This is a genomic window from Massilia orientalis (genome assembly GCF_030411975.2).
GTDB classification, from domain to species: domain Bacteria; phylum Pseudomonadota; class Gammaproteobacteria; order Burkholderiales; family Burkholderiaceae_D; genus Telluria; species Telluria orientalis.
The window spans coordinates 1-115343 of sequence record NZ_JASNRB020000002.1; the positions used below are offsets into that span (position 1 = coordinate 1).

Annotated in this window: 87 protein-coding genes, 1 tRNA gene and 1 pseudogene (1 of these 89 running past the window's edge); 42 read left to right on the forward strand and 47 right to left on the reverse strand. The window is 67.5% G+C overall.

What is annotated here, in order from left to right; translation table 11 throughout:
• The 3 genes and pseudogenes from QPK29_RS02115 to QPK29_RS02125 form a co-directional block, all read right to left on the reverse strand.
• A pseudogene (locus QPK29_RS02115) lies at positions 1–458 on the reverse strand (group II intron reverse transcriptase/maturase); the annotation flags it as partial.
• A 426-nt stretch (positions 459–884) separates the two neighbouring features.
• Positions 885–2288, reverse strand: a complete 1404-nt coding sequence (locus QPK29_RS02120) for an amino acid permease (RefSeq protein ID WP_056132049.1) — start codon at positions 2286–2288, stop codon at positions 885–887.
• Between the two features lie 255 nt (positions 2289–2543).
• On the reverse strand, positions 2544–3362 hold the full coding sequence (locus QPK29_RS02125) for a metallophosphoesterase (RefSeq protein WP_371769833.1): 819 nt from the start codon (positions 3360–3362) through the stop codon (positions 2544–2546).
• Between the two features lie 93 nt (positions 3363–3455).
• Here QPK29_RS02125 and QPK29_RS02130 point away from each other — a divergent pair, with 93 nt between their 5' ends.
• From QPK29_RS02130 to QPK29_RS02145, 4 genes are all read left to right on the forward strand, one after another.
• Entirely contained in the window at positions 3456–4082 is a 627-nt protein-coding gene (locus tag QPK29_RS02130) for a LysE family translocator (protein ID WP_056132043.1), read from the forward strand.
• A 168-nt stretch (positions 4083–4250) separates the two neighbouring features.
• Positions 4251–6119 (forward strand): AI-2E family transporter, encoded by a 1869-nt coding sequence (locus tag QPK29_RS02135; RefSeq protein WP_056132030.1) that lies wholly within the window; start codon positions 4251–4253, stop codon positions 6117–6119.
• Positions 6120–6217: 98 nt separating this feature from the next.
• Complete coding sequence (locus tag QPK29_RS02140) at positions 6218–8422, forward strand: protein kinase domain-containing protein (RefSeq protein WP_371769832.1); 2205 nt, start codon at positions 6218–6220, stop codon at positions 8420–8422.
• A 45-nt stretch (positions 8423–8467) separates the two neighbouring features.
• Entirely contained in the window at positions 8468–8851 is a 384-nt protein-coding gene (locus QPK29_RS02145; protein WP_371769831.1) for a hypothetical protein, read from the forward strand.
• Here QPK29_RS02145 and QPK29_RS02150 read toward each other — a convergent pair whose 3' ends face one another.
• Positions 8852–10378: a sigma 54-interacting transcriptional regulator gene (locus QPK29_RS02150; protein WP_056132017.1), complete on the reverse strand. Its 1527-nt coding sequence runs from the start codon at positions 10376–10378 to the stop codon at positions 8852–8854.
• 168 nt (positions 10379–10546) lie between these two features.
• Between QPK29_RS02150 and QPK29_RS02155 the strand changes: the two genes are divergently transcribed.
• Complete coding sequence (locus QPK29_RS02155) at positions 10547–11569, forward strand: P-loop NTPase family protein (RefSeq protein ID WP_371769830.1); 1023 nt, start codon at positions 10547–10549, stop codon at positions 11567–11569.
• On the opposite strand, the gene QPK29_RS02160 is transcribed toward QPK29_RS02155, so the two are convergent.
• From QPK29_RS02160 to QPK29_RS02170, 3 genes are all read right to left on the reverse strand, one after another.
• Positions 11566–12324: a M15 family metallopeptidase gene (locus QPK29_RS02160; RefSeq protein WP_371769829.1), complete on the reverse strand. Its 759-nt coding sequence runs from the start codon at positions 12322–12324 to the stop codon at positions 11566–11568. The two genes, QPK29_RS02155 and QPK29_RS02160, sit on opposite strands and share 4 nt — an antisense overlap.
• Positions 12305–12676, reverse strand: coding sequence for a DUF427 domain-containing protein (locus QPK29_RS02165; RefSeq protein ID WP_056328775.1), 372 nt, complete (start codon positions 12674–12676; stop codon positions 12305–12307). The genes QPK29_RS02160 and QPK29_RS02165 overlap by 20 nt, the downstream gene beginning before the upstream one ends.
• Positions 12677–12761: 85 nt before the next feature.
• Entirely contained in the window at positions 12762–13133 is a 372-nt protein-coding gene (locus QPK29_RS02170; RefSeq protein ID WP_371769828.1) for a DUF2784 domain-containing protein, read from the reverse strand.
• 111 nt (positions 13134–13244) lie between these two features.
• On the opposite strand from QPK29_RS02170, the gene QPK29_RS02175 reads away from it, so the two are divergent.
• Positions 13245–14075 (forward strand): lipid-binding SYLF domain-containing protein, encoded by an 831-nt coding sequence (locus tag QPK29_RS02175; RefSeq protein WP_400189713.1) that lies wholly within the window; start codon positions 13245–13247, stop codon positions 14073–14075.
• Between the two features lie 72 nt (positions 14076–14147).
• Here the strand turns inward: QPK29_RS02175 and QPK29_RS02180 are convergent, their stop codons facing one another.
• On the reverse strand, positions 14148–14741 hold the full coding sequence (locus tag QPK29_RS02180) for an NF038129 family PEP-CTERM protein (protein WP_371769826.1): 594 nt from the start codon (positions 14739–14741) through the stop codon (positions 14148–14150).
• Between the two features lie 7 nt (positions 14742–14748).
• The gene (locus QPK29_RS02185; RefSeq protein ID WP_371769825.1) at positions 14749–17823 is read right to left on the reverse strand and encodes a putative Ig domain-containing protein; all 3075 of its coding nucleotides are present in this window, start codon (positions 17821–17823) and stop codon (positions 14749–14751) included.
• Between the two features lie 444 nt (positions 17824–18267).
• Here QPK29_RS02185 and kduI point away from each other — a divergent pair, with 444 nt between their 5' ends.
• Genes kduI through QPK29_RS02225 form a run of 8 tightly spaced genes read left to right on the forward strand, consistent with a single transcriptional unit; the run spans position 18268 to position 26545 of the window.
• Entirely contained in the window at positions 18268–19116 is an 849-nt protein-coding gene (gene kduI / locus QPK29_RS02190) for a 5-dehydro-4-deoxy-D-glucuronate isomerase (protein WP_371769824.1), read from the forward strand.
• A gap of 9 nt (positions 19117–19125) precedes the next feature.
• The gene (kduD, locus tag QPK29_RS02195; protein ID WP_371769823.1) at positions 19126–19881 is read left to right on the forward strand and encodes a 2-dehydro-3-deoxy-D-gluconate 5-dehydrogenase KduD; all 756 of its coding nucleotides are present in this window, start codon (positions 19126–19128) and stop codon (positions 19879–19881) included.
• Positions 19878–20834 (forward strand): sugar kinase, encoded by a 957-nt coding sequence (locus QPK29_RS02200; RefSeq protein WP_371769822.1) that lies wholly within the window; start codon positions 19878–19880, stop codon positions 20832–20834. Before kduD ends, QPK29_RS02200 begins: the two co-directional genes overlap by 4 nt.
• Positions 20831–21856: an aldose epimerase family protein gene (locus tag QPK29_RS02205; RefSeq protein ID WP_056131988.1), complete on the forward strand. Its 1026-nt coding sequence runs from the start codon at positions 20831–20833 to the stop codon at positions 21854–21856. The genes QPK29_RS02200 and QPK29_RS02205 overlap by 4 nt, the downstream gene beginning before the upstream one ends.
• An 11-nt stretch (positions 21857–21867) precedes the next feature.
• Positions 21868–23082: an AGE family epimerase/isomerase gene (locus QPK29_RS02210; protein ID WP_371769821.1), complete on the forward strand. Its 1215-nt coding sequence runs from the start codon at positions 21868–21870 to the stop codon at positions 23080–23082.
• A complete protein-coding gene (locus QPK29_RS02215; RefSeq protein WP_371769820.1) occupies positions 23079–24071 on the forward strand; it encodes a carbohydrate kinase family protein in 993 nt (330 codons plus the stop codon). Before QPK29_RS02210 ends, QPK29_RS02215 begins: the two co-directional genes overlap by 4 nt.
• A gap of 12 nt (positions 24072–24083) precedes the next feature.
• Complete coding sequence (locus QPK29_RS02220; protein WP_056328792.1) at positions 24084–25325, forward strand: oligosaccharide MFS transporter; 1242 nt, start codon at positions 24084–24086, stop codon at positions 25323–25325.
• Positions 25326–25342: 17 nt separating this feature from the next.
• Positions 25343–26545: a glycoside hydrolase family 88 protein gene (locus QPK29_RS02225; protein ID WP_371769819.1), complete on the forward strand. Its 1203-nt coding sequence runs from the start codon at positions 25343–25345 to the stop codon at positions 26543–26545.
• On the opposite strand, the gene QPK29_RS02230 is transcribed toward QPK29_RS02225, so the two are convergent.
• Positions 26546–27595, reverse strand: a complete 1050-nt coding sequence (locus tag QPK29_RS02230; protein ID WP_056131981.1) for a LacI family DNA-binding transcriptional regulator — start codon at positions 27593–27595, stop codon at positions 26546–26548.
• 232 nt (positions 27596–27827) lie between these two features.
• Here QPK29_RS02230 and QPK29_RS02235 point away from each other — a divergent pair, with 232 nt between their 5' ends.
• Positions 27828–29501, forward strand: coding sequence for a glycoside hydrolase family 43 protein (locus tag QPK29_RS02235; RefSeq protein WP_371769818.1), 1674 nt, complete (start codon positions 27828–27830; stop codon positions 29499–29501).
• Here QPK29_RS02235 and QPK29_RS02240 read toward each other — a convergent pair.
• From QPK29_RS02240 to QPK29_RS02255, 4 genes are all read right to left on the reverse strand, one after another.
• Positions 29462–31423: a beta-L-arabinofuranosidase domain-containing protein gene (locus tag QPK29_RS02240; protein ID WP_371769817.1), complete on the reverse strand. Its 1962-nt coding sequence runs from the start codon at positions 31421–31423 to the stop codon at positions 29462–29464. The genes QPK29_RS02235 and QPK29_RS02240 overlap by 40 nt on opposite strands.
• Before the next feature lie 106 nt (positions 31424–31529).
• A complete protein-coding gene (locus QPK29_RS02245; protein WP_371769816.1) occupies positions 31530–34499 on the reverse strand; it encodes a TonB-dependent receptor in 2970 nt (989 codons plus the stop codon).
• Positions 34500–34719: 220 nt separating this feature from the next.
• Positions 34720–37845: a glycoside hydrolase family 2 TIM barrel-domain containing protein gene (locus QPK29_RS02250; RefSeq protein WP_371769815.1), complete on the reverse strand. Its 3126-nt coding sequence runs from the start codon at positions 37843–37845 to the stop codon at positions 34720–34722.
• A gap of 41 nt (positions 37846–37886) precedes the next feature.
• On the reverse strand, positions 37887–39395 hold the full coding sequence (locus QPK29_RS02255; RefSeq protein ID WP_400189714.1) for a glycoside hydrolase family protein: 1509 nt from the start codon (positions 39393–39395) through the stop codon (positions 37887–37889).
• A gap of 422 nt (positions 39396–39817) precedes the next feature.
• On the opposite strand from QPK29_RS02255, the gene QPK29_RS02260 reads away from it, so the two are divergent.
• On the forward strand, positions 39818–41944 hold the full coding sequence (locus QPK29_RS02260; RefSeq protein ID WP_371769839.1) for a LamG-like jellyroll fold domain-containing protein: 2127 nt from the start codon (positions 39818–39820) through the stop codon (positions 41942–41944).
• Positions 41945–41956: 12 nt separating this feature from the next.
• Here the strand turns inward: QPK29_RS02260 and QPK29_RS02265 are convergent, their stop codons facing one another.
• From QPK29_RS02265 to QPK29_RS02305, 9 genes are all read right to left on the reverse strand, one after another.
• Positions 41957–42559 carry an NF038129 family PEP-CTERM protein gene (locus QPK29_RS02265; RefSeq protein ID WP_371769813.1) on the reverse strand — a complete coding sequence of 201 codons (603 nt, stop codon included), beginning with the start codon at positions 42557–42559 and terminating at the stop codon, positions 41957–41959.
• An 8-nt stretch (positions 42560–42567) separates the two neighbouring features.
• Positions 42568–47298 (reverse strand): discoidin domain-containing protein, encoded by a 4731-nt coding sequence (locus tag QPK29_RS02270; protein WP_371769812.1) that lies wholly within the window; start codon positions 47296–47298, stop codon positions 42568–42570.
• 140 nt (positions 47299–47438) lie between these two features.
• Positions 47439–47831 carry a RidA family protein gene (locus tag QPK29_RS02275; RefSeq protein WP_056132527.1) on the reverse strand — a complete coding sequence of 131 codons (393 nt, stop codon included), beginning with the start codon at positions 47829–47831 and terminating at the stop codon, positions 47439–47441.
• Positions 47831–48988: an acyl-CoA dehydrogenase family protein gene (locus tag QPK29_RS02280; RefSeq protein WP_371769811.1), complete on the reverse strand. Its 1158-nt coding sequence runs from the start codon at positions 48986–48988 to the stop codon at positions 47831–47833. Before QPK29_RS02280 ends, QPK29_RS02275 begins: the two co-directional genes overlap by 1 nt.
• 1 nt (position 48989) lies before the next feature.
• Positions 48990–49808, reverse strand: coding sequence for an enoyl-CoA hydratase family protein (locus QPK29_RS02285; RefSeq protein WP_371769810.1), 819 nt, complete (start codon positions 49806–49808; stop codon positions 48990–48992).
• Between the two features lie 9 nt (positions 49809–49817).
• Positions 49818–50282, reverse strand: a complete 465-nt coding sequence (locus tag QPK29_RS02290) for a MarR family winged helix-turn-helix transcriptional regulator (protein ID WP_056328814.1) — start codon at positions 50280–50282, stop codon at positions 49818–49820.
• On the reverse strand, positions 50279–51034 hold the full coding sequence (locus tag QPK29_RS02295; RefSeq protein ID WP_371769809.1) for an SDR family NAD(P)-dependent oxidoreductase: 756 nt from the start codon (positions 51032–51034) through the stop codon (positions 50279–50281). The genes QPK29_RS02290 and QPK29_RS02295 overlap by 4 nt, the downstream gene beginning before the upstream one ends.
• Positions 51034–53358 carry a bifunctional salicylyl-CoA 5-hydroxylase/oxidoreductase gene (locus tag QPK29_RS02300; RefSeq protein WP_371769808.1) on the reverse strand — a complete coding sequence of 775 codons (2325 nt, stop codon included), beginning with the start codon at positions 53356–53358 and terminating at the stop codon, positions 51034–51036. Before QPK29_RS02300 ends, QPK29_RS02295 begins: the two co-directional genes overlap by 1 nt.
• Positions 53355–54971, reverse strand: a complete 1617-nt coding sequence (locus QPK29_RS02305) for an AMP-binding protein (RefSeq protein WP_371769838.1) — start codon at positions 54969–54971, stop codon at positions 53355–53357. The genes QPK29_RS02300 and QPK29_RS02305 overlap by 4 nt, the downstream gene beginning before the upstream one ends.
• Positions 54972–55262: 291 nt before the next feature.
• Between QPK29_RS02305 and QPK29_RS02310 the strand changes: the two genes are divergently transcribed.
• Entirely contained in the window at positions 55263–55706 is a 444-nt protein-coding gene (locus tag QPK29_RS02310) for a DUF2231 domain-containing protein (RefSeq protein WP_056328825.1), read from the forward strand.
• Positions 55693–57018: a PQQ-dependent sugar dehydrogenase gene (locus QPK29_RS02315; protein ID WP_371769807.1), complete on the forward strand. Its 1326-nt coding sequence runs from the start codon at positions 55693–55695 to the stop codon at positions 57016–57018. Before QPK29_RS02310 ends, QPK29_RS02315 begins: the two co-directional genes overlap by 14 nt.
• Positions 57019–57162: 144 nt before the next feature.
• Here QPK29_RS02315 and QPK29_RS02320 read toward each other — a convergent pair.
• From QPK29_RS02320 to QPK29_RS02335, 4 genes are all read right to left on the reverse strand, one after another.
• Positions 57163–57237: transfer RNA gene (locus tag QPK29_RS02320), tRNA-Val, on the reverse strand.
• 70 nt (positions 57238–57307) lie between these two features.
• Complete coding sequence (gene dnaQ, locus QPK29_RS02325) at positions 57308–58015, reverse strand: DNA polymerase III subunit epsilon (protein ID WP_371769806.1); 708 nt, start codon at positions 58013–58015, stop codon at positions 57308–57310.
• Positions 58016–58076: 61 nt separating this feature from the next.
• Positions 58077–58517, reverse strand: a complete 441-nt coding sequence (gene rnhA / locus QPK29_RS02330) for a ribonuclease HI (protein WP_371769805.1) — start codon at positions 58515–58517, stop codon at positions 58077–58079.
• A gap of 21 nt (positions 58518–58538) precedes the next feature.
• Positions 58539–59324 (reverse strand): class I SAM-dependent methyltransferase, encoded by a 786-nt coding sequence (locus QPK29_RS02335; protein ID WP_371769804.1) that lies wholly within the window; start codon positions 59322–59324, stop codon positions 58539–58541.
• 23 nt (positions 59325–59347) lie between these two features.
• Between QPK29_RS02335 and gloB the strand changes: the two genes are divergently transcribed.
• Positions 59348–60145 (forward strand): hydroxyacylglutathione hydrolase, encoded by a 798-nt coding sequence (gloB, locus tag QPK29_RS02340; RefSeq protein WP_371769803.1) that lies wholly within the window; start codon positions 59348–59350, stop codon positions 60143–60145.
• 72 nt (positions 60146–60217) lie between these two features.
• On the opposite strand, the gene aceB is transcribed toward gloB, so the two are convergent.
• Positions 60218–61807, reverse strand: coding sequence for a malate synthase A (aceB, locus tag QPK29_RS02345; RefSeq protein WP_371769802.1), 1590 nt, complete (start codon positions 61805–61807; stop codon positions 60218–60220).
• 173 nt (positions 61808–61980) lie between these two features.
• On the opposite strand from aceB, the gene QPK29_RS02350 reads away from it, so the two are divergent.
• The gene (locus tag QPK29_RS02350) at positions 61981–62889 is read left to right on the forward strand and encodes a LysR family transcriptional regulator (RefSeq protein ID WP_371769801.1); all 909 of its coding nucleotides are present in this window, start codon (positions 61981–61983) and stop codon (positions 62887–62889) included.
• A 70-nt stretch (positions 62890–62959) separates the two neighbouring features.
• On the opposite strand, the gene QPK29_RS02355 is transcribed toward QPK29_RS02350, so the two are convergent.
• From QPK29_RS02355 to QPK29_RS02370, 4 genes are all read right to left on the reverse strand, one after another.
• Positions 62960–63163 (reverse strand): cold-shock protein, encoded by a 204-nt coding sequence (locus QPK29_RS02355; RefSeq protein WP_036166698.1) that lies wholly within the window; start codon positions 63161–63163, stop codon positions 62960–62962.
• 296 nt (positions 63164–63459) lie between these two features.
• Complete coding sequence (locus tag QPK29_RS02360) at positions 63460–63834, reverse strand: Hpt domain-containing protein (protein ID WP_371769800.1); 375 nt, start codon at positions 63832–63834, stop codon at positions 63460–63462.
• Between the two features lie 10 nt (positions 63835–63844).
• Complete coding sequence (gene upp, locus QPK29_RS02365) at positions 63845–64495, reverse strand: uracil phosphoribosyltransferase (protein ID WP_056131924.1); 651 nt, start codon at positions 64493–64495, stop codon at positions 63845–63847.
• A 98-nt stretch (positions 64496–64593) separates the two neighbouring features.
• On the reverse strand, positions 64594–66285 hold the full coding sequence (locus tag QPK29_RS02370) for an isovaleryl-CoA dehydrogenase (RefSeq protein ID WP_371769799.1): 1692 nt from the start codon (positions 66283–66285) through the stop codon (positions 64594–64596).
• Positions 66286–66617: 332 nt separating this feature from the next.
• Between QPK29_RS02370 and QPK29_RS02375 the strand changes: the two genes are divergently transcribed.
• Both QPK29_RS02375 and QPK29_RS02380 read left to right on the forward strand, forming a co-directional pair.
• Positions 66618–68351, forward strand: coding sequence for a putative bifunctional diguanylate cyclase/phosphodiesterase (locus QPK29_RS02375; RefSeq protein WP_371769798.1), 1734 nt, complete (start codon positions 66618–66620; stop codon positions 68349–68351).
• Positions 68348–69841: an HDOD domain-containing protein gene (locus QPK29_RS02380; protein WP_371769797.1), complete on the forward strand. Its 1494-nt coding sequence runs from the start codon at positions 68348–68350 to the stop codon at positions 69839–69841. Before QPK29_RS02375 ends, QPK29_RS02380 begins: the two co-directional genes overlap by 4 nt.
• 113 nt (positions 69842–69954) lie before the next feature.
• Here QPK29_RS02380 and aroC read toward each other — a convergent pair whose 3' ends face one another.
• A complete protein-coding gene (gene aroC, locus QPK29_RS02385) occupies positions 69955–71049 on the reverse strand; it encodes a chorismate synthase (protein ID WP_371769796.1) in 1095 nt (364 codons plus the stop codon).
• 176 nt (positions 71050–71225) lie between these two features.
• Here aroC and QPK29_RS02390 point away from each other — a divergent pair, with 176 nt between their 5' ends.
• The gene (locus tag QPK29_RS02390; protein ID WP_371769795.1) at positions 71226–73469 is read left to right on the forward strand and encodes a GGDEF/EAL domain-containing response regulator; all 2244 of its coding nucleotides are present in this window, start codon (positions 71226–71228) and stop codon (positions 73467–73469) included.
• Positions 73470–73483: 14 nt separating this feature from the next.
• On the opposite strand, the gene QPK29_RS02395 is transcribed toward QPK29_RS02390, so the two are convergent.
• Complete coding sequence (locus QPK29_RS02395; protein WP_036231747.1) at positions 73484–73939, reverse strand: CBS domain-containing protein; 456 nt, start codon at positions 73937–73939, stop codon at positions 73484–73486.
• 188 nt (positions 73940–74127) lie between these two features.
• Between QPK29_RS02395 and QPK29_RS02400 the strand changes: the two genes are divergently transcribed.
• From QPK29_RS02400 to QPK29_RS02410, 3 genes are read left to right on the forward strand one after another with little or no spacing between them, the layout of a single operon-like run.
• The gene (locus QPK29_RS02400) at positions 74128–75231 is read left to right on the forward strand and encodes a PLP-dependent transferase (RefSeq protein ID WP_371769794.1); all 1104 of its coding nucleotides are present in this window, start codon (positions 74128–74130) and stop codon (positions 75229–75231) included.
• 1 nt (position 75232) lies between these two features.
• On the forward strand, positions 75233–76036 hold the full coding sequence (locus tag QPK29_RS02405; protein ID WP_371769793.1) for an alpha/beta fold hydrolase: 804 nt from the start codon (positions 75233–75235) through the stop codon (positions 76034–76036).
• A gap of 38 nt (positions 76037–76074) precedes the next feature.
• Positions 76075–76383: an Mpo1-like protein gene (locus QPK29_RS02410; protein ID WP_371769792.1), complete on the forward strand. Its 309-nt coding sequence runs from the start codon at positions 76075–76077 to the stop codon at positions 76381–76383.
• Here QPK29_RS02410 and QPK29_RS02415 read toward each other — a convergent pair.
• On the reverse strand, positions 76373–77749 hold the full coding sequence (locus QPK29_RS02415) for a YihY family inner membrane protein (protein WP_371769791.1): 1377 nt from the start codon (positions 77747–77749) through the stop codon (positions 76373–76375). The genes QPK29_RS02410 and QPK29_RS02415 overlap by 11 nt on opposite strands.
• Before the next feature lie 56 nt (positions 77750–77805).
• Between QPK29_RS02415 and wrbA the strand changes: the two genes are divergently transcribed.
• The 11 genes from wrbA (at position 77806) to QPK29_RS02470 (ending at position 90832) form a co-directional block, all read left to right on the forward strand.
• Positions 77806–78417 (forward strand): NAD(P)H:quinone oxidoreductase, encoded by a 612-nt coding sequence (wrbA, locus tag QPK29_RS02420; protein WP_056131891.1) that lies wholly within the window; start codon positions 77806–77808, stop codon positions 78415–78417.
• 3 nt (positions 78418–78420) lie between these two features.
• The gene (locus QPK29_RS02425) at positions 78421–78819 is read left to right on the forward strand and encodes a DUF2069 domain-containing protein (protein WP_056131888.1); all 399 of its coding nucleotides are present in this window, start codon (positions 78421–78423) and stop codon (positions 78817–78819) included.
• A complete protein-coding gene (locus tag QPK29_RS02430; RefSeq protein ID WP_371769790.1) occupies positions 78812–80221 on the forward strand; it encodes an FAD-binding oxidoreductase in 1410 nt (469 codons plus the stop codon). Before QPK29_RS02425 ends, QPK29_RS02430 begins: the two co-directional genes overlap by 8 nt.
• 13 nt (positions 80222–80234) lie before the next feature.
• Positions 80235–80681: a DUF4124 domain-containing protein gene (locus QPK29_RS02435; protein ID WP_371769789.1), complete on the forward strand. Its 447-nt coding sequence runs from the start codon at positions 80235–80237 to the stop codon at positions 80679–80681.
• A complete protein-coding gene (locus QPK29_RS02440) occupies positions 80669–83230 on the forward strand; it encodes an FtsX-like permease family protein (RefSeq protein ID WP_371769788.1) in 2562 nt (853 codons plus the stop codon). Before QPK29_RS02435 ends, QPK29_RS02440 begins: the two co-directional genes overlap by 13 nt.
• A complete protein-coding gene (locus tag QPK29_RS02445) occupies positions 83230–84297 on the forward strand; it encodes a lipocalin-like domain-containing protein (RefSeq protein ID WP_371769787.1) in 1068 nt (355 codons plus the stop codon). The genes QPK29_RS02440 and QPK29_RS02445 overlap by 1 nt, the downstream gene beginning before the upstream one ends.
• A gap of 31 nt (positions 84298–84328) precedes the next feature.
• Positions 84329–86152, forward strand: a complete 1824-nt coding sequence (locus QPK29_RS02450) for an ABC transporter transmembrane domain-containing protein (protein WP_371769786.1) — start codon at positions 84329–84331, stop codon at positions 86150–86152.
• A gap of 155 nt (positions 86153–86307) precedes the next feature.
• Entirely contained in the window at positions 86308–88320 is a 2013-nt protein-coding gene (locus tag QPK29_RS02455) for a methyl-accepting chemotaxis protein (RefSeq protein ID WP_371769785.1), read from the forward strand.
• 80 nt (positions 88321–88400) lie between these two features.
• The gene (locus tag QPK29_RS02460; protein WP_371769784.1) at positions 88401–89495 is read left to right on the forward strand and encodes a threonine aldolase family protein; all 1095 of its coding nucleotides are present in this window, start codon (positions 88401–88403) and stop codon (positions 89493–89495) included.
• A gap of 39 nt (positions 89496–89534) precedes the next feature.
• A complete protein-coding gene (gene thyA / locus QPK29_RS02465; protein ID WP_056328850.1) occupies positions 89535–90329 on the forward strand; it encodes a thymidylate synthase in 795 nt (264 codons plus the stop codon).
• Positions 90330–90343: 14 nt separating this feature from the next.
• Complete coding sequence (locus tag QPK29_RS02470; protein WP_371769783.1) at positions 90344–90832, forward strand: dihydrofolate reductase; 489 nt, start codon at positions 90344–90346, stop codon at positions 90830–90832.
• Here the strand turns inward: QPK29_RS02470 and QPK29_RS02475 are convergent, their stop codons facing one another.
• The gene (locus QPK29_RS02475; protein WP_371769782.1) at positions 90833–91336 is read right to left on the reverse strand and encodes a hypothetical protein; all 504 of its coding nucleotides are present in this window, start codon (positions 91334–91336) and stop codon (positions 90833–90835) included.
• Between the two features lie 262 nt (positions 91337–91598).
• On the opposite strand from QPK29_RS02475, the gene QPK29_RS02480 reads away from it, so the two are divergent.
• Entirely contained in the window at positions 91599–93854 is a 2256-nt protein-coding gene (locus QPK29_RS02480; RefSeq protein WP_056131860.1) for an arginine/lysine/ornithine decarboxylase, read from the forward strand.
• 50 nt (positions 93855–93904) lie between these two features.
• Here QPK29_RS02480 and dcd read toward each other — a convergent pair whose 3' ends face one another.
• The 3 genes from dcd to QPK29_RS02495 form a co-directional block, all read right to left on the reverse strand.
• Positions 93905–94471 carry a dCTP deaminase gene (gene dcd / locus QPK29_RS02485; RefSeq protein ID WP_056131857.1) on the reverse strand — a complete coding sequence of 189 codons (567 nt, stop codon included), beginning with the start codon at positions 94469–94471 and terminating at the stop codon, positions 93905–93907.
• A 46-nt stretch (positions 94472–94517) separates the two neighbouring features.
• Positions 94518–95354 (reverse strand): alpha/beta fold hydrolase, encoded by an 837-nt coding sequence (locus QPK29_RS02490; RefSeq protein WP_371769781.1) that lies wholly within the window; start codon positions 95352–95354, stop codon positions 94518–94520.
• An 83-nt stretch (positions 95355–95437) separates the two neighbouring features.
• Positions 95438–95917 (reverse strand): Spy/CpxP family protein refolding chaperone, encoded by a 480-nt coding sequence (locus QPK29_RS02495; RefSeq protein ID WP_056131854.1) that lies wholly within the window; start codon positions 95915–95917, stop codon positions 95438–95440.
• A 135-nt stretch (positions 95918–96052) separates the two neighbouring features.
• Here QPK29_RS02495 and QPK29_RS02500 point away from each other — a divergent pair, with 135 nt between their 5' ends.
• Both QPK29_RS02500 and QPK29_RS02505 read left to right on the forward strand, forming a co-directional pair.
• Complete coding sequence (locus QPK29_RS02500) at positions 96053–96739, forward strand: response regulator (protein ID WP_371769780.1); 687 nt, start codon at positions 96053–96055, stop codon at positions 96737–96739.
• A 2-nt stretch (positions 96740–96741) separates the two neighbouring features.
• Positions 96742–98208, forward strand: coding sequence for a sensor histidine kinase (locus tag QPK29_RS02505; RefSeq protein ID WP_371769779.1), 1467 nt, complete (start codon positions 96742–96744; stop codon positions 98206–98208).
• Here the strand turns inward: QPK29_RS02505 and QPK29_RS02510 are convergent, their stop codons facing one another.
• The 8 genes from QPK29_RS02510 to QPK29_RS02545 all read right to left on the reverse strand — a co-directional run bounded on the left by QPK29_RS02510 (position 98209) and on the right by QPK29_RS02545 (position 113402).
• Positions 98209–100575, reverse strand: coding sequence for a DNA internalization-related competence protein ComEC/Rec2 (locus tag QPK29_RS02510; protein ID WP_371769778.1), 2367 nt, complete (start codon positions 100573–100575; stop codon positions 98209–98211).
• Between the two features lie 125 nt (positions 100576–100700).
• On the reverse strand, positions 100701–103652 hold the full coding sequence (locus QPK29_RS02515; RefSeq protein WP_371769777.1) for a TonB-dependent receptor plug domain-containing protein: 2952 nt from the start codon (positions 103650–103652) through the stop codon (positions 100701–100703).
• Positions 103653–103902: 250 nt separating this feature from the next.
• Positions 103903–105525: a T6SS immunity protein Tli4 family protein gene (locus QPK29_RS02520; protein ID WP_371769776.1), complete on the reverse strand. Its 1623-nt coding sequence runs from the start codon at positions 105523–105525 to the stop codon at positions 103903–103905.
• A gap of 352 nt (positions 105526–105877) precedes the next feature.
• Complete coding sequence (locus QPK29_RS02525; protein ID WP_371769775.1) at positions 105878–107542, reverse strand: esterase/lipase family protein; 1665 nt, start codon at positions 107540–107542, stop codon at positions 105878–105880.
• 42 nt (positions 107543–107584) lie between these two features.
• A complete protein-coding gene (locus tag QPK29_RS02530) occupies positions 107585–110497 on the reverse strand; it encodes a type VI secretion system Vgr family protein (protein ID WP_371769774.1) in 2913 nt (970 codons plus the stop codon).
• A gap of 137 nt (positions 110498–110634) precedes the next feature.
• On the reverse strand, positions 110635–111435 hold the full coding sequence (locus QPK29_RS02535) for a TatD family hydrolase (RefSeq protein WP_056328868.1): 801 nt from the start codon (positions 111433–111435) through the stop codon (positions 110635–110637).
• A 7-nt stretch (positions 111436–111442) separates the two neighbouring features.
• Entirely contained in the window at positions 111443–112135 is a 693-nt protein-coding gene (gene lolD / locus QPK29_RS02540) for a lipoprotein-releasing ABC transporter ATP-binding protein LolD (RefSeq protein WP_371769773.1), read from the reverse strand.
• Between the two features lies 1 nt (position 112136).
• Complete coding sequence (locus QPK29_RS02545) at positions 112137–113402, reverse strand: lipoprotein-releasing ABC transporter permease subunit (RefSeq protein ID WP_371769772.1); 1266 nt, start codon at positions 113400–113402, stop codon at positions 112137–112139.
• A 160-nt stretch (positions 113403–113562) separates the two neighbouring features.
• Between QPK29_RS02545 and QPK29_RS02550 the strand changes: the two genes are divergently transcribed.
• Positions 113563–114783 (forward strand): hypothetical protein, encoded by a 1221-nt coding sequence (locus QPK29_RS02550; RefSeq protein WP_371769771.1) that lies wholly within the window; start codon positions 113563–113565, stop codon positions 114781–114783.
• A gap of 17 nt (positions 114784–114800) precedes the next feature.
• Positions 114801–115343: the 5' portion of a ferritin-like domain-containing protein gene (locus tag QPK29_RS02555; RefSeq protein WP_200948844.1), read on the forward strand. 291 nt of this gene lie beyond the right edge of the window; only the first 543 of its 834 coding nucleotides appear in the window; the start codon lies at positions 114801–114803; the stop codon falls past the right edge of the window.

The window sequence follows — 115343 nt, forward strand, 5'->3', positions numbered from 1 at the left end:
CCGTAGCTGTGTTCACTAAAGGTGGGATCGATCAGCGGTTGCAGCACCTGCAGCAGTGCCTGCTGAATCAAACGGTCAGTCACGGTGGGAATCCCCAGTTCACGTTCGCTTCCATCTGGTTTCGGGATGCCCACGCGCCGTACAGGTTGTGGCTTGTACGTGCCATTCATCAGGCGCCTCCTGATGTCGGGCCAAGCGTGTTTCAGGCGTTCTTAGGTCTGGACAATGCTAAGTCCATCGACACCCGCGGCTCCCTTGTTCGCCTTCACGCGCTTCCACGCGCGTTGCATGTTCTCTCTCGCGAGGACTTGCGCGAGCAAGCCTCGCCCTGCGCCTTTCGACTCTTGGCGCGTGAGACGTGTTTCATCGCTGACCACCTTGGACGAGGCTTCACCCCGCCGCTTGGCGACCCGCCCCGCCAACGCGGGCATCTGATGCGGTACACGATTCATCGACAAAGCGTTTGACGCTCCTTCTCGTTCGGCTCTTCGCCAAGACTGTGGCTACTACGGCCTCTGCTGACTTCTCGCTCCGATTTTTTTTTCGTCGCCCTTTCAGGCATAAGGCGAGATCTCCCCAGGTAAGAACGCACTCCTTCACTGCACAACCGCCGGATCTACGCCACCTCGCCTTGACCACAAGAGCTTCGCGGTCATTTGCCCGCTCGCCCTGCTCGGCAGCGCCTTCTATCCGATTCTTGTTCATCGGCTCGCAGTTTCGCTCCACGCTTCCTTCCCACGGTCGGTCGCCCTTCCGCAGTTGCGCTTCACTTCGCTCGCTGTGGTCAGCTCGCGGCGGGACTTGCACCCGCAGGAGTGCGCCCATGCTGGGCGCACAAAAGAAAAGCGGCGCCGCAGCGCCACTTTCAGAACGCGGGCAGCAAATTACGACTGCGTCGCGCCGTTCAGCAAGGAACGCGAACGGGCATAACCGAAATACACCAGCAGGCCCAGCACCAGCCAGATGAGGAACGCCACCCACGTGATCGCGGACAGGAACGACATCAGCGCCAGGCAGAACACGACGGCGATGCCCGGCACGATGGGCACGCCCGGGCAGCGGAACGCGCGCTTCAGGTCCGGCCGCTTCTTGCGCAGGACGATTACGGCGACGGAGACGAGGCAGAACGCGGCCAGCGTGCCGATGTTGACGAGTTCGGCCAGCACGTTCAGCGGCACGAACGCGGCGATCAGGCCGAACAGGATGCCGACCACCCACGTCGCAAAGAACGGGGTGCCGAATTTCGGGTGCACGGTGGACAACTTCGCCGGCAGCAGGCCGTCGCGCGACATCGCGTAGATGATGCGGGTCTGGCCATACGCCATCACCAGGATCACGGTGGTCATGCCGAGGATCGCGCCCAGGTCGATCCAGCCGGCGAACCAGTTTTCGCCGGCGTGCTGCAGGGCCAGCGACACCGGGTGGTCGATGCCCTTGAACATCTGGAACGGGACGATGCCGGTCATGATGGCGGCGACGATCACGTACAGGATCGTGCAGATGGTCAGCGAGCCGATGATGCCGATCGGGAGGTCGCGTTCCGGACGCTTGACTTCCTCGGCGGCCGACGTGACGGCGTCGAAGCCGATGAACGCGAAGAACACGACGGCGGCGGCGCTCATGATGCCCGTGCCGCCGAACGGCGCGAACGGATGCCAGTTGGCCGGCGTGACGTGCTTGACGCCGACGGCGATGAACAGCAGCACGACGATCATCTTGATGACGACCATGACGTTGTTCACGCGCGCCGATTCGCGCACGCCGTACGACAGCATCGCGGTCAGCACGAGCATGATGACCAGCGCCGGCAGGTTCATCACGCTGTGCACGCCCGGCACCGCGCCCGGGGCGGCGGACAGGATTTCAGGAATGGTGATGCCGAAGCCGCTCAACAGCGACTGGAAATAGCCGGACCAGCCGACGGCCACCGCCGACGTCGCCAGCCCATATTCGAGCAGGAGGTCCCAGCCGATCATCCAGGCGACGAGTTCGCCGAGGACGACGTAGCTGTAGGTATAGATCGAACCGGCGATCGGCACGGTCGACGCGAACTCCGCGTAGCACATGGCCGCGAAGCCGCACGCGATGGCGGCGACGATGAACGATACCGTCAACGCCGGACCGGCCGTCAATGCGCCCGTACCGGTCAGCACGAAGATACCGGTGCCGACGATCGCCCCGATGCCCATGAGGATGAGGTCGGTTGGCCCCAGCACTTTCTTCAGCCCGCCCGGGGTACGGGAGGCTGCGACCATGTTGTCGAGATTCTTGGTTCTGAAAAGACTCACTGCTTTCTCCAATCGATAGTAGATAAATCCCGGTCCCTGATTGTTATGTGCGGCGGGCAGGCGGTAACCTGCACGTACATCCGCCGAAGGGGGTCTCCTCCTGGGCACGGACCGCCTGGACTGACATGCAAGAACAATGCCGGTCGCCAGCCTGGCGGCGTCACATTATCTCCATTCTGTTATCCAGAATCAAAGGAAATACTCAATATTTCAAGGCGTAGAAGCTGGGAAACCGCAAAAACCGGCCACAAACGCTTAGCGCAGCGTGCAAATGAGGAGTTCCGGATCGGCGTTCAGCCGCAGCGGGATGCCGGAACAGCCGACGCCGCGGCTGACGATGAGGGGGCCGTTGCCGGACACGTCGTAGCGGCCGTAGCAGAAATCGCGCGAGCACGGGCCGCTGGGATGGAACAGCGGCGCACCATCCGGGAGCGCGATCTGGCCGCCATGGGTATGGCCGGCGAAGGCGACGTCGAAGCGCTGGCGCTCCAGGCGGTACAGCCCGTCGGGGGAATGCGTCAGGTAGATCCGGACAGCGCCCGCGCCGGCGAACGTGGCGCCGGCCGACGGCGCGCCGGTCCACGGATCGTCGATGCCGCACACGCTGACGTCGCCGAACGGCGCCGGCAGCGCGACGTTGCGGTTCACGAGCACCTCGGCGCCGCCGGCGCGCAGCGCGTCCTCGATGATGCCGCGGCCATTCCAGATGTCGTGGTTGCCGATGACGGCATAGGTGCCCAGCGGCGCCCGTGCGCCCGCGATGAAGTCCGCCAGGACGGCCACGTTCTCCGCATCGAAACACACGTAGTCGCCGCCCAGCAGCATCACGTCCGGCGCTTCCGCGCGGATCGCCGCCAGCAGGTCGCCGAATATGGCGGGATGCGTGGTGGGGCCGGCATGGAAATCGGACGCGAAACCGATGCGCAGCGGCTGCGCCAGCCGGCGTCCGGGGTCCAGCTCCACCTCCTGGCGGGTCACCCGCACTTTGCCCAGGCCGCCGAGCCGGTAGCTCAACCCGGCCACGAAGCCCTTCAGCAGGGCGGCATTCAGGACGCGTTCGAACGCATTGCGCAAGGGTTGCTCATGCTTGTGACTGGACATAGGACCCGCACTTTACACCAACTGCGCCCCCGGTGAGGTAACATTGCCTTTTTGCCCAGGGCTACCATGCTGACACCCGACCAGTTCTTCGCCTTCCTCGCCGCCGCCATCCTGCTGACCCTGTCGCCGGGGCCGGACAACATGATGGTATTGAGCGTGGGCGTCGCCAAGGGCCGGGTGCGGGGTATCGCGTTCGGGCTCGGGTGCGCGTTCGGGTGCCTGTCGCACACGCTGCTGGCCGTCGTGGGCGTGTCCGCCCTCATCGCCGCGTCGCCGCTCGCGTTCACGACGCTCAAGGTATGCGGCGGCCTGTATCTCGCGTGGATGGGCTGGCACGCGATCCGCAGCCGCGGCGGCGCCCGCGTCGACACGGCGCATGCCGCCGCCGACCCGGCCCGCACGCTGTTCTTCAAAGGCCTCGTCGCGAACGCCATCAATCCGAAGGTGGCCCTGTTCTTCCTGTCGTTCCTGCCCCAGTTCGTCGTCGCGCAGCGCGGCGACGCCAACCTGCAGACGGCGCTGCTGGGCCTCACGTTCACCTTGCAGGCCATCGTCCTGTTCGGCCTGCTCGGCTTCTTTTCCGGTGCCATCGGCCAGTGGCTGGCGCGCCGTCCCAAGGCCGGGCAATGGCTCGACCGTATCGCCGGCACCATCTTCATCGCCCTCGGCCTGCGCCTGATCGTGTCGCGCTGACGGCATCACCCGGATCCATCGCCCCTTGGCGTTTTAACGTTCGTCACATATCCCGCCGGGGAATGACTTCAAAATTTCTTTATAGAAATTTGGTTGCCGGCCACATTTTTTGCTACATTGGCGGTTTTATCTCTACGGGATGGCCGCCATCCCCGCTTGCGGCCGCGAATGCGCGAATCCACTCTGTTCAAGCACCTGACTTCCAGCGCGATCGTCACCGCCTGCTGCGTGCTCGGTCTGCTGTATTTCGGGCGCGACGTCCTCGAACCGCTCGCGCTGGCGGTCATCCTCAGCCTCGTGATCGCCCCGCTGATCCGCACGCTGCGGCGCATCGGCCTGGGCCAGGTGCCGGCGACGATGCTGTCCGTGCTGATGGTGGGCACGTGCGTGGTCGGCCTGGGCATCGTCCTCGCGTTCCAGCTCGTCGCCGTGACGGGCGACCTGCCGAAATACCGCGCCGCGATCCGCACCAAGGTCGCGGCCGTGCGCGAGATGACCGAGCGGCCGTTCGCCCGCATCGAGGCCGAGATCAGCGCCGTGCAGCCCCAGGCGCAGCAGAGCGGCACCGTCAGCAGCCGGCGCGGCATGAGCACCGTGACCGTCAGCCCCACGCAGCCGCTGCCGGTCGAGATCCGCCAGCCGCGCCTGACGACGCGCGACTCGCTCACACGCCTGTTCGCAATGGCCTTCGGTCCGTTGGGCGAGGCGGGGCTCGTGCTCGTACTGCTCGTCTTCATCTCGCTCGAACACGAATCGCTGCGCGACCGCCTGATCCGGCTCGCCGGCCAGACGGAAATCAACCGCACGATCCGCACCCTGGGCGACGCGGCCCAGGGCGTGTCGCGCTTCTTCCTGTCTCAGTTCATCGTCAACCTGACGTTCGGCACCCTGATCGGCCTCTTGCTGTGGCTCGCCGGCGTACCGCACGCGGGCCTGTGGGGCGCCCTGTCCGGCATGCTGCGCTTCGTGCCCTACATCGGCGTGATGGCGGCTGGCGCCGTCATCGCCGTGTTCGTCGCCGCCATCGACCCCGGCTGGCAGCTGGCCCTGTCCTGCATCGCCCTGTTCGTCGCGCTGGAACTGTTCGTCGCGAACGTCGTCGAACCGAAGGTCTACGGCCACAGCTCGGGCCTGTCGCCGCTCGCCGTGATCGTCTCGGCCGTGTTCTGGGGCGCGATGTGGGGGCCGGTGGGCCTGTTGCTGTCGACGCCGCTGACCCTGTGCTTCGTCGTGGCCGGCCGCCACGTGCGCGGGCTGGAACCGGTGACGATCCTGCTCGGCGACGCCCCCAACGTCTCGGGCGCCCAGCGCCTGTACCAGCGCCTGCTGACGGCCGACAGCGACACGATCGTGCGCGACGCCCACGCCTACCTGCGCCGCGCCAGTTTCGCGCGCTATTGCGACAAGGTGCTGTTGCCGGGCCTTGCCCTGGCCGGCGCCGACATGCGCGCGGGCCGCATCGACGCGGGCCAGATGGAAACCATGCGCGCCGCCATGGGCCGCGTGGCGGCGACCCTGAACCCGGAAGGCCGCACGCCCGCGCGCACGCGGCGCCGCCGCGACGTCTCGCTGCTCGACGCCAACCTGGGCGCCTACCTGCGCCAGATGCGCGAGACCCGCCAGGGCCGCTGGCAGGGCTCGCTGGACGTGCCCGCGCACTCCGTCGTGCTGTGCGCCGCCCTCGCGGTGGAGCGGGACGAACTGCTCGCCGAGCTGCTCGTGTCGGCGCTGCGCGACGCGAACATCGACGCGCGCAGCACATTGCTTGGCTCGGCCGACCGGCCCGGTCCGGAAAAGGCGGAGCTTATCTCCACCGTGATCCTGCCCTACCCCGTGGAAGACCGGCTCGGGGACTGGCTGAACGCCGTCACGGAATTGCGCACCCATCTGCCGGATGCGCTGCTCGCCACCGTCAAGCTGCCGTTCGACCAGTCGACCGTGCCGCAGCCGGCGGTCGAGGAACATGTCGATATCGTGCTGCGCTCGTTCGAGGAAGCACTGGCATTCGTGGCGCCGGAGCGGGCGCCGCGGGGGTGAGTTGCATTCGCGTCACGTCTTATCGGGCTGGTCACGATTTTCCAGCCGTGTAGTTGCTTTATCGATATAATGTTGCCGTACATCACATATTTACGGTCATGGCGGCAACAACTCTTCCTGAAGCGAGCTGGACATCCGACCAGGCGCCGCGGCGCGGTCAGTCCGGGCATTACGAACTGCGCGCCCGCCTCGGCGAAGGCGGCTTCGGCGAGGTCCACGAAGCCTGGGACACGCGCCTGCACCGCAGCGTCGCTATCAAGGCCATCCGCCATGTCGGCACGGCGGGCACGGACCTCGTGCGCGAAGCGCGCCTGGCCGCTTCGCTGCGTCATCCCGCGTTCGTCAAGGTTCATGCGGTCGAAGAGGATGCCGCAGGCCAGTTCATCGTCATGGAACTGGTGCATGGCCGCACGCTGAAAGAAATCCTGCAGTCGGAAACAGTCGCGCTGCCGCTCGCACTCGACTGGGTCGGCCAGGTGGCGGAAGCGATGCTCGATGCCCACGCATCCGGTCTCGTGCATGGCGACATCAAGCCGTCGAACCTGATGGTCGAACCGGACGGGCGCGTGCGCATCCTCGACTTCGGCCTTGCGCTGCGCCAGGACGCGCTGGCCACCGAGACCGTCTCGCTGGGCGAGGTCGCAGCGACAGGCCAGACCGATCCGCAGGGTACGATCGCCTACATGGCGCCCGAGCGCCTGCAGGGCGCGACGCCAGACCCGGGCGCGGACACCTACGCGCTCGGCGTCATTCTTTATGAACTCGTGTGCGCCAAGCGGCCGTTTGCGACATTGCATGGGCTGGCGCTGGCCGCGGCCCTCGTCCAGACCTCGTCGGATGGATGGGACTACCCGGATCGTCTCGAGGCACCGGTCATCGCATTAATCCGGGCGATGACGGCCAGGGTACCGATGCGTATCGAAAGCATGGACGACGTCTTGCGGCGCTTGGCCGAACTCTCGGGTGGGAAGGTGGCGCAGCAACCAGGGACAGCCGTGCCCGCGGCGCACAAGCGTCCGCTGCCCCGACGAGCGAAACTCGGCGCTGCCGCATTGTTGATCGTGGCGACTGGCGGCATCCTCTGGTGGAAGGGCGAGCCCCAACTGACCGCGGTCGGGGCCACGATGCGCCAAGCGCTCACGCCATACTCGGAAGCCGTCGAGATGGAGCAAGGCCTTGCCGCGCTCAGGTTGTTCGATCGGCCCGGCGCCCTCGAGACCGCACAGCGACACTTCGAGCGCATTCTGGCACGCACGCCGGACAATGCGGCAGCCGCGGCCGGCATTTCACTCGCGCACAGCGCACGCTACGCCAGCTCGCGGCAGGACGAAACCTGGCTTCAGAAAGCGGACGCGGGCGCGCAACAGGCGCTGCGGCTGAACGACCAGCTCGCACTCGCGCACGTGGCCACGGCGGCGGTGCGCGAGGGGCAGGGGCGCTTCGACGATGCCGTCGCCGCTTGCAACCAGGCCCTGCGCCTCGACCCGGCAAACGATTTCGCCTGGTACATCAAGGCCGAGACGCTGCGACGTGCGCGCCGTTACCAGGACGCGCGCACCACGCTGGCCGAAGCGACGCGGCGCTTCCCACTCGCACGCGTCTTCCTCGACGAACTTGGTAGCGTCGAGTACGAGGAAGGCCATCTCGCAGTAGCAGAGCAATTGTTCCAGCGAAGCATCCGGCTCGAGCCCGACGCCGTGACGGCCTACGCCAACCTGGCAGGCACTCTAATACGTGAAAACCGTCTCGACGAGGCGGCACGCGTACTCCAACAAGGCCTGCAGTTGCGTCCAAACGCCAAACTCTATTCCAACCTCGGCAACGTGCTCTTTCTGCGCGGCGATTACGTCGGCGCAGCGGATGCCTTCGAGGACGCCGTGTCGTCCCGGCACGGCGATCCAAGTTCCTACCTCGCGTGGGCTAATCTCGGCGACACGTTGCTGTGGATTCCCGGGCGGCGCCAGGATGCACGGCGCGCCTACGACAAAGCACGCCACCTGCTAGGCCCACGCCTGGAGCGCGCGCCGGACGACGTCCTGCTCGTATCGCGCATGGGCCTTTACTCCGCACGGGCGGGCGACGAAACGAGCGCCGTGAAGCTTGCACGTCATGCCGTCGAGCTCGCGCCCGGGAGTGCGGACGTGCAGTTCCGCGCTGGGCTCACCTATGAGCTGCTGGGGCAGCGCGCCCTAGCGCTCGCCGCGATCTTGAATGCGCTGCGTGCGGGCTATCCGCAGAAATATGTCGAGGCCGAGCCAGACCTCGTCGAACTCCGGCGCGACCCCGGTTACCACTCTGAGTGAGGCCGACGCGTTCCATTTACCTGCTGTTCAACCGAAAGGATCATCATGCCGCAAACCTACCAGCTTACGGTCAGCTATGTCCAGGATCAGACCCTCGCCACGTGGGGCCTGAATGGCGTGCAGCGCCAAGATGGCGACATTATCCAGCTGGAACCCAATGACAAGATCGTGTTTCAGTTCAATGGGCCGGGCGACATCGCCGAGTGCGTACTGATCAGCGGCCAGATGCAAACGACCTGCCATGGTTCGTCGCCGTTCACGGAAGGCAATCGCATCAACCTGAAAGCGAACAATACGGTGACCGTCGGGAAAAACCTCGGCGCGTGGGGCTTCACGATCTCGTTCTCCGCGCACAACGGCAACGGCACGACCGCGTTTTACTACCTTCCGGACCCGGAAGTGGAAGTCGGCTCGCGCTCCTGCGAATAATCAGACACTCTCGCGCAACCGCCGCACTTCCCGCCGCAACGACTCCGTCGGCGTCCTGAGCAACTCCGCGCAGCGCCCGACGTCGCCGGCGCACGCGGCCAGTGCGCGTTCGATCTCCTCGGCGGGAATCCGCTCCGCCCAGCGGATCTCGCGGTGGGCATCGAGCAGCTTGTACATCGTCGGCCGCGAGATGCCCAGGTCGCGCGCCGCGGCCTGGATATTCCACTCGTTGCCGGCCATCGCCCGCAGGACCTCGGCGTCGCTGATGTCGGACGGCTTGCGGCGCGGCGTCTCCGGTCCGGCAGGCGCGCGCGCCGGCATGGCTTCCGCAGCCGGCACCAGCCGCGCCGCGCTGCCGGCCGGGGCCGGCGTCAGGCGCACCAGTTGTTCGAGCTGCGGCGTGCCGCCGTGCTGCACCAGCAGCGCGGCGCGGCGCAACGTGTGACTTAACTGGCGGATGTTGCCCGGCCAGTCGTAGCACGCGATCTCCACCACCAGTTCCAGCGGCAGCACCGGCAGCGCGCCGTGCGCCTGCAGCAGGTGCACGATCAGCACGCCGATGTCTTCGCGCCGCGCGCGCAGCGGCGGCAGCTGCAGCGCGAATCCCTCCAGCCGGCGCAACAGGGCCTGGTTGAACGCGGCCGTATCGAGGTCCTGGTCCGTCGCCGCGATCAGGCGCGCCGTCGTCTTGCGGTCCTGGGTCGCGCCCAGCGGACGGTAATCGCCGCCTTCCAGCACGCGCAGCAGCATCGGCTGGACGCTGGCCGGCGCATTGCCGATCTCGTCGAGGAACAGGGTGCCGCCGTCCGCTTCCGCGAACAGGCCACGGCGCTCCTGCGCGCCCGTGTACGCGCCGCGCGCCGCGCCGAACAACTCGGCGGCCGCGAGCGATTCGTTCAGCGCCGCCATGTTGACGGCGACGAGCCGCGCCTGCGCGCGCTGGCCCAGCGCGTGGATGGCGCGCGCCGCGATTTCCTTGCCGGTGCCCGTCTCGCCCAGCAGCAGCACGGGGATGTCGGTCGGCGCCACCATGCGGATCTGGTCGCGCAGCGCGATCGCCGCGGCGCCCACGCCCACGAGTCCCGGCACCGGGTTGTGCTTGGGTAGGCAGTCCATCCAGTGCAGGCACAGGACGACGGCGCGGCCGAGCGTCAACACCTGGCCGCGCGCGACGTCGGCCGCGTCGAACCGGACCGGCCCGGTCGCGGCCCGGCCGTTCAGCTCGACCGGCATGCGGGTCGCCGGGAAATGCACGACGACGCCCTCGCCATCGCCGTCGCCGCCGCGCGCGATCCGCACGGGGTCGCGCGAGATCGTGCCGTGGCCCAGCGGCAGGCCGGCCTGGCCCGGGCGATAGAACAGCGGCGCGTAGCGGTTCACTTCCAGCGTGCCGGGATCGCCGACGAACTGTTCGCCGATGCGCGCCGGGTCGGGATGCCAGAGGATCGTCAGCGCCAGCAGCGGCCGTCCGGGCATGCCCTGCGCGGACAGCTGCAACGTCTGGGTATATTCGGTGGAGTCAAGCATGCGCGGAACGTCAACGTTATCGCTTTACATGTAAAAAACATGGCAATTTTACACGCAGAAACATCCGATGGGCCGAAATCGGGGCTGTCTCCCCGGATTTCGCCATGGCACGGCGTTTGCAATATGAGTAACGCCGCCATCGGGGCGGTGCCTTTTCCCGGACGTGCCATGACATTCAACCTCGCTTCCTCGCCCATCCAGCCCTTTGACGCCCGCGTCATGCTCGACGTGCACAGCCTGAAAGCCCTGCGCCAGCGCCGCGGCGGACGCGAGGCCTTGTCCGCGCAATTCCAGGAACGAAGACTGTGCCTCACCCACGCCGCCATCAAGCGCGCCGAATCCGGCCGCCCCGTGCCCTACCGCACGGTGCGCCACCTGGCCGCGTTCTACGGCATCGGCGTCGAGACCCTGATCGACGCGGCGCCGACCCGCCAGGCGCCGCCCGCGCGCGCCGTGCCGGACCTGGCGGACATATGGGACGTCGAGCGCCTGCAATGCCGCGCCGTCATCGACGCGGTCCACGTCGGCGGCCGCGGGCGGATCATCGACGTGCAGGGTGTCGCCGGCGCCGGCAAGTCGCCCCTGTTGTCCTTCGGCGCCCGCGACGCCCGGGCGCGCGGCTACACCTGCGTCGTGCTCGACGGCGGTAGCGCCCGCATCCCCGCGGTCCACACGGCCGCCGACCTGATGCTCGCCCTGCTCGGCCTGCCGGCCGACGCCGGCACCGCGCCCGGTAGCGACGCCGTCCCGCTGGCCGACCTCGTGCGCAGCCGCTGCGCCGCGCTGGGCGTGTCGCCGGTCCATGTCGATGCCTGCGTCGGTCTCGTCGACGCCGCACCGGAGTGGCCCGTGCCGGCCACCCAACTGCTGCAGACCGCCGCCCTGTGCGCGCTGGTGCAGCACCGCGCGGCGAACCAGCCGTTGCTCATCGCGATCGACGACCTGCAGTGCGCCGACTGGCAACTCGCGATGGTCCTGAACGTGGTCGTCCCGACGACCCTCGACTACCCCGTGCTGTGGATGTTCGCCACCCGCCTGGAACCCGGCCCGATGCGGCGTCCGCTCGGCGTGCGCATGGACGCGCTGGCCCGCACCACCCTGCACCTGACGCCGCCCCCCGTGCGCGCGGACCGCGCCGACGCGGGCGGCGTGCACCGCCTCGCCCGCACGGCCGGCCAGGACGCCGGTTAACTGCCGCCGCGCCCCGGGTCCGGGCCGTCCACGTCCAGCACGTGGTCGCGGAAGATGTCCGGCAACATGTCGAGCACGAGTTCGCGGCCCAGCAGATCCGCACCGCGGACCGCGCGCGCGACCATGTCGATATCGATGGCCGCCAGCGCCGCCTGTGCCGACGGCGCATGGCTCAGGTGCCACGGTTCCGGGCACATCCCGCGGCGGCGGGTACGGTACGGACGAAAGAAGCCGAAGCCCGCCGCGTGCGCGTCGAGCCAGGCATGCAGGCCTGCATACACGCCGTCCGGCCGGGCCTCGTCCGGCAACAGCTTCGTCCGGTAGCCGGGCTGGTGCGCGGCGCGGTCGAACACATCGATGTCCGTGCCCCAATGGCGCCGCGTCGCGCCCGGCAACCCTGTCCAGTTGAGGATCGCACGGACGATGTCCGCCGGCGCCAGCGCCCCGTGGTCGCGCGCCCTGCCCGCGCAATCGTACAGTGTCGCCTGCCCGGAAAACTTGCGGTTCCAGTTGCGGGCCTGGGCCTCGAACGGACGCCACGATGCGATCGGCAGCATGTCGATACCGTCCTGCGCGGCCGCCGCGCGCATCGCGAGAAAGGCCGCCGCGACCTCGGGCCGCGCCGCGAAACGGGGCTGTCCCGGCGTCTGCCCGTACTGCTGGACATGCGTGCGCGCGCGCCCCGTCAGCGTGAACTCGTCGAACGGCGCGCTGCCCGCCCCCGCACCGCCGGGCTCAACGGGTCTCGATCGCATCGACGCGGTCCGGATAGAACGCCACGTGGTCCCGGATCGCGGCCACGGCCGGATACGGCGCTTCGTAGCTCCACACCGCGTTCTCGCCCCGCGGCCCCGCGTCCACGATCGAGAAATAGGCGCAATCGCCCTTGTACGGGCAATGGGTGTGCCGTTCGGTGCGCTGCAGGCGGTCCATCGCCACGTCCTCGCGCGGGATGTACAGCACGGGCGGATAATCGGCTTCGCGCAGCGCCAGCGCGCGGTCGCTGCTGGCGAGCACGGCGCCGCCGGCGCGCACCGTCACGCGGCCGGGCGCAGGCGTGATCGTGATCGGATGGTCGGGGCCCGGTGTCTTCATGGCTGTCGGCATGTCTTCTCCTGTCGTGGCCTCCTACGATCTCATGCCGCCCGGTCCCGTGCAAGTGCGTCCCGTCCACGCCAGCCGCGGATCCGGATCAATCGCGGTCGTCCCGGCCGCCGCGCACGATGCGCGCGTACAGCACGACGTTCAGCGCCAGCACGGCCGCGGCCAGTCCCCATTGCATCGGGCGGGTGAGACCGGACGGATAGATGAGCGCGACAAGATAATGATCGACGAAACCGCCCGCATAGCCCCCGGCCCCGGCCAGCATGCGCAGGTGATTCTCCAGCCCGGTCAGGGGGCAGGCCGCCCCGGTGGCCTCGATCGCGATGCCCCAGGCGACGGCGGCCAGGTGCAGCGGCAGCAGCCGGCGCCGGCGCGCGACGAGCGCCGCACCCGCGACGACGAACAGCATGAAGCCCAGGTGCAAGAGCAGCACCATGACGGCGAGTAATTGGTAGACCATGGCCCATGATACGCACCGGCGCACGACTGATACATGTCAAACCCGCATCCGGCGGCGATCCTATCCTCCACCTTCATCGCCTATTCGTTCGGCCGAACCGAGGAGAACATCATGATGCACGTGATGCCACGCACGCCGCCGCCGCCTCGCACTGGCCGGCGCCGGTCCGTCCTGCGGCATGCCCTGCTGGGTGCCGCCGCCCTGCTCATGCTCGCTTTCGCAGTGCCCGCCGCGACCGCGCAGGATTCCCACGCGTCCCGGTCCGCGGCGGCGGGCCAGGCGGCGCACGGCACCGACAACGACGCCGCCACGCGGCGCCAGCAGGCCGCGGTCAGGCACGTCAGCGACGCCGTGGGCGTCGTCCATACGATGAGCAACGAGACGGGCATGCCGGCCCTGCTCGGCCGCGCCCGCGGCGTCTTCATCGTGCCCACCTATGGCCGCGCCGCGCTCGGCGTCGGGGGTGCCGGCGGCGCGGGCGTGCTGATGGTCCGGCAAGCGGATGGGGCCTGGGGCAACCCGGTGTTCTTCGACACCGGCGGCCTCAGCATCGGACTCCAGGCCGGCGTGGAAGGCGGGCCGATCGCCCTCGTGCTGTTGAACCAGAAAGCCGTCGACAGTTTCCGCAACCGTAACAACTTCTCGCTCAGCGCCGACGCCGGCCTCACGGTCGTCAACTTCGCGCGCATGGCCCAGGGCTCCACGGCGGGCGACGTCGTCGCGTGGTCGGGGAGCAAGGGCCTGTTCGGCAACGCGGCCACGGTGGGCATCAACGACGTCCGCTACAACCAGCGCCTGACCGAGGCCTACTACGGCAAGCCGATGACGGCGCTGCAGGCGATCGACAGCAAGGAGAGCAACGCCCAGGCCGACGCCCTGCGCAAGGTACTCGGCAGTCCGCCGACGCCGGCCGGCAGCGGCGGCAAGTCCGGCGGACGGTAGCGGCGCATCGGGCCCGCGCGGATCCGGGCCCGAAGGCGGTGGCCGCGCCCGGCGGCGCGCCACCGCGGACCGTCAGGCCGGCCGGCGCCGCACTGCCGCCAGCACGCAGCCGGTCAGCGCCACCAGCAGCAGCGTGGACGGCTCCGGCACGGCGCGCACGGCTGTGAACGCATTGTCCGGCGTGATGGTCAGGCGCCCGTCAGGCGCCGCGTCCGGATGAAGGGCGATGCTGCCGAGGTCGCCGTCGATGCCGAGGTAGTGCGTGTCGTCGAACAGCGACCAGCTGAACGTGCTGCCGTCGGTGCCGTCGCCGAACAGGAAGCTGACGTCGAAGCCGACGTGGCCGCCGAGCTGGATCGCCTGGAACCAGTCGCCGCCGCCCGCCTCGCTCGAGAACGTCAGCGCGTCCGGCGGGCCGCCTGCCACGGAACCGGTGCCGACGGGCACGCCCAGCAGGTCGGCCGCGAGATTGGTGACCGACGCGCTGGCCGGCGTCGCGCCGCCGACGCTGAGAAAGGACATGCCCAGGTAGGCGGTACCCGTGCCGAGCGCCGACGTATCGATGTCGACGTGGTGGACGGGCACGGCCAGCGCCGCGCCGGCGCACAGGCACATCCAGGTTGCGGCCAGCAGCCGGGCCGCGCGGCGTGTGATGGACTGCATCATGTGTCTCCTAGTATTTAACCTTGAACAGTTGTGGGGTGTAGGCGATGGTGGCCTTCGCTGGATTCGAGAACGTCGTGGTCACGGTCGCCGTCTGGCCCGGCGCAAGTTCCGCTTCGTTCAGCGTGACGTAGGGAACGCCGTCCTTCACGCCTGTCGCGTTGTCGAGCGTGACGCCGTTCGTCAGACCGGCGAGGCGGAACTGCAGCGGTCCCTCGAGCGCCGTCCCGGTCGTGTTCGTGAACGTCACCGTGCCCGTGTACTTCTGGGTGAAGCGGTTCATCGTCAGGCCCGAACGCGCGATCCTGACATTGGCCGTCAGGTCGACGGGCGCCAGCAGGTCGTAGCGGGTGCCGTAGAAGCGGAACTCGCCATACGACGAAATGCCGGGATACGCCGGATCCGTCGGCGGGCCCGGATGGTCGACGCGCGCCATGAAGTAACGGTAGGGCTGTGTCTCCAGGCCGGCCAGCACGGGGATGACTTCCATCTCGAAGTTGCGTCCGCTTGTATCCGTCGTCTCGCGGCTCGTGAGCAGGGTCCAGTTCACGTTGTCGTTCGACCCGTACACGTTGGCGCCCTGTGAACGGTTGCCGAACATGTAGCGGGCCTGGATACCGAAGGCACCGACGGCCACGCGGTAGTTCTCGCCGAAGTCGATGGTGATCGGCGCGCGCAGGTCGCCCGAATAACTGTTGTAGTTATTGTCGACGAGCAGCGCCGGACGGTCCGCGCCGAAGCCGATCGTCGTCACCATGTTCTTGCTCCAGTCGAGGCTGCCGTCGGAGGCGACCTTCGGATTGACCAGCTCCAGCTTGCGCACGGCCGCCTGCACGGCCTTCAGCAGGGCCGGGAAATCCGCATCGGACACGGTCGCCATCTGCTGCTGCAGCGGCGCCAGCTCCGTCTTGAACGTGGCCAGCGACGGCGTCGTGTAGGCGGCGGACGGATCGTAGCCGTCGAGCGCGGCCTGGAATGCGGACGCGCGGTCCGGCTGCACGTTCAGGCGCGCCGTCATCGTGCTGACGGCGACGCCGTCGGTCGCGGCGACAACGATGTCGTGCATGCCCACCTGGTCCGGCGTCGGCGTCCAGTCGAATGCGCCGCTGGACGCGTTCACCGTCGCCCCGGCCGGCAGCCGGACGGCCTCGTACGCGACGCTGTCCGCCGTGTTGGCGTCAAGCGCGGCATAGCTCGCGCGATACGGCATGCCCTGCACGACGATTTCCGTGACGGGGAACACGGGCATGGCAAAGCGCGGCGGCGTCAGTTGCGTGGGCGCGGCCATGTTCACGTAGTCGACGTCCACCGTCGCGCCCTCGGGGCCGGAAAACTTGAAGAACATGATGTTGTCGCCGAGCGCGCGGCCGCCGATGGCGGCGGCCGACGTGTCCGGCACGATGTAGCGCCATTCGCCGTGCGTGTCGGGGACCGTCATCAGCGACCACGGACTGGCGTCGCGGCTGGCGCTCGCGGACAGCGTGACCGGCGCATTGGTACGGACCATGATGCCGACCGGCGCGTACTTCGAGCGGTCCGCATATTGCACGTCGTGGAATACGATGGTGGCGCCGGCCGGCGTCACGCTTCCGTGGCCGTAGGTGCGCTCGCCCTCGGTCTGCATCGTCCAGCCGCCGTCGAGGAAGACCGATTTACGTTCGGTCTCCAGGATGCCCGCCGTGCCGGCCGGCAGCGGCACCCCGGTGAGGGCCTGCGGCAACGTGAAGATGGCAGTCGGGCCCATGTCCTTGTTGTTGGGCGTCGCCGCTCCCCACGGGATGGCGGGGCCGTTCGCATGGGCCGCCGCCGTCGCCAGGTAAGGCGCTTCGGCGTCCACGTTCACGCCTTCCACGTATTTATAGGTGTTGTAGATCTCCGCGATCGCGTCGACCTCGTACAGGCGGCCGCGGTAGGCGGGCGAGATGCCGGACGTGCCGCCCGTCGTGTCGGCCCACGGCGTGTCGTAGCCGAGCATGTATTCGGCGTAGGCGTTCGCGCCACGCAGCAGGCGGTCGTCGCCGAACCGGTAGACGCTCACGGCGTCGCCGCCGGACGAGGGCTTGCCGGTGAACGGATCGACCCTGGTGCCCTGCGCGGTCACGAGCCGCAGCAGGCCGCCGAGGATGTCGACGTTGTCGCCCGCGTGCGCGCCGTCGCGCGACATCTCCTGCACTTCGTAGAACGTCTTGCCCGTCTTGTTGAGCGGGTCGTCCGCGTCGATGCGGGCGATCGCCGACATGATCGCGCCGTTGATGTCCTGGCGCGTCGAGGTGGCGTTCACGGTGAGCCATTCGACCGACTCGTCGTAGCGCGCACGGTTGTCGGTGAAGATCGCGCCGGCGATGCGGCCGACGAGCGAATACTGTTGCTGGTTCCTGAACCGCTCGTTACTGGAGAAGAAGGTGCGCTCCATCGGATCGACCAGGTTGTCCTTGAGCTTCTGCGTGTCGGTGTCGGTCCACGCGAGCGGGTAATCCGTATAGGTCGGATCGGCCGGCGTATAGCGCATGATCTCCGCGGCCATCAGCATGCGCGACAGCGGCACCCCGTTGTGAATGTGCGCGTCGGGGAAATAGGCGTACCCGTTCGGGTTCATATTGCTCCACGTGCGCAGGATGCGCATCGCGTTGCGCCGGTATTCGTTGCGGCCCGTGACGTAGTACAGGATCGCCTGCGTCAACGCGCCCTGCGAATCGTTGATCATGCGCGTCTGCGCCGTCGTACTGTTGTAGTTCGGCGTGTTCGGCGTATCGACCTTCGTCGCATCGCGGTTCGTGGGCTGCAGGTTGATGTTCGCGTAGTTGCAGCACACGGTCGCGAGAATGTCGTAATACGATTTATAAGGCTCGACGTCGGCGCGGATCTGCTGGCGTACGTACTCCAGCTGCTCCGGCGTGAAGCCGAGTCCCGGATGGCGAAAGCCGGTACCGCTCACGACCGGCTGGACCATCGGCGTGGCGACGAAGGTCACGGCCCTGGCGCCGCTCCCCACGAGCACCAGCGCGGACGCCAGTGCCAATGCCACCATCTTTCCGCTTGCGTTGCCGCGCAACGCATTCCACCTCAGATGCGAATGGTTATACATGATTGTCCTTATATGTTTGCTAACCAGTTCATTGGATGCCACCGACGGCACTGCCTCCTCCTTTGACTGTTGTGTTATCGATAGCGCTGGCGATCGTAACACGAGCACAACGAAATGGATGAAAATTTGTTATCGTTACCTCCATGTGTTGCGCCGATGACAAATGCACCGCGGCGAGGAGGAAAGCCGGGGTTCGACGAAATCTATTGATCTGGACGACAAGTTTTGTTATCGTTAACTTGCGCTGTACGCTCGGGCATGGCCGGTTCGTGCCGGTATGGCGATCTCCTTGCGGGTACGTTCCAGTCCCGTATTCGGCCCGCCTCGACTTCGTCGGGGTGGGTCATTTTTTTTGTGCCGGCGCGCCTCCCGCGGGGTTTTACTTTTTGAAATACCCTGATATGATTGTTATCGATAACCGATATTCATCGCGAGGAGACCTCCGTGTTCGACAAGACGTATTACGCCACCCACCCCGACATGATGGCGGGCGCCAGCAACGAGCAGCTGCGCCAGCGCTACCTCATCGACCGGATGTTCGCGCCGGACGCCGTCAAGCTGAACTATTGCCACGACGAGCGCTTCGTCATCGGCGGCGCGGCGCCCGTCGCCGGCCCGCTGGCCCTGCCCACCCACACGGAGCCGCCTTCCGCGGCCGGCCAGCCGTTCCTGGCGCGGCGCGAGCTGGGCATCATCAACGTGGCGGGCGGCGCGGGCCGTGTCACCGTCGACGGGCAGGCAGTCGAGCTGGCCCCGCGCGACGGCCTGTATGTCCCGATGGGCAGCGCTGAAGTGGTCTTCGAATCGCTGGACGCGGCCAACCCCGCCCGCTTCTACCTCGCGTCGACGCCCGCGCACGTCCGCTGCGAACTCGTCAAGATCACGCACGCCCAGGCGATCCCGCTGGAGCGCGGCAGCGCCGCGACGTCGAACGAACGCACGATCTACCAGTACGTCATCCCGGGCGTTTGCAAGTCCGCCCAGCTGCTGCTGGGCCTCACGATCCTCAAGACGGGCAGCGTGTGGAACACCATGCCGCCGCACGTGCACGAGCGCCGCTCCGAGGTGTATTTCTATTTCGACCTGCAGGACGACCAGCGCGTGTTCCACTTCATGGGCGCCCCCGATTCGGCGCGCCACCTCGTCGTGGCCAACGAGCAGGCCGTCGTGTCGCCGCCCTGGTCGATCCACATGGGCTCCGGCACGGCCAACTATGCCTTCATCTGGGCGATGGGCGGCGAGAACCTGGACTACACCGACATGCAGGTCCTCGACATCTGCCAGCTGAAATAAGGGGACCCCATGCTCGACCTGTTCAACCTCGCCGGCCGCACGGCGCTCGTCACGGGCGCCAACACGGGCCTCGGCCAGGGCATCGCCCTCGCGCTGGCCGCGGCCGGCGCCGACGTCGTCGCGGCCGGGCGCAGCCCCGCCGACGACACGGCCACGCAAGTCCGCGCGCTGGGCCGGCGCTTCCTCGACGTGCGCGCCGACCTGTCGTCGACGGCGCCCGTGCGCGACGTCGTCGCCGCCGCCGTCGGCCTGAACGGCCGGCTCGACATCGTCGTCAACAATGCCGGCATCATCCGCCGCGCCGACAGCCTCGACGTCGACGAGGCCGACTGGGACGCCGTCATCGACACCAACCTGAAATCCGTGTTCTTCCTGTCCCAGGCCGCGGCGCGCCACATGGCCCGACATGGCGGCGGCAAGATCGTCAACATTGCCTCGCTGCTGTCGTTCCAGGGCGGCGTCCGCGTGCCGGCCTATGCGGCGAGCAAGAGCGCGCTTGCGGGTCTGACGCGCGCGCTCGCCAACGAATGGGCCGCGCAAGGCATCAACGTCAACGCGATCGCACCCGGCTACTTCGACACGAACAACACGGCGGCCCTGCGCGCGGATCCGGTGCGCGAACCGGCCATCCTCGCGCGCATTCCCGCCGGCCGCTGGGGCCAGCCGGCCGACCTGGCCGGCGCCGCCGTGTTCCTGGCCAGCCGGGCCAGCGACTACGTCCACGGCGTCGTCCTGCCGGTGGACGGCGGCTGGCTCGCCCGATGAGCGCCCGTCCCGACATGGCGGGCCGGATCGTCTGCTTCGGCGAGATCCTGCTGCGCCTCGCCGCCCCGCCGGGCCGCATGCTGCTGCAGACGCCGGCGCTGGATGCGTGCGCGGGCGGCGCCGAGGCGAACGTCGCCGTCGCGCTCGCGCTGCTCGGCCACCGCACCGCGATGGTCAGCGTCCTGCCCGACAACTCCCTCGGCCGCGCGGCGCTCGACAGCCTGCGCGCGCACGGCGTCGACACGGCCGGCATCCGCCTGCGCCCCGGCCGCATGGGCCTGTACTTCATCACGCCGGACGCCGCCGCGCGCCCGTCCGAGATCATCTACGACCGCGCCGGCTCCGCATACGCGCTGGCCGACCCCGGCCTGTACGACTGGCCCGCGCTGCTGGACGGGGCCGGGTGGCTGCACGTGTCGGGTATCGCGCCGGCCGCCGACGACGGTCCCGCCCAGGCCGTGCTCGCGGCGATGCGGGCGGCGCGCGCCGCGGGCGTGCGCGTCGCGTTCGACGGCACGGCGCAGCCGCCGCTGCTCGAGGCGATGCGCATGGCCGACGTGCTGTTCGCCGGTCCGCGCGACATCGCGCTCGCGCTCGACCGCCCCGAACTGGCGGATTGCGCGCGCGAACAGGATGCGGTGCGAGGCGCGTTCGCCGCATTTCCCGACCTGGCGATGCTGGCCTGGACCCGCCGCGTGCCGCATCGGGCGGACGAATACGAGCTGTCGGCCGTGCTGCACACGCGCACGGCGTCCGTGACCGGCGGCAGCTACCGGCTGTCCGGCACCGTCGACCGGATCGGCACGGGCGACGCCTTCGCGGCCGGCGTCCTGCACGGACTCCAGTCGGGCATGGCGACGGCGGACGTGGCCGGGTTCGCGCTGGCCGCCGCCGCCATGAAACACGCGATCACCGGCGACCTCAACGTCGCGCACGCGGGAACGTCCGCATGAGCGGCAGCTGGCGTCTCACCTGGGACCACGGCAGCGCGGACGTGCAGTCGCTGGGCGCGATGCTCGGTCCCTTGAGCCTGCGCATCGGCGACGAGCGGGAGCTCGAGATCATGCACGTGGCGCCCTGGGCCGGCATGACGCGCGCCGACACCCTGCCCGGCATCATGCGGCGCCTGCGCGGCGAGTGGCCCTGCCTGCCGTTCGGCTGCACGGAAGCGCCGCGCGGCCTGCCCGCCGGCTGGGGCACGCGCGCGCCCGACGATGCGTGGGACCACGGCTATGCGGCCAACCACCATTGGCGCTGCGTGTCCGCGACCGACACCCGCATCCACCTGGCCATCGACTATCCCGCCGGCTCGCCGATCGAACACATCGAACGCGAGATCGCGGCCGACCCGCACGCACCGGCCGTCGACATCACGTTGCGCGTGTGGGCCCGCCGCCCGGCGCGCGTGCCCGCCGGCCTGCATCCGACGTTCCGCCTGCCGCCGGCACCGGAGCGCGTACGCATCGTGCTCGGGCCGCACGACGGCATCCACAGTTATCCCGCCCAGCCGGCGGGCGCGGTGTCGCGGCTGCTGTCCGACACGCGCTCCGCATCGCTGGACAGCCTGGCCGGCGTCGACGGCCCCATCGACCTCGCGCACCTGCCGTTCGCCGCGCCGGCCGAGGAACTGCTGCAGGTGCGCGCGATCGGCGGCCAGGACGGCGCCGCGCCGATCACGCTGCACTACCTCGATTACGACGCCTGCGTCGGCCTGTGGTGGGACACGGCGCAGCTGCCCGACCTGCTGCTCTGGGTGAGTAACGGCGGCCGCATCCACTTCCCCTGGATGAGCAGCCACCTGGCGCTGGGCGCCGAACCCGTGAACAGCCTGTTCGACCTGGGCCGCGTCGCGACGGCGCCCGCGAACCATCCGCTGGCGGACCGCCTCGGGATCGCCATCGGCCCCGACGCACCGTGGGAAACCCGGTACCGCATCGCCGCCTGGCCCCAACCGTCCCTCCCAACCCAACGATAGAGACCCGCGCCATGGCACCCGACTTCCGTTCTCCCGGCTTCCTGCTCGACCACATCGCCCATACGATGCGGTTTTATCACCCGCGCTGCATCGACCCGAGCGGCGGTTTTTATCACTTCTTCCGCGACGACGGCACGGTGTACGACCGCACGACGCGCCACCTCGTCAGCAGCACGCGCTTCGTCTTCAATTACGCGATGGCGTACCGGCGCGTCAAGCGCGCAGATCACCTCGCGGCCGTGCGCCACGGCGTCGCCTTCCTGCGCGACGTCCATCGCGACCCGCGCACGGGCGGCTACGCCTGGCAGCTCGCGTGGGAAGCGGGCCGCAAGGAGGTGCTCGACGGCGACAACCATTGCTACGGCCTGGCCTTCGTCATGCTGGCGTATGCGCATGCGCTGCGGGCCGGCGTCGCGGAGGCGCGCGGCTACCTCGCCGAGACGTTCGACCTGATGGAGGCGCGCTTCTGGGAACCCGGGCACGGGCTGTACGCGGACCAGGCCAGCGCCGACTGGTCCGTGCTGGACGCGTACCGCGGCCAGAACGCCAACATGCATTCGTGCGAGGCGATGCTCGCGGCGTTCGAGGCGACGGGCGAGGTACGCTACCTGCACCGCGCCGAGACGCTGGCCCGCAACATCACGCTGCGCCAGGCCGCCCTCGCGGAAGGTTATGTGTGGGAACACTACCGCGCCGACTGGTCGGTGGACTGGGACTACAACCGCGACGACAAGACGAACATCTTCCGGCCCTGGGGCTACCAGCCCGGCCACCTGACGGAATGGGCGAAGCTGCTGTTGCTGCTCGAACGCCACCGCGCCCACCTGGCGGGCGACGCCGAATGGCTCGCGCCGCGCGCCATCCAGCTGTTCGACGCCGCGCTGCTGCGCGCCTGGGACGCGGAGCATGGCGGCATCTGCTACGGCTACGCGCCGGACGGCAGCATCTGCGACGGCGACAAGTATTTCTGGGTGCAGGCCGAAAGCTTCGCGGCCGCCGCGCTGCTGGCCGTGCGCACCGGGAACCCGGCCTACTGGACCTGGTACGACCGCATCTGGGGGTACAGCTGGGCGCACTTCGTCGACCACGACCACGGCGCCTGGTACCGCATCCTCGGCCAGGACAACCGCAAGCTGACCAATGAGAAGAGCCCGGCCGGCAAGACGGACTATCACACGATGGGCGCCTGCTACGACGTGCTGCACGCGCTGGAGGCGAACCCATGACCGCGCTGCCCCGCTTCGTCGCGGCCGGCGAGGCCTTGACGGACCTGCTCGCGACGGGCCCCGGCACGTGGACGAGCCAGACCGGCGGCTCGACGTGGAACGTGGCGCGCGTCGTCGCCCGCCTCGGCATCCCGAGCGCGTTCGCCGGCGCCGTCAGCCGCGACGTGTTCGGCCTCGAACTCGCCGCCGCGAACACGGCGGCGGGTCTCGACCAGCGCTTCCTGCAGCAGGTCGACCGCCCGCCATTGCTGGCCGTCGTGCACGAACGCCACCCGCCCCGCTACTTCTTCATCGGCACCGACAGCGCCGACCTGCACTTCGATCCGGACCATCTGCCGGCCGGCTGGCGGGACGGCGCCGCATGGGTGCACTTCGGCGGCATCAGCCTCGCGCGCGAGCCGCTCGCGTCCACGCTGGTCGCGCTGGCCTGCGACCTGAAACTGCGCGGCACGAAGATCAGCTACGACCCCAACTTCCGCGCGCTGATGGACGAACGCTACGACGGCACGTTGCGCACGATGGCCGGCCTGGCGGACGTGGTGAAGGTGTCCGACGAGGACGTGCGCGGCCTGTTCCGCCACGACGACACCGACGCCGCGTTCGCGGCGCTGCGCGCCATGAATCCGGCCGCGACGTACCTGTTCACGCGCGGCGGCGACGGCGCCTGTCTCGTGCGGCCCGACGGCGCCTGGAACGCGGCCGCACCCGCCGTGGACGTCGTCGACACGGTGGGTGCGGGCGACGCCAGCATCGGCGGCCTGCTCTACAGCCTCATGACGTGGCCGGAGCGGGCCGGCGGCAGCCATTTGCGGGTCGCCGTCGCCGCCGGTACGGCCGCCTGCCGGGTCGCGGGCGCGCAGCCGCCGGCGCTGGATGCCGTGCTTGCGCTGACGGACGCCATCGTGGTCCGCCGCCAGGAGGGAACGCATCGCGCCCTTGACTTCGCCGCGCCGGGCCAACAGTATTTCGGCAAGCAATTACAACGATAACCAGGAGACACCATGGCAACGCGCACATCGCAATTCCGCTTCCTGTGCGGCTACGTCTACATCTATTTCTTCGCCCAGGCGATGAGCATTTCGCTGCTCGCCGTCTGGCTGGGGCAGACCCTCAAGCTGTCGGGGACCGAAGCGGGCATCGTCTTCGCCGCCAACGCCTTTGCCGCGATGTGCTCGCAGCCGATCTATGGCTTCGTGTCGGACCGCGTGGGCACCCGCCGCAACATCCTGTGGACGGTCGCCGCGCTCGTCGCCCTGTCCGGCCTGTTCTTCCCGTTCCTCTACGCCCCGCTGCTGAAGACGAACATCCTGCTGGGTGCCGTCGTGGGCGGTCTGTACCTCGGGATCACGTTCAATGCCGGCAGCTACGCGATCGAATCGTACGTCGACCGCATCGGCCGGCGCGACGGGTTCGAATACAGCCGCGTGAGGCTGTGGGGCTCGCTCGGCTTCGCCAGCGCCGCCGCGTTCAGTGGCCGCATCTACAACGTCGACCCCGGCATCAACTTCGCGCTCGCGTCGCTGGCGGGCGGCGTGATGCTCGCGCTGCTGGCCGTCACGCGCGGCGGCCCGGCCGAACCGGGCGTGCGCGGCAAGGAAGGCGTCAAGCTCGCCGACGCGTTCGCGCTGCTGCGCATGCCGGGCTTCTGGCGCTTCATGGTGTTCGTGCTGGGCGTGACGAACCTGTACCTCGTGTTCGACCAGCAGTTCTCGCGCTATTTCGCGTCGCTGTTCCCGGACCCGAAGACGGGCGTGGCGATGTTCGGCTACCTGAATTCCGCGCAAATCTTCCTGGAAGCGGGCGGCCTGTTCCTCGCGCCGCTGCTCGTGCGCCGCATCGGCGCGAAGAACGGCCTGCTGCTGGCCGGTTCCATCATGCTCGTGCGGATCGGCGGTTCCGGCCTCGCCGTCGGTCCCGTCTCGATCTCCGCGATGAAACTGCTGCACTCGGTGGAGCTGCCGATCCTCGCCGTCTCGCTGTTCCGCTACATCGCGCACCATTTCGACAACCGCCTCGCCTCGACCGTCTACATGGTCGGCGTGAGCTTCGGCCACTCGATCGGCATCTTCGCGCTGTCGTCGCTGGCCGGCATCGGGTACGACCGGATCGGTTTTTCCGCGACCTACCTGATCCTGGCGGGCCTCGGCCTCGTCTTCCTCGTCCTGTCCGCCGTGTTCCTGCTGCCGACGCCGGCGGAAACGCCTGGCGAGCAGGCCACGCCGCTCGCCGAACCTGCCAAATGATCCAACAAGGAGCAAGCATGACCCCACCCCTGAACGCGGCCGCACTGGAGCCGCTGAACACCGGCGCGCTGCCGGCCCACTGGAACCGCGGCATCGACAAGGCCGCCATCGACCGTGCGATCGCGCGCGCGCTGGAGGCGGTCGACCGCAACCTGGCGCACTTCGGCGACGCCTTCCCGATGCCGTCGTCGCAGGGCGGCGTCTACGCGGCGATGGACAACACGGAATGGACGAACGGCTTCTGGACCGGCATGTTGTGGCTGGCGTACGAGCTGACGGGCGCCGCCCGCTACCGCGACGCGGGCCTGCGCCACGTGGCGAGCTTCCACGCGCGCCAGCGCGACCGCATCAACGTCAACCACCATGACCTCGGCTTCCTGTACAGCCTCTCGTGCGTGTCCGGCTACCAGTTGACGGGCGAGCCGCTCGCGGCCGAAGCGGCGCTGGGCGCCGCGCGCCTGCTGCTGGAGCGCTACCTGCCGGGCGCCGGCATCATCCAGGCGTGGGGAGAATTGTCCGACCCGGCCCAGCGCGGGCGCATGATCATCGACTGCAACCTGAACCTGCCGCTGCTGTACTGGGCCAGCGGCTTCACGGGCGACCCCGCGTTCCGCACGGCGGCCGACAGCCACATCGAGGCGGCCGCGCGCCACATCGCGCGTCCGGACGGCTCCACGTTCCACACGTTCTTCTTCGACCCGGCCAGCGGCGCGCCGCTGCACGGCAAGACGCACCAGGGCTACGCGGACGATTCGTGCTGGGCGCGCGGCCAGTCCTGGGGCATCTCCGGCTTCCCGCTCGTCTACCGCCACAACGGCGACGGCCGCCTCGTCGACCTGGCGAAGGTGCTGGCCAACTACTACCTGAACCGCCTGCCGGCGGACGGCATCTGCTACTGGGATCTCGTGTTCACGTCCGGACCGGAGCCGCGCGACAGCTCCGGCGCCGCCATCGCCGCCTGCGGCCTGCTGGAACTGGCGCGCACCCTGCCGCTGGCCGATCCGCTGCGTCCGGCCTACGAACGCGCGGCGGCCGGCACGGTACTGACGCTCGCGGCCGATTACGCCGACACGAGCGGCACGCCGGGCGCGGGCCTGCTGAAGCACGGCGTGTACCACAAGCCGAACGGCGTCGGCGTGGACGAGGCCTGCATCTGGGGCGATTACTTCTACCTCGAGGCGCTCGTGCGGCTGACCCGCACGTGGCGCCCCTACTGGTAATCAGTCGTGGGCTTCCGTCGATTCGCGCTCGACCAGCGTAAACGGCATCAGCCGGTGCTGCGGCATGTACGACTGGCCGGCGCGGCGCGCGCGGATGTGTTCCACCAGCAGGGCGACGGCGCTGCGCGCCATTTCCGTGATCGGCTGGTGGACCGTCGTCAGCTCCGGCCACACGGTCGTCGCGACGGGCGTGTCGTCGAAGCCGCAGACGGCGATGTCGTCCGGCACCTGCAGGTGCAGCCCGTGCGCGACCGCGATGACGGCGGCCGCCATGTCGTCGTTACTGGCAAAGATCGCGGTCGGCCGCGTCGGCTGGGCCAGCAGTTCGCGCGCCGCGAGCAGGCCGGAACGGTAGGTGAACATGCCCTGCGCCACCCGCTCGGCGGGGACGTGGTGGCCCGCCTCGCGCATCGCGTCGATGAACGCCTGGTAGCGCAGCTGGGCCGGCGTGTGCTCGGGGTCGCCCTTGATGAAGCCGATGTCCGTGTGGCCCAGCGCCAGCAGGTGCTTGGTCATCGTCAGCGCGCCTTCGTAGTCGTCGATGCGCACGGCCGACATCTGCGGCGACGGCTTCGCGGTCGCGACCGCGACGGACGGAATGCCCATCTCGGCCAGCTGCTTGAGCGCGGCCTTGGAGTCGCACAGCGGCGGCGGCACGAGGATGCCGTCGGCGCCGTCCGCGATCAGGCGGTCGATCGCCTTGCGCTGGCTGCGCAGGTTGTCGCAGTTCTCGAGGATCAGGTGCGCGCCCGTCTGGCTGCACTCGCCGAGGGCCCCGACGAGGAAGGCGCTGAGGAACGCGGCGCTGGGATTGCTGTACAACAGGCCGACGCGCAGTGTACCGATGCGCGCCGCGCGCGCCGCCACGTTGACCTGGTAGTTCAGTTCCTGGATGGCGCGGTTGACCTTTTCGCGCGTCTTGTCGCTGACGCTGGCGTTGCCGTTGATGACGCGCGACACGGTCATCGCGGAGACGCCGGCCTTCTGCGCGACGTCCCAGACGGTCGCACCGCCGGCCGGGCGGTCGCCCTGCTTGGTTTCACTACCCATTGAATTATTGTCCTGTAGTCTGATGGCCTGGCATTGTTATCGATTTCATTCCCGGCACACGATGTCACATGATACCGCCGTGCCAGGGGAAATGCCACTTCTGACAACGCCGCATGGCAGCCCGCTTGACGGCTCTCCATGCAGCATGGATGCCTTGATTGCACCAATTCAACAATGCTACCATGAGATCGATAACAACCCCAAGTTTCACCGAATGAAGAAGGAGACTGTCTTGCCTGCCTCTCGCCTCACCATCGCCGTGCTGCTCGCCGCCGCGGCCGTCGCGGGCTGCCGTACCGTGGCCGCGCCTGCCCAGCCGCAGGCGCCCGCGGGCCTCGCCGCCGCGCCCTGGATCGCGGATCTCGGCGACGGCCGCTACCGCAACCCCATCCTGCACGCGGATTATTCCGATCCGGACGCGATCCGCGTCGGCGACACCTTCTACATGACGGCATCCAGCTTCAACAATGCGCCCGGCCTGCCGCTGCTGGAGTCGCCGGACCTGGTGAACTGGACGCTCGTCGGCCACGCCCTGCCCCGGCTGGAACCGGCCGACGTGTTCGACCGTCCGCAATACGGCAAGGGCGTGTGGGCGCCGACGCTGCGCTGGCACGACGGCCGCTTCTGGATCTTCTACCCCGATCCGGACTACGGCGTCTACGTGACGACGGCCGAGCATTTCGCGGGCCCGTGGACGCCGCCGCGGCTGCTGCTGGCCGGGCGCGGCATCATCGATCCCGCGCCGCTGTGGGACGACGACGGCAAGGCGTACCTGGTGCACGCGTGGGCGAAGAGCCGCTCCGGTATCAACAACGTGCTGACCTTGCGCCGCATGGACCCGCAGGCGACGCGCCTGCTGGACGACGGCGGCAAGATCATCATCGACGGCGGCCGCTATCCCGGCTACCACACCGTCGAGGGGCCGAAGCTGTACAAGGCGAACGGCTATTACTACGTGTTCGCCCCCGCCGGCGGCGTCGAGATGGGCTGGCAGGCCGTGTTCCGTTCGCGCTCGATCGACGGCCCGTACGAAGCGCGCCGCGTGATGGACCAGGGCGACACCCCGATCAACGGGCCGCACCAGGGCGCGTGGGTGGATGCCCCGGACGGCAAGGACTGGTTCGTGCACTTCCAGGACAAGGGGGCGTATGGCCGCGTCGTCCACCTGCAGCCGATGCGCTGGCAGGACGGCTGGCCGGTCATCGGCGCACCGGGCCGCACCCCGGGCGTCGGCGAACCCGTGAACACGTACGCGAAACCGGTGCAAGGCTTCGGCCCGGCAGCGCCGGCGACGAGCGATGCGTTCGACGGCCCTGCCCTCGGCCTGCAATGGCAATGGGGCGCGAATCCGGCGCCCGGCTGGTACTCGCTGACGGACAACCCCGGCCACCTGCGCCTCGCCACGCAGGTGGTGCCGGAAGCCGACGGCTTCGTGCGCGCCGCGGGCGCGATCCTCACGCAGAAGGTGCCCGCGTCACGCTTCGTCGTGGAGACCCGCGTGCGCCTCAAGGGTGCCGTCGACGGCGACCGGGCAGGCCTGATCGTCAACGCCATGCAGTATGGCTGGGTGGGCCTGCGCCGCAGCGGCGGGAAGACGGAACTCGTGCGCACCGTGTGCGGACCGTTCGGACCGCGCTGCCGCGAGGAGTCCACCGTCGTGCTGCCGGACGCGCCGGACGAGGTGGTCCTGCGCATGTCGATGTACGAAACGGCGTTCGTCGGCTTTTCGTACAGCGTGGACGGCCGCGCGTTCAAGCCGGCAGGCGACCCGTTCCCGGTCACGCGCGGCACGTGGGTGGGCGCGCAGGCGGGCCTGTTCAGCGTCGGTGCGCGCGCGCGCACGCAGCCGTCGTACCTCGAAGCCGATTATTTCAACGTGACGGCGCCGGGGGCCGGGCCGTACTGACCGGCTGCGTTCAGGCGCCAATACACGGCATAGCGTTGGTGGTGCAGGTCGAACAGCGGCCGGACGACGATGCCGTTGGCCGGACCTGCATCCTTGAACCTGAACGCGGACGGATCACCGGGGACCGGCGCGAGCCAGTCGGCGGGATTGCCGGACTTGCCGACGATATCGGGAACCGGCACGGCCGCGATCTTCAGCCAGGCATCCTTGTCGCCCACGTCGCTGGCCGGCATGTCCTGCCTGCCAAGTTCTCCGGCCAGCAAGACCGGGCCATGGAACAGGGAGACCGTCGAGGCGTCGTCCATGGCCTGCTCCAGCCGCAACCCGGCCGGCAGCGTCAAGTCGATCATGTCGCCCGCCCGCCATTGCCGCCGCAACGCGATATAGGTCGAGGGCTGCGCGTCCACGGGTTGCGGCTTGCCGTTGATCCTGAGCGTCACCCGTCCGGCGACCCATGCGGGAACGCGCAGGTTGAGCGTGACGGCGCGGGCGCCCGGTTTCACCACCGTCAGGCGCACCGGGTCGCCGCGCGTGATGTCCCCTTGCTGCCGCAACACGATCCCGGCTTGCCGCCAACCGAGCTCGGACGGGATGTACAGGTTCACCCAGAGCGCATCGTCCTTGTGGAAGTAGATGCCTTCGTTGTAGCGCGCGGTGTTTTCGATACCGGAGCCGGTACAGCAATAGCTGCCGTTGAGATAGGTGCGAAAGTCCCCATGGAACGGCGTGAAATACGTCATCGCACCGGAATCCGGCGCCACCGACGCCAGCACGTGGTTGTACAGCGCACGCTCGTAGTAGTCGGCAAGCTCCGCGCGGCGATCGCGCTCGAACAGTCTCGCGGTCAGCTTGAGCATGTTGTGGGTATTGCAGGTTTCGGCGGTCGTCGGCGGCAATACCTTCCCGCTGTCGATCGACGGGCCGGCCTCCACGCCGGGTTGATCGAACCATTCGTTCACCGACGTGCCGCCGTTGGCGAACGCATGCCTGTGCACGACCAGCCGCCAGAAATTCTCGGACGCCTTCTGTTCCAGCGGGTCGCCATCGACGTTCGCGGAGTTCGCCAGGCCCACTACCTGCGCGATGTGCGTATTGGCGTGCAGGCCCCCCAGCCGGTCCTCGCCCTCGGCAAGCGGGCCGACGAACCAGGCGCGGTGGAACATGCGGGCGGTGTCGAGGTGCCGGGGATTCTTGTCGATCTTGTAGAGCTCCGTCAGGACGTCACTCATCGCACCGAATTCGTTTTGCGGATTGCGGCTGCCGTCCGTGCGGAATATCCGCTCGACCTGCCCGGCATCGAGCCGCGCGAGCCGTTTGCCGAAGTAGTCGGCCATCCGGGTAGCCACGTCGAGGGCCTGCCTGTTCCCGACGTAGGCATGGGCGTCGATGAGGCCCGACATGATCTTCTGGATCGTGTAATAAGGCACCCCGATGCCCCCGGCGTCGGCCCCGGGCTTGCCTTCGAGCTGGTCGAAGGCGGCCGTGGAAAACGCGGCCAGGTAGCCATCCTGATTCAGGCTCTTCTGGCATGCCGCGAGCTCGGCCACGAGGTAGTTGACGCGGTCGCGAAACCGCAGGCTTCCGGTCGCCGCCGCCATGCGCGACGCGGCGGACAGATAGTGCCCCGTCATGTGCCCACGCAGGAATTCACTGTCCCAGCCGTCGTAGCCCTTCTCGATGCCTGCTTTCTGGGGAAGTTTCGCCAACGCGCGGTAGTGGTAAAGCAGTTTGTCGGGATCGTAGGACGCGAGCACCCCCGTGCGATGCAGCTCCTGCCGGACGTGGAACGGGCTTCCCGGCAGCAGGCGCACCTGGTCGGCCAGGAAGGCACGCGCCGCGTCGACCGGCGCGGGCGGCGCAAGCTGGCCGAGGTCGCGGGCGACGCCATGCGCCGGGAACGCCGCGAGGGTGGCTTTGAGCATCGAACGGCGGGTGAAGGACATCGAAAAGCCTTTCGTAAAAAAACCGCCGCCGGCAAACACCGGCGGCGGTCGAAAGCGGGCACGCGGCCCGCGACGAGAGAGAAGATTACAGGTTGCCGAACTTGTAGCGCAAGCTGAAACCGAAGAAGCGGCCGTTCTCGTAGTGCTGGCGTTCGATGCCGCTCTCGTTCCCAAGGCCGCCGACGTTACGATTGAGCGTCTTGTTGGTGATGTTCGACGCGATCAGCGACAGCGCCAGGTTGTCGGTCAGCTGGTAGTTGAACGAGCCGTCCAGGATACCGTAGGCATCGATGTAGCGGCCGTCGATCGGGTTCGGCGAGAAGCCGAACAGCACCGACGGCGAACGCCACGTGTAGACCAGGCGCGCGGACGCCTTGTTGTCCTCGTACAGGGCGCTCACGCTGTAGCTGTTCTTCGAGGCGAACGGCTGCGGCGTCGAGATGATGTTCGGCGCGGCCTTCGTGCCCACGTTGAACGGGTTGTCCGTCTTCACGTAGGTGTACGAACCGGCCACGCCGAAATTCTTCAGGATGCCGGGGGCGCTGTCGAAGAAGTACTGGCCCGACAGCTCGACGCCGCGCGCATAGCCCTTCTCGGAGTTCAGGGTCTTCGACACCAGGTACTGGCCGCCCGAGCAGCCGTTCGCGACCGCGCCGTTGTAGGCCGGCGCCAGCGCGAGGGACTCGCAGTTCTGGACGTCGTTGAAGAAGCCGTTGATCTCCTTGTCGAACACGCCCGCTGCCAGGTAGTTCGTCTTGCTGAAGTAGCGCTCCAGCGAGAAGTCGAAGCTGTTCGCGGTCAGCGGGTGCAGTTCCGGGTTGCCGACCGACGCCGTGCCCTGCGTCGAGTTGTAGGTGACGTACGGGTTGAGCTGGTCGAGGCCCGGACGCGTCATGCCGCGGCCGTAGCCGAAGCGCGCCAGGAAGTCCTTCGCCAGGTCGTACGTCAGGTTGAACGACGGCAGCGCGTTCGTGTACGACGTCGTGCGGCTGTAGGGGCCGATCACGCCGCTCGCATTCGGCACCTGCGCCACGAATTCGCCGTTGGTGCGGACCACGCGCACGCCGGCGTTACCCTTGAGCCGGTCGTCCAGCAGCGAGAATTCGCCCACCAGGTAGATCGCCTTGGTCTTCTCGTTCGTGTAGCGGCGCGCGAGGACCTGTTCCGCCAGGCCGTTCTCCGGGAGGATGCCCGCCTTCGGGAAGGCGCCGCTGACCTGGTTGCCCAGCAGCTGGTCGGGGTTGTACACGGCGTAGCCGCCCGAATAGCCGGCCAGGCCGTCCATGAAGTTGGTGGGCGACGACTGCACGTGACCGCCGGTCGCGGCCGAGATGCCGTTGCTGCCGTCCGCGGCGAGGGGAAGTCCGTCGGTCGTGAGCGGACGGCCACTGAAGGCGAAGTTGTTGAAGCTGCTCGACTGGCGCGCGGCACGGGTGCCGAACTTGATGCGGCTGAAGAACCAGCCATCGTCCAGCGAATACGTACCGTCCAGGGCCACGGCGCCGCCGGTGTCGTGGAAGCTCTGGTGCGTGCCGTTGCTGTAGGCCTGGTACATGAAGTTGGCCGGGTTGGACAAGTCCGGGCCGGTGAACGTCGTCTGGTGCGGGGCGCCGTCGGCCACGCGGTTGACGGTCCAGTACAGGCCCGGGTTGGACAGCAGGGTCACGGCGCGGTTGTCCTGGGTCTGGTCGGCCTTGATGAAGTTGATGTCCGCCTTCAGGAACAGGGCCGGCGTCGGGTGCCATTCCGCACCGGTCGCCGCGATCCACGTCGTGTACGGGCGGTGCTCGTCGCCGCCGGTCGTCGTCATCCTCGTGTTCAGGAAGTTCCCGCTCAGGAAGCGCTTGGTGGCGAGGACGTCGTTGCTGCCGCCATTGAGGTTGCCGTTGGCGAACTGTTCGGTCAGGCTGAACGGCGCCGTCTGCAGGTTCTGCACGTTGTTCGCCTGCGTATTGATGTCCGACGAGTTCAGGCCGCGGTAATTCTGGTGGTACAGGTAATAGGTATAGTTGCCGTCGACGTAGAAACGCAGGGTGTTGTCGACGCGCCAGTCGGCAGCCAGGTTCAGGCCGCGGCGGGTGCGCATGATCGTTTCCTGGAACACGTTATTGGTGATCGCGGGCGCCGCCATGACGTTGCCGATCTGTTCCTGGGTCAGGCCCGCCAGGTTCGGCATGTAGGCGCCGGCAGTCGTCGATGTCGGCAGCGTGGGCACGCTCGCCAGGTAGGAGACGTCGGTGCGGCCGACGTAATGCGACATCGGCCTGGACGGGTCGTTCGCCGCGTTGGCGGCCGCCAGGGTCGCGTATTCGGCGCTGTCGGCGCGGACCGCGCGTTTGTAGTTGGCGCCGCCGTTGGCCGGGTTGTTGTCCGAACGGCCCGTGCTCTGCTGGAACACGGCTGCCGCCATCACGCCGATGCGCCCGCCGCCCTGCAGGTTCCAGCGGTTGGCGATCATGCCGAACAATTCCGGGTTGCCCTTCTTCGCGAGGTCGTTGTAGCGGCCGCCGATGTTCAGTGCGCCCGTCAGGCCCTTGAAGTCGCTCGGATTGCGGGTGCGGATGTTGACCAGGCCGCCGATGGCGCCCTCGATGTGTTCGGCCGACGGGTTTTTGTACACGTCGATGCCGGCGACCATGCCCGGAATCGCGCCTTCCAGGTTGAATTCGCGGCTGCCGGCCGTGAAGTAGGCGCGGCCGTTCACTTCCGACGCCGTCTGGCCCGACAGGCCGCGGATCGTCACGCCCGAACCCTGGCCGACGGGCGACGCGCCCTCGCCGCCGTAGCGGTAGCCCTGCACGCCGGGAATGCGCGTCATGGTCTCCGTGACGTTCGGGTCCGGCAGCTTGCCGATGTCGTCGGCGCTGATCGAGTCGACGACCTCCATCGAGTCGCGCTTGATCGCCAGCGACGATTGCGCACTGGCGCGGATGCCCGTCACGACGACCGTGTTGGCGTCCGCCTGCTGCGCCCAGGCGTGGCTCGCGAAGGCTTGGGCGAGCGCCACGGCGACGACCGACATCGTCGGTCCGAGATTGCGGTGATTCTGCTTCATTTGGTTCTCCTCTGTAATCCGATTTGGCATGGTTTTTTCCCGGCTCTGTGTGGCCGACGTTTTAGGTATCGATAACAAATCTAGGTTGAATTATAGGCCGCGTCCTTCCTCGTAGTAATGCCTTTGCGAAATATCATTGATGATGTGGTATTTGAACGACGCCGGCACCTTGACGGGCCGCCGGCATCGTGATCCGGGACGCGAATGTCCCGGTTATCGATCACCTGTCCGCCACCCGCTTGGCACGCACGGGGGCGAGCACGAAGCGATAGCTGGCGGGTGCGAGCGGGATGCGGTACTTCACGTGCGGCCGCCCATCCAGGCTCCAGCCGGTGTCGCCGCCCACGCCCGCCTGGGCCAGGTCGACGAGCACCGAGCCGTCGCCATGCGGCGCGATCTCGGAACTCTTCCACGTGCCGCGCGGCCGCAGGTACAGGTCTTCGTACGGGAAGGCCAGCGCATTGAACGCGCCCGGCGCATCGAAGTCCACGCGGACGCCGGTGCCGGCGCCGTCCTGCAGCTGGAACCAGCGCGCGTCTGTCTTGTTGCCGCTTTCCTGCGGGCGGATATAACCGTGGTACTGGTCCGCCACCTTGCCCGCGTACTGGCCCAGTGCGGATCCCGTCTTGCGGTCCGCATACGATTCGTACGGACCACGGCCGTACCATGACAGCGCATCGAGCGCCGGCAGGCTGTCGAAGCGCAGGCCCAGGCGCAGCGGATCCGGCAGGTCGTCACGCAGCGGCGTGAAGCTGGCCTGCACGTCGACGCTGCCGTCGGCGCGCATCCGGTAGACGTTTTCCCAGTGCGCCGCGCCGGCGCCGAAGCTGAACAGCACGCGCACCCCGTCGCCCGTCACGGTCACGTCGCGCACCTTGCGCTGGTCCGTGAACGTCCGCCACACCCAGTGGCTCTTGTCCACGCCGGAACCTTCGTCATTGTCCGTCAGGCCGCGCCAGAAATTCGGCGAACCGCCCTTCAGGACCGTGCGGCCGGCCACCGTGTAGGTCACGAGGCCGGTGTCCGGTGCGACGCGCAGTACGGCGTCGGCGGCGCGCAGCTCCACCGCGCCGTCCGTGCGGACAGGCGCCACGGCGGCCAGCTGTTTCTGCGCGGCGCGCGGCGACGCCAGCACGAACTGCGACCAGCCGACGACGGCGCCCTGCTCCACGCCCGGCAGCGCCGCACGGGTCTTCGCCCGCACGGTCAGTACACGCTCGCCTCCGGGTGCGACATCGGGCAATGCCAGCGCCAGTTTCTGGCGGGCGCCGGCCGGCGTGGCCGCATCGGCCAGCGTGCCGCGGGCGACGACGACGCCGTCGCGCGCCAGTTCCCAGTCGAACGCGAGATGCGACAGGTCGCGGAAATCGTAGCGGTTCACGACCTCGACGCTGCCTGCCGCCGGGTCGCCTTCGAAGACGACGGGCGAATAGACCTTCTGCAGTTCGTAGTATTCCGGATCCGGCGTGCGGTCCGAGCGCACGACGCCGTCGCCGACCACGCTGTTGTCGCCCCGCTCCGGGTTCAGGTCGAAGCCGGACGCCCAGTAGGTACGGCCCTTGTCGTCCTTCGCGATGACGCTCTGGTCGACCCAGTCCCACACGAAGCCGCCCTGCAGCTTGCGGTGCGCGCGGATGACCTGCCAGTAGTCCTCCAGGTTGCCCAGCGAATTACCCATCGCGTGGGCATACTCGCACTGGATCATCGGCTGGCGGAAGTTCGGGTCGAGCGCGTAGTCGGCCATCTTCTCGATGTCGTCATACATGGGCGCGTAGATGTCGACGTAGGCGTTCGGCAGGTGTTCCTCGCCGATGGTGCCGTGGCCCAGGTAGCTGATCAGGCGCGTCGGATCGTTCTTGCGGATCCACGCGGCCGCGTTCTCGAAGTTCGGCCCCGTGCCGGCCTCGTTCCCCAGCGACCAGAAGATGACCGACGGCGAATTCTTGTCGCGTTCCACCATGCGCGAAATGCGGTCCAGGTGGGCGATGCGCCAGTGCGGCTTGTAACCCAGCTGGATCGCGGCGCGCTTCTGCGGGTCGCCCGCCTGGTCGCCCTTCTCCATGTAGCCGTGCGACTCGAGGTCCGCCTCGTCCATGATGTACAGGCCGTATTCGTCGGCCAGGTCGTACCAGCGCGGATCGTTCGGATAATGCGACGCTCGCACGGCGTTCACATTGGCCCGCTTCATCAGCTCGATGTCCTTGCGCATCGACGCCATCGACATCACGCGGTAGGTATGGGGGTCGTGCTCGTGCCGGTTGACGCCCTTGATCATCACCCGCTTGCCGTTCACGCGCACTTCGCCGTCCGCGATCTCCACCGTGCGGAAGCCGATGCGGCGCGACGTCGCCGAGACCAGCCGGCCCTGCGCATCCGTCACCTCCACGAGCAGCGTGTACAGGTTCGGCGTCTCGGCCGACCAGGGTTTCACGGCGGGGATCGCTCCGGCCAGCACCGCCTTGCGGTCCGCACCCGGCGTGCCTTTCACGCGCAGCACTTCGCGCGTGCCGTCCAGCACCCGCGCCTCCACGTCCACCGTGGCCGTCGCGCCCGCCATCTCGGCGACGAGTTCCAAGCGGCCGTCGCGATAATTCGACTTGTCCAGCCCCGCGGTCACGCGGTAGTCGCGCAGCCGCGTCTTCGGTTCGGCATACACGTACACGCTGCGTTCGATGCCGTTGACGCGCCAGAAGTCCTGGTCTTCCAGGTACGAGCCGTCCGCCCAGCGATACAGCTCGATGGCGATCGTGTTGCGGCCCGGGTGCACGTAGCGGGTCAGGTCGAATTCGGAAGGCAGCTTGGAATCCTCGGAATAGCCGACCTTCTGGCCGTTCACCCACACATAATAGGCGGCGCCCGCGGCGCCGATCTGCAGGAACACGTCGCGGCCGTTCCACGCGGCCGGCACGTCGAACTCGCGGCGGTACGAGCCGACTTCGTTCAGGTCATGCGGAATGAACGGCTCGTTGGCGGGGAACGGATAGCGAATGTTCGTGAAGATCGGCTTGCCGTAGCCTTGCGTCTGCAGCATGCCGGGAACCTGGATCCGCCCCCACTTGCTGACGTCGTACGACAGCTTGTAGAAATCCTTCGGGCGGGTTTCCGGGGTCGTCGAGTACGCGAAGGACCACGTGCCGTCGAGCGAGACGTAGTATTGCGACGCGGCCTTGTCGCCGGCCAGCGCTTTCTCGCGCGATTCGAAATTGAAGAACGTCGCCTTCATCGGCTCGCGGTTGACCGCGACCACTTCCGGCTGCTCCCACTCGGCCGGCTTCGGCTGCGCGGCCAGCGCCGGCAAGGCCGCCGTCGCCAGCAGCACGGCCGCGATGATGTTCCTGGATTCCATGTCTCTCCTCTGTCGTTATCGTTATCGTTATGGTTGCTGTGTCAGCGGAAGCGCAGGCCGTCGACGAAGCCGTTCACTTCCAGCAGTCCTGCCTCGGGCGCCGTGAGCCGCTTGCCCCCCACGGTCACGTTCTCGATCGTCACATTCTTCACCGTGCGCGTGGCGTCGCGGCCCGTGATGGCGGACGCGCTCGGCGCGCCCTTGCCCGTGTAATGGATGTTGCGCAAGGTGACGTTCTCGATGCCCAGCCCGGGGCTCGTGTTGTACTTGGCCGTGTACGCGATCTTCAGGTTGAAGAGCTTCCCTTCCTCGATGCGGTCGACGCGGATGTCCTCGAACACGACGTCGCGCACCAGGTTGTCGTCGCCCGCCATGATCCCCAGCGCGCCCTCGTATTCCGGGTCGTCCTCGTCGTGATCGAGGATGTCGATGTTCGAGAAGCGCAGGCGCTCCAGCACCTCGCTCTGCGGATGCACCGGGGTCGGCGTATTGCCGTGGATGCCGATCATGACCGCGTGGGCGATGTCGGCCCACAGGGTCGTGTCCCGGACCAGCACGTCGCGCGTATTGCCCCAGATGTCCCAGCGGTGGTTGTAGAACGTCAGGCAGTCGTCCGACGTGCGCACGAAGCTGTCCGCGATCGTCACGCGCTCGCACGCGAAGTGGCCGATGCCGTCCGACCACTGGCCGGCGCCGATGGTGCGGATGCTCGTCTCGACGAGGTCCTGCGACATGATGCAGCGCATCGTGCCGTGCGGCTGGTTGATGGCGATCGGGCCGTCGATCCCGATGTTGCGCGAATTCCGGATGGTCGTCACGTCGGTGCCGTCGAACAGGCCGTCGCTGAACACTTGCACGTCCTCGACGCCGTCGATCACGAGCGGGCTTTTCAGGACCGCGGCGCCGTGGATGTACACCTTCGTGTGCGAGCGCAGCCTGAAGTCGCCCTTGTGGATGCCCGGTCCGAAGAACACGACGGGCTGCGTGAAATCGGGCGCGGTGCCCGTGCCGATGTCGTTCGAGGCCAGGTTCGCCGGCACGGCCGGCATGTCGGCGCGGATCGCGTGCGTGAACACGTGCAGGTTGTGCAGGCGATCGTCGTCGAACTCCACGCTCAGGTTCTCAGGCCGGCGCAGCGTGAAATACACGACGCCGTCGCGCACGAGCGGCTTGACGCCCTTCGCGTCCGGCCGCACCGCCACTTTCGAAAACGCGCCGTTGTTCTTCTGGACCGCCACTTCCACCGTGCCGTCGAAGTTGAAGTAGACCATCGAGGCGTCCTGCGGCTTGTCCAGGTCGACCTTCACGTTGTACTCGTACAGGTCCTGCCACTGCCCGCCGGGCGCGCGCACGCGCACCGTGTAGTCGTCGTTGTGGTGGGTGTAGCGGATGGGATTCGGGAACGGGTGCACCTGCAGCCGGTTCTCGATGGCCTGGGCGGCATCGGCCGCGAGGCATCCCAGCAGGACGGCAAGCGGCGCGGCGCAGCGGCGCGCGAACGCACGTAACGTGAACAACGGATCGTCTCCTTTGCCCGTGGCGCGGTTCACGCCGCCGGGCTTGTCGTTTGATTTTGGTATCGATAACTCGGCCAGTTATAACACATCTGGAAACGATGTCAAGAACTCTCCGGATTCCCGGATCCCGGCCTACGCTGCCGCACATCTTAACGGTGGCGGTGGCGCCGCAGGCATGCCTTTTTTATCGAAATGGATATGTTTTGGACATGGCAGCGCGGTTGATCAAGATCGCGGTTAACGATAACAAAATAGATGCATACGTGCTAGCATCGGCGCGGCAGTACGGCAGCACCTTCGATCGCAGTTCAACATTCGCCTGCATGGCATGGAGACTACCAATGAAAAAAATGGAACCGAACGACTGCAAAGCCCCCGCCCTGACATCCGCACTGACCCCGGCCGAAGCCCCCGACGCGGTCTCGCGCACCCTGTTGGGACGCCGCGACTTCCTGATGGGCCTCGGCGCCCTCGCGCTCGCCGGCTGCGGCGCGGGCGGCGGCGCCGACGCACCGGCCACGCGCACGCTCGCCACCGGCACGATGAGCGGCACGGGTGCCGCCACCGCCTTCGTCCATCCGGGCCTGCTGCACACGCAGGCCGACTTCGACCGCATGAAGGCGAAGTACACGACGTCGCCGTGGTCGGGCAGCTGGAACCTGCTGGTCAATAATTCGCACGCCAGCCTGTCCTACACGCCGCACCCGCAGACCATCGTGTACCGCGGCTACGACGGCGTCCATCCTGAAAACTATTCGACGCTGTTCAACGACGTGGCCGCCGCCTATGCGTGCGCCGTGCGCTGGAAGATCTCGGGCGACACCGCCTATGCTGACAAGGCCGTGCAGATCATGAATGCTTGGTCGTCCATCCTCACCTCGATCCAGGGCACGACGGACGCCGCCCTCGCCGCCGGCATCTACGGCTACGAATTCGCCAACGCAGGCGAGATCGTGCGCACCTACGCCGGCTGGGCCGCGGCGGATTTCGCCGCGTTCCAGGACATGATGAAGACCGTGTTCTATCCGGTCAACCACGACTTCCTCATCCGCCACAACAACACCGACGTCACGCATTACTGGGCCAACTGGGACCTGTGCCAGATGGCGGCTATCCTCGCCATCGGCGTGCTGTGCGACGACCAGGGCCTGTTCGACGAAGCCGTCACCTACTTCAAGTCGGGCGCGGGCAACGGCGCCGTCGCGCAGGCCGTGTACTACGTCCACCCGGGCTTCCTCGGCCAATGGCAGGAATCGGGACGCGACCAGGGCCACAACACGCTCGGCATCGCGCTGATGGGCGCGATGTGCGAGATGGCCTGGAACCAGGGCGTGGACTTGTACGGCTACGACAACAACCGCTTCCTGATGGGCGCGGAATACGTGGCCAAGGCGAACCTGATCCAGTTCGGCACGACGTATTACACGGTGCCGTACGTCCCCTACAACAACGTCGACAACGTCAACCAGGCCGTCTTCTCGACGAACAGCCGGGGCAATGTGCGGCCCTGCTGGGCGCTGGTCTACAACCATTACGTGAACCGCAAGGGTCTCGCGGCGCCGTATTCGAAGATGTTCGCCCTGCAGATCCAGCCGGAAGGCGGCGGCGGCAACTACGGCTCGACGAGCGGCGGCTACGACCAGCTGGGCTACGGCACCCTCACCTGCACGCGCGACCCGGTCGCCGCCGGCGTGCCGCCCAGCGGCCTGAAAGCGCGCACCCCGGCGGGCGGCGTGGAATTGTCGTGGTGGGGCAGCGCCTACGCGACGAGCTACAAGGTCAAGCGCGCCACGTCGACGAGCGGCCCCTGGAGCACCATCGCGAGCGGCATCACGGACCTGCTGACATACACCGACAATCCGGGCGCGGGCACCTGGTACTACGTCGTTTCCGCCATCACGCCGGCGGGCGAGACGGCCGATTCGAACCGCGCCACCGCCAAGGTCGGCAAGACGCTGCACACCTACCTGGCGTGTAACGACGGCACCGGGACGACCGTGTCCGACGCCAGCGGCCAGGGCCACGCGGGCACGCTGACGGGCAGCGGCACGTGGGGCGCCGGCAAATCGGGCAGCGCGCTGGCGCTGAACGGCAGCACGGATTACGTGAGCCTGCCCGCGAACCTCGTCACGGATCTCACCGATTTCACGGTGGCCTGCTGGGTATATTGGAACGCATCACGGAATTGGGAACGCATCTTCGACTTCGGGTCGGGCACCGGCCGCTACATGTTCCTGACGCCGCGTTCGGGCAGCGGCGTCGTGCGCTTCGCCATCACCGTCGACGGCGGCAAGGGCGAGCAGGCCGTGACGGGGACGGCCGCGCTGCCGACCGCGCAGTGGGTGCACGTGGCCGTCACCCTGTCGGGACAGCTGGCCACCCTGTACGTGAACGGCACCGCGGTCGGCAGCAACGGCGCGCAATTCCTGCCGCCGTGGCAGCTGGGCGGCACGAGCCAGAACTGGATCGGCCGCTCGCAGTATGCGGGCGACCCATATTTCAATGGCCGCATCGACGAGTTCCGCATCTACCGCGGCGCGCTGGCGGCGGCGGACATCGCCGCGCTGATCGCCGCCAGCTGACTTGCCGGTCCGTCACACCCGGCGCCGGCGCGCGAGCGCCAGCGCCGACAACCCGATCGCCGCCAGCAGATACCCCGCCGGTTCCGGCACCGCCGTCACGGCGGGATCCGTCAGCGTGCCGGCGATCGTCCCCCGCCCTTGCGCGTCCAGCGCCGGCGTCCACGTGAAATCGGCCAGCGCGCCCGTGAACGGATCATAGTGGCCGAGTGGCGCGAACGCGTCGTCGAACGCCGCCACGACGAAATGCGACACATAGCTCGTCAGCGGATCGGGCGCGCCCGCGAAGGTCAGGTCGAACGACAGGGTGCCGCCGAAGTCCACGGCGTGGAACAGGTCGTTCGACGTATCGTTGCGGAACAGGTAGCCGCCCGCGACGGGCGTCACGCCCCACGAATCGATGAACGCCGTGCTGCCGAAGCCCACCATGTTGCTGACCAGCGCGGTGGCCAGCGGCACGCCGCTGCCGGCGGACAGCTGCATGTCGACGTAGCCCGTGGCGGCGCCGAAGGTCGACGTGTCGATGGCGACGTGGATGGTCTCGGCCGACGCGGCGCCGGCGCCCGCCGCCAGCATCAGCGCGAGGGCGGAAACAAGGGATTTGAATCGGATGGTCATGGCTGTCCTCAGAAATGGGGTTGGTACAGCGCCGGCACGTAGCCGATCGCGACACGGTTCGGATTGGTGAACGTCAGCGGCACGGTGAGCGTCGCACCAGGATTCAGCGGCCCCGCGACGGCGACGTACGGCACACCGCCCGTCGTGCCGCCCGCGTTGTCGAGCGTGACGCCGCCCGTCAGGCCATTCAGCGCGAGCCACAACGGCCCCGCCAGCGCGGTCGAGCCGGTGTTCGTGACGGTCACGCCGCCCACGTACTTGCCGGTCATGCGGTTCAGGGTCGCGCCCTGCTGGGTCATCCTGACGCTCGCGCCGACGTCCGCCGGCGCGACGTTCACGGCCAGCGTGTGCTGCGCCTCGGTGTTGCCGGCCGCGTCGACGCTCCAGTAGGCCACCGTGTGGCTGCCGGTCGTGTTCAATGCCACCGTCGTTCCGGTCTGCTGCGCGCCGCCGTCCACCGTGTAGTACGTCGCCTTCACGCTGCCGCCCGTATCCGTGGCGGACAGCGTGACCGTCACGTTCTCCGCAGGTGTCGCGCTCGTGCTCGCGGTCGTCACGGGCGGTGTCATGTCGGCGCCATGCAGCGAACCATGCAGGCGCACTTCGGACAGGTTGCCGTACCACGTGCCGCCGTTATAGATGCGGAGGTAGCGGTACGGCGTCGGGTCGGCGACGGAGAACGCTTGCCACTCGAGCGTCGAGACGGCCGGCGTGGTCAGCGTCGTCCACGTCGTGTTGTCGTTCGAGCCCTGGATCACGGTGCCCTTGATGCGCCCGTAATTGCCGTCCTGGCGCGGCGCCAGTTCCACGCCCGTCAGGTTGACCTGGTTGCCGGCCTTGAAGTCGAAGGTCACGTACGCGCCCACGCCCGAGTTGTTGCTGCCGGTGCGGAAGTCCGAGATCGAACCGAGGTTGGCGTCGAACAGGCTCGTGACGACGGCCTGCGTGGTGGCCGCGGGCCGGTTCACCGTCGAATCGATCAGGGTGGCGATGGTCGGCACGTTACGGATCGTGTCCGCCTCGTCCACCAGCGTCAGTGCGGTATTGTCGGTGGTCGCCGTGCTCGTGAAGCCGGGCTGGCCGTTGGCCTGCGTGTAGCCGATGGCGAATTTGACCGCACCCGCCGCCACGCCCTGGGGCAAGGTCGCCGTGGCCGTGAAGTTGATGTTGTCGGTCGTCGTCACTGTGGCCGGTACGCCCTGGATCGCGACACCCACGCCGCTGATCGCCTCTTTCGCCGTGAACGTCAGCTTGACGGCATTCCCGGGCACGATGCGCGTGCGCAGCGCCTGCGCGGAACTCATCGACACGGTCGCGATCTTGTTCGACGATTCGGCGACGCCGTACAGGCGCAGTTCTTCCATGTTCCCGTACCAGCTATTGCCGTTGATGACGCGGATGTAGCGGTAAGGCTGCGGGTTCGCCACGGTCAGGGTCTGCCAGTCGGCCGTGTTCCCGGCCGCGTTGGAGAGGGTCGTCCACGCCGCGTTGTCGTTCGAGCCCTGCACGACGGTGCCGTTGATACGCGACGCGTACTGGTCCTGGCGGCCGATCACTTCCGCGCGCTGGATCGTGGCCTTGCCGCCTTCCTTGAAGTCGAACATCACCCAGCCGCCGTAGCCGCTGCCGTTGACGCGGAAGTCCGTCCCGGTGCCGAGATTGCCGTCGAACAGGGTGTTCACCGTCGCCAGCAGGTCGGTCGCGTTGCGGCCGCTGGAATCCTGCAGGCTCGTGATCGCCAGCAGGTTGCCCAGGTAGTTCGTCTGGTCCGCGATGAACAGCGACGAGCTGTCGGTCGTGAACAGCACGGGTTCCGCATCGGCGCCGGCCCCGGTCTTGTAATTCAGGGTGAACTTGACGGTGCCCGGCTGCGCGTCGCCCGGCATGACGGCGGTGGCCGTGTAGTTCACGTTGTCGGCCGTCGTCACCTGGGCCGGGACGCCCTGGATCGTCGCGGCCACGGCGTTGATCGGGGCCGTCGCCTGGAAGTTCAGCTTCACCGTATTGCCCGGCACGATGCGCTTCCTGAGCGCCTGGTCGGACCCGATCGACACGGACGACAGCAGGTTGACCGTCTCGTGGCGCGTGCCGAAGATCCGGAATTCGCCCATCTCGAACATGGAGCTCGACGGCTGGATCATCTGCACCTTGAAGAAGCGGTACTGCTGGTCCTTGAGGTCATCGCCGACGGCCAGGGTCTGCATGTCCTCCGTCACGACGGTCATGCCCGGCGTCAGGCGGACCCAGTTCTCGTTGTCGTTCGAACCGAAGGCGACGACGCCGCCGCCCCGCTCGGGGAAGGACGTACGCGCCTGGATGCCGAAGGCGGTGGCATTGACCTTGTAGCCCGGGCCGAAGTCGAAGTAATAGGTGAGGTTCTGGGCCAGGTAATAGCCGACGAACGAATCGGGCGTGCCGTCCAGGGCATTCGGCACCTGCGTGCCGAACGTGGACGAGACGAACATGTTCGAGTAGTTCATGCTGCCGTCGGCGAGCAGCGGCGTCAGCTCGGAGAGTCCCTTCAGCGCCGCCTGCAGCGCGCCCAGCTTCTGGTAGAACTGGTCGTCGGTGGCCGTCGTCACCGCGCTGGTGGCGTCGGCGTACGCCGCGTTGTAGGCGGCGAGGCTCGGGGTCGTGTACAGCGTGTCGGGCTTGTACCCGGCCGTCACCGCGGCGACGGCGGACTGGCGGTCCGCGCCGACGACGACCTGCACGGCCTTCGACGTGACGACCGTGCCGTCGGTCGTCGTGACGATGAAGCTGTAGGTGCCGGCCTGCGTCGGCACCCACGCGAAGGCGCCCGTCTTCGTGTCGAACTGGGCGCCGGGCGGCAGGTGGTCGATCGTGTACGTCAGGACGTCGGTGGCCGTGGCGTCCGTCGCCGCGAAGCTGTACGACACGGTCGCCGTGGAGCCGGCGTTCGTGTACAGGCTCAGGTCCGCGTCGCCGCTCGTGAACACGGGCGGCGTGATCGAGGCGCCCGGGTTGACGTTGATGTGGTCGATGTCGACCGTCGTGCCGGCGCCCTTGACGGTGAGCGGCAGGTAGTCGCCCAGGCCCTGGTACTGGCCGAATGCATAGCTCAGGTAGCGCCACTGGCCCTGCGTGTCCGGCAGCAGGATGGTGTCGCCGAAAGCGTCCATCGATGCTTCGCCGTTGGTGCGCACGCGGAATGCCACGCTGCGCGTCCCGTTGCCGTAGCCGACGACGGCCAGCCTGCTGCCCGCTCCCGTGGCCGCGACGCGGATGAACGACGCGGTGTCGTCCTGCATCGCGGTCCCGAAGCCGTCGAGCGACGTGAAACGGTCTTCGACTTCGCGCACCGGATCGACGATGGGCTTGACCAGGAATTGCGTGCCCTCGCTTTCCGCCCCGGGCGGCATGAACAGCCAGAAGTCGCCGCCGCCGTCCACGCCGTCCCAGTTGTAGACCGTGCGGTCGGCGAACATGCGGCTGTAGTTGGGCGCGCGCTGGTTCATGTCCAGTCCGCGCGTGTACTTGTAATAGTAGTACGGCTCCCACGTATTCTGCGTGAGGCGGCCCCGGTAGCCGCCCTGCAGCGTCTTGTAGACGACGGTCGGCACGCCGTTGGCGTCCGTGTGGGCTGCGGTCGGCACCCAGGGCGTGTCGTAGCCCAGCATGAAGCCGGCGAAGTACTCCGTGGCGTCGAGGATGCGGTCGTTCAGGAATTCGTACGGTCCCACGGCGTCCGGCGCCGCCGACGGCGTGCCGTTGACGGGGTCGATCTTCTGGTTCTGCGACATCAGCAGGCGCGCGAGGATGCTCATGTTCGTGACGTCGCCGGCGCCGTGCGCCTGGTCGCGTCCCATTTCCACGTGCTCCACCATCGGCGTCACGGCTTCACCGGTCAGGTCGTTCTTCGTCACGAGACGGAACAGCTGCTTGATGGCCCCGTTCTGGCCCTGGTCGACGGCCGTCCGGTTGACCGTGAACCACTCGACGCCCTCGTTCCAGCGGGCCCGGTTGCCCGTGAAGATATAGCCGGACATGGACCCCAGCAGCGCGTACAGGTGCTGGTTCATGAAGTGGTCGGGGCTGTGGTTGAATGTTTCCGTGACCGGCACGATCAGGTTGTTCGTCAGGTTCACCGTGTCCTGGTCGGTCCAGGCCAGCGCCGCCGTCTGGCACGTCGTGGTGCGCATGATGTCCGCCGCGGCCATCATCCGGCTCATGGGAATGCCCGTGTGGATGTGCGCGTCCGTGTAATACGCGTACTGGGCGGGATCCATCTGCGCCCAGATGCGGATCAGGCGCATCGCGTTGGCGCGGTAGGTCTCGTCGCCCGTCACGTAGTACAGGATGGCCTGGGTGTAGGCCGACAGCGCGTCCGCGATGAATTTCGATTCCACACCCTGGCTGTTGAACGCCACCACCGCCGGCTTCGTCGGATCGGCGCCGCTCTGGTTCTTCGATGCCACCGTCTTCGACGCCGCGCCGGACAACAGCATCATGTTGAAATAGGTGTTCCATGGCTCCTTCTGCGCCTGCACTTCCGCGCGCATGTTCTCCAGCACCTCCTTCGTGAGGCCGACGCCGGGATGCCTGAAGCCGTTCGCGTCGGTGAACTCGTCGATGGCGGGCTGGTAGCTCGTGAGGATGGTCTGGATCGTGTCGGCCGCGACGGCGTCGTGCGCGGCGGGAAGCAGGCTCGCGACGGCGAGCGACACCGCCAGCGCCGCTGCCCGCAACATGGGCGTGCGGGTACGGGATTTACGCATTGTAGTCTCCTGTTCGGTATTGTTTTTGCGGGATCCCCGACAACGTCGATGTTATCGATACCCCGCAAGGAGTCTAGCATGCATAAACCGGTGTAAAACCTGCCATTCCGAAATAATTGTGATCGATACCAAAATCGGTATCAGTCCGGCACGACCGCCGTCGCCTCGATTTCCACGCGGGCGCGGTCCTCGACCAGCGCGCGCACTTCGACGGCCGTCATGGCCGGATAATGGGCGCCGATGATGTCGCGATAGACGGCGCCCAGGGCGCTGCCGGCGGCCAGGTATTCGCGACGGTCGACCACGTACCACGTCATGCGCACGATGTGTTCCGGCCGCGCGCCCGCCGCGCGCAACACCTCGACGATGTTGCGCAGCGCCTGTCCGGCCTGCGCGCTGAAATCGTCGCTGGCGAACTGGCCGTCCGCGTTCCAGCCGATCATCCCGCTCACGAACACAAGGCGGCCGCGCGCCGCGATGCCGTTCGCGTACCCGCGCGGGCGCGGCCAGCCGGGTGGTTGCAGTATCTCCATCATCGTTCATCCTTTGCCGCGCGCAGCAGTTCGCGCGCGATGATCAGTTGCTGGACTTCGGTGGCGCCCTCGTAGATGCGCAGCGCGCGGATCTCGCGATACAGCCGCTCGGCCGGATGGCCGCTCGTGACGCCAAGGCCGCCGAACATCTGCACCGCCGCGTCGATGACCTGCTGCGCCGACTCGGTCGCCGTCATCTTCGCCATCGCCGCTTCCTTCGTCACCTTGCCGCCGCGGTCGCGCTGCCACGCCGCCCGGTACGTCAGCAGCGCGCTTGCGTCGATGTGCGTCGCCATCTGCGCGAGCTTCGCCTGCGTCAGCTGGAAATCCGCGAGCGTCTGGCCGAACATCCGCCGCTGCGTCGCATGGGCCAGCGCGTCGTCGAACGCGCGGCGCGCGAACCCGAGGGCGGCGGCCGCGACGGACGTGCGGAACACGTCCAGCGTCGCCATCGCCACCTTGAAGCCCTGCCCGGCCGCGCCGATGCGCTGCGCCGCGGGCACCCGGCAACCCTCGAACCGCAGCCGGGCCAGCGGGTGCGGCGCGATGACGGCCAGCCGTTCCGCGATCGTGAAGCCTGGCGTGCCCGCATCGACGACGAACGCGCCGATGCCGCGCGCGCCCGGCGCTTCACCCGTGCGCGCGAACACGACGTAGAAGTCCGCGATGCCGCCATTGGAAATCCACGTCTTGTCGCCGTCGAGGACGTACGCATCGCCCTCAAGCCGCGCCGTGCAGCGCAGCGCGGCCACGTCGGAACCGGCGTCCGGCTCGGACAGCGCGAACGCCGCGATGGCCTCCCCGCGGGCCACGGGCGGCAGGTAGCGTTCGCGCTGGGCCTCCGTCCCGAACAGGCTGAGCGCGCCCGATCCCAGGCCCTGCATGGCGAACGCGAAGTCGGCCAGGCCGTTGTGGCGCGCCAGCGTCTCGCGGATCAGGCAGAGCGCGCGCGTGTCGATGGGAGCACCGGCGCCGCCGATCGCGTGGCGCAGCCAGCCGCCTTCGCCCAGCATCCGCACGAGGCGGCGACAATCGGCATCGACGTCCGTGCCGTGCAGGTCGCGCACGTACGCGGCGGCCCATACGTCCAGCGCCTCTTCCAGGTCGACGTGCCGCCCGTCGAAGAACGGCCAGTCGAGATAGGACTTGTCCGCCATGTCAGTCTCCTTCGAAGCGGGGCGTGCTCTTCGCGACGAACGCGTCGTAGGCGCGCCTGAAGTCGCCGGTGGCCATGCAGATCGCCTGCGCCTGCGCCTCGGCCTCGAGGGCCTCCGCGAGCCCCATCGTCCACTCCTGCTGCAGCATCTTCTTCGTCATCCCGTGCGCGAACGTCGGCCCCTCGGCGAGGCCGCGCGCGAGCCGCTGCGCCTCGCCCCTCACCTTGTCCGGCGCGCACAGGCGGTTATAAAAGCCCCAGCGCTCGCCCTCCGCGGCCGACATCGCCCGGCCCGTGTACAGCAGTTCCGCCGCGCGTCCCTGGCCGATGAGGCGCGGCAGGATGGCACATGCGCCCATGTCGCAGCCGGCCAGGCCGACCTTCGTGAACAGGAACGCGGTGCGCGCGCGGGTGCTGGCGAGCCGCACGTCGGATGCCATCGCGAGGATCGCGCCAGCCCCCGCGCACACGCCGTCGACGGCCGCCACGACGGGCTGCGGGCAGCCGAGCATCGCCTTCACGAGGTCGCCCGTCATGCGCGTGAACGCGAGCAGGCCCGGCATGTCCAGTTGCGTGAGCGGCCCGATGATCTCGTGGACGTCGCCGCCCGAGCAGAAATTGCCGCCCGCGCCCGTCAGCACGACGGCCTTCACGTCGTCAGCGTACGCCAGCGCGCGGAACAGGTCGCGCAGCTCCGCGTACGAGTCGAACGTCAGCGGGTTCTTGCGCTCCGGGCGGTTCAGCGTGATGGTGGCGACGCCGCCGTCGGCCTCGTAGAGGAAATGTTCGGCGCGGTAGCCGGCCAGCTGCGTGCGGTGCATCGTGGTCTCCTAGTCCTTGTCGCTCAATTGCGCATTCAATTGCCGCTTCATCGTGTCCAGCAAGGCGATCATCCTGGCCTTGTCGTCCGGGGAGACGTCGCCGAACAGGTCGGCCACCCAGCCCTGGTGCACGGCCGCCATTTGCGCGAACGCGGTGCGCCCGCGCGGCGTCAGCTTCAGCACGAACGCCCGCCCGTCCTGCGGGTCGGGCACGCGCAGGACGAGCTCTTCGCGTTCCAGCTGGTCGGCGATGCCCGTCACGTTGCCGCCCGTGACCATCATCCGCTTCGACAATTCTCCCATCCGCAAGCCGTCCGGATGGCGCTCCAGTTGCGCCATCAGGTCGAAGCGCGGCAAGGTGATGCCGAACGTGGTCCGCAGCCGGCTGCGGATCGTGTTCTCCACACGCACCGTGCAGGACAACAACCGCAGCCACAGTTTCAGGTCGAGCGGGGCATCGTCGGCCGGCGTCACATCACCTCCCCGCCCGCCACCGCGATGGCCTGGCCGTTCAGCGCCGCCGCGCCGGGCATGCACAGCCACGCGACGGCGTGCGCCACTTCGTCCGGCCGCACGAGCCGTCCCTGCGGATTGCCGGCCGCCAGTCCGGCGCGCGCCTCGTCGGCGGTGCGCCCCGTCTTGCGAACGATATTGGCGACGGCATCCGCTACGATGTCCGTGTCCGTGAAGCCCGGGCAGACGGCGTTGACGGTGACGCCGCGCGTCGCCACCTCCAGCGCGAGCGCGCGCGTGAGGCCGACGAGGCCGTGCTTCGCCGCGCAATACGCGGCCACGTACCGGTAGCCCGTGAGGCCGGCCGTCGACGCGACGTTGACGACTCTTCCCCAGCCCGCGTCCAGCATGCCGGGCAGCGCGGCCTGCATGCAGTGGTAGGCCCCGGTCAGGTTCACGTCCAGCATGCGCTGCCACAGCGCGGCGTCCGTGCGCCCGAACGGCGCCGACGCGGCCTGGCCCGCATTGTTGACGAGGATGTCCACGGCGCCAGCGCGCGCGAACGCGGCCGCGACGCCTTCCGCATCCGTCACGTCCACCGTCTGCCAGGCGGTTTCTCCGCCGAATTCTGCCGCCGCGGCCTCCAGCACACGGGCTTCGCGCGCCATCAGCGTGACGCGCGCGCCGTGCGCCCGCAGCGCGCGCGCGATGGCGAGGCCGATGCCGCGGCTGGCACCTGTCACGACCGCGTGTCTTCCCCGTAACGTCTCCATCAGCCCTCCCCCTGGCGTTCGCGTTTCATATTCCGTTCCAGCTGCGCCTTCCCGGCCAGATACTGTTTCGGCCACGCGACCGCCGTGACGCCGATCCGCGCCGCTTCCGTCAGCGTCCACGCGGGATTCGCCAGGTGCGGCCGGCCCACCGCGCACAAGTCCGCGCGCCCGGCCGCGATGATGCTGTTCGCGTGGTCCGCTTCGTAGATCGAGCCGACCGCGATCGTCGGGATCCCGGCCTCGTTGCGGATGCGGTCCGCGAACGGCGTCTGGTACATGCGGCCGAACACGGGCTGTTCGTCCTTGCTGACCTGGCCAGACGAGCAATCGATCATGTCCGCGCCCGCCGCCTTGAACAGGCGCGCGATGTGCACGGCGTCCGCGGGCGTGATGCCGCCGTCGACCCAGTCGTGCGCCGAGATGCGCACGCTCATCGGCTTCGCGGCCGGCCACACGGCGCGCATCGCGCGGAACACGCGCAGCGGATAGCGGCAGCGGTTGTCAAGACTGCCGCCGTACTCGTCCTCGCGCCGGTTCGTCAGCGGCGAAATGAACGACGACAGCAGGTAGCCGTGCGCGCAGTGCAGTTCGAGCCAGTCGAAGCCGGCCGCGTCGGCCGCGAGCGTCGCGCGCACGAAGTCCGCCTCCACGCGCGCGAGATCCGCTTGCGTCGCGGCGCGCGCGACCTGCGAGATGCCCGGCAGGTACTGCTGTTCCGATGCCGCGATCAGCGGCCAGTTGTGGTCCGGGAGCGGCTGGTCGATGCCGTCCCACATCGGGCGCGTCGATCCTTTCGGGCCGGCGTGGCCCAGCTGGATGCCGATGCGCGCATCGGTCCGGCCGTGCACGAAGTCCACGATGCGCCGCCACGCGGCCGTGTGTTCGGGCGCATATATGCCGGGGCAGGCCGGCGTGATGCGGGCGTCGGCCGACACGCACGTCATCTCGGCCATCACGAGCGCCGCCCCGCCCATTGCCCGCGCGCCCAGGTGCACGAGGTGGTAGTCGCCGGGCACGCCGTCGATGGCCGAATACTGCGCCATCGGCGAAACGACGATGCGGTTCTTCAGGAATACGTCGCGCACGCGCAGCGGCGTGAACATGGGCGGCATGTGGGTGTTCTCGGGCAGCGCCACGCCCACCTGGGCGCACGCACGGCGCGCGAACCAGTCCTCGAAATGCGCGACGTAGCCGGGGTCGCGCAGGCGCAGGTTCTCGTGCGAGACGCGCTGGCTGCGCGTGAGCATCGCGTACGCGAACTGCTCCGCGTCCAGCGCGCCGTAGCGCTCCACGTTCTCGAACCACTCCATCGAATTGCGCGCCGCCGACTGGATCTTCAACACCTCGACCGCGCGGCTCGCCTGGTACGCGGCCAGCGCCGCGCGCGCGTCGCTGCCGTGTTCCCGCATGCAGCGCGCCAGTTCGATCGCGTCTTCCAGCGCCAGCTTGGTGCCGGAGCCGATGGAGAAGTGCGCCGTGTGGGCCGCGTCGCCCATCAGCACGATGGGCACGTCGCCATTCCAGTGCACCCACCGCTCGCACACGATGCGGGGAAACGCGATCCAGGCTGCGGCGCCGCGCTGGTGGCCCGCGTTCGACAGCAGCGGATGCCCGTCCAGGTGCTCGGCGAACAGGCGCTCGCAAAAGGCAATGCCCTCTTCCTGCGCCATGTCCGCCAGGCCCGCGCGGCGCCACACGTCTTCCGGTGTCTCGACGATGAAGGTGGAGGTGTCGTCGTCGAACTGGTAGATGTGGGCCTGGAACCAGCCGAACGCCGTCTCCTTGAACACGAACGTGAACGCATCGAACTTCTTTTTCGTGCCAAGCCACACGAAGCGGCAGCGGCGCGTCTCGACGGACGGCTGGAAGGTGGCCGCATGGCGCGTCCGCGTGCGGCTGTGGATGCCGTCGGCCGCGACGACGAGGTCGGCCCGGTAGCGCGCGGCGACGGCCTCGTCGTCCTGCACGTCGGTCTCGAACACGAGTTCCACGCCCAGTTCCTCGCAGCGCTGCTGCAGGATGTTCAGCAGCCGCTTGCGGCCGATGCCGCAGAAGCCGTGGCCGCCGGACGTGATGCGCTCGCCCTTGAAGAAGACGTCGATGTCGTCCCAGTGATTGAACGCCTGCAGGATGCTGCGCGCCGTCGGCTCGTCGGCCGCGACGAGGTTGGCGAGCGTCTGGTCGGAGAACACGACGCCCCATCCGAACGTGTCGTACGGGCGGTTGCGTTCCACGACGACGACGCGGTGCGCCGGGTCCTGCCGCTTCATCAGCAGGGCGACATACAAGCCGGCGGGCCCGCCGCCGATGCAGACGATGTTCATGACAGCCGCAGTTTGTAGCGCTGCAGCTTGCCCGTCTCCGTGCGCGGCAGCTTGTCGGTGAAGCGCACGGCGCGCGGATATTTGTACGGGGCGATCTGCGCCTTGACGAAGTCCTGCAATACGCATGCCGTTTCCGGGGTCGGTTCGAACCCGGGCTTGAGCACGACGTGGGCCTCCACGATCTGGCCGCGCTCCTCGTCGGCCCGGCCCACGACGCCGCACTCGGCCACGGCCGGATGGCGCAGCAGCACCTCTTCCACTTCGGCGCCGGCGATGTTGTAGCCGGCCGAGATGATCATGTCGTCCGTGCGCGAGCGATAGTAGAAATAACCGTCCGCGTCCGTCTCGTAGCTGTCGCCCGTCAGGTTCCAGCCATCCAGCACGTAGTCGCGCTGGCGCTCGTCGGCCAGGTAGCGGCAGCCCGTCGGGCCCTTGACGGCCAGCCGTCCGATCACGCCAGGACCGACCGGCGCGCCGTCGTCGTCGAGGATGCACGCGCGGTAGCCGGGGACGGGCCTGCCGGTCGCGCCGGGCCGGATGTCCGCGCCGCTGGCCGAGATGAAGATGTGCAGCAGCTCGGTCGCGCCGATGCCGTCGATCATGGCGATACCGGTCGCCGTCTTCCAGGCGTCCCGCGTCGCCAGCGGCAGCGCCTCGCCGGCCGACACGCATTTCTGCAGGGAGCGCAGGTCGTAGCGCGGGACGAGGAGCGTCATCTGGCGGTAGAACGTGGGCGCCGTGAAGCAGACGGTGGCCTTGTACCGCTCGATCGCGGCGAGCAGGCCTTCCGGCGCCGGCTTTTCGAGCAGGACGCCGGCCGCGCCCACGCGCAGGGGAAACAGCAACAGCCCGCCCAGGCCGAACGTGAAGGCCAGCGGCGGCGTGCCGATGAACACGTCGTCCGCCTGCGCGCCCAGCGTGTGCCGCGGGAAGCAGTCGCAGATCGCCAGGATGTCGCGGTGGAAGTGCATCGTGCCTTTCGGGATGCCGGTCGTGCCGGACGTGAAGGCGATCAGGCACACGTCGTCGCCGGCCGTGTCCACCGGTGCGAACGGCGCATCGTGGTAGGCCATGCGTGCTTCCAGTCCTTCCGGATCCTGGAAATACACGACGGGCGGGTGCCCCGCCACCTGTTCGAGTTCGTCCGCGAGCGGCCGCGCGCACAGCACGGCGTTCACCCGCGCCTTGTCGACGATGATGCCCAGCTCGCGGGCCCGCAGCAGCGGCATCGTCGGCACGGCCACGAGGCCGGCCTTGAACACGGCGAGGATCGCGGCCGCCATCATCGGGCAGTTGGCGCCGCGCAGCAGCACGCGGTTGCCCGGCACGAGGTTCAAGTCCGTGCGCAGGACGTGGGCGATGCGGTCGACGCGCTGCATGAGATCGGCGTAGGTCCAGGTTACCGTATCGCCCACGATGGCGGTGCGCCCGCCCCGTCCGGCGGCGACATGGCGGTCCAGCAGTTCCGCCACGCAATTCAGCCGCGCGGGATACTGGAGCGCGGGCAGGTCGAACACGAGGTCCGGCCACAGGTCGACGGGCGGGAGATGATCCCGCGCGAACGTGTCGACATGGGCCGAAAGACTTGACTCTGCAGCGGACAAGCTCGTCATGAAGCGCCCCCGGAGAAAAGATCTGTCGGTACCGGGAGATACTTTAAGCCTAAAGTATTTCGGGACGCAAGCCGGGTTGCATGGCGCACGCCCTGACAGGTTCAGGAGCAGGGGCGGACAGGCGAAGGCGATGCCTTCCTGCGCGACCTTGCCGTACGTGCTGCGGTCCAGACTCGCGACGCGGAGTTCAATATCCATGCTAGCCTTCCACGGAACCAGACCGCCCCCAAGCGGGCGCAGGATTGCGGTTTTCCAGCCGGAAGCCCGCTCATATCCCGAAGGAGCCGCGTCATGAACTCGACAACCCAAGCATCCCGATCCAGTATCACATCGGCGATATTCGATGTGCTCGACCCGATACCATTTGGTTTCTTCGTGGCCGCGCTCGTCTTCGACATCCTGTATGTCGAGACCTTCACGATCCTTTGGGTGAAAGCGGCGGCGTGGCTGGTCAGCATCGGCCTCCTGTTCGCGATCGTCCCGCAACTTATCAATCTCGGCCGCACCTGGTTCACCAGGGGCCGGACCAAGGGTCTCGCGATCAATTTCTGGCTCCAGGTCGTCGCGATCGTGGCGGCCATCTTCAATGCCTTCGTGCACAGCCGGGATGCATACGGCAGCATGCCCGCCGGGCTCTGGCTCTCCGTCGTGACAGTGCTCGCACTCGTTATCGGCAGGATCGTCCTGGCCGGGGACAGAGTCGACTACCGGGGATACCGCCATGAACAAGCATGAGCGCACGCGCCGGCGCGGCCTGGTCCTGGCCGCGGCCTTGTTGCTGGCCCTCGCCGGCTGCGGCGAGAAAGCCAGCCTCGCCCCCTCCCAGCAGATGGGCGAGAATCCGCCCCTGCCGCGCCCGAAGGCTTACCTGCTCCCGCCGATGAAGGTGCCGGACTTCGCCGGCTGGCAGGGTGATGCCAGGCCCCAGGTGGCGACCGGCTTGCAGATCGAGAAGATCGCCTCGGGGCTCATGCACCCGCGCCAGGTGCTGGTACTGCCGAACCAGGACGTGCTGGTGGTGGAAGGCAACGGCCCGGGTGAGGAGGCGATCACGACGCCGAAACAGCTCATCGCCGGCCAGATCAAGAACCAGTCCGGCAAGGGCGGCAAGGGCGGCAACCGGGTCACCCTGCTGCGCCGCAAACCCGGCGGCGGCGAGTGGGACAAGTTCGTGTATATCGAAAAGCTGCACTCGCCCTTTGGTATCGCGCTGGTGGGCGACGCCCTGTATGTGGCAAACACCGGCAACATCATGAAATACCGCTACACGCCGGGCGAGACGAAGATGTCCGATCCGGGAACCGAACTCGGCGACTTGCCCAGCACCGTCAACCACCACTGGACGAAAGCGATGGTGGCGAGCCCCGACGGCAAATACCTGTATGTTGGCAGCGGTTCGAACAGCAACGCAGGGGAAAACGGACTGGAGGTGGAATACCGGCGCGCCGCCGTGCTGGAAGTCGACGCCGCGACCGGCGCCAGCCGCGTGTTCGCCTCGGGCATCCGTAATCCGACCGGCCTGCAGTTCGAACCGCAGAGCGGAAAGCTATGGGCGATCGCCAACGAACGCGACGAGATCGGCGCGGACCTGGTGCCGGACTACCTCACCTCCGTGCGGGAGCATGGTTTCTACGGATGGCCCTACAGCTACTACGGCCAGCATGTGGACGACCGGGTCCGGCCCCAGCGCCCCGATCTCGTCAAGAAAGCCATCGTGCCGGATTACGCCCTCGGGTCGCACGTGGCGGCGCTGGGCCTGCTGTTCTACACCGGAGACGCCCTGCCGCAGTACAAGAGCGGCGCCTTTATCAGCGAGCACGGCAGCTGGGACCGCGCACCGCTGAGCGGATACAAGGTCGTCTGGGTGCCTTTCGCCAACGGCATGCCGAGCGGGAAGGCCCAGGATGTCGTGACCGGCTTCCATTCCGCCGACGAGAAACATCTGTTCGGCGCGCCGGTCGGCCTCGCCCAGGACGCGGACGGCGCCCTGCTGATCGCAGACGACGTCGGCGACGTGGTCTGGCGGGTGACGGGTGCCAGGCGCTGAAGACTGTCGACCTGCCCGGCGCGAGTCTGCCGGAAGCGGAGAGGACGCCAGAAACGCAAAAGGCCAGCTTATCGCTGGCCTTCCTGTCGCTCCGACTTCCAGGTGGTTTTTCTCAACCCATCCCGTGCACCGGAGCTTGAATCCTGGTGGGCGGTGCAAGTTTCGAACTTGCGACCCCAGCAGTGTGAATGCTGTGCTCTACCCCTGAGCTAACCGCCCTACTTTTTACTGCTTTGCTGCGATTGCGTCGCTGCAATGACGAGCATTATAGGGGGACTTTTGCGTTTTGTCACCCCTGCGGAGAATATTTTCTCCAAACACATTCTCCCTTTACGCCTTTGTCGAGTGCGGCAAGGACGTTCTCGTGCTCGGCGAGCTCGTCGGCAGCAGCCGGCAGCACGAAGATCTCGCCCAGCGGACCGGCTTCCAGCACGATGCCTCCGCCGCTCGCCTCGACCTCGACGTCCATCGACAGCGTGTTCTGCCCCCGCGTCATCGCCAGGTAGACGTCGGCCAGCAGCTCCGAGTCCAGCAGTGCGCCGTGCAGCTTGCGGTGCGCGTTCGAGATGCCGTAGCGGTCGCACAGCGCGTCAAGCGAGTTGCGCTTGCCGGGGTGCAGTTCCTTGGCATGGACGAGCGTATCGATCACGTTCGCGCAGTGTTGGACGAACGGCGGCAGGCCCATGCGCTCGAACTCATGGTTCAGGAACGCAAGGTCGAACGGCGCGTTGTGGATGATGATCTCCGCGCCCTGCACGAAGTCGCGCAGTTCGTGGGCGATCTCGTGGAACTTCGGCTTATCGCTGAGGAACTCGGTCGTCAGGCCGTGGACCGCCAGTGCCGCTTCGTCCGAGTCGCGCTCGGGATTGATGTAGCGGTGGAAGTTATTGCCTGTCAGCTTGCGGTTGAAGATCTCGACGCAGCCGACTTCGATGATGCGGTCGCCGGTGCGCGGATTCAGGCCTGTGGTTTCGGTATCGAGGACGATTTGGCGCATGCGCGTGCAAACTCAAGTAAGCGTGGAAAGAACCGGTAAGTATAACAAAATCAGCGCAATATCAACGCTTTAGCGAAGCCGCACCCATGTTGGCGAGAGCGTCGGCGCGCTCGTTGCCGGGGTGGCCGTTGTGGCCGCGCACCCAGCGCCATTCGACGGCGTGCTGCTGCTGGGCGGCGTCCAGCGCCTTCCACAGGTCGTCGTTCTTGACGGGCTCCTTCGCCGACGTCTTCCAGCCGCGCGCCTTCCAGCCGTGGATCCATTCCGAGATGCCCTTTTGCACGTACTGGCTGTCGGTGTGCAGGACGACCTGGCATGGGCGGTTGAGGACGGTGAGCGCCTCGATCACGGCGCGCAGTTCCATGCGGTTGTTCGTCGTATTCGGCTCGCCGCCGAAGATTTCCTTTTCGTGGCCGCCATCGGCCACGAGCAGCGCGCCCCAGCCGCCGGTGCCCGGATTTCCCTTGCAGGCGCCGTCGGTAAAAATCTCAACTTTGGTCATGCTGCGCTTCTTCCTTATGTCTTACTTGTAATGTTCGTTGCGGTTCGCTGCCGGCACCGCCTGCGGCGCCTTGCTCGTCTTTTTATTCCAGGCCGGACCGATGATGCGCATGCCCTTCACGCGCTTGATCGCGTGGACCATGTACACGGCCCCGAGATACGGCCACCAGCGCTGCCCCGCCCCTTCGACGAAGGCAAAGCGGTTGAGCCACTGCGCGGTCCGGAACGGCGGCGCGTAGCAGCCGAAATGGCTGCGCGTGACGCCGAGATTCAACAATTTTAACCAGTCTTTGAGACGAGGCATAGAGATGAACTCCCCCGCCGCCGGCAGGTAGTCGCTGCTCGTGATGCGCCCCATCCCCTGGCGCACGCCCCACAGGCTGGCCGGGTTGAAGCCGCAGATGATCACCTGCCCTTCCGGGATCAGCACGCGCTCGACTTCGCGCAGCACCTGGTGCGGCTCGGCCGCGAATTCCAGCACGTGCGGCAGCACGACGAGGTCCAGGCTTTGCGACGCGAACGGCAGGTCGGCGAAGTCGAGCGCGACGGCGATCTGCTTGCCGGTGGCGGCATAGACCAGTTCGTCGGCCGTCGACGTGCGCGTCGCCGCCTGCCATTTGTTGGGCATGCGGTTGGCGGCCAGCGCATCGATCTGCGGCACGCCGATCTGGACCGCGTTGAAGCCGAAAATATCGACCGTCAACTCGTCCAGGCACGCCTGTTCCCAGGCGCGCACGTACGCGCCCGCCGGCGATTGCAGCCAGCGGTCGAGCGCTATAATGGATTTTTCGGATGCCGCGCTGTCCATGCCCAACCTTTATCGATACCCATATGATTCCTGTGCCCACTGAACTCGCAGTCCTGACCGTGCCGGCCTTCAAGGATAACTATCTCTGGATTATCCATGACGGCACACATGCGGCAGTGGTCGATCCGGGCGACGCGGAACCGATCCTCGCGGCCCTGCAGGCGAATGGCCTGACCCTGACCGCCATTCTACTCACCCATCACCATGCTGACCACATCGGCGGCGTGACGCGCTTGCTCGAACACAGCAACGTGCCCGTCTTCGGTCCGCGCAACGACGGCATCGCCGTCGTGAACCACCCGGTGGGCGAAGGCGACACGGTCGAGGTGCCGGGCCTCGCGCTCGAACTCGCCGTGCTCGACGTCCCCGGCCATACGAAGGGTCACATCGCGTACGTGCGCGAGGACGCAAGTGCGCGCTGGCTGTTCTGCGGCGACACGCTGTTCGGCGGCGGCTGCGGCCGCCTGTTCGAAGGCACGCCGGCGCAGATGATGGGCTCGCTCGCGAAGCTGGCCGCCCTCCCCGACGATACGCTGGTGTACTGCGCGCATGAATACACGCTGTCGAACCTGCGCTTCGCCGAAGCGCTGGAACCGGGCAACCGCGCGCTGCAGCTGCGCATCGCGCACGACAGCGAGCTGCGCGGCACGCATCTGCCCACGATCCCGTCGACAATCGCGATCGAAAAGGCGACGAACCCATTCCTGCGCACGCGCGAGCCCGCCATCATCGGCAGCCTGACGGCGGCCGGACGCCTCGCGCCGGGTGCGGACCCGGTCACGGTATTCGCGGCGCTGCGGGAGTGGAAGAACGTGTTCTGAAACCGGGAGAGACCGGCTGGGGATGAGACGACGCGACCGCCGATCGCTGGCGGCCGCGTCATTCGGGGAGGATCAGATTTCTTCGTACAGCGGCAGGGTCAGGAACTCGGCGAAGTCTTCCGACGTCGACATCTGTTCGAAGATCTGCGCGGCGCGCTCATAGGTCGGGCTGTCGCCGTTCGGGGCGGCCGCCTTCGCGTTGGCCAGCTCCTCCGGGATCATGGCGCGGACCATCTCGGCCGTGACCTTGCGACCGTCTTCCAGCACGCCCTTCGGCGAGCGGATCCACTGCCACACCTGCGAACGGCTGATCTCGGCAGTGGCCGCGTCTTCCATCAGGTTGTGGATCGGCACGCAGCCGTTGCCGGCCAGCCAGGCGCCCAGGTAGTGGATGCCGACATTGATGTTGTAGCGCAGGCCCGCTTCCGTGATCGGGGCTTCCGGGCGGAAGTCCAGCAGGTCCTTCGCGGTCACTTCCACGTCCGGACGCTGCTTGTCGATCTGATTCGGGCGGTCGCCCAGCACCTTCTTGAACTCGGTCATCGCCAGATCGACGAGACCCGGGTGCGCGACCCAGCCGCCGTCGTAGCCGTCGGTCGCATCGCGCGCCTTGTCGTTGCGCACGCCGCCCATCGCGACTTCGTTCTTTTCCGGATCGTTCTTGATCGGGATCAGCGCCGCCATGCCGCCGATCGCCGGGGCGTTACGCTTGTGGCAGGTCTTCAGCAGCAGCAGCGCGTACGCGCGCATGAACGGCGCCGTCATCGTGACCTTCGGACGGTCGGCCAGGCAGAAGTCCTTGTCCAGCTTGAACTTCTTAATGCACGAGAAGATGTAGTCCCAGCGGCCCGCGTTCAGGCCGGCGCTGTGCTCGCGCAGTTCGTACAGGATCTCGTCCATCTCGAAGGCGGCGACGATCGTCTCGATCAGCACGGTCGCCTTGATGGTGCCCTGCGGCAGGCCCAGTTCGTTCTGGGTCATGACGAAGATGTCGTTCCACAGGCGCGCTTCCAGGTGCGATTCCATCTTCGGCAGATAGAAGTACGGACCGGCGCCGCGGGCCAGTTGTTCCTTGGCGTTGTGGACCATGAACAGGGCGAAGTCGAAAATGCCGCCGGAGATGCGCTTGCCGTCGACGAGGACGTGCTTTTCGTCCAGGTGCCAGCCGCGCGGACGGACCACCAGCGTCGCGACCTTGTCGTTCAGCTTGTATTGCTTGCCGTTCTGCTCCAGCGAGATCGTCTTGCGGACGGCGTCGCGCATATTGATCTGGCCAGTGAGCTGGTTGTCCCAGTTCGGGGTGTTGGAGTCTTCGAAGTCGGTCATGTAGCTGTCCGCGCCCGAGTTCAGGGCGTTGATGACCATCTTGCGTTCGACCGGGCCCGTGATTTCCACGCGGCGGCATTCCAGCGCCTTCGGGATCGGCGCGATCTTCCAGTCGCCGTTGCGGATGTGCGCCGTCTCGGGCAGGAAGTCCGGACGCTCGCCGGCGTCCAGGCGTTTCGCGCGCTCGACGCGCGCGGCCAGCAGCTGCTGGCGGCGCGGTTCGAATTCGCGGCTCAGCTTCGCTACCAGCTCGAGCGCTTCCGGCGTCAGGATCTGTTCATAGCCGGGCTTGATCTCGGCCCGGATTTCCATTCCGGCTGGGGTGGCGATGGTCATTGCGTTCTCCTGTTCTAGTATGAAATGTGGACAGTGCCGTGCTTCCTGGCACAAGCCAGCTTGGCGTTTGATATTGCTTCCAGTATATTCACTATTAATCGCCTAAACGAGACAAAAAATATATTCATTTATGCTTTTTTGTCACAAGTGACGAACAGAATCGAGGCATTCCTTTGGACCATTTCCGTCAGATATCTACTTTTGTCGAAGTCATCGCCCGGGGCAGCCTGTCCGCGGCCGCGCGCGCGGAGGGCATCGCGCCGGCCATGATCGGACGGCGTCTGGACGCGCTCGAAGCGCGCCTGGGCGTGAAGCTCCTACAGCGTACCACGCGCAAGCTGGCGCTGACGGACGAAGGGGCGGTGTTCCTTGAGGATTGCCAGCGCATCCTTGCCGAACTCGAAGAAGCGGAAGCGGCCGTGTCGGAACGGAGCGCGCGCGCCACGGGACACCTCGTCGTATCCGCGCCGGCCGGGTTCGGGCGCCAGCACGTGGCTCCGCTCGTCCCCTCTTTCCTGGCCGAGCACCGCGAGGTGAGCATGAACCTGAACCTGTCCGACCGCGTCGTCGACGTCATCGGCGAAGGCGTCGACATCGCGATCCGCATCGCGAGCCTGACGGACTCGAATCTCGTCGGCGTGAAGCTCGCGGACAATCACCGCGTCGTCGTCGCGACGCCCGGCTATCTGAAACGCCATGGGACGCCGCAGACGCTGGTCGACCTATCGAAACACAATTGCCTGGCGATAAGCAGCCAAGGCAGCCAGCGGGGCTGGACGTTCCGCGACCACGGCAAGATCGTCACGATGAAGGTGGGCGGCAATATGGTGTGCAACGACGGCGCCGTGCTGCACGACTGGGCGATGGCCGGGCGGGGACTGGCCTGGCGGTCGATGTGGGAAGTGAGTTCGGAAATCGAAGCGGGCCTGCTGGTACCCGTGCTGGAACAGTTCGCGGCGCCCGGCAACGATATCTATGCCGTGTTTGCGCAACGTCGTCACTTGCCGCTGCGCATCCGGGTATTCGTGGACTTTCTGCGCCATGCGTATTCTCAGCCGGATTACTGGCGCAAGCCTGGCTGACCGGCATGAAACGTTAGAGCAAAAAAAATCCTCGGAAGCTCCGAGGATTTTTTGTCATCAATTCAGCAGATTACAGCGGCTGAATGTTCGATGCTTGTTTGCCTTTCGGACCGGAGGTCACGTCGAACGAGACGCGCTGGTTCTCCTGCAGGGACTTGAAGCCCTGGCTCTGAATCGCCGAGAAGTGCGCGAACAGATCTTCGCCGCCTTCGTCCGGGGTGATGAACCCGAAGCCTTTGGAGTCATTGAACCATTTAACGATGCCAGTTGCCATTACAATTTCCTATTTCAGTTGAAGTGGACCGAAGTCCGTTTACGATCGTTTGAAGAAGCAAGAAACAAATGACAGACTAACTGCACTGCTACCGCGAATCCAACGATCCCTAATTATACCGAATAAACCCACACGTACACGGTTTTCGCAAAATAAAACCGGGATCCGTGACAATTCCTGAAGCCAACCTTTTTACGGATCCCATTTGCGTCGGCAGTACGCAAAATATAGGGCATGGATGCGGATAAAGTTTGTCCTAAATCAAACGATTTCGGGACAGGTGCTTTGTTGTGGCGCTATACAGAAGACTCGTCGTTCGGGTATGCGGCCTTCGGATCGACGCTGCCCCACGCGATGAACACATCCAGTTCGGACAGCCACGCTTCCCACTCTTCCGGGGCGACGGCGTCGAATGTCGTCAGCACGCGCAGGCGCTGTTCCAGCATGCGCGCCTGCTGCCCGAGGATGCGGAAGCCGAATGTGGCGGACGAGCCGGCCAGCGTATGCAGCACCGCATGCATCTGCTCGATCAGCGCGGCGGGCGGCCGTTTCGGGTCGAAGGCGTTGCGCGCGGCCGACAGGCGGCCGAGCGTCTGCGGCAGGCTCGCCGCGAATTTATCGTTCAGCTCCGCGAGGCGCGTGAAGAATTCGGCATCCGCACTCGAACTCATTTCCTGCCGCTCATTTCGTACCAAATATACGATCGCCCGCGTCGCCGAGGCCCGGCACGATGTAGGCGTGGTCGTTCAGCTTGCTGTCGAGCGAAGCCACGTACAGCTTCACGTCCGGATGGGCCTTGTGGAACACTTCCACGCCTTCCGGCGCCGCGACGAGGGCCAGGAAGATGATCTGGTCGTCCGTCACGCCGCGCTTCTTGAGCACGTCGACGGCGTAGACGGCCGAGTTGCCCGTCGCGACCATCGGATCGCACAGGATGAACGTGCGCTCGGTCGTGTCCGGCAGGCGCACGAGGTATTCGACGGGCAGGTGCGTGTCCGGGTCACGGAACACGCCGATGTGGCCGACGCGGGCCGACGGCACCAGTTCCAGCAGGCCATCGCTCATGCCGACGCCGGCACGCAGGATCGGCACGATGGCCAGCTTCTTGCCCGCGATGACGGGGGCGTCGATCGTCATCAGCGGCGTGTCGATCTGGCGCGTCGTCAGCGGCAGGTCGCGCGTGATCTCGTAACCCATCAGCAACGTGATTTCCCGCAGCAATTCGCGGAACGTGCGCGTGGACGTGCCGCGGTCGCGCATGTGCGACAGCTTATGCTGGATCAGGGGATGGTTCAGGATGAACAGGTTCGGGAAGCGCGGATCTTGTTTCATTATGCATGGCCGGCGCTTGTGGCAGCGGCGTGGTTGATTTGGTAAATGGCGTGCATTATCCCAGTTTGTCCCGTCCTTTGTCGAAGATTTATCGCGGCTTATTCCACCAGCGCACGGGCGAGGATCGCGTCGCAGTCGACCCCGTCGGGCAGCCGGCCGAACGCCCCGCCCACGTCCACGGCGATGCGCGACGCGACGAACGCGGCGGCGACGCATGCCGGCGCATGGCGCAGCAACAGCCCCGCCTGCACGGCCACGACGAGGCGTTCCGCGAGGCGGCGCGCGCCGAATTCGTCGGCCGCGAGCGTGGCGAGGCCGTCCAGCAGGCGCGCGCAATACGCGTCGAAGCGGCTGTCGCGGCCGGAGGCGAGCGCCAGTTCCGCCGCCAGCGCGTCGCGCGTCTCCGGCCCCCTGGAAAACGCCCGCAGCACGTCGAGACACATCACGTTGCCGGAGCCTTCCCAGATCGAATTGACGGGGAATTCGCGGTACAGGCGCGCCAGCGGGCCGTCCTCGACGTAACCGTTGCCGCCCATGACTTCCATCGCCTCGGCGCCGAACGCGGGGCCGCGCTTGCACAACCAGTATTTGCCGGCCGGGGTCAGGATGCGCCCCAGCAGCGCCTCGCGCGGGTCGGCGGCGCCATGCGGGCCCGGGTCGAAGCAGCGCGCCAGCCGCAGTGCGAACGCGGTCGCCGCTTCCGATTCCAGCGCCAGATCGGCCAGCACGTTCTGCATCAGTGGCTGGTCGGCGAGCTTGCGCCCGAACGCGCTGCGCGCGCGCGCATGGTGCAGCGCGTGACACAGGGCGGCACGCATGATGCCGGCCGAGCCCAGCACGCAGTCGAGGCGCGTGTGGCTGCCCATTTCGAGGATCGTCGGGATGCCCCGCCCTTCCTTGCCGATCAGCCAGCCGACGGCGTCGCAGAACTCGACTTCGGACGACGCGTTCGACTTGTTGCCGACCTTGTTCTTCAGGCGCTGCACGCGGATCGCGTTGCGCGTCCCGTCCGGCAGGAAGCGCGGTACGAAGAAGCACGACAAACCCGCACTGCCGCCCTCGTCGGTCTGCGCCAGCACGAGGTGGGCATCCGATTGCGGCGCGGAGAAAAACCATTTGTGGCCGACGAGGCTCCACGCGTCGCGCCAGTCGGCGCCGAAGCGGGTCTCCGCCACCGCCGGATTCATGCGCGTCGCCCGCGTCGTGTTGGCGCGCACGTCGGTGCCGCCCTGTTTTTCCGTCATGCCCATGCCGATCAGGGCGCCCCGCTTCTGCTCGATGGGCAGCGAGCGCGGGTCGTAGGTGCGCGACAGGATCTTCGGCAGCCAGTGCGCCGCGATGCCCGGGTGCTGGTGCAATGCCGGAACGGACGCGTACGTCATCGTCACGGGACATTGCGAGCCGTTCTCCACCTGGCCGAACAGCAGATAGGCGGCCGCGCGCGCGACCTGGGCGCCGGGCCGCGGCGCTTCCCACGGCAGCGAGTGGGCGCCGTTCTCGATCAGCAGGCGCATCAGCTCATGCCACGCCGGGTGGAACTCGACCTCGTCCACGCGATGCCCGCCCCGGTCGACATTGACGAGGCGCGGCGGGTTGTCGTTCGCCAGCCGACCCAGGTCCAGCACGGCGGCGGCGCCGAGTTCCTGCCCCAGCCGCCCGAGTTCGCCCTCCGCCCAGCCGGCGCCTTCGCGCACCAGGCCTTCGCGCAGCGCGGGGTCACAGGCGAACAAATCCACGTCACCGAACGGCGGCGCCTGGTTGAAAACCTCGTGGGTGTCGAATCGGTTCATGGCGTCCCTCCCGGAATGGCCGAGTTGTTGCAACTGAGCATCATATGAACGGCGCAAAAGTTTCTACTTTGCACTGTATCGGCGACAATAACCCTTCAAGCCCACCGCCGGGTTATCGGTTAGGCAACAAGGCTAGCCCAAAGCCACGTGCGGGGCAAGCGGGACCGATTTGGACGCCGACACTGCGACGTGTCAAGCAGCGGTAGAAAGTGACACGGCATTGTGCTTTTTAGTGCCGGCTGGAATCTTTCGGTGATACATTGCTTGTTGTTTTGGTACACTCCAGCATTAAGGGCAGTTCCTGCCTAGATTTGAAAGCAGATATTTCGACAATGCGCGCCAGTTCACCCGCAGTACCGAACGATCCGCGTCATGCGGCCCCGGCGGCGAGCCCGGACGGCTACATGGAGGCGGTGGGCGACGTCGCGTTCCGCCTCGACCCTTCCGGCCTGATCCACCACGCCAGCCAGCGCGCCCAGCGCACGTTCGGCGCGCAGACGCTGGCCGGCGCCGTCTTGACGACACTGGCCGTCGACGTCGACCAGGCCGCCCTGCGCAACGCCCTCGTCGATGCCGGCACGGCGAGCGATCCGATACTCGTCGAAGTGCGGCTGCGCTGCGCCGGCAAGGACGTCTGGTTCGAACTGCGCATCGGCCTGCTCGCGGGCAGCCATGAATTGCTGGCCGTCGGCCGCGACATGTCGGCCCAGCGCGCGACCGAACAACGCCTGCGCCACATGGCCACCCACGACGCGCTGACGGAACTCCCGAACCGCCTGCTGCTGTCCGACCGCATCCGCATGGTGATCGCCAGTGCGCGCCGCTCGGGCCAGGGCTTCTGCGTCGCCACGATCGGCCTGGACGGTTTCAAAAAGGTCAACGACGGCCTCGGCCACCCGGTCGGCGATGCCGTGCTGCGCCAGGCCGCGAGCCGCCTGCGCAAGACCTTGCGCGACAGCGACACGCTGGCCCGCGTCGGCGGCGACGAGTTCGTTGCCGTCCTGCCGGGCACGTTCACGCCGGACCAGATCAAGCTCGTGAGCGGCCGCCTGCTGGCCGCGCTGCAATCGCCGTTCGAGGTCGACGGACATACCGTGTACCTGGGCGCGTCCGTCGGCGTGTCGATCTATCCCGACCACGCCGAGGACGAGATCCGCCTGATCGCCCTCGCCGACGCCGCCATGGGCCGCGCCAAGGAAACGGGCAAGGGCCGCGCCGTCGTCTACAGCGTGCGCGAGAACGGCATGCCGCAGCACGATATCTCGCTCGAAGCCGCGATGTTCCAGGCCGTGCGCGAAGGCGAGTTCCTGCTGTACTACCAGCCGATCGTGTCCAGCCGCACGCGCCAGATCGAAGGCTTCGAGACCTTGATGCGCTGGAAGCATCCGACCCTCGGCATGGTGCCGCCCGTGCGCTTCATCCCCATCGCCGAAACCAATGGCCTCATCAACCTGCTCGGCGCCTGGGCGCTCAAGGCGGCGCTGGTGCAGCTGCGCCAGTTCGAGGAAGTGGCCAAGCGCGACCTGTATATCTCGGTCAACATCAGCCCGCGCCAGTTCCGCAACGACCGCTTCCTCAACGTGCTGGACGACGCCCTCGACTTTTCCGGCGCGCCCGGCGACAAGCTCGTGCTCGAGATCACGGAAGGCACGCTGATGGTCGACCCGGTGCACGCGGAGGCGATCCTGACCAAGATGGCGGAACGCAACGCCCGCATCGCGATCGACGACTTCGGCACCGGCTATTCGAGCCTCGCCTACCTGAAACGCTTCCCGATCTCCGTGCTGAAGATCGACCGCGCCTTCATCAAGGACCTGCCCGCCTCGACTAAGGACGCGGCGATCTGCAATGCCGTGCTCGACCTGGCCAAGCACCTCGACCTGTCGGTCGTGGCCGAAGGCGTCGAGACCGAAGAACAACTGACCTACGTCGAGTCGCGCGGATGCGACTACGTACAAGGCTACCTGACCGGGAAACCGATGCCGGCCCACGTGGCCATGGCCGCGCTCAAGGAAAACCTGTACACGGAACTGCTGCCGGACGAATTACGGGCGGGCCTCACATGAACCAGACTGCTACCATCGAACGATCGCCGAAAGCCGACGCCACCCTCGCCCTGCTGTGGGAGCGGATCCGGCGGCGCGGCGACATGCCCGGCTTCACCAAGGCCATCAACGCCATCCTCGCCTCCATGCGCGGCGAGGACGAGCGCGACTTTTCCATGACCCAGACGGTGCTGTCCGACCCCGTGCTCACCCAGAAGGTGCTGCGCCTGGCGAACAGCGGCATGTACTCGGCCTTCGGCCAGCGCATCAACACCGTCTCCAAGGCCATCCTCGTGCTGGGCACGGAAGCCATCGGCCACCTGGCACTGGGCCTCAAACTGATCGAGGAACTGTCCAAGTCGACGCCCGATTCGCTGCAGGCCCACATCGAGATGGAAAAGGCCGTGCTGGCCGGGATGGTGGCGCACCAGGTCGCGGCCGAAGCGGCCACGCGCGATCCGGAAGAAGCCGTCGTGTGCTCGATCCTCCATTCGCTGGGCCGGATGATGGTCACGTTCTACCTGCCCGAGCACTGGACCCTGATGCAGCAGGCGGCAGGCGCCGGCGATATCGACCCGATCGCCATCGCGCAACTGGGCCTGTCGCTCGAACAGATCGGCCGCGCCACAGCCGAACACTGGGGCCTGCCGCGCAACCTGATCGCCGGCATGCGCCGCGTGGAGCCCGGCTTGCGCGGCGCCGACTTCGGCCACGACGACTGGCTCGCCGCCCTCGGCACCATGGCGTCGCAATGCGCCGACAGCCTGTGGCACGGCGACGAAGCGGGCGCCGAACAGGTGAAACTGCTGGCAGCCGGCTTCGCGCCGCTGATCGGCATCGAGCCGGACAACATCGTCGGTGCCATCGAGAAGGCGAAGGTCGAAGCGGCCGCGGACCTGTCGATCGCGCCGCTCGCGAACCCGCCCGAGAAGCGCGCCCGCGCCTCCGCCGTCACGCGCCTGCGCGAGGCCGGCAACAAGATCCTGCTGAACGGGGTGGCCGACATGCGTGACGCCGCCGCGACCGCAACGCCTGGCCAGATGGTGTCGATGGCGATCGAGACGGCGTACCACGGCCTGTCGTTCACGCGCGCGTTCGGCTTCCTGCGCAACCGCCGCGACGGCCGCTACACGGCCAAGATCGGCCTGGGCGACAACACCAAGACACTCGTGCCCAAGCTGTCGTTCGACGATGCGTACGAACCGAACGTGTTCTTCGCCTCCCTCGGCAGCGACCGCGTGATCTTCATCGAAAACGCGCGCGATCCGAAATTCTCGAGCAAGCTGCCGGGCTGGTGGAAAGGCACGCTGTCCGAGGCCCGCTGCTTCGTCATCATCCCGCTGTGCACGCGCGGCGAGCCGGTCGGCTTCATCTACGGCGACTGGGACGACCGCTTCCCGTCCGTCTACCTGAGCCAGACGGAGTTCTCGCTGCTGAACGAATTGCGCGCGCTCGTCGTCAAGAGCGTGGAGCGGCGGCAGCCGGCGGAAGCGGTGGCGAGCCGGGCCTGAACGATGCCGTCGCCCCCGCGAAGGCGGGGGCCCAGGTTCTGCATGCGCCAACGCGGCGTCCGCAAAATTGGATCCCTGCCTTCGCAGGGACGACGTATCGAGATTCCGTGTATTTAACGCAGGCGCGGCGTATCCACGTGCACGTCGCCGCACTGGGCGCGGTTCATCAGGGCGTGATCGATCAGCACCAGCGCCAGCATCGCCTCCGCGATCGGCGTCGCGCGGATGCCCACGCACGGGTCGTGGCGGCCGAACGTCTCGACCGTCACCGGATTGCCCTGCTTGTCGATCGAGCGGCGCGGCGTGCGAATCGACGACGTCGGCTTGATGGCGATGGACACGGTGATGTCCTGGCCCGTCGAGATCCCGCCCAGCACACCGCCGGCATTGTTGCCGACGAAGCCTTCCGGGGTCAGTTCGTCGCCGTGTTCCGCCCCCTTCTGCGCGACCGAGTGGAAACCGGCGCCGATCTCCACCCCTTTCACCGCATTGATGCCCATCATGGCGTAGGCGATGTCGGCGTCGAGCTTGTCATAGATCGGCTGGCCGAGACCCACCGGGACGTTCTTCGCCACCACGTCGATGCGGGCACCGATGGAATCGCCCGCGCGGCGCAGTTCGTCCATCGCCGTTTCCATGCGCGCGATCAGGTCGGCGTCGGACGTCGCGGCGAAGAACGGGTTGTCGTGCACGTGCCTGAAATCCTCGAACGGCACGGGAATGTCGCCCAGCTGGCTCATGCAGCCCATGAACTCGGTGCCGTACTTCTCGCGCAGCCACTTCTTGGCGATGGCGCCGGCGCCGACGACGGGCGCGGTCAGGCGCGCGGACGAGCGGCCGCCGCCGCGCGGGTCGCGCACGCCGTACTTGTGCCAATAGGTGTAGTCCGCGTGGCCAGGACGGAACATCTCGACGATGTTGCCGTAGTCCTTGCTGCGCTGGTCCGTGTTCTCGATCAGCAGCGCGATCGGCGTGCCCGTCGTCACGCCTTCATAGACCCCGGACAGGATCTTCACCTGGTCCGCTTCCTGGCGCTGCGTCACGTGGCGCGACGTGCCCGGCTTGCGACGGTCCAGCTCGGGCTGGATGTCGGCTTCGGACAACGCCAGTCCCGGCGGACAGCCGTCGATCACGCAGCCGATTGCGGGACCGTGCGATTCGCCGAAAGTGGTTACGGAAAACAGCTTGCCAAATGTGTTGCCGGACATGGAATCTCGTTGGGTTGTGCGAATGGAATGGAAGATTCTACCAGCATGGACAAAAGACCGGTGAATTGACTACTTGCACGAATAAAAATGTTTCCTTGTGGAATTTTCTTGCCTGACTTGATACCATTGCAGATATACTAGTTCGCAACTACCGAGCTTAACCTGGAGACGCAGCAATGCCCGCACCGAACACGCCTCCGGGCGCCGCACAGGACGATGACCTGGTGTTCGCAGACGAGACGCCGGCAGACGCCCCTGTGAAGGACGGCGGCGCGTGGCGCGTGCTGATCGTCGACGACGACGCCGACGTCCATTCGACGACGACGTTCGCGCTCGGTACGCTCGAGATGCACGGCCGGCCGCTGGCATTCCTGCATGCGTATTCCGCCGCCGAGGCGATGGACGTGCTGGCCCGCGAACACGACATCGCCGTGATCCTGCTCGACGTCGTGATGGAACAGGCCGACGCCGGCCTGCACCTCGTGCGCCACGTGCGCGACACGCTCGGCCGCCACGACGTGCGCATCATCCTGCGCACGGGCCAACCCGGCTATGCGCCCGAGATGGACGCGATCCGCGGCTACGACATCAACGATTACCGCACCAAGTCGGAACTCACCCGCACGAAGCTCTACACGAGCGTGGCCACCGCGATCCGCGCCTACGAGCAGATCCACGCGCTCGAAGACAGCCGCATGGGCCTTGCCGAAGTCGTGCGCGCCAATACGGAATTGATGGCCCTGCACACCGTCGGCGAGATGACGCTCGGCATCCTGCGCGCAGTGGCTGTCCTCGCGGGCCAACCGGCGGACGGCGTGCTGTGCGCCTGCGTGCCGGGCACGGGCCACGTCGGCTGGCAGGTGCTGGCCAGTTGCGGGCCCAGCGCGGACCTCGCGCGCGGCGGCATGCTCGCGCCGGGCGGTCAGGGCCCCGCCGCCGCCATCGCGCGTGCGCTGGCCGAACGGCGCAACCTGTACGAACCCGACTACCTCGCCCTCTACTTCTGCGGCAAGTCGCACCGTCATTTCGCCGCGTGGCTGAAGTTGACGCGGCCGCTGGACGCCCTGCGCCGCGGCCTCGTCGACGTCTTCACGAGCAGCATCGCGGTCGGCCTGGACAACGTCGCCCTGATGACCGCCCTGCACCGCGCGGCGTTCTACGACGGCCTCACGAGCCTGCCGAACCGGACCCGCCTCGTCGAACTCATCGACGACAGCCTGCGAGCGCGCGCCGACGCGACCCTGTGCCTCGTCGACATCGACCAGTTCGCCGAAACGAACGACGCCCTCGGCCACCAGTTCGGCGACGCGCTGCTCGGCGCGGTAGCGCAGCGCCTGCGCACGCGCCTGGATGCGCGGGTGGCGCTGGCACGCATCGGCGGCGACATCTTCTGCCTGCTGGGCGAGGCCGACCTGATCGATCCGGCCGCCGTACAAGACCAGTTCGCGGCGCCGTTCTCGATCGAAGGCCAGGACGTGCAGGTGTCCGCCACGCTGGGCCTCGTGCGCCTGCTGGAGCATGACGGCACCGCGGCCGATGCGCTGAAGGATGCCGACATCGCGCTGAAGCGCGCGAAAACCCAGCGGCGCGGCGGCCACTTCTATTTTTCGCGCGGCATGGGCGTGGAGATCCGTGAACGGGTGCGCCTGATGCACGCGCTGCGCAGCGGCTTCGCGCGCGGCGAACTGTTCCTCGCCTATCAGCCCCAGGTCGAACTCGCCGCGCGCCGCGCGTTCGGCGCGGAGGCGCTGCTGCGCTGGCGCACGGAAGACGGCCGCTTCGTCCCGCCCGACCGGTTCATTCCGATCGCGGAATACTCAGGCCTGATTATCGACATCGGCGCGTGGGTGCTGCGCGAAGCCTGCGCGGAACTCGTGCGCGTGCGCGCGGCGGGCCACCTCGACTTCACGATGTCGATCAACGTCTCGCAAGTCCAGTTCCGCCATCCGCATTTCATCGACATGCTGCGCCAGGCGCTGCTCGAGACGGGCGCGCCGCCGGAGCGTGTCGAGCTGGAGATCACGGAATCGATGGCGATGGAAGAACCCGACCTGCTGATCGAACGCCTCGCCGAAATCAAGCGCACGGGCGTGTCGATCGCCATCGACGATTTCGGCACGGGCTTCTCGTCCCTCTCCTACCTGCAGCGCCTGTGCGTGGACCGGCTCAAGATCGACCGCGCGTTCGTGACCGAGATCACGGACGCGGCACGCGGCAGCAGCATCGCGGAGATGGTCATCGAGCTGGGCCGCAACCTGGGCCTGTCGATCATCGCCGAAGGTGTCGAGGACGAGGTGCAGGCGCAGATCCTGCAGGCGCTCGGTTGCCCGCTCGCGCAGGGCTATCTGTTCGCGCGCCCGCTCGCGCCCGAGGCACTCATCGAGTGGCTGGGCAGCGACGCGCTGACACGCGCCGCGTAATCACCGGCGACCGCTCAATCCTCAGCCATCTGCTCGGCAGGCCAGTCGCGGATATAGGCCTTGAGCATGCGGTTCTCGAAGCTCTGCGCCTCGAGCACGGCCTTCGCGACGTCGTAGAACGAGATCACGCCCAGCAGCGTGCGCGCGTTCATCACGGGCAGGTAGCGCGCGTGCTTTTCCAGCATGATGCGGCGCACTTCGTTGACTTCGGTGTCCGGGGTGACGGTGATCGGGCTGTCGTCCATGTGCTTGCGCACGGTGCCCGCGGGTTCGAGCGAACCGCCATGCGCGTGCAAGGCCTTGATGACCTCGCGGAAGGTCAGCATGCCGACCAGGTCGCCATATTCCATCACGACGAGCGAGCCGATGTCGCGCTCGGCCATCGTGGCGGCGGCGTTGGCCAGGTCGGTGTCCGGTGACACGGTGTACAGGATGTCGCCCTTGACCTGCAGGATTTCCGATACCTTCATTTGGACCCCCTTGAGTGGAGATGCGTGCTGCGTTGTGTATTTCATAAATTTGACTCTAGCCTAAGCTCCCCAAAAAATCCACCTTTTTGCCTTGCAACCGTGCACTCTGCACCATCTTGATGATTAAATGTAACGGTTAGCGCTATCGGATGCTAGCATGCGCCGTCTTCGTTTTCAGGATGAACCCCATGAGCGGTCCCCGCTACCCCGGCTTCAGCACGCTGGCGCTGCACGTCGCCGCCGGCGCCCCGTTACCCGCCCCGGCCGGCGCCACGCTCGAGGAGCGCGTCGCCGCCCTCGAAGGTGGTGTCGCCGGCATCGCGACGGCCAGCGGCCAGGCCGCGCTGCATCTGGCGCTGGCCACGCTGGCAGGCAACGGCCACCACGTCGTCGCCGCGGACAACCTGCATGACGACGCGCGCGCCCTCCTCGCCCACGGCCTGCGTCGCTTCGGCGTCACGACGACGTTCGTCGATCCGCGCGCTCCCGACGCGTGGCGCGCGGCCATCAGGGCCGAGACGCGGGTCCTCGTCGGCGCGGCCTTCGGGCTGGACGGCACCGTCCTCGACATCCCGCGCGTGGCCGCCGTCGCGCACGACCACGACCTGCCGCTGCTCGTCGACGCGACACTTGCCACGCCGTGGCTGCTGTCCGCGTTCGACCTCGGCGCCGACCTCGTGGTCCATGACGCCGCCTTCCTCGCCGGACAAGCGGACGCGCCCGGCGGCCTGCTCGTCGACGGCGGCACGTTCGACTGGCATGCCGCGCACACGCGCACGGGCCGCTACGCCGACCTGTGCGAACCGAACCCCGCCTGCGACGGCCGCGTGTTCGCCGAAGAGTCGACGGTCGGCGCCTTCGCCCTGTGCGCGCGCCACGTCGGCCTGCGCGCTTTCGGCACCGCGCCGGGCGCGCACGATGCGGCCGCGATCCTGCGCGGACTCGAGACCCTGGGCATGCGCATGGGCCGCCACGTCGCCGGCGCCCGCAAGGTCGCGCAGACGCTCGCGGGTCACCCGGCCGTCGCGGGCGTCGCGTATGCCGAACACGGACTGCTGCCGCGCGGCGCCGGCGCCGTCGTCCCGTTCACGCTGCAGGGCGGCCCGGCCGCGGCCGGCCGCTTCCTCGATGCGCTGAAGGTCTTCGGCCGGGCGGATGCCATCGGCGGCCCCCGCTCGTCCGCCACCGACGCCGGCGCGGGCAACGTGCGCCTCCACGTCGGCCTGGAAGACCCGGACGACCTGCTCGACGATCTCGCCCGCGCCCTGAAACTGGCGCAGAAAGGAGCCTGACATGCTGCTCGACGTGAACGGCAGGACCGCCTACGGCTACACCGCCGGCAGCGCGCCGGGCCGGGAGGCCATCGTGTTCATCCACGGCGCCCAGAACGACCATTCCGTCTGGACGGGCCCGGCCCGCACCTTCGCGCACCAGGGCCATCACGTGCTGGCCGTCGACCTGCCCGGCCACGGCCGCAGCGCCGGCCCCGCGCTGGCCACGGTCGAGGAGATGGCCGCCTGGCTGCTCGACCTGCTCGACGCGGCCGGCATCGCCCGCGCCGTGCTGGCCGGTCACAGCATGGGTTCGCTGATCGCCCTCGAGGCCGCGGCCCGGGCGCCCGCCCGCGTACGCGCGCTGGCCCTCGTGGGCAGCACGTGGCCGATGAAGGTCTCGGACGCCCTGCTGGAGACGGCGCGCACGAACGAGCAGGCCGCCATCGACATGGTCAACCTGTGGTCGCACGTCGCGGTCGCGCCGGCCGCGCCGGGCCGGCCGCAAGGTACCTGGCTGGCGGGCGCGTCGCGCCGGCTGATGCAGCGGCTGTCGCAGCTGAACCCGGACCGGCTGTTCCACACGGACTTCGTGGCGTGCGATACGTACGCGAACGGGGGCGCGGCCGCGCAGGCCATCGCGTGCCCGACCCTGTTCGTGCAGGGCCGGCGCGACGTGATGACGCCGCCCCGTTCGGCGCAAGGGCTCGTGGCCGCGATCCCGCATGCGCGCGTCGTCGCGCTCGATTGCGGGCATGCGCTGATGACGGAACAGCCGGATGCGGTGAGCGCCGCGCTGGCGGACTTCGTGCGCGGCCTGGATTGATCTACACTGGACGGCAGGGAGACAACCCGGAGAGCAGAATGGCCGCCGTCCGCTACGACAGTTTCGCGCAGTTCTATCCCTGGTACCTGACCCAGCACGAGAACCGGATGTGCCGGCGCGCGCACTTCCTCGGCACGTCGTCGGCCATCGCGGGCATCGCGCAATACATCGACAGCCTGAATCCGTGGTGGCTCGCCGTCGCCGTCGTGACGGGCTACGGCGGCGCCTGGATCGGGCACTTCCTGTTCGAGAAGAACCGCCCGGCCACGTTCGGCTACCCGTGGTATTCGTTCCGCGCGGACTGGGTGATGTATTGGGAGATGCTGACCGGCAAGCTCAGCTGGTGACCCGGTCAAAATGGCCAGCCAGCGTCTCGTCCAGCCCCCGCTCGACGGACGCCTCGACCTGGCGCGCGAGCGCGGCCGTGTCCAGCGCCAGCGGCGACTGCGCGCCGTCGGCCGGCGCTCCGGCCTCGCTCTTGACGCCGCCGAACACGAACAGCCGGTAGACGTCCGCCAGCCTGACGAGGCGCGGATCGACGAGCAGCACCCAGCAGTCGGTCCCGGCCCGCGCGCCTCCGCGTTTTCCCATCCTCCACCGCAGCGACACTTGCTCCTCCACGTGCACGCGCCCGACCCAGCCGGCCGCCACCATCCGCTCCAGCAACTCGGTCATCTCGTCGTAGCCGATCCGCGTGCACGTACGGATCTGGGCGCTCGACACCATCGCGGTACCGGTCAGCCGCGCACCGCCATGCAGCACCTTCAGCACGGCCATCGCATCCACGAACGCGCCCCCCGGCACGGGTTCGTACCACCAGCGCTCATACTTGACGATGGGCAGCGCGGCCGTCAGCAGCGCGCCCACCAGGGTGATCATCCAGGACAGGTACATCCAGACGAGGAACAGCGGCAGCGCGGCCAGCGCCCCGTAGATGATGGCGTAGGTGGGGAACTGGCGGATGAAGATGGCGAACACGCGTTTCGCCACCTCGAACGCAATGGCGGCGACGAGGCCGCCCCACATGGCGTCGCGCCAGTCGACGTCGCGGTTCGGCACCGTCATGTACAGCAGCACGTAGGCACCCGTCGTCAACGCGACCGACACGACCGTGTAGAAGACCGCGCCCAGGAACGGCACGAGGCTCATCACGCCATTGGTGGCGGAAAACAGTTGCGACGTCAACGTGAGCGACAGGCCGAACGCGAGCGGCCCCAGGGTGACGAGCGCCCAGTACACGAGCACGCGCTGCACGACGGGACGGGGGCGGCGCACCTTCCAGATCTGGTTGAACGCCCGCTCGATCGTGCCGATCAGCGCGACGGTCGTGAACACGAGGGCGATACCGCCGACGGCCGACAGCCCCGTCGCCTTGCTGGCGAACTGCGTCAGGTTCGACGTGATCGTGTTGGCGATCGCCTTCGGCATCAGCATCTGGACGAAATAATTGTCCAGGGCGGTGCGCAGTTTGCCGAACATCGGAAACGTTGTGAAGATGGCCAGCACGATCGTCAGCAGCGGGACGATGGCCAGGGTGGTCGTGAACGTGAGGCTGCCCGCCACCTGCGGCAGCTTTTCCTCGGTGAGGCGGCGGCGCGCGAAGCGCACGAGGTCGCGCACCTCGTTCCACGTCAGTCCGCGCACCCGGTCGACGCCCGTATTGATCATCTCGGTCGTGCTGCGGGAAAGATTGGTGACGGTCTTGGAAAGCATCGAAAAAGCGCCGACGGCGAGCGTGTCATCTTGTAAAGCGCCCTATAATACCAACGATGAACCCAACCAATCGGATTATCCTCGTGTTGTATTACTCGCGTCATGGAAAGACGCGCCGGCTGGCCGAACTGATCGGCCAGGGCATCGACAGCGTGCCGGGCCTGGAAGCCCGGTTACGGACTGTTCCCGCGGTATCGACGGTGGCCGAAGCGACGGAACCCGACATCCCGCGTGCCGGCGCGCCCTACGTGGAGCTCGAGGACCTGGCGGAGTGTGCCGGACTGGCACTGGGTTCGCCCACGCGATTCGGCAATATGGCGGCGCCCATGAAATATTTCCTCGACGGTACTTCCGCGCAATGGCTGTCCGGCACGCTGGCCGGCAAGCCCGCTGCCGTGTTCACGTCGACGGGCAGCCTGCACGGCGGCCAGGAATCGACCCTGCTGTCGATGATGATCCCGCTGCTGCACCACGGCATGATGGTGATGGGCCTGCCCTACACCGAGCCGGAACTGATGACCACCGCGAGCGGCGGCAGTCCCTACGGCGCGACCCACTGGTCGGGCGTGGACGGCAACCGCCCGGTGACGGAAGACGAGAAGCGGCTCGCGATCGCGCTCGGCCGGCGCCTCGCGATCGCCAGCCGCAAACTGCAGGGGACGGAATAAACGATGCAAACGCAAAGGGCATTTCACACGGGCGCGGTGACGAGTCTCGTCATCCTGTTCGCCTGGCTGCTGGTCTGGGAGATCGTCGTCGCGCCGCTCCATCCGGGCGGCTCGCTGCTGGCCCTGAAGGCCCTGCCGCTGCTGCTGCCGCTGCGCGGCGTCCTGAAACGCGACCTGTACACGCTGCAGTGGTCGTCGATGGTCATCCTGATCTACTTCGTCGAAGGCATCGTGCGCGCCTGGAGCGACAAGACGGAAATTTCGCGCATGATGGCGCTGGGCGAAGCGCTGCTCGTCGTCTCGTACTTCCTGTTCGCCCTGCTGTACCTCCGTCCTTACAAGAAGCAGGCGCAGAAGCTGGCCAAGGAGCTGCTCGACAAGGTCAAAGTACCGCATGACTGATGGCTTTATCGAGCGTTGCAGCGCCATCGTCGGGCCGACGAACGTCCTCGTCGACGAGCACGACACCGCCCCGTACCTGACCGACTGGCGCGGCCGCTTCACGGGCCGTGCCCGTGCCGTCGTGCGTCCCGCCAGCACGGCCGAAGTGGCCGCCGTCGTGCGCCTGTGCGCGGAACTGCGCGTGCCGATCGTGCCCCAGGGCGGCCGCACGGGCCTCGTGCTGGGCAGCGTGCCGGATGCGGCGGGCGACGCCGTCGTGCTGTCGCTGCGGCGCCTGAACCGCATCCGCACCGTCGATACCTTCAACCGCACGATGACCGTGGAAGCCGGCTGCATCCTGCAGGATATCCAGCACGCCGCCTCTGAGCACGGCATGCTGTTCCCGCTGTCGCTGGCGGCCGAAGGCAGTTGCACCATCGGCGGCAACCTGTCGACCAATGCGGGCGGCACGGGCGTCCTGCGCTACGGAAACACGAGAGAATTGTGCCTGGGCCTCGAAGTCGTCACCGCGCAGGGCGAGGTGTGGGATGCGCTGCGCGGCCTGCGCAAGGACAACACCGGCTACGACCTGCGCGACCTGTACGTGGGCGCGGAAGGCACGCTCGGCGTCATCACCGCGGCCGTGCTGAAACTGTTCCCGCAGCCGAAGGCCGCGATCACGGCGCTCGTCGCGCTGGCAACCCCACGCGGCGCGCTGGCGCTGCTGAAGCTCGTCGAAGGCGAATGCGGGCCGACCTTGACCGGCTATGAATTGATGAGCGACGTCAGCCTGCGCCTCGTCGCCAGCCATTTCCCCGACCTGCCGAAGCCGTTCCCGGAACGCTATCCGCAGTACGCGCTGCTGGAACTGTCGAGCCACGAGTCCGAGGCGCACGGCGTGGCCTTGCTGGAACGCGCGATCGAACGGGCGCTGGAAGACGGGCTCGCGCAGGATGCCGTCGTCGCGACGTCGATCGCCCAGTCGCGCGCGCTGTGGGCCATCCGCGAGCACATCCCCCTGGCGCAGGCGGCGGCCGGCAAGAACATCAAGCACGACATCTCCGTGCCGATCTCGCGCATCGCCGACTTCATCGAGACGACGGACGCGCAGCTGGAAGCGGACTATCCCGGCGTACAGGTCGTCTGCTTCGGCCACCTGGGCGACGGCAACCTGCACTACAACGTCGCGCCGCCGGAAGGCATCCGCCACGACGATTTCCTCGCCGAGCAGGGCCCCATCAACCGCATCGTGCACGACAGCGTGGCGGCGCATGGCGGGTCGATCTCGGCCGAGCACGGGATCGGCGCGTTGAAGCGCGACGAGCTCCCGCGCTACAAGTCGCCGGTCGAGCTGCAGCTGATGCGTGCGATCAAGGCTGCGCTCGACCCGCTGGGCATCATGAACCCCGGTAAAATCCTGTGACCCGGAGACCTGCATGATGCGTTTTCTTCCCCTGCTCGCGGCCTGTTTGCTGACCAATGCCCTCGCCGATCCCGTCTACAAATGCACGCAGGACGGCAAGACGAGTTACTCGGACCGCCCCTGCGTCCACGGCAAGTCGGTCGAGCTGCCGGCGCCGGTGGGCATCCGCCCCGAAGGCGCGGAATCGGTGCCTACGCGCGACGCGCGCACGCTCCTCCAGCTGGAAAAGCTGCGCATCGCGCGGGAGAAGGAACAAAAGCGGGAACAGGAACGCAGCGACAAGGCCGACGCGCGCCAGGCCAGAGCCGCCGCCACGCACCGCAAGCAGTGCGCGCGGCTGAACCTGCGCAAGCGCTGGGCCGAGGAAGACGTCGCCCGGCTGACGGGCCGCGCCAAGATGGCCGCGCAGCGCCGGTCGAAACGGGCGACGGAAGCGCTGGCGGTGGAATGTCCGGCGTGATCCTCGGCGTCAACCCGTTGTCGCGCTGGCTGCTGTTCGGCGAGTGGCGCGCGCACCCGATGCGCGCGGTGCTGGCCGTCGTCGCCATCGCGGTCGGCGTCGCGATGGGCTTCGCCATCCACCTGATCAATGCAGCGGCATTCAATGAATTCAACGCGGCCGTGCACAGCCTCTCCGGCCAGGCCGACGTCCAGGTCACGGGGCGCGAAGCGCTGTTCGACGAGGGCATCTACCCACGCCTGACCACCCACGAAGGCGTCGCCCTCGCCTCGCCCGTGCTCGAAGTCGACGCCGCGCGGGCCGATGGCCAGGGGTCGCTGAAGATCGTCGGCCTCGACGCCTTCCGCGCCGGCTACATCGCCCCCGACCTGATGGGTGTGCCGGAGGCGTCCCGCCCGTACGACGTCCTCGCGGACGACACGGTGTTCCTGTCGCCGGCCGCGCAGGCGTGGCTGGGCAAGGCGCGCGGCGACAGCATCACGGTCCGCGCCGGCACGCGCGACCTGGCGCTGCGCGTGGCGGGGCCGATCCTGCGCGCGCGCAGCGGCCAGCGCCTCGGCGTGATGGACATCGGCGCGCTGCAGTGGCGTTTTCGACTCACCGGCAAACTGTCGCGCATCGACCTGAAACTGCGCGACGGCGTCGACCGCGCCACGTTCGAGCGCGCGCTGGCGGCGGAACTGGAGCGCGATTATCCCGGCCGCTTCACGGTCGGCCGTCCCGGCGACGCCAACCAGGAAAGCCGCAGCAATAACCTCAGCCGCGCGTACCGGGTGAACCTGACGGTGCTGGCGCTGGTCGCCCTGTTCACCGGCGCATTCCTCGTCTTTTCCACGCAGGCGCTGTCCGTGCTGCGCCGGCGCGGGCAGTTCGCGCTGCTGCGCGTGCTCGGCCTGGAACGGCGCGCGCTGCTGCGCCAGGTGCTGCTGGAAGGCGCGACCCTGGGCGTGCTCGGCGCCCTGCTCGGCATCGCGGCGGGCTACGGCCTCGCGGCGGCCGCCCTGTCGCTGTTCGGCGGCGACCTCGGCGCCGGCTACTTCCCCGGCGTGAAACCGCACGTACAGTTCGCGCCCGGCGCCGCCCTCGTCTATTTCGGCCTGGGCCTCGGCGTCGCGCTGCTCGGCTGCGCCGCGCCGGCACTCGAAGCCGCGCGTGCCCGGCCCGCCATCGCACTCAAGTCGGGCAACGACGAGACGGCGCTGGAGCGCCTCAACCGCGTCTGGCCCGCCGTGGTCTGCCTTCTGCTCGCCGGCGCCTGCGCGTTCGCGCCGCCCGTGTTCGGGTTGCCGCTGTTCGGCTACTTCGCCGTCGCCCTGCTGCTCATCGGCGGCATCGGCCTGATGCCCCGGTTGGCCGCATCCGCATTCCGGTCACTGGACCGCGTGCTGCGCCGCCGTGAAGACCATTCGCCCGTGCTGGCACTCACGCTGGCGCGCCTCGCCAACGCGCCGGGCCAGGCCTCGATCGCCCTCGGTGGCGTGCTCGCGAGCTTCAGCCTGATGGTCGCGATGGGCATCATGGTCGCCAGCTTCCGCGTCTCCGTCGACGACTGGATCCTGCACATCCTGCCGGCCGACCTGTACGTGCGCAGCAGCAGCGGCGGCAACACGGGCGGCTTCGGCGCGCCGGAACAGGCGGCGCTGGCCGGCGTGCCCGGTGTCGCGCGCGCCGCGTTCCTGCGCACGCGGCCGTTGTCGCTCGACCCGGCCCGCCCGAACATCGCGCTCGTCGCGCGCGATATCGACGCGAACGATCCGGGACGGATGCTGGCCCTCGTCGGCGACCCGGCCCCGGTGCCCGCCGGCGCCCGGCCCGTGTGGGTATCGGAAGCGATGACGGACCTGTACCGGTTGAAGCCCGGGCAGACCGTGAACCTGCCGCTGGGCGGCCGGCCGCAGCCTTTCTTCATCGCCGGCGTCTGGCGCGACTATGCCAACCAGACCGGCGCCGTCGTCGTGCTCCTGGATGACTATCGCGCGCTGACGGGCGACACGACCGTCACCGATGCCGCGCTGTGGGTCGCCCCCGGCGCCGATGTCGCGCACGTCGAGGCCGCGCTGCGCAAACTGCCGTTCGGCGCGGCACTCCAACTGGCCCGGCCCGGCGACATCCGGGCCATGAGTTTGCGCATCTTCGACCGCAGCTTCGCCGTGACCTATCTGCTGGAAGCGATCGCCATCGCCATCGGCCTCTCGGGCGTGGCCGCGACATTCTCGGCGCAGACGCTGGCGCGCGCGAAGGAATTCGGCATGCTGCGCCATGTGGGCGTCACGCGCAGGCAGGTGCTGGGCATTCTCGCCGTCGAGGGCGGCGCGTTGACGGCGCTCGGTGTGGTCACGGGCTTCGTCCTCGGCCTCGTCATCAGCCTGATCCTCGTCTACGTCGTGAATCCGCAGTCGTTCCACTGGACGATGCAGTTGCACCTGCCGTGGCCCCTGCTGGGCAGCGTCGCGGCCGTGCTGGTGGCGGCGTCCGTTGCGACGGCGCTCGTGTCGGGCCGCTACGCATTGTCCGGCGGGCCGGTGCGCGCGGTACGGGAGGACTGGTGATGATCCTGGTGCGTACCCTGCTGCTATGGCTCGTGGCGACGTGCGTCCACGCGGCGCCGCCTGCGTTCGCACCCGTCACGCCAGGACGCACCCTGGCCTTCCCCGCCGATTACGGCGCCCATCCGGACTACCGCACGGAATGGTGGTACGCGACCGGCTGGCTGAAAACACCCGACGGCAAGCCGCTCGGCTTCCAGGTCACGTTCTTCCGCAGCCGCACGGAGACGGATCCGGCCAACCCGAGCGCGTTCGCACCGAAACAGCTGATCATCGGCCACGCGGCGCTGTCCGACCCGGTGCTTGGCCACCTCGTGCACGACCAGAGAAGCGCGCGTGCCGGTTTCGGGCTCGCCTACGCGGGCACGGGCACGACGGACGTGAAACTCGACGACTGGAGCATGCGGCGTGAACCGGACGGCCGCTACCGCGTCGTCGTGCGCGCCGGCGAGCTGTCGTTCACGTTGCGGCTCACGCCCACGCAACCGGTGCTGCTGCAGGGCGAGGCCGGCTTTTCGCAAAAGGGTCCACAGGCGGGCCACGCCAGCTATTACTATAGCGAGCCGCATCTGCAGGTCGACGGCGACGTCGTTCACGCGGGCCGCAAGCAGGCCGTGACGGGCACCGCATGGCTCGACCATGAATGGTCCAGCCAGGTGCTCGACACGAAGGCCGCGGGCTGGGACTGGACCGGCGTGAACCTCGACGACGGCGGCGCGCTGATGGCCTTCCGGATCCGCGCCAGGGATGGTAGTACACTGTGGGCCCACGCGACCTGGCGCGACGGCGCCGGCAAGGTGACGCAATACGGTCCGGACCAGGTGCGCTTCGCGCCGCAACGAACCTGGACCTCGCCGCGCACGAACGCCGCCTACCCGGTGGCGACGCTGCTCACCACGGGGACGACGCAATGGCGCATCGAGCCGCTGCAGCCGGACCAGGAACTCGATTCGCGCCGCTCGACCGGGGCCGTGTACTGGGAAGGCGCCGTCACCGTGCAGCGCGACGGAAGGCCCGCCGGAAGGGGCTACCTCGAGCTGACCGGCTACGTATCGGCCATGAAGCTGTAAGCATCCGCAACAAGACGAACAAGAAGACGACATGAGCAACGGTTCCACCAGCGACACCCCATCCAACGACTCCACCTCGCGCAAGGGCGCCCTCGCCGCATTGAAAGGCCTGCTGCCCTTCCTGCGGCCGTACCGCCGCCAGTTCCTGTTCGCCGGCATCGCCCTGCTCGTCGCGGCCAGCGCCACGCTGGCAATCCCGGCCGCCTTCAAGCAGATGATCGACCACGGCTTCGGCGCGAAGGGCGGTGCGTCGAACGCCGCCAGCGTCAACGCCACGTTCCTCGCGCTGTTCGGCGTGGCCGCCGTGCTCGCGGTCGCGACGGCGGCGCGCTACTACACGGTGTCGTGGCTCGGCGAGCGCGTGACGGCGGACATCCGCAGCGCCGTCTACCGCCACGTCGTCGAACAGAGTCCCGAATTCTTCGAGACGACGCGCACGGGCGAGGTGCTGTCGCGCCTGACCACCGACACCACGCTGATCCAGACCGTCGTCGGCACGAGCATCTCGCTCGCGCTGCGCAACACCCTGCTGTTCGTCGGCGGCCTCGCGATGCTGTTCGTGACGAGCGCGAAGCTCACGTCGATCATCCTCGGCCTGCTGGTGCTGGTCGTCGTGCCGATCGTGCTGTTCGGCCGGCGCGTGCGCAAGCTGTCGCGCGATTCGCAGGACCGCATCGCCGACGCGTCGGCCATCGCCGGCGAGATCCTCAACGCCATGCCCACCGTGCAGGCCTTCACCCACGAGAAGATCGAAGCCCGGCGCTTCGGGTCTTCCGTCGAAGGCGCGTTCGCGACGGCGATGCGGCGCATCCGCGCCCGCGCCGTCCTGACGATGCTCGCGATCGCGCTGGTCTTCGGCGCCATCGTGTTCGTGCTGTGGCTGGGCGCGCATGCCGTCCTGGAAGGCGCCATGACGGGCGGCGACCTGGGCCAGTTCATCCTGTACGCGTCGATCGTGTCCGGGGCCATCGGCGCGCTGTCCGAAGTGATGGGCGAGGCCCAGCGCGCGGCCGGCGCCACCGAGCGCCTGCTGGAACTGCTGGCCGTGCGCTCCGACATCCGCAACCCCGCACACCCGACGCCGCTGCCGCACCGCACGGCCGGCGGTGCCGCCCTGAACCTCGCGAACGTGCAGTTCTCGTACCCGTCGCGGCCCGAGACCGCGGCGCTGGACCACGTGAGCCTGGACGTGAATCCCGGCGAGACGGTGGCCGTGGTCGGCCCGTCCGGCGCCGGCAAGACCACCTTGTTCCAGCTGCTGCTGCGCTTCTACGACCCGCAGGCAGGCGGCATCCGCCTCGACGGCGTGGACATCCGCGACCTCGACCTGCACGTGCTGCGCGGCGCCATCGGCATCGTCCCGCAGGACACCGTCATCTTCTCCGCGAACGCGCTGGAAAACATCCGCTACGGCCGCGCCGACGCGACGGACGAAGAAGTGATCGCCGCCGCGAAGCTGGCCGCGGCCCACGAATTCATCGAACGCCTGCCGCAGGGTTACCAGTCCTACCTGGGCGAGCGCGGCGTGCGCCTGTCGGGCGGCCAGCGCCAGCGCGTGGCCATCGCGCGCGCACTCCTCAAGAATCCCCCGCTGCTGCTGCTGGACGAAGCGACGAGCGCCCTCGACGCGGAGTCGGAACGCCTCGTGCAGCGCGCGCTGGAAGCGGCGATGGTGGGCCGCACCACGCTCATCATCGCGCACCGCCTGGCCACCGTGCAGCGGGCCGACCGCATCATCGTGATGGAGGACGGGCGCATCGTCGAGACGGGCACGCACGCGTCGCTGGTGGCGCTCGGCGGCATCTACGCGAACCTGGCGGCTTTACAGTTCCATAACGTCCAGGTCGAGCATTGAGTTAGCCGGACGATAACCCCGCGCATGGTTACGCAACGATTCATGCCATCCCGGCAAGAATTTGTTGCATGAACACATCGAAAACGCGACACATTTTTGTTTCCCAGTGGATACCTGGCGTACCATAGCGCAACGCCAGCTTATCCCCTATTTTCATGAACAAGAAATCGTTCAGCGTCGCGAACCTGACGGTCGGCGCAAAGATCACGGCCTTCACGTTCGCCCTCGTGTCCGTCATCCTCGCCGGCCTCGTCTTCACCATCACCTGGACGACGTCGTCGATGCTGCATGCCCGCGCGATCGCCAACGTCAACTCGGAACTGCAGAGCGTCGTCAACGCCGTCGAGATGTTCGACAACGTGATGAAGAGCCAGGCCACGAGCTTCGGCCGCATCTTCGCCACGCATTTCGAAGGCGAGTTCACGCTGGACCCTGACGCGATGGTTGCCGTCGGCGACAAGCAGGTGCCCACCCTGAACTCGAACGGCAAGCCCCTGAACCTCGACTTCACGCTGCCCGACCGCTTCACGCACCAGACCGGCGGCAACGCGACGATCTTCGTGGCCAGCGGCGACGACTTCGTCCGCATCAGCACGTCGGTCAAGAAGGAAAACGGCGACCGCGCCGTCGGCACGATCCTCGCCCACGAGAGCCCCGCGTATGCCGCGATCCGCGCGGGCAAACCCTACGTCGGCCTGGTGAGGCTGTTCGGCAAGCAGTTCATGACGGACTACGAACCGATCCGCGACGCGTCCGGCAAGGTGATCGGCATCCTGTACATCGGCCTCGACGTCGACGCCAACATCGCCGCGCTGCGCGACCGCATCAGGAAGATGAAGGTGGGCGACACGGGCTATTACTACGTGCTCGACGCAACGCCCGGCAAGACCTACGGCGACCTGATCGTCCACCCCGTCAAGGAAGGCAAGAACATCCTCGCCAGCAAGGATGCGAGCGGCCGCGAATTCATCAAGGAGATGCTGGCAACGAAGCACGGCCTGATCCAGTACCCGTGGCAGAACGCCGAGGCGGGCGAGACCAGCCCGCGCACGAAAGTCGCCGCCTACACGCTGTTCAAGGACTGGAACTGGATGATCGCCGGCGGCACGTACGAAGACGAGATCACCAAGGAAGCGGCGAGCCTGCGCAACCGCTACATCGCCATCGGCCTCGTGGCGCTGGCGATCTTCGCGGCGATCCTGCACACCGTGATGAAGCACACCGTCACCCGTCCGCTCGTACGGGCCCGCGACGCCGCCGTCCGCATCGCCGAGGGCGACCTCACCGTGCGCATCCCGGTCGACCGCAGCGACGAGATCGGCCTGCTGGCCGACGCCATGAACAACATCAGCGGCAGCCTGTCGACCGTCGTCGGCCAGGTGCGCAGCGGCGCCGAGCAGATCGCCAACGCGTCCGGCGAAATCTCGACCGGCAACCTGGACCTGTGCTCGCGCACCGAGCAGCAGGCCGCCAACCTGGCGTCCACCGTGAATTCGATGCAGGACCTGACGGAGACCGTGCGCCGCAACGCCGGCGACGCCCACGAAGCAAACCAGCTGGCAGTGAACACGTCGATGGTGGCGCAGGAAGGCGGGCGCATGGTGCGCGAAGTGATCGACACGATGGACACGATCAAGGCGTCGTCCGGCAAGATCGGCGACATCATCGGCGTCATCGACGGCATCGCGTTCCAGACCAACATCCTCGCCCTCAACGCGGCCGTGGAAGCCGCGCGCGCCGGCGAACAGGGCCGCGGCTTCGCCGTCGTGGCGACCGAGGTGCGCAACCTCGCCCAGCGCAGCGCCGCCGCGGCGAAGGAGATCAAGGGCCTGATCGTCGCGTCGACGGCGGAAGTGGATGCGGGCAGCCGCATCGTGCAGGAAGCGGGCGTCACGATGAACGAAGTGCTGGCCAGCGCCGAGAAGGTCACCGCCATCATGGCCCGCATCAGCACGGCCAACGCGGCGCAGAGCACCGGCATCGAGCACATCAACCGCTCGATCGGCGAGATGGACCAGGTCACCCAGCAGAACGCTGCCCTCGTCGAGGAGGCCAGCGCGGCCGCCCAGGCCATGCAGGAACAGGCGGACCAGCTGGCGCGCTCGGTGCGGTTGTTCAAGCTGGACCAACAGCAGGCCACGAAGCGCACTGCGCTCGCGCAGTACTGACTCAAACCGCCGTCGCTTTACAGCCCTTCCACCTCCGCTGCCTTCGGTGTAGAGTAACGCCACCTGCCTGGAGCGTCACCTTGACCGACACCGAACTGCTTGCCCGCTGCACCACCGTCCTCCCCGGCCACCGCGCCCGCACGCCGGCGGAGATGTTCGCCGCGATGGCCGCCTGGTGCGACGCCAACGGCATCGCCCACGACACTTACGGCGACGGCGCCCTGATCCAGCGCTTCGAGGCCCGCGTGGCCGAAGTCCTCGGCTTCGAGGCCGCCGTGTTCTGCATCAGCGGCACGCTCGCGCAGGTGACGACCTTGCGGCTCGCCGCCGACGCGCGCGAACGCGCACCGGTGGCGCTGCATCCGACCGCCCACATCTTCGTCCACGAACGTTCCAACTACCAGTTGCTGGGGCATTTCGACGCGCTGCGCACGGGCGACCCGTTTCGTCCGTGGACGGCCGCCGACATCACGGGCATCCCGGACCGCCTGTCCGCCGTCGCGCTCGAGATCCCGATGCGCGAGATCGGCGGCCAGTTGTCGGCGTGGGACGACCTGCAGGCCATCAAGGCGCACTGCCGCGCGCGCGGCATCCACCTGCACATGGACGGCGCGCGCCTGTGGGAGACGGCGGCAGGATATGGCCGTCCGGTGGCCGAGATCGCGGCCGGCTTCGACACGGTCTACACGTCGCTGTACAAGGGCATCGGCGGTCTCGGTGGCGCCATGCTCGCCGGGAGCCGCGAATTCGTCGCGCAGGCCGCCGAATGGTTCAAGCGCCAGGGCGGCAACGTGATCCATCGCTCGCCGTACGTGGTCGCGGCGGCGATGCAGTTCGAGCAGAGACTGGCCGCGATGCCCGCGTACTTCGAGCGCACGCGCTTCCTGTTCGACGTGCTGCGCGACCACCCGGTGCTGCGCGTGAACCCCGCCCGGCCGCAAGCCAACATGCTGCACGTCCACCTGCCCGTGAGCCGCGAGCGCGCGCTCGAGATCCGCCGCGAGCTGGCGCGCGACCACGGCATCTGGCCGTTCAATCGCGTCAACCACGGCGTGCTGCCGGATACCGCGTTCTTCGAGCTGTACGTGGGCGACAACCTGCTCGACACGCCCGACGGCCGCGTGCGCGAAGCCGTGGCGCTGCTGGCGGCCGCCGTGGAGCGCGGCTTGGGTTAAAATGCGCGGGTTTTCAACCTTTCAAATCGAGCCACACCGATGCGCCAATACCACGACCTGATGCGCCATGTGCTGGACCATGGCACGGTCAAGACCGACCGCACCGGCACCGGCACCCGTTCCGTGTTCGGCCACCAGATGCGCTTCAACCTGCAGGACGGGTTCCCGCTGGTGACCACGAAAAAGCTGCACCTGCGGTCGATCATCCATGAACTGATCTGGTTCCTCGCCGGCTCCACGAATATCGCGTACCTGAAGGAAAACGGCGTCTCGATCTGGGACGAGTGGGCGGACGCGAACGGCGACCTCGGCCCCATCTACGGCTACCAGTGGCGCAGCTGGCCGACGCCGTCCGGCGAGCACATCGACCAGATCACGCAGGTCATGGACCAGATCAAGAACAATCCGGACTCGCGCCGCATGATCGTGTCGGCCTGGAACGTGGCCGACGTGCCGAAGATGAAGCTGCCGCCATGTCACGCGCTGTTCCAGTTTTATGTTGCGGACGGCAAGTTGTCGTGCCAGCTGTACCAGCGCAGCGCCGACATCTTCCTCGGCGTCCCGTTCAACATCGCGTCGTACGCGCTGCTCACGCACATGATGGCGCAGCAGGCCGGCCTGGACGTCGGCGACTTCGTGTGGACGGGCGGCGACTGCCACCTGTACTCGAACCATATGGAGCAGGTCGAGCTGCAGCTGTCGCGCGAGGAGCGTCCGCTGCCCCGGCTGGTCATCCACCGCAAACCCGACTCGCTGTTCGATTATAAATTCGAGGATGTCGAGATCGTCGGCTACGATCCGCACCCGGCCATCAAGGCGCCGGTCGCCGTGTAAGCAAGGAGGTTCGCATGGCCAACCATTTATCCCTCGTCGTCGCGATGGATGCCAACCGCGGCATCGGCGTCGACAACCAGCTGCCCTGGCACCTGCCCGAGGACCTCGCGCACTTCAAGCGCGTGACCCTCGGCCACCCGATCATCATGGGCCGCAAGACGTTCGAATCGATCGGCCGTCCGCTGCCGGGCCGCCGCAACATCGTCGTCACGCGCAATACCGACTGGGGCCATGACGGCGTGGACGTCGTGCATTCGCTGGAAGATGCCGTCACCCTCGTCGGCGCCGACTCGGCCAGCATCATCGGCGGCGCGCAGATCTTCGCGGAGGCGATGCGCGTTGCCGACCGCCTGATCGTCACGCACATCGACAAGGCCTACCGCTGCGACACGTTCTTCCCGGAGATCGACAGCGCGCAGTGGGCCGCCGTCTCGAACGAGCCCCTGCACTCGCCGACGGCCGGCGTCGACTACGCCATCGTCACCTACGACAGAGTCAGGTAGCTACGCGTGGATCCGCTGGGCGCCCTGTTCTCCTCTGGCCACCGAGCGGCGCTCGCGGTAGTGCTTCCTCAGCACCGCGTGGCGGTGGCGGAAGAAGCGCTCGATGATCCAGCCGACGACGGGGCCGGCGAAGCGCGGCGTGAATTCCAGGCGGTCGACGACTTTCGAACCGTCCCGGGACGGCGTGATGATCCGTTCGTGCCGCCAGCTCTTCATCGACAGCAGCGGCGACTGCTCGACGAAGCGGCGGCCCGGCTCCATCTCGGTAAAGGTCAGCCGCGACAGATCGACCGGCACGACGCCGAACAGCAGGAACCGGTAATCGCCCAGCGGCCGCCCAAGGTCGCTGCCGTCGCGCGGGATGTGCGTCATCCCCTCGGGGAAATCGAGCTTCAGGACCGGTCCCATCTCGGTCACGACGCCCTCGACCGACGTGCTCCAGTCCCACAGCTCGGCGGGCGAACGGGGGACGCTGCTTTCCAACTGGACGCGGACGGTGGACATGATGACCTCGGCTGCAAAAGAGTCCCCACTCTACGCCCGCCGCATACCCGCTTCCGTTAATCCCTTAACGTAGCGGCCGCTCCGTCATCTTGTTTACACAAGAGTGCGCCACAATCTGCCCCGTGTAGCTAACCTATTAAAAATTTTTGCACGGGACCCCGCGATTTCTGCGAAAATCCGCTTCTTCATTTTTCCGGTGCCGTGCCCGGCCGCCTTCCCTCCCGGATAGCGGCGCGCACGGCGCTTCGCTTTGGAGCTGTCCATGAAATTTCGTTTCCCAATCGTCATCATTGACGAGGATTTCCGTTCCGAGAACACGTCCGGTCTCGGCATTCGCGCGCTTGCGGCCGCGATGGAAAAAGAAGGCATGGAAGTGCTCGGCCTGACCAGCTATGGCGACCTGTCCCAGTTCGCCCAGCAGCAGTCGCGCGCTTCCGCCTTCGTGCTGTCGATCGACGACGAGGAATTCGGCGGCGGCACCATCGAGGAGACCAATTTCGCACTGAGCGGCCTGCGCGCGTTCGTGCAGGAGATCCGCCACAAGAACTCGGACATCCCGATCTACATCTACGGCGAGACCCGCACGAGCCGCCACATCCCGAACGACATCCTGAAGGAGCTGCACGGCTTCATCCACATGTTCGAGGACACGCCGGAATTCGTCGCGCGCCACATCATCCGCGAAGCGAAAGCCTACCTGGACAGCCTGGCGCCGCCGTTCTTCCGCGCGCTCGTCAACTACGCCAACGACGGGTCGTATTCCTGGCACTGCCCCGGCCACTCGGGCGGCGTCGCATTCCTGAAGTCGCCGATCGGCCAGATGTTCCACCAGTTCTTCGGCGAGAACATGCTGCGCGCCGACGTCTGCAACGCCGTCGAGGAACTGGGCCAGCTGCTGGACCACACGGGCCCCGTGGCGAAGTCGGAGCGCAACGCCGCGCGCATCTACAACGCCGACCACTGCTACTTCGTCACGAACGGCACCTCGACCTCGAACAAGATGGTGTGGCATTCGACCGTGGCGCCGGGCGACATCGTCGTCGTCGACCGCAACTGTCATAAGTCGATCCTGCACTCGATCATCATGTGCGGCGCGATCCCCGTGTTCCTGATGCCGACCCGGAACAACCTCGGCATCATCGGCCCGATCCCGCTGGAAGAATTCTCGCCGGAGTCGATCCGCCGGAAGATCGAAGCGAACCCGTTCGCCCGCGAAGCGAAGAACAAGAAGCCGCGCATCCTGACGATCACGCAGTCGACCTACGACGGCGTCGTCTACAACGTCGAGACCTTGCGCGAACTGCTGGACGGCGAGATCGACACCTTGCACTTCGACGAAGCCTGGCTGCCGCACGCGACGTTCCACGACTTCTACCGCAACATGCACGCGATCGGCCGCGACCGCCCGCGCGCGAAGCAGTCGATGATCTTCTCGACGCAGTCCACGCACAAGCTGCTCGCAGGCCTGTCGCAGGCCTCGCAGGTGCTCGTGCGCGAATCGGAGACCGTGGCGCTGGACCAGGACGCATTCAACGAGGCGTACCTGATGCACACGTCGACGTCGCCGCAATACTCGATCATCGCGTCGTGCGACGTCGCCGCCGCGATGATGGAAGCGCCGGGCGGCACGGCCCTCGTCGAGGAATCGATCTATGAAGCGCTGGACTTCCGCCGCGCGATGCAGAAGGTCGACGAGGACTACGGCGACGACTGGTGGTTCAAGGTGTGGGGCCCGCAGGTCACGAGCGAGGAAGGCATCGGCACGCAGGCCGACTGGATGATCCACGCGGACGACGACTGGCACGGCTTCGGCAGGCTGGCCGAAGGCTTCAACATGCTCGACCCGATCAAGGCGACGGTCGTCACCCCGGGCCTGTCGCTGGACGGCTCGTTCGGCACCTCCGGCATCCCGGCGTCGATCGTCACCAAGTACCTCGCCGAGCACGGCGTGATCATCGAGAAGTGCGGCCTGTACTCGTTCTTCATCATGTTCACGATCGGCATCACGAAGGGCCGCTGGAACACGCTCGTCACCGCGCTGCAGCAGTTCAAGGACGACTACGACCGCAACCAGCCGATGTGGCGCATCATGCCGGAGTTCACGGCCGCGAACCCGCGCTACGAATCGTGGGGCCTGCGCGACCTGTGCCAGCAGATCCACGACTTCTACAAATCGCGCGACGTCGCCCGCCTGACGACCGAGATGTATTTGTCGGACATGATCCCGGCGATGAAGCCGTCGGACGCGTTCGCGAAGATGGCGCACCGCGAGATCGAGCGCGTGGCGATCGAGGAACTGGAAGGCCGCATCACGGCGATCCTGCTGACGCCCTACCCGCCGGGCATCCCCCTGCTGATCCCGGGCGAGCGTTTCAACAAGACCATCGTCGACTACCTGCGCTTCGCACGCGACTTCAACGAGCGCTTCCCGGGCTTCGAGACGGACGTGCATGGTCTCGTGAAGCGCGAGATCGACGGGAAGCTGGGGTATTTCGTCGACTGCGTGAAGCAGGACTGACGGTGTAAAAAAAGGAGGCCGCGGCCTCCTTTTTTACGTGTCCGGCGCGATCAGGCCTTCGGCAGCGTCACGCCATGCTGGCCCTGGTACTTGCCGCCGCGGTCCTTGTACGAGGTCTCGCAGACCTCGTCGCTCTCGAAGAACAGCACCTGCGCGCAGCCTTCGCCGGCGTAGATCTTGGCCGGCAGCGGCGTCGTGTTCGAAAACTCCAGGGTCACATAGCCTTCCCACTCCGGCTCGAACGGCGTCACGTTGACGATGATGCCGCAGCGCGCATAGGTCGACTTGCCCAGGCAGACGGTCAGCACGTTGCGCGGGATCTTGAAGTACTCGATCGTGCGGGCCAGCGCGAAGGAGTTCGGCGGGATGATGCACACGTCGCTCTTCACGTCGACGAACGAGTTCGAATCGAAGTTCTTCGGATCGACGATGGTGCTGTTGATGTTCGTGAACACCTTGAATTCGTCGGCGCAGCGGATGTCGTAGCCGTACGAGGACGTGCCCCACGAAATGATCTTGCGGCCGTCCGTCTCGCGCACCTGTTTCGGCGAGAACGGTTCGATCATGCCGTGTTCTTCCGCCATCCGGCGGATCCATTTGTCGCTCTTGATACTCATCGCTGGGCTTCTTTTCCAAAAAAATGGGGATATGAATCCCGCAATTTTACGCGAAAAGCGCCTTGGGACGACCGGCCTTTTTTTCCTCGGCCTGCGCGAGCAGCCGCGCGATCATCTCGCGCGTCAACGCGGCGGTCAGCGCCGGCTTCTCCATCGGGTACAGGTGCGTGCCTTCGATCGTGACGAGATTGCCGCCGACCAGCCGGCGCGTCCCGTCCAGGCCCGCCTGGCGCAGCTCCGTGGAATCGGTCCCCGCGATGAAGCCGACGGGCACGGGGAAAGGCGCACGCAGCACCCGGTCCATGTCGTGCGGCAGCGTGCCGTAGATCGCCGCTTCGACGTCGCGGTCGAAGCGGAGTTGCACGCCCTCGGCATGCGCTACCAGGCCGTGCTCCAGGTAATCGTCGAGGGCACCCGGCGCCCACGCCCGGAACACGGGTTTCGCCATGAAATGCTCGAAAGCGGCCGCACGCGACGGCCACACGTTGCGCCGCCGCCGGGCCACGTTCCCCGGCGACAGCCGCATGCGCAGTCCGAGGATCTTCGCGATGCGCCACACCCACGCCCGCCAGCCCGCGACGACGGGCGAATCCAGCATCACCACGCAGCGCACCAGGTCCGGCCGCCGGTGCGCCGCCAGCATGCTGACGGCGCCGCCCAGCGAATGGCCGACGAGGATCGCCGGCTGGCCGTACCCCTCCAGCTGCGCGATCAGCTCGTCGATCAGCGTGTGCCAGTTGTCGCGCACGGGAAAGCGCGGATCGTGGCCCAGCATGTCCGTCGTGCGCACGTCGAAATCGCGGCGCAAGTCGTCCAGCAGGCGGCCGTACGAACCGGACGGGTAGCTGTTCCCGTGGGTGAAATGGAGTAAAGGCTTGGACATCGGGAATGGGATGACGCGGCAGCGCATAGTCAGGACGACACCCATTGTAATGTCATTATCTCCAAGTATTTAGAGGGAAACGCCTACGGCCGCTCGCCCCCATCGTGTCCGCGCATGCGGTGCTGGCGCAGTTGCTCGCGCTGCTCCGGCGTCAGCACGGCCTGGATCTGCGCGTCGGTGCGTGCCTGCAGCAGCGCCTGGGCGGCCACCGCCTGGCCGAGGTCGCGCGACAGCGCGCCGGCCCTGGCCTCGTCGAACCCGTCGGCGCGGCCCAGTTCGCGCAACCCTTCGTGCGCCTTGCGTATCGCCTTGTCGTACTCGCGGCGCTGCGGTTCCTGGGCGTGCACGATGGCGAACACCTTGTCCTGCTGGGCTTCCGTCAGCTTCAGGCGGTGCAGCGGCACGTGGCCGAAGGGCATGCCCGGACCCCGCTCGTGGTCGCCGTCCGGACCGTGCCGGCCGGCGGCCGGCGGCGCATCCGGTTCGCCGGTCGCGAAGGCCGGGGCGGCGGCAAGGCAGGCGGCGAGCAGCGCGGCTGCCGCGGAAAGGCTTGTGAATTTCATGTGTGTCATCCTTTTTTGTTCGGAGACGCCATTCTCGATTGTCTCGATGTTAAGGCGTGTTGTCGGCGTGTAAAAGCGCGTAAAGAGCCGGGGGCGGTCGTGGCCGGCACAGCCGCGCTGCGCTAAGATGCGAACATGAACCAAGTCCTGCTTATCGACGACGACACCGAACTGGTCGGCATGTTTTCCGAATACCTGGAACAGGAAGGCTTTCGCGTCGCCTGCGCCCACGACGGCGAGACGGGCGCGCGCGAAGCGCTGACCGGCCAGTACGCGATCGCCATCCTCGACGTGATGATGCCCCGCATGAACGGCATCGAGACGCTGCGCCGCATCCGCGCCGCCAGCCGCATGCCGATCCTGATGCTGACGGGGCGCGGCGACGACGCCGACCGCATCCTCGGTCTCGAACTGGGCGCCGACGACTACGTCACGAAGCCCTGCACGCCGCGCGAACTCACGGCGCGCGTGCGCGCCATCCTGCGCCGCACGCAAAGCTCGCCCAACGACGGTCCCGGCATCACGCTCACCGTCGGCAAGCTGACGATGCTGCCGGAGCAGCGCCGCGCCATGTGGGACGGCCAGCCGCTGGACCTGACCAGCACCGAATTCAACCTGCTCGAAGTCCTGGCGCGCAATGCCGGCCGTCCGGTCAGCAAGAACGATCTCTCCGAGCAGGGACTGGGCCGCCCGCTGGCCCGCTTCGACCGCAACATCGATGTCCACCTGTCGAGCCTGCGCCATAAACTGGGCACGCTGTCCGACGGGCGTTCCTGCCTGCAGACCGTCTACCGTCTCGGCTACCAGCTGATCCGCGAGTAGCGATGGGCCGGCTGTTCTGGAAGTTTTTCCTGTCCATCCTGCTGGCCCAGGTGGCGGCCACGATCGGCGTCGGCGGCACCTTGTGGCTGCGCGACCAGGCGCGCCAGCGCGGCGGCGAACCCACGCTCGACAAGAGTCCCCCCGCGACGATCATGCTGGACGCCGCCGCCGCGACGCTGAAGCACGGCGGCATCGACGCGTTGCGCGACCTCGCCGCCGGGAGCCGCCGCATGCATTTGTACGTTCTCGACGAGCAGGGCCACGAACTGCTCGACCGGCCCGTGCCCGCCAGGCTGCGCGAGGAAGTCGAGCGCAACCTGAACGGCGACGGCCACACCCATGCCGTCGCCCACCTGACGGGCGCCGACGGCCGCCGCTACACGGCCTTCGCCTCGCGCGCATGGCATGTGCCGGGCATGGACGGTCCGGGTCCGCGCGGCTTCGGCACCGGACCGGGCGCCGGACCGCCGCCGGCCGGCCCAGGCGACGGCGACCCGGGCGCGCGCATGGACGGCGGCCCCGGCGGCCTGGGCGGCCCGGGTGGCGGCTGGTTCGGCCTGCCGCCGGAATTCAGCCGGCACGTGGGCCCCTGGCTGCCCATCGTCGCCGCCACGCTGGCCAGCCTCCTGTTCGCCGCCCTCCTCGCCTGGTATTTCTCGCGCCCGATCCGCGCCCTGCAGCGCGCCTTCGACGCCGCCGCGGCGGGCGACCTCGCGCCGAAGTTCGCCCACGCGGCGCCGCGCCTCATCGGCGACGAGTTGGCGGAACTGGGCCAGGATTTCGACCGCATGAGCGCCCAGCTGCGCGCCCTGATGGATGGCCAGCGCCGCCTGCTGCACGACGTCTCGCACGAACTGCGTTCGCCGCTCGCGCGCCTGCAGGCCGCCATCGGCCTCGCGCACCAGCGGCCGGACCGCCTGCAGGCGTCGCTCGAACGCATCGAGCGCGAAAGCGTGCGCATGGACCGCCTCGTCGGCGAGCTGCTGACGCTGTCGCGCCTGGAAGCGGCGACGACGCTGCCCGCCACCGAGCCCGTCGACCTCGTCGAGATGGTCGACCAGATCGTCGACGATGCCCGCTTCGAAGCCGGCGCGGTGGTGGAGGTCGACGCGCCGGAACCGGTCACGGTGCGCGGCGCCCCGGACCTGCTGTGGAGCGCCGTCGAGAACATCGTGCGCAACGCCGTCAAGCATGGCGCGGGCGGCCCCGTGAACGTCTGCCTGCATCCGGACGGCGACCTCGTTCACATCGAAGTCCTCGACAAGGGCCAGGGCATCGCGCCCGAACACCTGGGCGACGTGTTCGAACCGTTCTTCCGCTCCAACCCCACGCTCAACAACGTCGACGGCCATGGACTCGGACTTGCGATCGCCAAGCGGGTCGTGGAGACGCACGGCGGTCGGATCTCGGCCGCCAACCGGGCCGAAGGCGGCTTGCGCGTCACGATCACGCTGCCGCGCGTGGCGTAATCAGCGCCCGTACCAGTAGCGCGCGTGCTCGTTCCTGTAGCCGCGCCAGGCCACGTCGGCGCCGAAGTCCAGCGTCAGCGCGCCCGCGTCGTCGGTCCGCAGGCGCAGGGCGCCGAGCGTGCCGTAGCGGTCGTAGACTTCGGGCTTCGGATGGTGATAGCGGTTGCGGTACCCGACCTGGAAGATCGCGATGTCCGGACGTACCGTCTGCAGGAAGGCCGGCGTGGACGACGTGCCGCTGCCATGGTGCGGCGCCAGCAGGACGTCCGCGCGCAGGCGGTCCGCTGCACGATCGACGAGCGCCGCTTCCTGCGCCGCCTCGATGTCGCCGGCCAGCAGCACCGTGCGCCGGCCATTGCTGATGCGCAGCGTGCAGCTGCGCGCATTCGTCTTCAGGTGCGCGTCGTCGTAGCTGGCCGGCGTCGGATGCAGCATGTCGAACGCGATACCGTCCCATTCCCAATGCTGGCCGGCGCTGCAGCGCACGTGGCGTGGCGCCGCCCGGACGATCGCGTGATCGGCGGGCAGCGACGAGGCGAGCCAGCCCGCGTCGACGCCTTCCAGCACCGCCAGCGCCCCGCCCGTGTGGTCCTTGTCGCCATGGCTGACGACGATCCCGTCGAGCGTGGCGATGCCGCGCATCCGCAGGTACGGCAGGATCACGCGGCTGCCGCCGTCCGCGCCCGGGGCGTACGCGGGGCCGGTGTCGTACAGCAGGCGGTGCCGCTCCGTTTCAACGAGCAGCGCCATGCCCTGGCCGACATCGAACGCGGTCACGCGAAAAGTGTTGTCGCGTGGATGGTCCGGGCGCTGCAACAGCATCGGCAGCAGCGCGACGGCCCCGGCCCAGCGGTGCGGCCAGCCGCGCGGCATCAGCATCCACAGGATGCCGCCGAGTCCCAGCGCGAACACCCACGCCTGCGGCGCCGGCGCGCGCCACACGGCACCGGGCCAGCCGGCCATCAGCCGCAGCAGCCAGGCGAGCATCTCCACCGTCCAGTGCGCGAGCAGGAGCAGCCAGTCGCCCGGCGGCCCGGGAACCAGGCTGCCGGCCAGCGCGAGCGGCGTCACGACGAAGCTGACGAGCGGGATCGCCACCGCATTCGCTACCGGGCTCACGATCGACACCTGGCCGAACAACAACAACGTCAACGGCACCAGTCCCGCCGTGACGGCCCATTGCGTCCGTCCGGCCAGCAGCAGCGCGCCGCGCGGTCCCGTGGGCGGCGGCCCGATGCGGCCATGCCCCGCGAACAGGATGACCGCCACGGCCCCGAACGACAGCCAGAACCCCGGCCACAGCACGGCCCACGGATCGAGCAGCACGACCACCGCGAGCGCCGTGCACAACACGTGCGACACGGCCGCGAGACGCCCCATCCACAACGCGAGCGCGACGACGGACAGCATGTACAGGGTGCGTTGTGCCGGCACGCCGAAGCCGGCCAGCAGCACGTACAGCAAGGCGACGACGGTGCCGGCCAGCGCGGCGGCCTTCTGTGCCGGCAGGCGCAGCGGCAGGCGCGCATCGGTGAAGAACGAGCGGCGCCACAACGCCGACACGGCCCACGCGGCGAGCCCCGCGATCATCGTGATGTGCAGGCCCGAGATCGAAATGAGGTGACCGATGCCGGTGCGGTTGAACACCTGCCAGTCGGCCTGCTCGATGCCGCGCTGGTCGCCGATCACCAGTGCCACGACCACGCCCGCGTACGTGCGTCCCGCGAGTGCGGCCTGGATGCGCGCGCGCAGCGCCGCGCGGACGCGCTCGACGACCGCGCCGGGACCGACCACGAACGCGTGAAGCAGCCGGTTGCCGTCGTCGGCCCGCACATAGCCGGTGGCGCGCACGCCCTGTTCCAGCAGCCACGCTTCGTAATCGAATCCGCCCGGGTTTGCGTTGCCGTGCGGGCGCTGCAGGCGCACCGTCAATTGCCAGCGCTGGCCCGGCTGGACGTCGCCGACCGTGGCAACCGTGTTGCGCGAGCCCGAATACCAGGAGAGCGCTACGCGCCGTGGCACCTTCAGCGCGCCACCGACGACGTGCTCGACCGCGAAATTGAAGCGCACACCACCATCGAAGCGATAGGGCAGATTATCGATGGTGCCCACCAGGGTGACGTCGCGCCCCTCGTCCACCGCCGCCAGCTGATCCGCGAGCGCGCCGTCCGCGAGGAACGCCGCCCAGCCGAAACCCAACAGTGCGCCGCCGGCAATCAACAGGGGGATCCGCCGCCGCGGTCGCCGAACCGTGAGGCAGGCCAGCAGCAAGGCCGCCCCGAATGCCAGCGCGCTCCATGGGGGAAGCGCGGCCCGGCACTGCAGCCACGCGACGCCGGCGACAAAGCTGCATATCGCGATCCGCATGGCGCCTGCCTTTCGTCTGGCACTGTCCAGCGTATATCTTACGCAGCGCGGACGGCTGAAGCGGCGCTACCACACCCTCTGTTGAGCTGCCACAGCTGAAGAGCGCTGCGGCGGCGCCACTCGACTCAGAACGTGAATCGCACGCCGGCGCGATACATGCGACCGAACAGGTCGTACAGCGACGGATTGATGCCATTGCCCGAGGTCGGCGCGTTGCGGTTGGCCACGTTGTCGATCTTGGCATAGGCCATGACGTTCTCCGACACCTTGCAGGTCGCGCCCAGGTCGACATACAACACGCCCTTCATGTGGTTGTTGTCGATGGTCTGGTGGATAGGCGTGGAGACCGGACAGTTGGTCTGGCACTCGATGTACTCATTGCTGTAGACACCGTTGCTGATCCAGCGCTCGCTCAGCGTCAGGCTGCCGCTGTCCGACGACCAGCCCTGAGAGGCCAGCAGCTTCCAGCGCGGCGTGGTGCCCATGTTGACGCCCGCCCCCTGCGTCGGAATGGTGCCCGGCACGCCCGAGTCCGTAATGTTGTCGATCGTATGCGTGGCCAGCGCGCGCAGCGTGAACATGCCGGGCAGGCCCAGGCCGGCCATGCTGCCGCGGTACGAGGTCTCGATGTCGTAGCCCTTGAGCTTGAGCGACGCCAGGTTGAATTGCTGCAGGCGCACGTAGTTATTCGTCGGCACGGGGTTGTCGAGCACCATGGCCGCGCACAGGTCCTGGTGCCCGGCGTCGCACAGGTCGACCTCCTGCTGCAGGCCCAGCGTCGAAATGACGCCGTTCACCTTGATCGTGTAATAGTCGAACGAGGCACTGAAACCCGGCGCCCAGCGCGGTTGCGCGAGGACGATGCCCAGCTCCGTGCTGCGCGCGACCTCCGGCTTGAGCGCTGGGTTCCCGGTGACCTGCTGCTGCACCGTCAAGGTCGTGCCTTTGTGGTTCACGACGTTGTTGGTGATCACGACCGGCGCGAACAGTTCGCTCAGGTTGGGCGCGCGCACGTCGCGCGAGGTGACGGCGCGCAGGCGCACCCCGTCGATGCTCGTTTTCCAGGTTCCGCCGATCTTCCAGGTCTTGGCGTTGCCGGCGGTGCTGTAACTGGTGCCGCGTCCCGCCACGTTCAGGTTGGCTTCGCCGAGCCCGGCCGACTTGAACAGCGGCAGATTGACTTCCAGGTACGCTTCGCGCACGGAATAGGCGCCCGAGCCGTTGTGGTAATTGCCCGCAAACCAGTTCGCGCCGGACGACGTGTTCAGCAGCGGATCGGCCGGGTAGGCGGGCGAATTCGGGCTGTCCGCCGTGACGCCGTTGCCGTACGGGTCGGCGCGCACGGAATAGGCCTCCCTGCGGTACTCGAGACCGGTGGCGACGGCCAGCGGACCGGCCCACAGCGCGAGCGGCTCGCCGCTGACGTTGAAGCTGGCCACGTCCTGGGTCTGGCGGGCGTGCTGCTGCGGGCCGTTCGGCGGCATCACATAGGCCAGCGCACCGGTGCTCTGCGGGACGTTGCCGATGATGTTGAGGGGCTGGCACCCCGAATTGCGCGCGACGACGTTGCGGCAGACGATGCTGCCGTCGGGCAGACGGATGGCGTCGATCGCGGCGTTATAGCGCGGCGTCAGCGTGATGTTGTTGACGTACAGGTCGGTGCGGTTGATGCCGCGCTGGTAGTAGCCGTTGTACGACCAGGTCGTACCGCCGGCATCGAAGCGGCCGTCGGCGCCGATCACGTAGCGCGCCATCCGACGGGTCGGCTCGACGCTGATGTATTTCGGCAGATTGGCGTTGCCGGTGCCGTACTGGAAGCTGGTGATGTTGTTGGCCGCGCAGGCTGCCGCGATCGAGGCGGGCAGGAACGGATTGTCGCACTGGATGGTGAGGTTGGCGTTTTTCGGCGCCCCGCCATTGGGCTGGTTCTGCGAATTGACCTCGGCCGCGTTGATCGTCATGTAGATCTCGTGGTCGTCATTGATCGCATAGCCGATGCGGGTGTAGGCGTTCTGGCGCTTCAGCTCCGAGGCCAGCGTCGTGGTATTGGCCGACACGCCGGACAGGTCGCCGCCCACGCAGAACGGGCTGATACAGCCGCTCACGCCGCCCTTACCGTCGGGCACGCCGTTGGAACCGTAGTTGAACTTGTACGGCACGCCGCCATCGCCGAAGGCCGTGCCTTGCAGCGGGCCGGAGGTGATCAGGCCGTAGAGGTTGTATTGGTAATTCTGGGCGTTACGGATGTCGTAGATCTGCGGCTTGCCGTCGGTGGTCTGGGCAAACGGGCGCGTTTGAAAGGCCGGCGCCTTGAACGCGGTGCGGCCGTTCGGGCCCGGGCCGGCGCCGAAGCCGTTGGGCGGTATGCCATCCTCCTTGCTGCGCTCCACGCTGACCACGACATGCAGCTTGTCGTCCAGGAAGCCGCGGCCCCATGCCGCCTGCAGCGTGACGTTCTTGTCATCGTGGTAGGTGGTCTCGCCCCCCTCGATGTTGGCCTTGAAGCCCGTGAATTTCTTGTCCGTGATGAAGTTGACGACGCCGCCGACCGCGTCCGAGCCATACGACGCCGACGCGCCGCCGGTGACCACGTCGACGCGCTTGACCAGCAATTGTGGAAACTGGCTGATGTCGGTGACGCCGGTGACATTGGCCGGCACCACGCGCTGGCCGTCGAGCAGCGTCAGCGTGCGGAACGCGCCCAGGCCGCGCAGGCTGAACGCGCTCAGTCCCTGTTGGCCGCTCGACGTGCTGTACGTCAGCACCTGGCTGCCCGTGCTGCCCTGCAGCGCCGGCAGCTGGGCGATGGTGTTGAAGATGTTCGGCTCGGCCGATTTTTCGATGTCGTCGGCCGTCAGCGTCGTGGTCGGTGTGGGCTGGTTGAAGCCGCGCGCCGCGATGCGCGAACCGGTCACCGTCACCACATTGTCGACAGCCTTGGGAGCGGGCGCTGCTTCCTGCGCGCAGACGGTTGCGGCGCTGATCAGGCCTGCTCCGAGCAATGCTGCGGTGGACAGTTTCAAGGGATAGGGTTGTAGAGGCTGGGCCTCGCTGCGCCTGGCGGGTCGAATGGTCATGAGATCTCCGTTATGATTTTTATCACACCTTGAATAGTGCGAAAAATCATCCTAGGGATGTTACACGCTACCATCCAATTCCTTTTTTTCGTCCTCCGATACAAAAATGGATATCATTTATAAAAAACCGACGCGGCCAGCACTGGCGATCAAGCCAATGCGCGATATCCATCGATGAGAAAACAGACTCGGCCAGCATGAAATGGATTTCATTTATAAAATACCGGACAGCACTGCCAAGGACGAAGGCTCAGGCGAGCGTGGACGGTCCCATTGGCGGCGGCCCGGGCTCGGGTTGTCCGTCCTGTACGGACCCGGCGAGAAGTGCGACGCGTTCCGCCTCGGCGATGCGCATCAGTTGCCACGTACTGCGTCGCTGGATTACTTCCGGACCGGCCGAACGCCCAAACATGCCCACGGCTACCTGGAAGGTCGCAGCCGGAAGCGTGCTTCCGCGCGGGAACCAGCGCGTGCCGTCGAGCGCATGCGCCTCCCCGCAGCGCCACCAGCCGCTCGCCGGACAGATTTCACCGGTCCTGACGTTCGTGCCGGGAGCGGCTGCCTGGACGGGGTCGGCTTCGCCTTCCAGGGCGAGACTGCCCGGTCCAGGCGGGGCAAGGGTGACCAGCATCGGCGTACGGGGACGTAGCCGTTTATCGACCAGCCTCCACGTCGTCGGCTGCGACGGTTCGATGCTCGGTTGGAGACCGCGCAGCTTTTGCCACAGTGTCTGCCGCGGTAGCAGCAGCGCCTGTGGCATGCGGTCGCCTTTGCGTATCCATTGGACCGATCCGCCCTGTACGTCCACGCCGGGGCCGCCTTCGCGGCATTTCCACCAGCCGGATTGCGGACAGATTTCTCCGGCAGTCGCCAGTGCACCCAGTTTCGGTCCGGGCGGTGCCGGCGGCGGATCCGATGGCGGCGGCGAATCGGACTTGCGCAGGCGGATGCTGGACGAAATGCTGTCCCAAAGCTCGAGCACGGCGTCTTCATGAAGACTGGAATCGACAGGTTTTCCCCCGGGGCTCGGGTTTGTGCCGGTTTCCATGTTAAGCAGCAAGTACGGCTGCAAGTGATCATTGCCGACCCCATGCGCCTCCCACATGAAGCTATAGCCCGTCGTGAAATTCAGTTCGCGGACGCGCTCCAGAACCTCTTCCCCGTCAATGCCATTGATGCTCCGCTTGCCCGAGCGCAGCTTTGTCACGCGCAGCATTTCATCGGCGCTGGCGTCTGCGTCGATATCGGCGACACGGACAAGCAAGCTGCGATCAGTGCGACCAGCAGGCATGACGTCGAATGCCAATCCCATGTCCGGATGGCCAGGCAGGCCGAGATGCAGGGTGACATGTTCGTTCTCATGTTCCGGCAAAGGTTCCGCGAAGACCCCTCGCCAGACGCAGAACCCGGGCCCGCGCGGGATCTCGTCCGTGCCGCGCACTTGCAATCGTGCCAGCAGCGTTTCTGCGTCCTTGACACCTTGCGCCTGCTTCGACGACGCAGACATCGTGAAACTCAAACCGTTCATGTGCGCATGGACTTCGATCGACACCGATTCCATATCGATCCGGCGATCCCCGTTCATCATATGCCCGCGGCTGCGGCCGTAAACGAAGCTTCGCCCGGTGACCCCGGGAATACGGAGGTCATGGGCATCGAGCAACCCGCCTTCGCCGCTGTCGTCGTGATCGTGGCCGCGTGCCGCGATCTCTGCCTCGCGTGCCGCCACCCGCCCACGGAATGTGGCTTCATCCTCCTCGACGGAGTCGATCGCGAACCCGGATATCCTTTCGCCCGACAAGCTGACATCGGCCTCGCCGGGAACGTCGACCAGGTACCGTCCGACGCATACCGTTTTCATCTTTCCCGTCATTTTTGCCACCTCGGATCTGTCCCGTATGCTGCGGACCTGGCCAGCGGCCCAGGTACCTGCACAGGCGAGAGCTGCAAGCAAAACGATGAGCTCTCGCCAACCGCGTTTCCTTGTTCGCGTCATGGCAACGTCGGTACCGGCATGGCAACGGAAACTGGGCCCGACGACAAGACGACTTGCCGCATGAACGCATCCATACGAAGGAACGTACGGACGACAATCATTCGCCCATCCAATTTACATTTAGCGGCCCCCGCACACTGGATGAGGCTTGGGGTTTCCTTGCGTCTCATCATGCATGGAGGCGCAACCGATGTGGCGCGACGGCGCCAACGCTGTTTCCCGGTGCGCTTCATTGCAGCTTCTGAACCAGTTTGACGATCAGGTGCTGGGTCAGCATCAGGGTTGCATCATTGTTGTATGCGCCCTGATGATCGATTCCACGCACGTCGAACAACTGGCTGACCTTTCCCCGTGGGCCCGCTCCGGACTGATGTGGCACGGTGCCGTCGCCGGCCACGTCCTGGCGTGCAGGAACAAAGTAGAGATCACTACGTCCTTCCACGCGCACGCGTCGCCCGCCACCCGGGCCATAGCCCGCCCGGGCCGCCGCCTTGATATTAGATTCTGTAAACACGGCGCCGGCAGCCGGGTCGCGTGCAACCCAACGCACCGCGCCAAACGACATGTGTTCCGGATCGGCGCCATAAAATGCGTACGTGTTCGGGTGATAGTACGTATCCAGGACCTTGCGGTGGAACCGCTCGGCCTCGTCGACGGCTCGCCGTAGAACATCGACGACCTCGGTGTCGTTGTAGAGCTTTGCAGGGTCTGCGAGCACAGGGTCGATCAACCTGTACCACGACTGCGTATCGCGATACATGTCGTAGGGGTCACCCGCGGGCAGATGCACCACCTCGCGCGGCACATCTTTATGGTTGACCTTGTTGACCAGGCAGATGTGCAGCCAGGGCTGCGGATAAAGATGATTGGGTAGCAGCTGCAGAGCGCCGGGCGCGGCGGCCATCACCGGCATCGTGTCCTTGGGCAGTTCACCCAGGATTTCGGCGACGTGCTCTGCCTTGATATTGTCCACCTGCCCATTGCTAGGACTCCATTTCTCGGTACCGCATGCGATGCGGCGATAGCATGCGGGCGCACCAAGGGCGGGCATGGCGCCATGGATGACGCCCAGGATCTGCTCCGGGATCTGCTTCGCGCAGGCGCGCGCAACCAATCCACCCATCGAGTGGGTGACCAGGATCACTTGCCGGCATTCGCGCTTGCGCTCAGTCCAGAAAGAAATGATCCGTTCGATACGCTGCCGCAGCCATTTGGCCGATGCGTCGCAGGACTCGAGCCAATTGTAGCCACAGGCATAAACCGGATAGTAATACGCCGCGTGCTTGTCGAGCTCCGCCTCCGTCACCCTGGCGATGCCCCGCACACCCCACTGCGCCGGATCGCACGCCATCACGTTCTTCCAATGGCTGCATATCACACGGACGTTATCCAGCGGATCCATCTCGAACGTGTGATTGAGGCCAACCTGCAAGCCGTACAGCAGCCTGCCATACGAATCCCAATGCACCTCCCCCCACCAGCGCTGCCGCACCTCGGCCTCGGTCGTACCGTAGTTGCGTGCTTCCAGCGGCAAGTGGATATCGCCACGGTTATCCACCTCGAGCGTCCGTGCGTTGAGAAGCTTTTGGCGCTTCTTCGGATCGAACTCCTTCCACTTGCGCGCCGTCTTCAATCCCTCGAATGTCCCGTTCGGCGCCCGCCACGCCGGCTCGCCCGGATCCAGCACGGCGTTCGCCCGCATCGCCGGACTGGTCGCCGCCCGCAGGTTGCTCCCCATGATTCCGGGCACGACGATGACCGGAATGACTTTCGACGGCGGCAAGGTGAACAGCCCGCGTGTCGTGAACGAGGTGGGGGTCAGGACGGTTCGGCCCGTCCAGCTGCCGTCGGGCTGCGGGACGAGGTTGGGCAAGGGGCGGGTCGGGTCTGCCATGCGCGCTCCGTGGTCTGGGTTGAGTTTGCGTAAAATTCTGGGTCAACGGGCCGGGTCGTCGTCGGGGAGGAAGGCCATGTCGACGTCGCCGATCATTTCGCCGATCAGCAACGAGGTGCGGCCCTGTTCGTCGGTGCGTCCGGTGACGGCGCGGCCGTCTTCGAACGTCGCCTTGTAGCGTTGGTTCGGGACCGGCTTGCCGGTCTGCTGGTGCCGCAGCACCACGTATTCGTCCGTGTGCAGGTGCGACGTCGGCATGCGCACGCCTGCCGGCGCCGCCCCGCCGGGGCCGACCAGGTCGTGCTCCGTCGCCTTGAAGACCTGGCGGCCGCTCGTCTGCTGGGTGACGGTGCCGTCGGCCCAGTCGGTCTGCGCGCCCGGCGCGATGATCTTCACGGCCGGCGCTTCCAGTTCGATGCGTTCGGCAGCGATCAGGCTGATGCGGCCCGCCGACTTGATCTGGATATTGCCCACGTGCGTGTGCACGACGATGTCGCCGCGGCCCGCGACGAGGCGCACGCCCAGTTCGTGGGCGAACAGGCTCAGGCGGCGAGCGGCGCGCACGAAAATGTTGGCGCCGGCCGCAACCTCGGCGTCGCCCGCGCTGACGACGTCCACCTTGCCGCTCGCGCCCAGTGCCAGGTTGTCGTTGCTGGCGACGATGACGCCGTTCGGCGCCGTCGCGGCCAGGATGGGTTCCCCGCCGCCCGCGGCACCTTCCGCGACATTGCTGCCCGCATGCCAACGCTTCAGCTTGTCGACGAGGAGGGCGAGGCGCCGGCCCGTCGGCTCGTCGTCCGTGTGGACCGCGGCCAGCCTGCCCACTTCGTCGAGGATGCCCTGCATGACGTCGGCCAGGCCCACCAGGCCGGCGCGGTCGAGCTGGCCGCCTTCCGCCTGCGGGCTCGCCTCCGCGCTGATCAGGACGCCCTGGGCGCCGCGCACGGCCACCGACAGGTCGCTGCGCAGCTCGGCGCCCTCCCCGCGCGGCGTGCCGGTGCCGTCGGCGCGCGGACGCGTCAGCCAGCCGAGATTCAGTTCCGACGTGCCGTGGTCGCTGGCAAGCTGCGCGCTGATCTCGCCGCGCGTATCGTCGAAGCGCAGCTGGTTGCCGCGCGCGCCCTGGATCTCGTGCGTGCGCGTGCCGGATACGTAGCGGTTGCCCGGCAGCGCGCCCGCCTGGCTGAACGCGGGCGGCGCCGTGCGCTGGTTGTACAGCTGGGCGAGGATGATCGGGCGGTCCGGGTCGCCGCCGAGGAAGGCGACCAGCACCTCGGAACCGACGCGCGGCAGCGCCAGCGCGCCGGCCTGCTGCTGGCTGCCGTTGCCGTTGCCGGCCCAGTTGGACGCCACGCGTACCCAGGCCGAATCGGCCGGCGAATCGGACGCGCCGGCGCCGTGCGCATGCCGGTGGTCGGCGACGCGCATGCCGGGGAAGCGGATTTTCACGCGGCCCAGCGCGTCGCAATGGACGTCCTCGCCGGCCGGCCCGACGACGATGGCGCTCTGCAGCGGCGGCTGCGGCAGGTCGGTGCGCGGGTCGTACGCGGGCACGATCGAAATGCCGCGCCGGACCGCGGAAAAGCTGACGCGCACGCGCGCCTGCCCGTCGCCCGCGCGCGGGGCCGGCGGCGCGCCCAGGGCCGCATCCGCCGCCACCTGCCTGGCGTGGCGTTCCAGGTCGCGCGGCAGGTTGTTGTCGGCCACGACGTGCAACTCCGTGATCACGAAATCGCGCTCGGCGGCAGGATGGGTGTCGATCTCCGGATGGCCTTCGAGCGCGAAATACTGGCCGGCGCAGAAGTCGCGCACGCTGCCCTCGCCCTGGAAGCACTTCGATTCGAATTCGTGGCGGCTCATGCGCACCTGGCCCAGGCGCCAGTGGTCCTCGACGTCGTTGCCCGCGTGCGGCATCTCGATCAGGTAGTCGTCCAGCGACGCGGCGAGCGTGTTGCCGCTCGGGCCCTGATCCACGCTGCTGCGCGCGGAGGCCGTCATGAACTGCGCGCCGCCGGGATTCTTGTAGTCCCAGCTGTGGCGCGTGGCGACGCCCGGCTGCAGGCGGCGCGCGGCGCGCCAGGAACTGACGGTGTCGCGGCCGTCCGCCATGCTGTCGCGGTGGTAGCGCACCGTGCCGGCCGCGTTCTGCGACAGGCCGTTCGGGTCGTTGAACAGCACCAGCGTGTGCGCGGGCGTGCGGTCGTGCGCGGGGTCGACGGGGCTGCCGCGGCTGCGGCCCGGCCGGAACACCCAGGGGATGCCGCGCCGCTTGAGCAGGCGGCGCACGAACGCGGCGTCCGACTCGTTGTACTGCATGGTCTGTTCGCGCGGCGGGAACTGGCGCATGTCGAACAGCGGATCGAGCTCGACTTCGAAGGCGTTGGCCAGCACGGTGTTCGACTGGCGCCATTCGGCGCACAGCGCCTGCACGATCTCCAGCTCGTTCTGGTAGCGGAACACGCGGCTGTTGGTGCGCTTTTCCATCACGGCGAACACGTCGCGCAGGACGAGCTCGTAGCCGGCCAGGCCGCCGTCCGCATCGCCCGCGCGCGCCTCGGTGACGATGCCGCACACGCTGCGGAGCATGCCGCGGTCGGTGACGAACTGCAGTTCGGCCGGCAGCGCGATCAGGTCTTTCAGCGCGATGTGCGGGCTGCTGGCGAGGCAGGCGACGCGGTAGTCGATGCCGCCGCAGATCGCCTCGTGGCCCACGACCCGCTGGGGCAGCAGCACGTCCTCCGCGAGCTGGCCGCCGTGGGCCAGGCGCAGGCGCAACGGCCGGTGCGCGGTGCTCAGGACCTTCTCGTGCTGCAGAACCCGCAGGAAATCGCTCGCGCTTTCCACTGTCTCTCCCGTGAACACGCCGCGGCTGCGGCACGAGAATGGATTCTTCCATGCTTCAACCGGCGCGAGATTAACGTGCATCAGGGTGTACAGGAGCGAACTTCGGCGCATGCGGATGGTCCCACGCGGCGCGCCGCGCGGGTGCGCAGCGCGCGCCGGCGCGACTCGATGGAACCGGGCGTGTTCAGGCGCGGTCGCGCCGTCATGAGGGCCGGGTAGGCCCCATGTGCTTCATGCGGGCCGCGTAGTCAGCCCAGCAGCGCGGCCAGGCGCGGCATTGTCGCCAGCGCGCCCGCGTGCGTCGCCGCGCGCACGGCGTCCGCATCGAGTCCGCGCATGGCGGCCAGCGCGGCCCCGATCGCAGGCAATTGCTCCGGGCTGTTGCGGCCCGGGTGGACCCACGCCGGCGAGATGTCCGGCGCATCCGTCTCGAGCACGATGGATTCCAGCGGCAGGTCCACGGCGAGCCGGCGGATCTGCAGCGCGCGCGTAAAGGTCATGGCGCCGCCGAAGCCGAGGTGGAAGCCGGCGTCGATGAAGGCCTTCGCCTGCTGGAAGCTGCCGTTGAACGCGTGCGCGACGCCGCCCGCGGGCCGGATCTGGCGCACGTGCTTCAGCACCTGGTCCTGCGAGCGGCGCACGTGCGCGAGCACGGGCAGGTCGAAATCGCGCGCGATGCGCAACTGCTCGCGCAGGAAGCGCTCCTGCTTCTCTCGCATCGCGGGCTCGCACAGCATCGGGATGAAGAAGTCCAGGCCGATCTCGCCGATGGCCACGAAGTTCGGGTCCGCCAGCGACGCCTCGACCTGGCGCCGCAGTTCGGCGAGGTCGTCGTCCGTCGCCTGCGGCACGTAGATCGGGTGGATGCCCAGCGCATAGCTGGCGTTGGGCAGGTCGGCCGCGAGCCGGCGCACGACGTCGAAGTTGGCGCGCGCGACGGCCGGTATCACGATCATGCCGACCCCGAGTTCCTGCGCGCGCCGGGCGATGGCGCGCGAGTCACCGCCGAATTCGTGGGCGTCGAGGTGGCAGTGCGTGTCGATCCACATGGCAGGGTCAAGCCCCGGCCGGCTGCAGGCCGTGCTCCGTCATGCGCAGCACGCGGTCGCAGCGGCGCGCCAGTTCCGGGTCGTGCGTGACGATGACGAACGCGGTGCCGAGGGTCTTCGACAGTTCCAGCATCAGGTCGAAGATGCCCTGCGCCGTCGAGTGGTCGAGGTTACCGGTCGGTTCGTCCGCCAGCACGCACGCGGGTTCCGTGACGAGGGCACGGGCCAGCGCCACGCGCTGGCGCTCGCCGCCGGACAGTTCGCCCGGCCGGTGGATGGCGCGCTTCGTCAGGCCCACGCGCGCCAGGATCGCCTCGGCGCGCGCGACGGCGTCCTCGCGCTTCATGCGCCGGATCAGCAGCGGCATCGCGACGTTGTCCAGCGCGGTGAACTCCGGCAGCAGGTGGTGGAACTGGTAGACGAAGCCGAGCGAGCGGTTGCGCAGCTCGCCGCGGCGCGTCTCCGACAAGGTCGCGAAGTCCTCGCCCTGCAGGGTCACGCTGCCCGTGCTGGGCGTGTCCAACCCGCCCAGGATGTGCAGCAGCGTGGACTTGCCGGACCCCGACGCGCCCACGATGGCCACGCGCTCGCCGCGGCCGATCGAGAAATCGATGTTGTCCAGCACCTGGACCGCGTAATCGCCCTGGCGGAAGGTCTTGCCGACGTTGCGGCAGGCCAGTATTGCCGTATTCACATTCATGTCATTCATAGCGGAGTGCCTCCGCCGGTTTCACGCGCGACGCGGACCAGCTGGGGTAGATGGTCGCGACGAAGGCCAGCAGCACCGAGACGCCGCCGATCTTGAAGACGTCCGGCCAGCGCAGGTCGGACGGGATTTCGCTGATCAGATAAATATCCTTGGACAGGAACTGCACACCGAGCAGGTGTTCGATGAACGGCACGATGACGTCGATGTTCAGCGCCACCAGCACGCCCAGGCCCACGCCGGCCGCGGTGCCCATGATGCCGACGAGGGCGCCCTGGATCATGAAGATCTTCGTGATCGAACGCGGCGATGCGCCGAGGGTGCGGAGGATGGCGATGTCGGGCTGCTTGTCGGTCACCGTCATGACGAGGGTCGAGACGAGGTTGAACGCGGCCACGGCGATGATCAGCGTGAGGATGATGAACATCATGCGCTTTTCCGTCTGCACGGCGGCGAACCAGTTGGCGTTCAGCTGCGACCAGTCGCGCATCATCAGCTCGCCCGACATGCTGCGCTTGAGTTCCTGCGCGACGAACGGGGCCTGGTGCATGTCGGCGATGCGCAGGCGCAGGCCATTGGGCGCGTCGATGCGCACCATGCGCTGCGCGTCCTCGATGTTGATGAAGGCGAGCGCCGAATCGAATTCGTAGTGGCCGGCCTCGAAGATGCCGCTCACCGTAAAGACGCGCGAGCGCGGGACCATGCCGGCCGGCGTCGTCTGGCCCTGCGCCAGCAGCATGTTGACCTTGTCGCCGATGCCGACGCCGAGCGCGCGCGCGAGCGCGTAGCCCATGACGATGTTGTACTCGCCGGACCTGAGGCTCTCGATGCTGCCCTGGCGGATCTGCTTCGCCACGTCCGACACCTTGTGCTCTTCCGACGGCAGGATGCCGCGGATGACGGCCGGCTTCATCGTGTCCTCGCGCACCAGCAGGCCCTGCGTCTCGACGAACGGCGCGGCGCCGCGCACGGCCGGGTTGCGGAAGGCTTCCTGCTCGGCCTGGCGCCAGTTCGGCATGGTGCCGCTCGCGTCGAACACTTCGATGTGGGCGAGCACGGACAGCATGCGGTCCGTGACCTCTTTCTGGAACCCGTTCATCACCGACAGCACGACGATCAGGGCGGCCACGCCGAGGGCGATGCCGGACACGGAGATCAGCGAGATGAAGGAAATGAAGCTGTTGCGGCTGCTGCGCTTGCCGGCGCGCGTGTAGCGCAAGCCGACCAGCCATTCGTACGGCAGTTTGTGGATGAGACTCATGGGCTCCAGGGTAAATGCTTTGGTCCCGCAGTTTGCCACACAACGCTCATCCATGTGGGGCGTTGTCACAATTGGAAGTACTTTTTCTATCTTGCACACATCATAAAATGTCCGGAACTCCGGGCGCGGCAAGACTATCGAACGCAGACAGGAGGCCCACATGGCATTTTCCGTCTTCGATTCGAAGGGCACGCCGCTCGACCGGCAGCACACCACGTGGCGCGACATGGTGCGCAAGCCGATCAGCAAGCTGGACGACGATGCCTTTACCCGCATGCGCATCATCCTCATGAACGGCATCGAGCTCGAGGCCCTGCGCTTCTCGCACATGGCCGCGCGCTGCAACATGGCGCTGCGCCAGCCGCTGGCCGACGTCAGGCGGGTCGAGCAGCACCAGGCAACGATGGTGAACTGGCTGCTGTCGCCCGATCATTCTCCGCTCGAGACGACCATCGCCTACGAACAGCTCGCCATCGAGCTGACGGCGAGCGTGGCCCGGGCCGAGCCGGACGACTACCTGTCCCAGGTCTACCGTTTCGGCCTGCTGGAAGACTTCGACCACCTGTACCGCTACGCGGCGCTGCTCGACCGCGTGGAGGGCAAGGATGCGAACAATATCCTGCAGAGCTATACGGACATTCTCCCCGGCCGCCCCACGCCCGAGCACCACCGCGCCCCGCGCGGCGACCTGCGCATGCCGTACGACCGCAGCATGGCCACGATGCTCAGCAAGCTGCACGCGCTGACGATCACGGCGGCCGAGGCGCAGACCCACAACTATTATATGAACGTGGGCCCGGCGTTCGCCGACCCGGTCGCGCGCCAGCTGTATGCGGAGATCGCCTCGGTGGAGGAACAGCACGTCACGCAATACGAATCGCTGCTGGACCCGACGGAGACGTGGGTCGAGCAGTGGCTGCTGCACGAGGCGAACGAGTGCTACACCTATTACAGCTGCGTCGAAACGGAGACGAACCACCACGTCAAGGCCGTGTGGGAGCGGTGCCTCGACTACGAGCTGGGCCACTTCCACATGGCCGCCGACGCCTTCCGGCGCTACGAGCGGCGCGATCCGGCCGAGATCGTCGGCGATTTCTCAGGCCCGATCCCGTTCCGCAGCCAGCGCGACTACGTGCGGCAGGTGCTGGCCAGCGAAGTCGACCTGCGCGCGCTGGGCACGCAATTCGTGCCGAAGGCGCACGAAGACCAGGCCAGCATCGATTACCGGCGGCGGATGAACAGCGACGGCTCGCCCAGCGAGGCGGTGGCGGCCGGCTACGTGTGGACGCCGGGCACGGAACTCGTGAGCCATGGCGCGGCCACCACGACGGCCGTCACGACGACCCTTCCCGCCAACCAGGGTGGCGTCGTTCAGCCCTGAACCGCAACGGAGACACCATGGCACAGCAGACCGAACACCTCGGCATGAACCGAACGGGCGTGCAGATGTCGCCCATCGACACGGCGGCCATGCAGGGCAGCGACAACGCGCCGATCCGCGGCGCGCCGGGCGACGAGCGCGCCCTGCTGGACGCGCGCGAAGCGCTCATCATGGACGCCGGCGACATCGGCTCCATCCCCATGCCGGGCTCGGTGACGGGCGCCGTCAGCATGGGCATGCACATGCTCAAGGGCGACCGGCCGCAGATCCTGCTCGACAAGCTGGGCGAACGCCTGGCGTTCGAACGCACGGGCACCCGTCTTTACGACGCGCTGCTGGCGAAATGCGACGTGATGCAGGGCGGCCCGGCCGGCATGACGCGCGACCACGTCGCCGCCATCCGCCGCGACGAAGCCCGCCACTTCCTGCTGCTGAAGGACGCGATCGAATCGCTGGGCGGCGACCCGACGGCGCAGACGCCCAGCGCGGACGTGACCGGCGTCGAGTCCCTGGGATTCGTGCAAGTGCTGAACGATCCGCGCACGAGCCTGGCCCAGTCG

Excerpts from the sequence above, each read along its gene's own strand:
- wrbA (WP_056131891.1), top strand. The coding sequence starts at position 77,806 with ATGAACCCAACCAATCGGATTATCCTCGTGTTGTATTACTCGCGTCAT.
- QPK29_RS02220 (WP_056328792.1), top strand. The coding sequence starts at position 24,084 with ATGGCAACGCGCACATCGCAATTCCGCTTCCTGTGCGGCTACGTCTAC.
- QPK29_RS02200 (WP_371769822.1), top strand. The coding sequence starts at position 19,878 with ATGAGCGCCCGTCCCGACATGGCGGGCCGGATCGTCTGCTTCGGCGAG.
- QPK29_RS02230 (WP_056131981.1), bottom strand. The coding sequence starts at position 27,595 with ATGGGTAGTGAAACCAAGCAGGGCGACCGCCCGGCCGGCGGTGCGACC.
- gloB (WP_371769803.1), top strand. The coding sequence starts at position 59,348 with ATGATTCCTGTGCCCACTGAACTCGCAGTCCTGACCGTGCCGGCCTTC.
- QPK29_RS02375 (WP_371769798.1), top strand. The coding sequence starts at position 66,618 with ATGCGCGCCAGTTCACCCGCAGTACCGAACGATCCGCGTCATGCGGCC.
- QPK29_RS02160 (WP_371769829.1), bottom strand. The coding sequence starts at position 12,324 with ATGCGATCGAGACCCGTTGAGCCCGGCGGTGCGGGGGCGGGCAGCGCG.
- QPK29_RS02475 (WP_371769782.1), bottom strand. The coding sequence starts at position 91,336 with ATGTCCACCGTCCGCGTCCAGTTGGAAAGCAGCGTCCCCCGTTCGCCC.
- QPK29_RS02500 (WP_371769780.1), top strand. The coding sequence starts at position 96,053 with ATGAACCAAGTCCTGCTTATCGACGACGACACCGAACTGGTCGGCATG.
- QPK29_RS02210 (WP_371769821.1), top strand. The coding sequence starts at position 21,868 with ATGGCACCCGACTTCCGTTCTCCCGGCTTCCTGCTCGACCACATCGCC.
- QPK29_RS02450 (WP_371769786.1), top strand. The coding sequence starts at position 84,329 with ATGAGCAACGGTTCCACCAGCGACACCCCATCCAACGACTCCACCTCG.
- QPK29_RS02155 (WP_371769830.1), top strand. The coding sequence starts at position 10,547 with ATGACATTCAACCTCGCTTCCTCGCCCATCCAGCCCTTTGACGCCCGC.
- QPK29_RS02410 (WP_371769792.1), top strand. The coding sequence starts at position 76,075 with ATGGCCGCCGTCCGCTACGACAGTTTCGCGCAGTTCTATCCCTGGTAC.
- QPK29_RS02440 (WP_371769788.1), top strand. The coding sequence starts at position 80,669 with ATGTCCGGCGTGATCCTCGGCGTCAACCCGTTGTCGCGCTGGCTGCTG.
- QPK29_RS02295 (WP_371769809.1), bottom strand. The coding sequence starts at position 51,034 with ATGGAGACGTTACGGGGAAGACACGCGGTCGTGACAGGTGCCAGCCGC.
- QPK29_RS02430 (WP_371769790.1), top strand. The coding sequence starts at position 78,812 with ATGACTGATGGCTTTATCGAGCGTTGCAGCGCCATCGTCGGGCCGACG.
- QPK29_RS02245 (WP_371769816.1), bottom strand. The coding sequence starts at position 34,499 with ATGAAGCAGAATCACCGCAATCTCGGACCGACGATGTCGGTCGTCGCC.
- QPK29_RS02495 (WP_056131854.1), bottom strand. The coding sequence starts at position 95,917 with ATGAAATTCACAAGCCTTTCCGCGGCAGCCGCGCTGCTCGCCGCCTGC.
- QPK29_RS02130 (WP_056132043.1), top strand. The coding sequence starts at position 3,456 with ATGCTGACACCCGACCAGTTCTTCGCCTTCCTCGCCGCCGCCATCCTG.
- QPK29_RS02535 (WP_056328868.1), bottom strand. The coding sequence starts at position 111,435 with ATGTGGATCGACACGCACTGCCACCTCGACGCCCACGAATTCGGCGGT.
- QPK29_RS02135 (WP_056132030.1), top strand. The coding sequence starts at position 4,251 with ATGCGCGAATCCACTCTGTTCAAGCACCTGACTTCCAGCGCGATCGTC.
- QPK29_RS02260 (WP_371769839.1), top strand. The coding sequence starts at position 39,818 with ATGGGCCTCGGCGCCCTCGCGCTCGCCGGCTGCGGCGCGGGCGGCGGC.
- QPK29_RS02315 (WP_371769807.1), top strand. The coding sequence starts at position 55,693 with ATGAACAAGCATGAGCGCACGCGCCGGCGCGGCCTGGTCCTGGCCGCG.
- QPK29_RS02185 (WP_371769825.1), bottom strand. The coding sequence starts at position 17,823 with ATGTATAACCATTCGCATCTGAGGTGGAATGCGTTGCGCGGCAACGCA.
- aceB (WP_371769802.1), bottom strand. The coding sequence starts at position 61,807 with ATGACCATCGCCACCCCAGCCGGAATGGAAATCCGGGCCGAGATCAAG.
- thyA (WP_056328850.1), top strand. The coding sequence starts at position 89,535 with ATGCGCCAATACCACGACCTGATGCGCCATGTGCTGGACCATGGCACG.
- QPK29_RS02265 (WP_371769813.1), bottom strand. The coding sequence starts at position 42,559 with ATGACCATCCGATTCAAATCCCTTGTTTCCGCCCTCGCGCTGATGCTG.
- QPK29_RS02270 (WP_371769812.1), bottom strand. The coding sequence starts at position 47,298 with ATGCGTAAATCCCGTACCCGCACGCCCATGTTGCGGGCAGCGGCGCTG.
- QPK29_RS02310 (WP_056328825.1), top strand. The coding sequence starts at position 55,263 with ATGAACTCGACAACCCAAGCATCCCGATCCAGTATCACATCGGCGATA.
- QPK29_RS02370 (WP_371769799.1), bottom strand. The coding sequence starts at position 66,285 with ATGAACCGATTCGACACCCACGAGGTTTTCAACCAGGCGCCGCCGTTC.
- QPK29_RS02150 (WP_056132017.1), bottom strand. The coding sequence starts at position 10,378 with ATGCTTGACTCCACCGAATATACCCAGACGTTGCAGCTGTCCGCGCAG.
- QPK29_RS02525 (WP_371769775.1), bottom strand. The coding sequence starts at position 107,542 with ATGGCAGACCCGACCCGCCCCTTGCCCAACCTCGTCCCGCAGCCCGAC.
- QPK29_RS02145 (WP_371769831.1), top strand. The coding sequence starts at position 8,468 with ATGCCGCAAACCTACCAGCTTACGGTCAGCTATGTCCAGGATCAGACC.
- QPK29_RS02425 (WP_056131888.1), top strand. The coding sequence starts at position 78,421 with ATGCAAACGCAAAGGGCATTTCACACGGGCGCGGTGACGAGTCTCGTC.
- QPK29_RS02455 (WP_371769785.1), top strand. The coding sequence starts at position 86,308 with ATGAACAAGAAATCGTTCAGCGTCGCGAACCTGACGGTCGGCGCAAAG.
- QPK29_RS02545 (WP_371769772.1), bottom strand. The coding sequence starts at position 113,402 with ATGAGTCTCATCCACAAACTGCCGTACGAATGGCTGGTCGGCTTGCGC.
- QPK29_RS02205 (WP_056131988.1), top strand. The coding sequence starts at position 20,831 with ATGAGCGGCAGCTGGCGTCTCACCTGGGACCACGGCAGCGCGGACGTG.
- QPK29_RS02240 (WP_371769817.1), bottom strand. The coding sequence starts at position 31,423 with ATGCTCAAAGCCACCCTCGCGGCGTTCCCGGCGCATGGCGTCGCCCGC.
- QPK29_RS02335 (WP_371769804.1), bottom strand. The coding sequence starts at position 59,324 with ATGGACAGCGCGGCATCCGAAAAATCCATTATAGCGCTCGACCGCTGG.
- QPK29_RS02280 (WP_371769811.1), bottom strand. The coding sequence starts at position 48,988 with ATGGCGGACAAGTCCTATCTCGACTGGCCGTTCTTCGACGGGCGGCAC.
- rnhA (WP_371769805.1), bottom strand. The coding sequence starts at position 58,517 with ATGACCAAAGTTGAGATTTTTACCGACGGCGCCTGCAAGGGAAATCCG.
- dnaQ (WP_371769806.1), bottom strand. The coding sequence starts at position 58,015 with ATGCGCCAAATCGTCCTCGATACCGAAACCACAGGCCTGAATCCGCGC.
- QPK29_RS02175 (WP_400189713.1), top strand. The coding sequence starts at position 13,245 with ATGATGCACGTGATGCCACGCACGCCGCCGCCGCCTCGCACTGGCCGG.
- QPK29_RS02515 (WP_371769777.1), bottom strand. The coding sequence starts at position 103,652 with ATGACCATTCGACCCGCCAGGCGCAGCGAGGCCCAGCCTCTACAACCC.
- QPK29_RS02435 (WP_371769789.1), top strand. The coding sequence starts at position 80,235 with ATGATGCGTTTTCTTCCCCTGCTCGCGGCCTGTTTGCTGACCAATGCC.
- QPK29_RS02415 (WP_371769791.1), bottom strand. The coding sequence starts at position 77,749 with ATGCTTTCCAAGACCGTCACCAATCTTTCCCGCAGCACGACCGAGATG.
- QPK29_RS02170 (WP_371769828.1), bottom strand. The coding sequence starts at position 13,133 with ATGGTCTACCAATTACTCGCCGTCATGGTGCTGCTCTTGCACCTGGGC.
- QPK29_RS02480 (WP_056131860.1), top strand. The coding sequence starts at position 91,599 with ATGAAATTTCGTTTCCCAATCGTCATCATTGACGAGGATTTCCGTTCC.
- aroC (WP_371769796.1), bottom strand. The coding sequence starts at position 71,049 with ATGTCCGGCAACACATTTGGCAAGCTGTTTTCCGTAACCACTTTCGGC.
- QPK29_RS02390 (WP_371769795.1), top strand. The coding sequence starts at position 71,226 with ATGCCCGCACCGAACACGCCTCCGGGCGCCGCACAGGACGATGACCTG.
- QPK29_RS02510 (WP_371769778.1), bottom strand. The coding sequence starts at position 100,575 with ATGCGGATCGCGATATGCAGCTTTGTCGCCGGCGTCGCGTGGCTGCAG.
- QPK29_RS02285 (WP_371769810.1), bottom strand. The coding sequence starts at position 49,808 with ATGCACCGCACGCAGCTGGCCGGCTACCGCGCCGAACATTTCCTCTAC.
- QPK29_RS02300 (WP_371769808.1), bottom strand. The coding sequence starts at position 53,358 with ATGAACATCGTCTGCATCGGCGGCGGGCCCGCCGGCTTGTATGTCGCC.
- QPK29_RS02360 (WP_371769800.1), bottom strand. The coding sequence starts at position 63,834 with ATGAGTTCGAGTGCGGATGCCGAATTCTTCACGCGCCTCGCGGAGCTG.
- QPK29_RS02355 (WP_036166698.1), bottom strand. The coding sequence starts at position 63,163 with ATGGCAACTGGCATCGTTAAATGGTTCAATGACTCCAAAGGCTTCGGG.
- QPK29_RS02215 (WP_371769820.1), top strand. The coding sequence starts at position 23,079 with ATGACCGCGCTGCCCCGCTTCGTCGCGGCCGGCGAGGCCTTGACGGAC.
- QPK29_RS02275 (WP_056132527.1), bottom strand. The coding sequence starts at position 47,831 with ATGGAGATACTGCAACCACCCGGCTGGCCGCGCCCGCGCGGGTACGCG.
- QPK29_RS02225 (WP_371769819.1), top strand. The coding sequence starts at position 25,343 with ATGACCCCACCCCTGAACGCGGCCGCACTGGAGCCGCTGAACACCGGC.
- upp (WP_056131924.1), bottom strand. The coding sequence starts at position 64,495 with ATGAAACAAGATCCGCGCTTCCCGAACCTGTTCATCCTGAACCATCCC.
- QPK29_RS02530 (WP_371769774.1), bottom strand. The coding sequence starts at position 110,497 with ATGCGCCGAAGTTCGCTCCTGTACACCCTGATGCACGTTAATCTCGCG.
- QPK29_RS02165 (WP_056328775.1), bottom strand. The coding sequence starts at position 12,676 with ATGCCGACAGCCATGAAGACACCGGGCCCCGACCATCCGATCACGATC.
- lolD (WP_371769773.1), bottom strand. The coding sequence starts at position 112,135 with ATGAATGTGAATACGGCAATACTGGCCTGCCGCAACGTCGGCAAGACC.
- QPK29_RS02380 (WP_371769797.1), top strand. The coding sequence starts at position 68,348 with ATGAACCAGACTGCTACCATCGAACGATCGCCGAAAGCCGACGCCACC.
- QPK29_RS02305 (WP_371769838.1), bottom strand. The coding sequence starts at position 54,971 with ATGACGAGCTTGTCCGCTGCAGAGTCAAGTCTTTCGGCCCATGTCGAC.
- QPK29_RS02405 (WP_371769793.1), top strand. The coding sequence starts at position 75,233 with ATGCTGCTCGACGTGAACGGCAGGACCGCCTACGGCTACACCGCCGGC.
- QPK29_RS02445 (WP_371769787.1), top strand. The coding sequence starts at position 83,230 with ATGATCCTGGTGCGTACCCTGCTGCTATGGCTCGTGGCGACGTGCGTC.
- QPK29_RS02550 (WP_371769771.1), top strand. The coding sequence starts at position 113,563 with ATGGCATTTTCCGTCTTCGATTCGAAGGGCACGCCGCTCGACCGGCAG.
- QPK29_RS02470 (WP_371769783.1), top strand. The coding sequence starts at position 90,344 with ATGGCCAACCATTTATCCCTCGTCGTCGCGATGGATGCCAACCGCGGC.
- QPK29_RS02140 (WP_371769832.1), top strand. The coding sequence starts at position 6,218 with ATGGCGGCAACAACTCTTCCTGAAGCGAGCTGGACATCCGACCAGGCG.
- kduD (WP_371769823.1), top strand. The coding sequence starts at position 19,126 with ATGCTCGACCTGTTCAACCTCGCCGGCCGCACGGCGCTCGTCACGGGC.
- QPK29_RS02505 (WP_371769779.1), top strand. The coding sequence starts at position 96,742 with ATGGGCCGGCTGTTCTGGAAGTTTTTCCTGTCCATCCTGCTGGCCCAG.
- dcd (WP_056131857.1), bottom strand. The coding sequence starts at position 94,471 with ATGAGTATCAAGAGCGACAAATGGATCCGCCGGATGGCGGAAGAACAC.
- QPK29_RS02400 (WP_371769794.1), top strand. The coding sequence starts at position 74,128 with ATGAGCGGTCCCCGCTACCCCGGCTTCAGCACGCTGGCGCTGCACGTC.
- QPK29_RS02395 (WP_036231747.1), bottom strand. The coding sequence starts at position 73,939 with ATGAAGGTATCGGAAATCCTGCAGGTCAAGGGCGACATCCTGTACACC.
- QPK29_RS02180 (WP_371769826.1), bottom strand. The coding sequence starts at position 14,741 with ATGATGCAGTCCATCACACGCCGCGCGGCCCGGCTGCTGGCCGCAACC.
- QPK29_RS02520 (WP_371769776.1), bottom strand. The coding sequence starts at position 105,525 with ATGACGGGAAAGATGAAAACGGTATGCGTCGGACGGTACCTGGTCGAC.
- QPK29_RS02250 (WP_371769815.1), bottom strand. The coding sequence starts at position 37,845 with ATGGAATCCAGGAACATCATCGCGGCCGTGCTGCTGGCGACGGCGGCC.
- QPK29_RS02490 (WP_371769781.1), bottom strand. The coding sequence starts at position 95,354 with ATGTCCAAGCCTTTACTCCATTTCACCCACGGGAACAGCTACCCGTCC.